Here is a 115,343-nt window from a genome sequence, read left to right on the forward strand (position 1 = left end):
CTCCATCGGCATCCATCTGACAGCCTGCTTCACCCACTGGTTCAGTCTCAACTGTCTGAAGGAGTTTTCTTCCCCCGGATTCTGCTTTGCCGATTCACAGGCCGCCTTTACCTTGTCGATACCCACCGTGATATCCAAAGAAGGATTCGCCTTCTTCCAGACCTTCGGATCCGTCCAGTCATCCGCTTCATCTGCGCCATAGATCACCGGATAAAAAGTCGGATCAATCTTCCGGCCTTCCAGAATGTCCTTCGCCTTCTGATGCGTCTCATAACAGATGCTGTTTGTATCCGTCCCAGCAGTTGTAATCAGGAAATACAAAGGCTGCATCCTGGCATCCCCAGAACCCTTCGTCATGACATCGAATAATTTCCTATTCGGCTGAGTATGCAGCTCATCAAAAACCACGCCGTGGATATTGAAGCCATGCTTGCTGTACGCTTCCGCAGACAGCACCTGATAAAAGCTGTTTGTCGGCTGGAAAATGATTCGTTTCTGCGAAGCCAGTATCTTCACCCTCTTATTCAGAGCAGGACACATCCTAACCATATCCGCCGCAACTTCAAAAACAATGGAAGCCTGCTGCCGGTCAGCAGCACAGCCATAAACCTCAGCTCTTTCCTCTCCATCTCCACAACAGAGCAAAAGCGCAACCGCCGCAGCAAGTTCCGACTTGCCCTGCTTCTTAGGGATCTCGATATATGCCGTGTTGAACTGACGGTATCCATTCGGCTTCATTGTCCCGAACACATCCCGGATAATCTGCTCCTGCCAGTCAATCAGTTCAAAAGGCTTCCCAGCCCAGGTTCCCTTCGTATGACACAGACATTCGATAAAGCTGACTGCGAAATCCGCCGCCTCTTTGTCATAGACGGAATCCTTCGCCTTGAACTTTGTCGGCTTATATCTCTTCAGCTTCCGCATCTTCATCCGCATCACTTCCCTTCAGCCACTGCCGGTACACCTGCTCGGAGATCTTCGCCATCATCACAGGCGGCACGCTCATTCCGCAGATATACTGGACGCTCTGATCCATGAAGTCATAATCCTGCGGAAAGGTCTGGCAGTTGATAATGTCCCTGTCCGTCATAAGCAGACCGTCACACATCCGGTATAAACTGCTCCCGGCAACGATCGTCTGGATCGGCTCATCATCCCTGTTAATCGGTGTCGAAAAGCCGTTGTTCTTGACCTTCCGAACCCTCTCATTGATATCCGCTATGCACCGGTCAGAAGGAATCCTGTACTTCAGGAGCTTTGCCTGCATACTGTTCTCATCCATCGCCTTGCCATAAGGCTCCCGGACATCCTTGAACGGGATCAGCTTGGAATGAAACTCCATAGAAAGTTTCGGATAAGCCAGATCCTTCCTATGCGCTATGAAAAAGACGCGCTCTCTTTTCTGAGGCACGCCCATCCTCGCCGCATTGAACAGAAAAATCTGCACCACATACCCGGCATCACCAAATCCCTTCACGATCTGGTTGACCCAGCCCTTCGCATTTCCAATAATGATTCCCTTCACATTCTCCGCAATCACAACCTTCGGCTGCAGCCTCTTCGCTATCGCAATGAAATAGAGGAACAGATCATCTAACCTCTGCTTCGCCTGTCCCTCCCGGAACACCTTTTCCGTATTCCAGCCTTCTTCCCTGACTCCCGCCGTAGAAAACACAGAGCAGGGCGGCGAACCGTCCAGCACATCCAGATGGAAAAGTTCCTCCGGTATCTTCTCATCCGGCAGCTTCAGGAAATCCCTGATATCCATAAGAAAACTGTGCTTCGGATGATTATTCTGCTTATAGACCTTCATCATGTCCGGATCGATCTCGCAGTTCCCCATGACATCAAACCCCGCCAGCTTATATCCCATTGAGGAACCGCCGCCGCAGGAGAAGCAGGAGAACACGGTATGTCCATGCTTCGGTCTCTTCTCCAGATCAGCAAGGCTCCACTTCCACGGAAACTCAGTTGAACCGGAAACCGCAGTTCGGGCATTCATATTTGAACTCTTCATCCCCAAATACCTCCGCATCAAATTCCGTGGTTCCGGTCAATTCCTTGTCAGAACCGCCGCCGGCGCCATCCACAGGCAGGTCTTCCGCCATACCAAAAAAGTCGAACCCTTCCAGATCAAGTCCTTCCAGTTCGACTTCCAACTTCATCAGGTCCCAAGTTGCCTTTTCGCCGGTTTTGTTATCCAGAAACCTGTATTTCTTTTTCTGTTCTTCTGTCAGGCCGTCACAGATCAGGCATTCCGCAGACTCTTCACCCAGAGCCATAAGAGCCTTATATCTGGTATGGCCCGCTATGATCACATGATCCTCATCCACAATGATCGGCGTGATATAGGAACACTGGCGGATGCTCTCCGCAACCGCATTCACCGCATCATCGTTTTTGCGTGGATTATTCTCATACGGAGTGATCTCCGATAGTTTCAGTCTTTCCAGCTTCATACCTCGAACACCTCCCCGCAGCATGGACAGGTCATCCTCTTAGGACCGGTCTCTTCGGATTCATCCGGCAGCGCAGTCTCAGGCTGTCCGAAATCATATCCCTGAAAATCCACATCACACAGCTCCGCACTCAGCTTCTTCTGATCCCAGGAAGCCATCTCTGCCGTCTTGTTGTCATACAGACGGTATTTCTTTTTCTGTTCCTCTGTCAGATCGGATGCGACAACAACCTCACACTCCTTATATCCCAGCTTCTTCAGTGATTTATACCTTGTATGCCCTGCCAGGATCACGCCATCCTCATCAATAATGATCGGTGCGATGTAAGAACACTGCTTAATGCTCTCCACAACATCGTCCACCGCCTCGTCATTGATCCTCGGATTGTTCTCATAAGGCTTCAGTTCTGACAGCTTTTTCTTCACATATTTCATTGAACCCCTCCTATTTCTTCCTTGCCGAAAGCAGGTGCTCCATCAAGTCATCATGCGGATTCGCACCACCGTACTCCACGGAGCAGTTTTCCTTCACGATCTGATAGATCTGATACCAGCACTGATTCACCTGTTTCAGGTAATTCTGGCTCATCGTCACATACGGAGAAGTGATCGCCGCACCCGTAGTCGGATGCTTTGCCAGAAATCCGTATTCCGATATGCAGGTCTCGCACTGTACCCATCTGGATACCGACATCGCATACTGTTCAATCAGCTGCGTGTTCACCAGCCGGTCACAGCCCCTTTCCTTCAGCCAGAGGAATGTGCTTTTGAACACATCCTCCGCGCACAGGTCAACGCCGCTCTTCTGAGCAGCTTTTAAAAAGTCTTTCACCGGCGGCACATCCTCGCCGTTTATCTCCGCAGGCTCCGGAGGGTCAATGACCGTTGCCGAAAGCCCGCTGTCGATCTTTTCCGTCAGGGCTTTGGATTTCCTGCCGGAACCAACCCTTGCGCCGCCGCGCATAGTCCCGTCTTTGGCCATTTTCCTTCACCTCAATTCCCTGCCGGGGTAATACCCCGTTTGATTTCTTGTTTTTGTGCGTGTGACCCCCGCGCCGTTCCCTGGAGAATATGCGCGTGGGGATTTTCACCGCCCCTCGGCTCACTCATGCGCGTGGTTCCCCCAGCGGTCTCCACGCTCAGCATGAATCCGTGAGTGACACGACTTGCACAGCGCGATCAGATTGCTCCTGTCGTGCGTGCCACCTTCACTCAGCGGAAGCTTATGATGGACTTCCTCAGTCTCCACGATAACCCCACACTGGAAGCACAGCTCACAAAAGGGATGCTCCATGACATACTTATCGCGGATCCTTTTCCACGCTCTTCCGTAACGCTTCTTTGTCCTGGGATCACGCCCATACTTCTCATAGTTGCTGTTCACCTTGCTCTGATGTTCCGGACAGTATCTTCCTTCCGTCAGATTCGGACAGCCCGGATAAGCACAAGGCTTCTTAGGTTTTCTCGGCATCTGTCCACCTACTTTCCCATAGAAAAAGCCGCCACAGATTTCTCCGCAACGGCTTCCTCATCCTTCATTTTTGCCATCTTAACAATAACACAAAGGCATACTGTAATTCTCTGAATTTTACTGTAAAGTTTCAGGAACCTCAACAAAATCAAGTGCTTTCCGGTGAAGCTTGAAAACATTATCAATGCCATATCCAAGTTCCCCGGCGATCTTCTCCCATCCCATATAGGACATATACCGCAGTTCCAGTATCAGCTGAAGCTCCGGATCCTCCACCTTTTTGATGGAATCCATAATCTCCTTCTTCAGATCTACCAGTTCCAGCATATCCGCGTGGATCTCCGTCTTGATATCAATGATCTTCACGATGACATCCTCCAGACTGTGGATATTCCTGTTCGGACTTCCCGGCATATCAGTATATGTCACCGTTGCCTTGGTTGCCAGATCATTCAGCTGCTGTATCTGCTCCAGTTTATTCTCGATCCGCTGATCCACCCGGTATGCCCTCATTAGATAATTCTTGGCCGCTGTCTGCTGTCTGTTCATAAGCTACCTCCGATAGAAATTTATTTGTTTCCCTCGGATTGACTCTGATTTACTCTGATTGCCTTATTTCCTCCTGCAGACGCCTTATCATATACTCACCATCCACGGATGTAAGGATCTGATACCACCCCGAACGGAAGAACCGCTCTATCTGCAGGGCTTCATCAACCGCGTCCCGGTTCTTGGGATTGCGCTTGATCCGCTTAAGTGCCGCACGATAATCCTCAGCTGCCTGGATAACAATTGCGTTAGCAAACCTCTCGTAAGGATCCTCCGGCATATTTTTCTTAGCTGCCATCAATCACCACCTCTGCTTTCACGGCATCAATCAGTGCCCTCTGTGTATGGTCTTTTGTTTCCAACGCCCTCATGATCTGCTCATCAATGGTTTTCGCCGCAATGATATGGATAACGGACACTGTATTCTTCTGACCTTGCCTCCATAACCTCGCCACAGTCTGCTGATACAGTTCCAGGCTCCATGTAAGCCCAAACCACACAAGCATATTGCCGCCGCTCTGAAGGTTTAAGCCATGACCGGCTGATGCAGGATGTATCAGGCCGACAGGAACGCTTCCTTTATTCCATCTGCGGATATTTATGTCCTTGTCCAACCTGCAGAAATCCATTTTCAATTCCGCAAGCCTTCCCTCTATCCGTTCCAGGTCATGCCTGAACCAGTAAGCCACAAGCACCGGTTTCCCATTCGCCGCCTCGATGATATCTTCAAGGGCGTCCAGTTTCCGGTCATGGATCTTCTCATAATCGCCATCATCGGAATAGACCGCTCCGTTTGCCATCTGTACAAGCTTTCCGGAAAGAGCCGCCGCATTTGCAGCCGTCACTTCCCCTTTAGGCAGTTTCAGAAGTAGGTCCTGTTTCATCCTCACATATTTCAGCAGTTCCTTTTTATCCAGATGCACCGTGTACCTCGAATTGACCAGTTCCGGCATTATCAGATGATCCGCTGACTTCATGGATATCGTGATATCCGAAATCCTGGCATAGATCGCATCCTCAGCACCCGGAAGGAGCTTATAACTGTAAACAATATGGCCGTTCGTCTTATCCGGCTTGAAATAAGCATTTCGGTACTGCCCGATAAACCTTCCAAGCCTTTGCCCAATGTCCAGGACCTTATATTCCGCAAACAGATCCATCAGTCCGTTGGAAGAAGGTGTTCCGGTCAGTCCCACGACTCTCTTCACCTTCGGTCTTACCTTCATCAGCGCCTTGAACCTCTTCGCCTGCCAGTTCTTGAAGGATGACAGCTCATCCACGACCACCATATCGTAGTCAAAAGGCAGGCCGCTCTTCTCGATCAGCCACTGGACGTTCTCCCTGTTGATCAGATAAATATCCGCGTCTTCTTTCAGCGCCTTTATCCTCTCAGCCTCAGTCCCAACCGCCACGCTGTATCTCAGTCCATGCAGGTGATCCCATTTTTCGATCTCATCCGGCCAGCTCATTTTCGCTACCCTGATCGGTGCTATCACAAGCACCTTATGGATCTCGAAGCTGTCAAACATCAGGTCATTTATCGCGGTCAGCGTAATGGAAGTCTTCCCAAGCCCGCATTCCAGAAGCACCGCCGCCACATCATGCTGCTTGATATATTCCGCCGCATAGACCTGATAATCATGTGGTTCGTATCTCATCAATGATCCCTCCAATCTGCTCCGGCTTATCCAGCACATAGACCTTGAACCCTAACGACCTCAGCAGCTCATGTCTTGACCTCTGCAATGGCCTCGCCTTCTTCCCTGGAGCCTTTACTTCCACAAATCCCAACCTCCCATCCGGCAAAAGCACGATCCGGTCAGGCATCCCATCGAATCCGGGTGCTACCCACTTCGGACAGATGCCGCCTGCTGCCTTTACTGCCCTCACAAGTTTCTGCTCGACTGTTTTTTCTCTCATATGTCCTCCGTCAGTGAACAACAAAACAAAAAATCCTTTACGCGCGTATATATGTGCGTTACGCGCACCTGATTTCTTTCAAAAACACCATTTATTTGTTCTATATAGAAATTCCTGTTTTCTTGTTTCATATCTGCTTCAAAACCAATGTGTTTCAATGCTTTCTCACTGAACAACCCGTTAGGAACGAAACAACTTCCTGTTCCGTTCCGGCAGGTTGTTCATCAAAATCACTCGTCCCTTTTATAGATCCGCTGCCGTCCGTAGATAGGCAGTATCCTTGCCTTTCCGGTCTTGCTCCAGCCGTCAATTCTCTCCATAATGGCTGACAGGGCGTAGCTGTCAGAAGGCTTCATATCTTCCTTAGGCTTTCCAAAGCACTCGCACCAGATCTCCATGTTGGATACCTCCATCCTGCGAACGGAGCCGACCGGACGCATCGGATCATCAGCATCACGCACATATTCCCTGCGCTTATAGACATCCATTGATTCCCAGTTATCAGGCAGGAGCATATCCAGGTATTCCTGCACCAGTCCTTCCCGGTCATCACGCTCCATCGCCGCCCGCTGCTCTTCCTTGGCATAATCCTCCAGTTCCGGCGGAAGATACAGCTTCTCCCCGGATTTGGCATACAGCAAGACTTCCGCCCATATCTGCTTCACCGTATCGTCATCCAGTTCCCACGGCTTCAGCCTGCCGTTCCCCGGCACCTTCACGTTCCAGTACCGTCTGTTCCCGGTAATGTCCCTCAGGTATCCGTTCTGGCTGTTGGTGGTGCCAAAGAAAACGCACTGCCTCGGATGCGGCGTAACCCTTCTGCCGAAGCTTGCCCTGTACTTGTCATCCTGTCTGGAAATGAATGCCTTCACCTTGTCCAGGTCAGCCTTCTTCATCCCGGCAAGCTCGCCGATCTCCATGATCCAGTATCCCTGCAGCTTCTCCGCCGCCGTCTTGTCGTTCATATCCGAAAGGTTCAGACTGTCCGAATACCACTCGCCGCCAAGCCTTGAAATCAGAGTGCTTTTCCCGATGCCCTGGTCTCCGTTCAAAACGATCATATTGTCAAACTTTGCTCCCGGATGATACACACGGACATAGGCGGCACACAGTTCCTTCCTTGTGACCGCCCGGACATACGGTGAATCCTCCGCTCCCAGATAATCAATGAGCAGCGTGTCAACCCTCTCGACCTTGTCCCATTCCGGCAGCGACTCGAAAAACTCCCTGATCGGATGATAGGACCGATCATCCACGACTTTTGCGACCGCTATGTCATAATTCCTCGCTGAGAATGTCCCATATGCCGCATCCACATAGCAGATCAGTTGTGCGTCATCAGCATCCCTCCAGAACTTCGCTGGATGCGACCAGGGGACTTTCCCCTTGATCTCCATCCCATCCGCAAGCTGGTTGAACACGATGCCCTTCAGGTTCTCATCGTTCTCCATAATGAGAGTGATATTGTGGAGATTGTTCTTGATCTCCATGCTCCTTTTTTCGTACTGCAGCTGCTTCTTCCAGGCATCCGGATCAGCCTCGTCAAATTCCTCTGCCGCCGCCTGCTGCTTTTCTTCAAAGATACGAAGCTTCACCTGCTCATCCGAAACCGCGAACTCAGCCATAGCGTTGAATGACTTCTTCGGATCATCATCCGAAAACTTATGCACCCTCACAACGTCAAAAGCATTCAGGAGCTGACCGCATGCCGGATCAGTCGCATGGAAGCTGTAGGAAAACTTCTCATCAATAATGGTCACACCGGCGGAACTGTCAGCCGGTATATAGTCATACCTTCCTTCCATCGCTGACGGCTCATATACATCCGGCAGGAACTTCTCTACCGCCTCCCTTATGGAGTAGGTACGGCAGAATGCCCCGACCACACCTGTCTTTATCAACGGATCCGCCTGCTGCTTTGCTGACTTCTCCACCGCCTCTGACTCCCTTGACGATACTGGCCATGTAGAAACATCGCGCCAGTCATCATAAAGCCCCAGATAATAATCCGGATCCAAAACAGAACCATCCATGACCTTATAAACAAATTCCCCATTTGACGATGTGGAAGGCCAGTACATCAGCCTGTGCGGCTGGTAGGTGGTATCGTCAAACAGATCCATCCCAATCTCCTGCGCCACCTTCCTCGCCAGCGCCGGATATTCATCCTCTGACACATCTCTCTTAAGCGGCATGATCAGCCTGAGCCTCGGTGCCTCCGGGGTATGCTTGTGTGTGGAATAAATGCACATCTCATGCGAATTGAACATGGAAAGCTCATCCATCACATCCGGCGTGCCGTGGTCCATATCCAGAGTCAGCATGGAACGGCAGAGAACCGTCCCGGTCTTCCTTCTGCCGCCCCTCAAATGGCCGCCGACAAAACCGCCCACATCCTTGATGCTGTCCTGCTGGGGCTTTGTCATCTTCCTGTATTCTTCAACCGTTTCCGTCGTGGTCTGCGTTGTGCTGACCCTTTTGCAGAAATCATCCCAGGAGATCTCGTTGTTCTTCCACTTTTTCTCCATACGGGAATTGCCATATGCTATCTTCATCAAACCATTCCCTCCTTCTCCTGCAGATCGTCCGTAAAATACCGGATCTTTTTCCTCATCCTTTTGGCTTTTTCGATCTCGGCAGCCATGCCCTCGGAGATTGCATCCCCGAATACCCAGACCTCTTCGCATTTGCCCATGAACACGATCCCCATCTTTAGTCCCAGCCATCTTTCCGTTACCTCATTCAGATACTGCGGGCATAACAGGTGCGGTGCGATCGGGATATATTTCTTCTCCACCGCGAATCTGGAAAACGCTCTTGCCCTGTACGTGTTCCTCTCGATATCCCCGGCATACGGCGAACAGATATAGACCAAAGGGCGGTAAGCGGCAGCCGCCCTGGCTGCGCGCTCTTCCGCCTCAACTCTGGTCAGCGCCTCATATACCACAGGATCTTTGTAACCTTCGCTGTTGTATTTACTGACCATAGCTTTATCCCTCCTGTTCGATCGTAGGAAGGATTCCTTTTCCCTTTAACAGGTCATAAATGAAAAGCCTTCCCTTCTGCGTCCAATAGGTATGCACCTTCGTGTGGATCGTTCCGTTATTATCCGGATAGGTGTGCGTCTTCGTGCTTGTCAGCCCCATCTCCGCATACTTCTGATAAAGGATCCAGATCCTGCCGCCCTGCTTGAACTGAATACCGTGGGTATGCAGATACTCGTTCATCTTCTGAGCGCTCCACCCATAATCCTTCGCGATCTCCGTAATGGAAACCAGATCCGGACTGTTCAGCACCACATCGTAATAGCTTGCCTTCGGCTTCATCTCCACAAGCTGTTGTTTCTGGACGGCATTCTCTTCTTCCAGCGCCATCCTCTGCAGACGCTCTGCCTTGAAGGCCTGAAGTGCCTCGATCAGCGCGTCCGTGTTATTCACAATGTCATCCATTGCAAACACACCATGTTTCCTAATCGCCGGAAGGACTTCGGAAGTCACCCACCTCTTGAAACGCTTTGCGGAAGGAAGCCTGCTGGAAAGGATCAGACTGTACAGACCGGATTCATTGATGATCACCATGTCCTGCGCCCCGCCAAGGGTGTCACATTTCGTTACCCCCTTGTCTTCCTCGTCCACATGGTCGCCGATAGCTTTACGGCTATTGCTGTAACCCAGAATATCCGTAACATCCTTACCGACAAAATACGGCTCGCCATTTACCATAAGGCTGCGGACAGAGCCAAATTCCGCATTGTTGAATACCTGTAACTCACTCATGAATTACCCTCCTTAATGTGAAATTTTTGAAGGGCCTATTCCCTTCAAGTCACAGGCAACAAAAGGGAGAGGATTTTTACCCTCTCCCGAAATTTTTATGATTTCTTGTAAAAAATCGTTTCATACCCATCGGCATCCAGAATCAACCCTTCCGCCCAGGACGGCGTCCTTCCCATCTGTTCACATATCGCTGATAATGAAACATCCTTCCGGCACTCGATGATCAGTTCATCATGCACATGGGCACATATAAAGCAATGCGACAATGTCCTCATGGCGCAGCAGAGGATATCCCTGGATATCGCCTGCACGATATTCTCCACGAACTTCGGGCCGTAACTCTCGATGCGTTCCCATTTCTTCGTGCCACCCACGCCTTCATAGGTAACGGCTTCCCCGCCAAACCGGTTCTCACCCATCCTCGGCTTCACATATGCAAGCCTTCTCCCGGACGGCAGGGTAATGAACAGCATCCCGCTCCGGCATTCAAAGCGGATCCCTTTTAAGACAGACGGCTCCCGCTGCTTCACAGCCTTTTTCACCACCCGGTCAACATCCCACCAGAACCTCACAATATTCGGATTCGCAGATCTCCATGAATCCACCAGCGGCTGCAGTTCTTCCTCAGTAAGCCCCATCTCAATAGCACCCATCGATTTCAAAGCGCCGACAGAGCCGCCGTAACCTAAAGCCAGTTCCGCAATCTTGCCCTTCTGCCTCAGTTCCGCATTCTGGCCATGTTTTTCCACCGGCACCCCGAACATCGCCGAAGCGGAAGCACAGTATATATCTCCATTGTTCACGAATACATCCGTCCTCCACTGCTCCCCGGCAAGCCACGACAGCACCCTTGCCTCGATCGCAGAAAAATCCGCCACACAGAACTTCTTCCCTTCCCCGGCAACAAACGCTGTCCGGATCAGTTCTGAAAGCACATTCGGCACGGAATCATAAAGCATGGACAGTGCTTCATAATCCCCGTTCCTCACAAGCCCTCTGGCCTGTTCCAGGTCATCCATATGGTTCTGCGGAAGGTTCTGCAGCTGGATGATGCGCCCCGCCCATCTGCCTGACCGGTTGGCTCCGTAAAACTGGAACATTCCCCTCGCCCTGCCGTCATTACAGACCGCCGTCTGCATTGCCTTGTATTTCTTCACGGATGACTTCGCCAGCTGCTGCCGGAGCCTTAACGCCTCGGCGACGTCCTCATCGATATCATCATCCGCGATCATCTTTGCCACATCCTTCTTTCCCAGAGAATCTGTTTCAACTCCCTGATCGGACAGCCACTGCTTCATCTGCGCCACACTGTTCGGATTTTCCAGTTCCGTAATATCCTTCATGGCGTCCGACAGCTTATCCTTCGATATCTCATCCAGGGCAATGGCGTTCTCCACCAGAGTCAGGTCAAGCAGAATGCCCCTGTCGTTGATCTCCTGATCCAGCCAGAACTCTTCCCAGACAAAATCCGGCACCGGAAAGTTATGCAGCTTCTTCTGTATGGACTGCTCAACTTCCACATCCCTCCGGTTATAAAACTTGAACAGTTCCCACTTCTCCCTGTCATGCTCCGGAAGGTTCCTTGTCCTGCCGCCGTTGTTCTTGGTCGGCTTGCAGGGAACGCAAAAGTACCGTATCAGATCCTTGCCTTCCTTCAGCTTCTGTTCTTCCAGACCCAGTACGGCTCCAACGCCGGCAAGAGATAACGGCAATCCCATATATGCGGACCATATCATGGAACACTTCCAGCCCCTCGGATCCAGATAATCCCCGACGGAATCACCTTCCACGCTGTAAGAATAAAAATGCTCCGGGTGTTTCCGCCTTAACCATTCCGACAGGCAGATGCGTTCAAAGTTGCTGTTGAACGCCCACTTGGTCACATACTCGTCTGATAACGATGCCAGGATCTCTTCCGGTATCTCTTCCCCTGCTACCAGATCAACCACAAGGACCTCACCGCCATCCACAGCATAGCCGAACAGCAATATGTCAAAATCCGGATGCTGCACATACTTGTACACGCCGCACTTATTCAGGTCATTCCCGGAATAGGTTTCTATATCAATACTGATCGTTTCCATCTATCCTCCAATCCGAAAACAGGCACCGGCTTTTGCCGCCGATGCCCGTCCTCTTTACTCTGCAGATTTTTCCTGCTCTTCACGTTCCCTCTTTTTCTTCTCACGCCGGTCATGGAGTTTATCTGCGATCCAGATCCCAAGCATGGAGATAATAGAGATCACATTGATTGTCGTGCAGGTAATGATCACCTGCGAATATACCATCTGGTTCATTCTGTTCACCTCGATTCCCAGATTGTCACTGGCGGCAGCATGTATCGCCGCCAGCTTTGGTTTGCTGTTATGACAGGAAATCGTCATCATCCTCAGTCGCAAAATCATCCTCTGCCCTGGACTTGCCGCCAAGAGGCTCGCCGTCACGGATCTTCTGAAGGTTATTCAGGCCGCAGGCGATACCCTTATTCCCGTTGCTGTTGAAAGCATAGAAATTGATACTCGCCCTGCCGTACACGCCGGAATACACCTCGGAACGGTCAATGATCGGATTTCTGTCTGCGTCCACAATGCCCGGAGCCGTGCCGCTGTTGGCGTTGACGAAGTAAGAATCCGCATACGCCTCATCATCCGGTCTCTCCGCATCGCCGTCACGGAGCGGAGTCTTCAGTACCGACAGAGCAGGGACAGACTTGCCGTTGCCCTTCAGCTTGCCCTGGCCTTCCTCATACGCCGCCTGAATGGCCGCCTGGATCCTCTCGATCGTCTTGGTATCGGACTTCGGAATGATCAGGGATACCGAATACTTCGGCGCTCCGCCGTTGATAGACTTCGGCTCCCATGCGTTGACGTAGCTCCATCTCGTGTTTACTCCGGTGATTACCTTTGTAGGATTAACAAACTTGCTCATAGTGATTTTCCTCCTTAATTTTCACTGAAATCTTCATATGCTGTATTGATCGCCGGTCTCTTATCCGACTCCGGCACAAGCGTCGGCTTGCCCTGCGGCTTCGTGATAAAAGAGCCAAGCACTTCTTCAAACTTCTTCCTGCCCATAAGGGCTGTCATTGCTGTGATACCCAGCAGTTTCTTCTCGTAAGGATCGTATCCGGCGCTCTCTGCTGCCGATGCGACTGCCGCCTCATCACTGTATTTCCGGTTCGACCGGCCTTCCACGACCTTGAATCCTTCGTAATGCGTGCCGGACAGAGCCTTCTGCAGAGCATACTCCTTCAAGTCAGCCGCCCAGGATGTCAGGCTGTCGATCCTTGGAAGGATAGCCGCAATCTCCGTATCTTCCAGAGTCGCCGGCATCTCGAAATCATATCTGGCAAGTTCCAGATTGTACTCTGCCCGCTTCCTGCAGGTCGCCTTTACCTTGCAGAACTGGCAGTGATCCCCTGCTTTGAACTCACCCCTGCCTTCGTATGCCAGTTCCGCTGTAGGCTTCAATACCTCATCCGCCCAGGTAAGCAGATCTTTCTTTGTCATGGTGCAGGTGCTGACATTCTCCCGCCTCGGCTGGAAGATCGTCATGCAGATTTCCCCGATGTCATACAGACCGTCAAACAGTTCCAGAGCGCCTAATGCGTAACACATCATCTGCGGATTCTTCTCCGCCGTTACCAGCACTCCCAGGCCATGCTTGTAATCGATGATCTGAAGGACATCGTCCGAAACGATCACGCAATCCCCGGTACCGAAACCATTCTCAACCCATCTGGAAAAATCCAACCTCTGTTCGATCAGCACCTGCGGATCCGGACAATGCTTCTTTGCTTCTTCGATCTGCTCCGTCACATACTCGCAATAGCTTTCCGCGCAGTCCTGCATTTCCTGATCGTAGTAGTCAAGGTTCTCCGTCGGATCCTGTACATCCCTTCCCAGCGACTTCTCCACCAGATAGGCGCACAGTTCGTGACAATCAGTACCCTGTTTGGCATAGGGACTCGCCCTGTCCTCATGACCCTCGCAGGCCTTCGCTGACGGCGGACACTCCAGCCACCGGTGCGCCGATGATGCGGATAAAAACGCGTGCTTTCCCATTACTCCAGCACCTCCGCTTCCGCAATTACAACGGCATATTCAGCCTTGTCCAGATCCGAAAGCTTGTCTGCGCCGTGTGCCGCGAGGATCTTCTTTACCTCCGCGGTATGTCCGGCTCTGGACTTGTCGGCCAGGAATGTCCGAACCTCTGTGAATGTGTATTCCTTCGCCGGTTCCTGCTTCTCTTCCTTGGCTTCAATCTGCTTTGGCGTTGCCTTTTTCCCCTTTGTCTCGACCACAGGCTTATCCGGCTCACCCTGGAACTCGGACACAATCTCCGCGATCACCCTTGCCACCGTGGATACCTTTTCCGAAATGCTGATTAGGCTCTCTGAGATACCGATCAGGTTCTCTCTGCAGATACCCACATTCTTTGCGATCTTCGCGATGTTTGCCTTTGTCATGCTTTGGCTCCTCCTTCCTTCACTTCGCGGATGTCTACTGATTCCACCGTCTGCCCCGGCGATAAGAGATACACCTGGGTGAAATCACCGAACAGGAACTTAAGCAGCCTTGCCGGAAGCTTCACGTCAGCGCCCCTCAGCACGTTCGCCTTGCGTCCGCCCCGATCAGAGACGTTGATGACAATCTTGTGTTTAATTGCCATGGTTCTTCACCTCTCTTTCTTCAGGAAGTCGTCTTCCTTACATGTCACAGGCAACAAAAGGGAGAGGATTTTTACCCTCTCCCGAAAAAATCTTTAGAAATTTTTTCTGATGCAGTCGATGGACTTGTCGTAATGGACTTTTGCAACCTTGATGCTGACGCCCATGATCTTCGCCGCCTCTGTGATCGTGCGCTCCTGTAGCCCGATCAGTTCATACGCCTGCCTCTGACGGCCTGTCATCTTAGTCGCCACAATCTTCCGAAGCTTCAGCACCTCATCCGGCACATCTATATCTTCAAATGGATCGTAGCAGGCACTGGAAAGCACGCTGCTCTTGTCCAGATCACCATCCTCGCATTCGCCGGCGATATAATCTAAAGAAAGATTCCAGTCCATCGGGTACCTCTCTCCCGGATGTGCTTCTTCCCATTCCTTCTTAGCTGCCTTCTGCTCCGGCGTCAGTTTAGGATGACCGTTGCGTACATTGCAGGTAACCCAGTTGTCGTCCATCCTGTGGAGATCCTGTATCATGACCTCTGTCACGCCATCCTCTCCCGGCTTGATCACGTTGTAGGTTCTCCTGTAACCGCCCTTTCCGTCCGGAACATCCATCTCATAACGGTAAATGCCTCTCTGATCCCGTCTTGTCTTCTTGACTCTCATAATTGTCTCCTTTGCTGGCCTGGAGGCAATGAGAGCAGGGTACCCGATACGGACTTTTGACCGAAGTACCCCGGAACCAGCGAAAATAAGTGCGCAGGAAAACAAGGGTACTTACACCCACGTTCCGTCAGCTGCCTTTATCGCAACTGCTTTCCGTGGTATGTCGTATCCTGCCTCACTGCGCACATGTGGCCGATATGAATTTGTTATTTAGAATTCTGGAATCTGAATTTGCGTCCGCGGATTTTTATCTCTTATTTACAGTAGCCAAATCTGTAATCTTGTGATATGATAATTGTGTATATCCGGCATCACATAGCCATATCAACGGAAGCATAGTCTCCAGATTTAATCCTGCTTCCATCTTAATAAATCGAATGGGCAAGGATGGTTATGTGGGGATATGCTTAGACAATGCAGGACAAAGAAGGACAAAAAAATGGATTTCAGAGAATTTATTCATAGATTGGCCTCTGTCATCAGTGCTGGAGGAAGCACAGCCGCATTTACCCGTTCGGTATTTGAAGCTATCCTTTCTGAAGAAGGTCAAATTATTCTGGATGAGTATCAATCCAGCAGCTACAAATCCTTTTATAATGGTCAGGCGAAAATATCGCGCCTTGCCAAGAAAATAAATGCTTACATAGAGCCCATGAATTTCTCGGATTATATCTATCAGTTTTCTGATGCCGCAGTTGAAAACCTCTGCACTCAATTTGCTGATGTTCTTCCGGAAATTACCCCTCACAATGCAGGAGAACGGCTCGCTGACCTATTTGTGTCAATAATTACCGAAGCCGCCAGGGCAACTAAAAGAAGCACCCCGAAGAGTGCTTCTAAAAAGAATGATGATATTCCGCCAATCATTATCAGCCCGGATGCTATTGCCCCGGATCTCGCCACAGTTAAGGACGGCGTATTATATATGCAGGGCATCCCCCAAGAAAACGGCGAAGATCTTAATCCATTCCAAAGATACTTAGACACGGCTTCTGCATATTTCTCGACGAAGAAAACCCTTCTTTATGCTGAAAAGCCGCATCCTTTTTATGACATATATGTATGCAACGATATCAAGTACCGAAAGTATAAGATTACTGGTTCAAGGGATCTAAAAGAGGAGAAAACTATACAGAATGCCTCAATAGAGATTTTAGAAAAAGAATCCAAATACATTATCATTGAGGGTATCGGTGGAATCGGAAAGTCCATGCTTCTGACACACCTTTTCCTTTCGTCTGCTCCAAATGCCGGCGAGTACGGACGCACACCGCTCCTGCTCTCATTGAAGGACTACAAAGAAGATACAAACAGTATTGTAGATTTCATATGGAAGTCCGTAAAAGATTTTGACCCCGCTTTAACTCATGCAAATGTGATAAACAGCCTCCAGAACAAGGAACTTGTTCTTTTAATGGATGGTCTTGATGAAATCCAGACCTCCGCCCGCGATTCTTTTGACACCGATTTAGAAGCATTTATCAAATCATATCCTGGCAATATGATTGTCATTACATCGCGTCCCGTTTATTCCTTCATTGCATATTCCAAGTTTTCAGTGTTTGATATCAAACCTTTAACCAAGCCACAGGCCATCGCTCTTATCAATAAACTGGAGTTCTGGGATATCACAGCAAAGAAGAATTTTATGGAAGCTCTGGATCGTCAGCTTTATTCTTCTCACTACCAATTTGCGAGTAATCCTTTGCTTCTGACCATAATGCTGATGACCTACTCATCATTCGGAGAAGTCCCTGCAAAGATGCATGTATTCTACTCCAAAGCATATGAAACCATGGCAAGGCTTCATGATGCAACAAAAGGATCATTCAAACGACCTCTTCACACCAAACTCACTCCTGAGGACTTTGCAAAACTCTTTGCTGAATTTTGTGCACGAACATATAAGGATGAAGAGCTGGAGTTTACCGAAATAACTTTCTCTTCATACATGAAGAAAGTACTTAAAGATACACTGGCAGAGAAAAGCGGCGTAACACCTCATGATTTTCTTTTGGATCTCACTGACAACCTCTGCATCATGTATCGTGAAGGCGAAAAGTATTATTTTATACATCGCTCTTTTCAAGAATATTTTGCGGCAGTCCACTTCGCCTCTGGATATGATGCCAAATTATATAAAGTCGGAAATTTCTTTGAGAAGACGAAGCATCGCTCATATACAGACAGAACTTTTGAAATGCTCTATGACATGATCCCGGAAAAGATCGAAAGATATATTTTCTTTCCATATCTCCAGGATATGCTAAAAAAATGTTCTGCCGCGGGCAACGATGAAGAGTATTGGGCGTTTCTTGAAGACCAATATCCAGCACTATATTATCAAGAAGGGGAAAACGGAGAATCCTATTTTAATGAAGCTCAGTCATTTTTATATAAGGCTATTATCAAAGCTAAATCTCTCGATTCCTTCCAAGATTTTGACGATCTATCTTGGCCAAAACAAATATATGATTTGCCTACCAGATATTCCGTAAAGGCATATGAGTATTTTCTGGATACAGATGTGTATTCAGAAATACAGAATCCTGATCAGATTACAGATGCACAGATGGAAGACACCACTTATATATTTGAAGATGAATTGCCTTATCAGTATGAATCGCTTTTCGGGAAACCTGATCAAACAGGAAGCACTATAGAAATCGAGATTTATCAGCTAAGGCATAACCCGTCAAAATATGCTGCGCTTCGCCGATTTATGGAGCAACCAGGCTTCCCACTGCTGGAGGAATTTCAAAGCATTAAAGAATACTATAATGAACTGCAGTCTATGGTTCAAAAGGAAAATGATTCGGACGATTTATTTGATGATTAGTACCAGGAGGAAAGCTTAATGAGAATCAGTTACAACAAACTATGGAAACTACTAATTGACAAGGGGATGAACAAACGCGACCTCAAAGCTGTATCTGGCGTAAGTTCAGCATCTATAGCCAAATTAGGGAAATGTGAAAACATAACCACTGATGTGCTTCTTAAAATATGTGAATCTCTGAATGTTCATCTTGATGACATCATGGAAACCATTGACGAATAGGAGGTCAGATAATGAATTTACTTTATTCAGATATCCTACCGCTGGGAACGGAGGATGACCAGAAAACAATTATAGATAGTTTCAAAGAACAGCTTTCTCAAGCTGACCGCTTAGAAATTGCTGTGGGATATGTTTCACGCGCATCTTTGGAAGAATTGGATGCATTGGTTTCAAATGCCGGAGTAAAGCAGGTTTGCCTGAATATCGGCATGTACTACATTGAAGGCATGCCGGAAGGTTCCTATCATACAGCTCTTAAGATTAACCGAAAATGGCAAGCCTCAGGGATAGGTGAAATTAAAATTGTACGTACATTCAAATACCATGGAAAAATCTACTGCTTTTACAAGGATGGAGTCCCTTTTGCTGCAATTATGGGTTCGGCTAACCTCGGCGTGATTAAACTCGAAGCCTCTAACAGACGGCAATATGAGATTTCTTCCCTTACAACCGATCCAACAGAGTGCAAAGAGATTTCCGCTTTTTTAGAAAAACTGAAAGCCCCGATCTGCTCAGCTAACATTGAGGACGTACCTGATATGCCGCTGATATTTGAAAAGAATACGGCACTTACCGGGATAGAACTTGTAACAGAAGTACCGCCTTCAAATGTCGAATTCTACAAAAGATGCTCAGCATACGCATCCTTTCTTCTCCCTCTTAAGGTCCCGGCATCTGATGAGAGGCATATGGATGATGGCAAGCATTTCACAAAATCTAATGTAAATGTCTGCTATGCAGCACCCCGAAGCAAAAGAAAGTCACGAGACTGGTATGAAACCCAGCTTACAGTTGCAAAAGAAATTACACGCATTGACGGATATCCAGAAAAGAACAAGCCTTTCTTCATAATCACTGATGACGGATATTGGTTCAAGGCACATACAACCAGTGACGGAAACAAACAGTTCAGTGCTGTTGGAGATGAATTGATTATGGGCCGGTGGCTCAAAGGTCGTCTTGCCGCCGCAGGTCTTGTGGTTCCTGTAAATGATACTCAGCGGGATACGGAGCGAAAAGGGATGATTACAAAAGAAATTCTTCAGGAATATGGGTGTGAGAACTTGTATCTGAAAAAAACAGGTCAGACCGCTTTAGATGAAGACGGCACCCCTTTGGACGTGTGGATGCTCTCGTTCAAGCCCGATGATATGGAAGGAGATGACGAATAATGCAATATCTGAAAACATACTTGAATAAAATCATTGAGCGTGGAAATGTAGGACTTGCAGATTCAATCTCTGCAACTGCAGAGGATGTAGGCAACAATTATTTAAAAAAATTCTCTTTCACAAGCCATGAAATAGGTCTTCTTTTTGGGAATGTCCAATCCGGGAAGACAGGACAGATGTTTGGAATCATGTGCAAAGCAACAGATTTAGGATTCCCGGTTTTTGTCCTGCTTACAACTGATAATGTTGTCCTCCAGCAGCAGACGCTTGATCGGGTTAAATCAGATCTTGATGGATACTGCATATGCGGCGAAAATGATGCACGCCTATTCGCAGACAATAGCCTTATGCTCCCTACGATTGTTGTTCTGAAGAAGAATGCCCGTATCCTGAAATTATGGGCTAACATTTTCAATTCAACAGGCTTCATGAGAGGTAATCCTCTTTTTATCGTAGACGATGAAGCAGATGCGGCATCTCTCAATACACTTGTGAATAAAAACCGCCAGTCTTCAATCAACAAATACTTAAGCTCTATTCGCGATGGTGCAGCAAGCAGTTTATACCTCCAGGTAACCGGTACACCGCAGGCCATTTTCTTACAGACTTTAGGCTCTGGATGGCATCCGCTGTTCACCCATTATTTCAAGCCTGGCAAGGGATATTTGGGCGGTGACTTTTTCTTTCCTAAAAACAGCAAGGCTGATTGTGTAACATATCTTGATACCCTTGATAACGCAGAGAGAAATATCGTAATCCGTCATCTTCTGGTTTCATCACAGATTCTCTTGTCCGGAGGAAATGTCTCTAACTGCCTGATACATCCAAGTGTGCGCCAGTCAGCTCACCAAAAGTTTGCAGACAGCATTTCATCAGAATTGAATTGGTGCAGGGATAATATTAGCGGGGATTTCAAGAGCATCCTGAAAAAACAATATGACCTGCTGAATCCTTCAAAATCTGAAAAACAGCCATTTAATCAGATATTTGACATGGCCTCAAAAATTCTTGCTAATAACGAAGCAAAGGTTATCATAATGAATGGCAAAACCGACATCGACAGCGATGAATATGCTTCTGGATGCAATTTTGTGGTCGGCGGAAACACTCTCGGACGAGGTGTTACATTTCCAAGCCTTCAAACAATCTATTACACACGTTCCAGTAAAAAACCTCAAGCTGATACTATGTGGCAACATAGCCGCATGTTCGGATATGACCGCGATCCCGGAATGATGATGGTTTATATTGACGAACACCTGTATAAACTTTTCGCTGATATCAATGCCACCAACAACGCAATTATTTCTCAGGTTGAGCAAGGTCTTGATGATGTAAAGATCTATTATCCGGAGGGACTAAATCCTACCAGAAAAAATGTCCTGGATACAGACCACGTTACAGCTATCTCCGGCGGAACCAACTACTACCCGTTCTATCCGGACAATAATACCATTGAACAGATATCAGAACTTCTGGAACCATTTACTGAAACAGAACCATACTATCAGGTAAGCCTGCGCTTGATGAAAGAAATCCTCTCTCATATTATTACAGACTCGGATTTCAGCCTTCCATCATTCCAGGCAATTCTTGACACTATGCTTGCAGAAGCACCCACAACACAGGGAATTCTTATTGTCCGCCGCAACAGAGATGTTGCCCAAGGAACAGGCGCATTACTGTCCCCAAATGATTGGCAACTCGGCGGATCCTTCCCTCGTAAAGTCGTTCTCACCATGTATCAGGTTACAGGCACAAAAGGATGGGGAGGCAAGCAGTTATGGGTTCCAAATATTAAGCTTCCGCAAGGTGCTGTTTACTATGATGTAATCGAGGACTGATATGGCAGATACGCATTCCAAAGAAGTGAGAAGCATGAATATGTCTCACATCCGAAGCACTAATTCTAAGCCAGAAGAAACTGTCAGGAAGATCCTGTTTTCTCATGGATTCAGGTACAGAAAAAATGTTAAGACCCTGCCTGGCAAGCCAGATATCGTCCTTCCGAAATACAAGACCGTTATCTTTGTAAATGGGTGCTTCTGGCATAAACACAACTGCCCAAGATTTGTTTGGCCTTCTTCCAATACTGACTATTGGATTCCCAAGATACAACGGAATGTTGAGCGGGACATCTCCAACCATGCAGAACTCGCCTCTCTTGGATGGAAAGTTATTGTTGTCTGGGAATGTGAATTGAAAAAGAAATGCCTCGATGACACCATGACCCGCGTAGAAAATGAAATACTATCTCAGTAAATAAGCTACCAAAATAGCCAGCTGATCGTCTTATGATCAACTGGCTATTATTTATTCGTTTATGCTTGCATCTATTGCATCGTAGTCAATTCCAGCAAAGCATTTCAGAATTGCTTCAAATATTATTTTGGCACCTTGACACGGAACTGCCATTCCAATCTGCTTACGCACACTTTCCTTACTGCCAAGGAACTCATAGTCATCTGGAAATGTTTGAAGTCTTGCACGTTCTCTATTTGTGAGAGCCCTCGGTTCTTCCCAATGATATATATGCGTGCCGCCTCCGCCGCTGCCTGTAACAGTATAGGAAGGCTTATCTGGATCCAGCCTCTTATAAATCTGACTGATTTTTGCTCCTTTGATATTGAGTTTCAGTTCATCCGGTAAATCTGCTGTAAAAGCATTTTGTCCAGGAAGAATATGTCTCAGTCTCTCAACAACTTGCCGTGACTGTCTTGTTGGCTCGTTATTAAAAGCATCAGCTGCGATGGGCGGATTCTCTATTGCATTCCTGCAGGTATTATCAATATCCGCATATGGGGCAGTAGATGGAACCCGAAACTCGACATCAATATCATTTCTGATTCCTACGATAATCAAACGATGTCTCGCCTGCGGTACACCATATTCTTCAAATTTATATAAGTGCGGTGTTATCTTATATCCTGCTCCTTCAAGTTCCGAAAGGATCTTTTTAAGCGCCTTACCTTCATTGGCACTTCTTAGACCACCAACATTCTCTGCCAGAAACCACTGTGGTCTGAATTGTCTAAGCGCCTTAACACCGTATGAATATAAAGGACCGAAAGTCCCATTCATCCCTTTCTGTTCACCTACTACACTATAATCGTTGCATGGGAAACCGAACGCCAACGCATCTATAGGTGCAAGCTGATCCATATCAAAAGTTCTTATATCAGCGTGGTAAACAGACTCCAAATTATCTGGACATATATTATGCCTATATGTCTCACAAGTATCTGCGTCATAATCATTTGCCCACTGGTGGACAATACCCCATTCGGGATCATTTATATCTGCGTGTGTGGCTCCCCAGCCTATACCGCCAGGACCGCAGAATAATTCTCCAAGATGAAAAATCATATCTATCACCCTCTCTTCTTTAAGATGTAGTCGATCTCTGACTGAACATGCTGCTTATCTTCGTCATCCAGTAAGGCGACATTTTTGAAACCAGAATGGTACTCTTCAATATCAGATTCATCAAACAAGCCCGCCATCAAGCACATAGGAATAACAGGTGCCTCATAAAGATCTGCCAGTTTTCTGATTTCCGATAACTTAAGATTGCACCAAGCTCCATTCTCAGCCTTTGAGAGTCTCGAATCGGTAATACCTGTTTTCTCATAGACCTTATATAAGCTAAGCCCGCAATCGTTTCGTAGCTGTTTTAGATGCTCCCCTAAATTCTGCATAGTACCACCTCTAAATCATTATACTAATACCGCTGCGAAATGTCAAGTGTTTTTTTCTGTTTCGCTGCATTTTCGCAGCATTCGAGGCCTCCCATTCATCTGCCACTTGTCATGTCCCCGGATGCTCCGTACCGCCTGCCACAGGGTGTTTGCCCTGCCGTGCTGGTGGTATGGATAAGAAGCCTTATGCTTGTGGAATATGATCACGGTTCCCTGCTCCGGATACTCCGGATTGTGCAGATACCAGTAATGCCCCGTATTCCGGCTCATGATCGTCACATCATAGGCGTCCGCGGTGATGATGGAAAAATACTTCGGATCCAGGCATTTCAGATCTTCATTACTGAACATGGACAGCCTCCTTCCCGACAAACCACGCATCCAGAGCCTGCATTACCAGATCCGTCCGTTCCTTTGCATTCAAGCTGGAGAAATACTTTTCCTCTGCTTCCGCAGGTATCTTTACGCTCACCGCCTTTGCCGGGGCAGAAGCTTTGGCCGGATGCAGGATCTCTTCCAGTTTCTCTTCCGTCAGTTCGCCTGCTGCCGCCCTGATTGCCTTCGCCGCCTTCTCATTCACTGCGGAACCCTTCTCCGCCACAATGGCCTGTTCATTCTCCGGCAGATAAGAAAGTTCCACTGCTGCCGTCAAAGTCAAATCTCCGGCATCTAGCCTGTCCTTGAATGGCCGGATCAGCTTATCCACCCTCATATATCTGGCGATGTTCCTACCGGTCATTCCATATTCTTCGCCGATGCCGTCCCTGCTTCTCGACTTGTGGACATCATGTCCACAAGTTCCAATCTGTTCGATCTCCTGCAGAATGTCGTTCCGCCTTCCCTGGCTAATCACCTTCTCATACCTGACTGACAGCACCGCCGCCTTCTCACTCGGAGCCAGATCTGCGAATGACCTCTGAATTACATTCGTCTCGATTACATAGACATAGGCTTCTTCATCCGACAGACCTTCCTTTACGATGGCCGGTATCTCCGAAAGCCCTGCGATCTTCGCCGCATTCTGCCTGTTGTGACCGGATAGCATTTCATAGCCGCCGCCTTTCTCCCGGACGATCACCGGATTCAGCACACCATGTTCCCGGATGCTCTCCACCATATCATCCAGACGCTCTCCCTTATACAGATGGAAAGGATGATCATGAAACGGCTCGATCTTATCCACCGGCAGGTTCTGGAGACCGTTCCCAGTCTCCGCCTGCGGCGCATCCGCCGTCATCATATCCACGGCGTCAAATATCTTCCTTTTAGGGCCGTTAGCCTTCATACGCGATCACCTCCCCCGCCAGTCTCTCATAAGCCTTGCAGGCGCTACACTCCGGCGCATACTCGATTAGAGGCTCACTGTAATAAACACTCTCGCCCACCTTAACGGTATTCGGGATCTTGCTCTTGAAGATCCTGATCTGTCCCTGGAATGTCTCCGTCACCTGCTCCGTAATCGTCTTGCACAGGATCGTCCTGGCATCGCACATCGTGAGCAGGATCCCCGCCACATCCAATTTCTCATTGATACGGCTCTTGATCTTCTTCACTGTCTTCAGGAAGTCCTGTAAGCCCATCATCGCCAGAAGCTGCGGATTCACCGTCACGATCACTTCATCCGCTGCCGCCATAGCGTTGATATTCAGCGCACCCAGGGATGGACTGGTATCAATGAGAATAAAATCATATTCATCTCTCAGCGGCTCCAGGATTGTTGCCAGCATCTTCTCCGTTCCCATTTCCAGTCTCAGCTTCGCTTCCACTGCAGAAAGCCCTATGGATGAAGGGATAAAGTCCACGCCATTCCTCTTCCAGATATATTCCTCACGCTCCGGAAGCTCTTCTTCCTCGATCACATTCATCATCAGATCACCGATCGACACTTCCACATCTTCCGCGCCGAAGCAGGTGGTCAGGTTGGACTGCGGATCAAGATCCACAGCCAACACCTTCATCCCCTTCTTCTGCAGAGAATAGGCCAGATTGAACGTGGTCACAGACTTTCCAACGCCGCCCTTCATCGCTCCGATCATAATAATCTTTCCCATATTGTCACGCCTCCGATCCGGCTTCCGCCACCATGCAGTAGTCCGCCTGTCTTTCCGCAACGAACCTCGCCCTCAGTGCCTTCTTTTCCTTCTGGAAACGCTTTTCAAGCTTTCTGGTCTCTTCTTCCATAAAAGCCTGCTCCGCCTTCTTCAGTTCCGCCATAGCTGTATCCGCCATGATGATCAGCTTTCCATCCTCGCACTTGACCAGAACCGGATCCCCGACATTGAACCCCAGTTCCTGAAACCATAACCCCTGAATCCGAAGCATCGGCGCCGTCTTTCTTCCATAACAGCACGCCTCACTCACCGTCAGTTCCCGATATTCCTTCTTTGCTCTTGCCATAGTTTTTCACTCCTTTACTCTGATTGACTCTGGCAGGCTCTCAACCGGTTCCTGAGAAGGCATAAAAAATAGAACCTTCATCAGCACACGCTTCTCAGTCACCGATTAAGTCCTACCTTAATTCCATGTTCAGTTGTACCCGCACAGGCATAGCTCCGCCCATGCGTTTTGCCTTTAAGGCTTCACCGCCCCTCGTGTCATATTAGTGCGAAGCGGTCATATTTTCAGTTGAAAACGGCGCCGTCCCACCTGTAAATACCTCACCCGAAGGCATTTTCTTGTAGGACTAAATCAGCCAAAAACCCTTGATTTATGCGGTCTTTGCTTGACTTGACACTATAATACCACCATCCCCCGTCGCGGAAACAAGTAATGCCCTATTTTCCCCATTTTCTTGTATTTTCTTGAGATTATTAACAAATTCAATCTGCATTTTATTGGGCTGTAAACGATAAGACTCTATCGATGTTATCTCAGCCTTTTTAGCAATTCTCTTTTGTTTTTTGATAAGCTCATATCTCGTCGCATAGTCTTCCCTAAACCTCCATGTCCGCACGCTTGACACCACCATAAATGAAACTGTGCAGACGATAGGTTATTGAATTTATCTTTGTCGCATCTTATACTGGTATTAACGGCAAAGATCGATTTCTTTTTGGGCCTGTAGCCCGTTCCCTAAACTGATTTCAGGTTTCCTCATTTGCACCACCATCTGTCCAGCCGCCTGTGGCAAAAGGACGTACAGTAAAATGATAACAGACAGGAAACCGTGCCGTAAATTTCCCATGGAGGTGTCATTATGGATAGAATTTACGACAATTGTTGTGGTATTGATGTGCACAAAAAACTTATCGTTGCCTGCCTTAGAAAAGGCAACAGGCAGGAAGTTCGTGAGTTTGGTGCAACAACCAGAGAGCTTCTCATGCTGGCCGACTGGCTCAAAGACAGCAACTGCGAAATGACCGCGATGGAGAGCACCGCCTCATACTGGAAGCCTCTGTATAACATCCTTGAATCTTCTGACCTGAAAGCTATGGTGGTAAATGCACGCCATATGAAAGCTGTTCCCGGAAGGAAAACAGATGTAAAGGATGCTGAATGGATTGCTGACCTTCTTCAGCATGGTCTTTTGCAGCCCAGTTATATTCCGAATAAAGACCAACGTGAATTGCGAGAGCTTGTCCGCTACCGCAAAAGCCTTGTCGGGGAGCGAACCCGTGAGCTAAACCGGCTCCAGAAGATGCTGGAAGGTGCAAATATCAAGCTTTCAGGTACTGTCTCCGATATCAATGGAAAGAGTGCGCGCAGTATTCTTGAATATCTGCTTACAGGTGAATCCATTGATGGTGCAAAATATGATGAGATGTATGAGAAAAAAATCATTGCCCATAATCTCAAAGCAACAAAGGAGCAGATCGTGGATGACCTCAATGGTGTCATGTCCCCGCTCCAGCGCAGGATGATGAAAGAACTTTTAAGCCATCTGGATGAATTGAATACCCATATCAAAAATCTTGATGATGAGATAGACAATTTCATGAAGCCAGAGGAAAAGGAAGCATCCGCCGCCATTCAGGATGTCACCGGGATTGGCAATACCAGCGCCCAGGCAATCATTTCCGTGATCGGCACAGACATGGAACGCTTTCCCACGGATGCCCATATTTCTTCATGGGCAGGCTTATGTCCTGGAGACAACGAAAGTGCAAAGAAGCGAAAATCCGGTAAAACAAGGAAAGGGAATGCCCTTCTCCGAACCACGTTAATTACCTGTGCGCATGCAGCTGTTAAAAATAAAACATCCTACTTTTATGCGCAGTTCATGCGGATCAGTTCCCATCGGGGGCCGAAGCGTGCCTACGTTGCTGTCGCCCATTCCATGCTGATAGCAATTTATCATATCCTCAAGGATGGTGTAGTTTTCAAAGATCTCGGTGCCGAATACTATAACCAGTTCAATAAGGAACGTAAAATCAATGCGTACCTGAAAAAGTTAAAAGCACTTGGCTGGGCGGCTCCTGTAGTTGCCGCATAGACCTGTCTGCTAAGTTCAAAATAAACGTTTTTAAACTTGGTAGGGGGTAGTTTGCGCTTTTTTGGCTACCCGAAAGTTATTGTTTCACAGTAAAATCCGGTGTATTTATAGTTCTCATCTTATAGTAACACAAAAATACCGGAGATGAATTATTTCTTTGCAGAAAAATTAATCTCTGGCAGAGTTTAACTTTACAAGGTGAAAGCTACCTTTTCAACTGACCTTTCATTTCATTTTTTCAAGCAATTGATTATGTCTTCACTAAAATACTCACAAACTTCTCTCCCGCTTTTGAAGCGCTTCGTTTTAAGCGCTTCGCTGAAAATCTTATTCCGATTTTTTTCAATCAAATGGTGTAAATGTTGGCGTTCTATGATACAATCGGAATAATCCATATTATTCCGATATCGGGATAACATCGATTTGTTATTTTTCCATAGAGGGCTTCAGTGCTTGGTTGCCTTTGAGTTGAAAATTGGCAAATTCAAACCGGAATATATTTCCAAAATGGATTTCTATCTGGAGGCATTAGATCGTCAAAAGAAAAAGGAGAATAAAATCCGAGTGTAGGAATGATTTTATGTGCTTCAAAAGATGATGAAGTAGTGGAATATGCGATGAGCAGAACATTGTCTCCGATGATGGTCGCAGAATATAAATTGCAGTTACCGGATAAAGCTGTATTGCAGAAAAAGCTACAGGAATTGGTGAATATGCCATTGATCAAAGAATAGAGTATAGTGACTTGATGTGAGTTCAAATTGAATACAATCTCTATGACAGTTAAATTATGCCTGCGAATACAGTGATGGAAAGTAGCGCAGACGCTATCAAAAACGCTGGAACTAATCTCCTGTGAGACGAGCTTGAGTGATGAAATGGGATTGAAAAAGCCAGTATTTATGCGGGTTTCAAACAAATTTGTTTAAGTATTGGCAACGATTTGGCAACATTTCTGATATCACTCATTAAATAAAAGAATACTTCAATAACAAAAAAACCTTGCTGATTTTCAAAAATGAAGCTGAAAGTTTATCGACGACAGCAAAAATCCACCCAAAGCGAGGGCGTAAAAAATCTTGTGTCTATAAAAAATGAATTTTTCTGATAAGAATTAGATATGTAATATTTTGCTGTCGAATTCATGCCTTTACTGTTGTCGAATTAGTTGTTCTATTTATAATATAACCATTTGGCAAGATTTTATACATCTTTTTTGATTTTTTGCATAGCAAACAAGGCATTGTGCTTATTGCTCTTTTGTGGGCTCTGCCCACACCCGACCTCTGGAATAAGATTGGGATTTTTTGGCAATAATACAAATGCCGACGGAATAAAGGAGAGGCGGGAATGGGGGCTTCAGGAGCGTTGCCATTCCTGCCTTTTCTATTTACAGATAATCGGTAAGCCTTTCTCCATATAAAACAATCAGCTGATTCAATACCTGATCCCAGTTCCGATATCTCTGTGTCCACTTCTTAACTACATTTTCACTGGCAAGATATAACATCTTTTCCAATGCCGTATCGCTCGGGAATACACTTTTAGTTTTCGTGACTTTCCGATACTGCCGATTCAATCCCTCTATAATATTCGTTGTGTACATGATCCGTCGGATATCATTTGAAAACTGGAAAAAGGAACTCAAATCTTCCCAGTTGTTTTCCCAGTTACTGATTGCATAGGGATATTTCTTTCCCCATTTTTCTTTAATGGCATCAAGCTCTGACAAAGCTGCTGCTTCAGTTGGGGCATTATATACTGCTTTGAAATCGGAGGAAAATTTTTTCAAATCATTATAGTTTACATATTTGAAGGAATTACGCAGCATATGGATGATACATCTCTGGATCTCTGCCTGAGGATAGACTGCCTGTATTGCTTCTTTAAATCCTGGCAACCCATCTACACAGAAAAAGAGAACATCTTTTACCCCACGATTTTTCAGATCATTCAGCATCCCCAGCCAGAACTTGCTGGTCTCATTGGCACCTACTGTAATGCTCAGGATATCTTTATAACCTTCCACAGTAACCCCAAGGACCACATAGGCAGCACGGCTTAAGATTCTTCCGTCTTCCCTGACCTTGTAATGGATGCAGTCCATAAAAACAAAAGGATAAACCGGATGTCAGCCAGCAAATTAAAGTTCCTGTCTCCTGCACAAATACAGCAAATTAAAATCTCAACATTTAATTATTATCTATGTCAGCGTGCAGTAAAAAACAGCACACTTTTATCTTGACCATCCTGCTCTATTCCAGTATAGTTTTTATGGAACAAAAAAGAGAAAGAACAGCCCCTCCTACAGTTCGTTCTTTCTCTCATACACCAGCATACCTGCCATATACGGGATCATGTCCCACTCATGAGGCTTTGGCATCACTGACATTTATTATGATAAGAAATAATTCCCTGTTTTGCAAGTTAATTCGTATAAAATCTTCATCAAAAAAGCTTTTTGACTCCTTCATGGACGGTTTCCGGCCTGAACTACAGACCTGCCCCTGTTGTGGGGCAAAGGGAGCTTGTTCCGTCCATGCCTATTATGAACGTTCCCTGGCTGATTTCGTTGGTGGAAAGCCTGTCTGGCACAGCCTCTGTATCCTGCGCCTTGTCTGTTCCTGCGGCCATACCCATGCCATCCTTCCGGATTTCATCATCCCTTATTCCTCCTACGGCCTTTTCTTTATCCTCCGTGTCCTGGCGGAATATTTCCTTCGGCTTGCTTCCGTAGAAAAAATCTGCGCACGCTTCTGTATTAACCAAAACCAGCTCTACCATTGGCTTTCCCTGTTCAAAAAGCAGAAGGAAGAGTGGCTGGGCCTTCTCTCTTCCAGGGAGTCCTCCGGCCTCTCTTTCCTGAAAGGCCTTTTTCGGATGCCCGCTTATTCCGGCTTTGCATCCGGTTTTGTCCGCCGCTTCTCTGTCTCCTTCCTCCAGTCCCACAGAAATCCGGCGGCTTACTGCCAACAGCAGTTCGGCCCCTGAACCGTTTCCCAGACACCACATAACACAGGGATGGTCTCCAGGCTGTTCTTCCTATATGCTGATAGAAAACAGTAAAGGAGGATTTTTTTATGCATTACAACACCAAAAACTTTTCAGACGCATCTGCTATGGCACAGTTCCGGCTCGCACTCATTGCACCGGTCATCCATGGCCTTTATCCGGATGCGTCCAGAAACGCCTATTACCAGCGGGTAACGGAAAAACCCCTCACCCTGCCTGACGGCTCTGTATTCCAGTACAGCCCCAAGACCCTCAGCAAGTGGGCCTCTCTTTACCAGAATGGCGGCATTGACGCGCTCATGCCCCGGGAACGTTCCGACAAAGGCTCCACACGCGCCTTGCCGGACACGGCCATTGAAGAGATCTACCGGCTGAAAGAGGCTTTCCCACGCTTAAACGCAACCCAGATCCACCGCCATCTTGTGGAGGAAGCTTTTATCCCCGCCTCTGTCAGCGTCTGCGCCGTCCAGCGCTTCGTGAAAAAGCATGACCTGAAGTCGGCGCGCAATCCATCTATGAGGGACAGGAAAGCTTTTGAGGAAGATGCCTTTGGGAAAATGTGGCAGGCGGATACCTGTTACCTCCCTTATATCACGGAAGGCGGGCAGCGCAGGAGGGTTTACTGCATTATGATCATTGATGACCACTCGCGTTTCCTGGTGGGCGGCGGCCTTTTTTATAACGATAACGCCTATAACTTCCAGAAAGTTTTAAAAAACGCAGTTGCCTCCCACGGCATTCCGGCGAAACTCTATGTCGACAATGGCTGCAGCTACTCAAATGAACAGCTCTCCCTGATCTGCGGCTCCATCGGCACGGTCCTCCTTCATACAAAAGTGCGGGACGGCGCCAGCAAGGCCAAGATCGAACGCCAGTTCAGGACATTCAAGGAGACCTGGCTTTATACGCTGGACATGGATTCCATCACGTCCCTGGCACAGTTCAATTCCCTCCTGCGGGACTATATCCGCACCTACAATACTTCCATGCATTCCGGCATCGGCTGTACCCCCATGGAACGTTACCAGAAGACGCGCTGTGCCATACAGATGCCAAAGTCCAGGGAATGGCTGGAGGAATGTTTCTTAAACCGCATCAACAGGAAGGTGAATAAGGATTCCACTGTCTCCATCGACAAGGTCTCCTATGACGTCCCCATGCAGTTCATCTCATCCAAAGTTGAGATCCGCTTCCTTCCCGACGATATGTCCTCTGCCTACATCCTTTATGAGGGGGAGCATTATCCCATCCGGCCGACAGATAAAAATGAAAACTGCAGGACAAAACGTAACAACACCCCTTCTATTGATTATTCAAAGATAGGAGGTGCCTGCTGATGTTCCGCACTTACTATGGGCTGGCCTTCAACCCTTTTGACAAACAGATGGCCTCTGAGAAGGACCGTTTCCTCTCGAAAGACATCTCGGAGATGCTCTCACGGCTGGACTACCTCAAGGATACCAGGGGCATCGGGCTGTTCACCGCACGCCCCGGCATGGGCAAGTCCTTCGCACTGCGCTGTTTTGCCAAAAGCCTGAACCCGAATCTTTACCACATGGAGTATCTCTGCCTCTCTACCGTCAGTGTCATGGAGTTCTACCGCCAGTTCTGTTCTACGCTTGGTATAGAACCCAAAGGCGGCAAACCCGGCATGTTCCGGGCGATCCAGGAGCAGGTCCTCTATCTCTACCGTGAAAAGAAGCAGCCCCTCCTCCTTGCCATCGATGAGGCACAGTATCTCTCTACCGGCATTCTGGAGGATATCAAGATGCTCATGAATTACGGCTATGATTCCCTCAACTGCTTTACTCTCATACTCTGTGGGGAGCCCCATCTGAACAATACGCTCAAAAAGCCCGTCCATGAGGCACTGCGGCAGCGTGTTACCGTCCACTATAACTTCTCCGGGCTCTCCGATTCGGAAGTCGGGCAGTATGTCCTCCACAAGATCGCCTGTGCTGGCGGAGCTTCCTCCATTATTGACCATGCAGCCCTGTGTGCTGTCCACAGCCACTCCCAGGGCAGTCCCAGGCTTGTTGATAACCTGATGACCAACGCGCTGACACTTGGGGCACAGATGGAAAAGAAGGTCATTGATACAGAGGTCATCCTGGCTTCCGTCAGCAGCCAGAACCTCGGCTAAGGAAGGAGGGGTACTGTTTATGGAATACACCTGTATTCTCAGGCACGGTTCACGGAAAGAATGCTGGACTGGAAAACTTACGCTGCTGCGGAAACTTCCCGGCCAGTACGAAGCAGAAATCAGCGGGAGAGGGACTTACTTCCACATCCTTGCCGGGCGGCATAAATATGGGAATTACCTGTGCATCCCCAACCATGATATCGGGTGCGAATTATCTGATTTCTCCGATATCTTCTGGAACGAAGAAAGGCTCCGCAGTCTGATGCGGAAGGTAGACGCAGTAACCGTGGCCACCGCCCTGGTGTATCTGCCTGCCCTGGCTGATAATATTTGAAAGATTACGAATTTTACATGGGCTGTGGATCCCACAATGGATTCCACAGCTCTTTGTATTTCAGAGCAGTCTCCCTGTTGCCAACAGCGTGCCGCGTTTTTGATAGAAGAATGCATTTGCAGGTTGCACTGCGCAGTCAACGGGATAAAAATCAGAAAAATAATTCGCCGTTTATGTCTCCTTCAATTTGCCGTCCAACAACCGGATTCAGAGGGCGAGACTGCCATTCTTTGACCTGTGGGAGGATCTTATCAGTAATCTTGCTGACCATTTCTGCTGATAATTCAATTCCATAAAGATCCTGAAGCTGGTCATGAATATCACGTGTACTCATACCACGGGCATATAAAGAAATCACTTTTTCTTCAATCCCGGAAATGTCCCGTTGATATTTAGGAATCAGTTTTGGCTCAAACTCTCCATTGCGGTCTCTCGGGACATCAATTTGAAATTCACCATACTGACTTTTCAGGTTTTTCGTAGAATAACCATTTCTTTTATTGCCGGTGCTCAAATCCCCTTTATGATTTTTTTCATAACCGAGGGTTGCATCCAACTCAGCCTCCATAAGCTCCTGAAGGATGTCTTTGAAACTGTCTTTGAGAAGTGCATATACATCTGCAACGCTGTTGATGTTATTTTCTGAGATAATCTGTCGAATTTGTTCCTTTGCTACTGCCATAAAAATACTCCTTTTCGATAAGAATTGTCATATCTGAATTCTTACCAAAAAGGAGCCATTTTTTACCAAAAAACACAAACTATTTTACACTACCCCCAAAGCATATCTCCTATCTGGGTGGATTTCCTTATTCATACTATTTCTTTACAGATAGTCGATTGTTCCTCTGAACTCTTCATATATTGGTCTGAGTCTCTTGACCCAGTCATACAGTGTGCTATCCGCTTTACCCATAATCTGTGAGGCCGCCTTCATATCATATTCTGATCCAAGAAGATTTATAAGCTCCACATACTTTGCATACTTAGGATAATGCTCTGTCACATAATCCCCTAAATCCTTCAAAAGTCTGATGTAAGTGTCCGCATCTGAGTAGTTTTTAGATTCAGGTTCAAAAGCATCGACATTACCATCTCCATCCTGCACATCAAGTGTTGAAAAATTGAGTTTCCCATTCACAGGACGGAACCAAGAATTATATCCGTAAGGACATTCCTCACACTTAACTGGCAGTGTTTTCATCTGACTAGGTGCGCCGGTATAATCAGAATTTTTTACTCTTAACGGACAACGCATACTCTTTCCGTTACTACCACAGATCTCACAGCGGTTCTCCATTCTATGTTGGCTTTCCTGTCTCCACTCTTCCTGCTTCCAATCCTCATAAAACTTAGCATTACCTTCTTTGGTTGTGTCAACTTCAAACTTAAACGCCGGTACCCATTCACCTTCTACACGCATTCTGCTGACCTCAACACCGACTTTTGCCTCATCTGCAGCTTCTCTAAACTGCTTGATGCCTTCCTCTGTAGTCTGTACATACAGATACTTCTTACCTTCTTCAACATTTACTCTGGTTTCCATTTCTTGTCCTTTCTGCTGTGTGCTTTCACGCCACAAGCGAGGACAAGAGCCGACCAGAGCTGCTGATACTGCCGTAACAAAAATGGCCGCACGACAATAAAGCGGGAATAGTCACTGTTTTCGCACTTCACCCATTCCAGGTGTTGTTTTGAAAATCAGTATTCTTATCCTCACCTTGTAGTCGCGCGCCCACAGGCTTTGAAATAAATTATTGTTTTTGACGGATCATAGGTTCCGCCGGACCTTTATATGAGAACTGCTGTCACAGATATCTCCAATAATCAAAAAGGAGCCTTGCATGTGCAGAATATTCGCACATTACATGACTCCAATCAGTCGTTACCAGCTACCAATCTAGCTGACCTTCGTTATTCTATTCTCATAAACGTTATACTTGCCATCTCTGTCTCTTTTGACAACAGCATCACACGTCTTTGTGGCAGTTTTTTTAACTTCGTTAAGCAGCTTAAGATCTTCCTCTGTAACTTTTTCCATTACACTCGGAACTTTTGCCATAGACATCCTCCTTTCGTAAAAATGGCCGGAGTTGTCCTACTACACCCATTTTCAGGAATAGCTTATAGGATCAACTCCGGCTTGAAACGTCACTTAAGCATTTACGCTCGGCTCATGATTGTTATTCAGTTTTTCCCATCCTCGCAATAAGCTTCGAATATGCTTTTAGCCTTTCTTCTTGATTCATAGCAGCAGTAATTTGATCTACCACTTCGATTGCATCTATAGTAACCGTCGGCGGCACCATTTTATCTTTGCTCTTAAGCTTAAACTCGACCTGAAGAACACCATTCGGTCTTATCAATTTGCAGGCTTTGTCACGAGGATTTTCACCTTGAACAAAAAGTTCGAAATTTTTTTCATTTCCCACTTGACGTTCCCCCTTCCGTATGTTATACCCTCGCCGGAAGCGGTTCGTTAGGGTTATTCTTTGCGTTTGTGTATACCGTCTTAACGTCGGCAAGTTCAGCCTTTGTCATTTTATCTCCCATCACCAAATAGGAGATTACCATACCTACACCTCTTACTGCTTCTTTACCGGTAATCATCTTTTTGTTAGTGCTACCAATTACAAGAAGATTAATCCAAAGCTCATTATCGAAAGACCATGAAATCTTATTTAACTTCTCCACGATATCTTCCCATGAAAGCTCTTTGTTCTTTGCCATCTTAGCCACATGTGCTAATGCCATCTGTGTTACAGGCTTAAGCAATAAATTGTTCTCTCTCATTACAGAGATAGGTTTGTCACGTCTCGTGAGCTGTATGTATTCTTGAAAAGCATCTAAATTATTAAGAAGAACTTTCCAATACTCAGCCACTTCATTATAAGCAGCCTCTACTTCTGCCTCTTCAGGCAACACATTTGTAGAAAATTTGTTGTCCTTCAGCAATGTGCCTGAAATAGTATATAAAGCACTTAATGTGGTAAGCTGCTTACTTCTTGTAGAAAGTGTATTGCTCTTCCAATTAACAAGATCAATCCCCATAATCGGAGCAAGCGGTTCTCCCTCTGTAAGAAGCTTTCTTGAAATGACTGCGAATACATCATCATCACTAGTGATGATATTGTCTCCTCGACTTGTCTGTTTAGCATACTTGTTTATCTTATTGAAGATCTTACGAATCTTCTGTGTATCAGTATGCTCAACAAAAATCACGCTAATCTCTTCGTTTGCCAATTCAGGATGAGGAACCAATCTATTCATTGCAGCCGTCATCTTTTCTCCTGCAGGTATCCCCATTACACCTTTAATAGCAATCTTGAGTGCCAACAATCTGTGCTGTCCATCGAGGGCAATCAGACGTTCCTTTCCGGGTAATGTAAGAAAACCCATATCCTTCATAGGAACTCTGTACGCTGCAGGTAATGTTTGAAGTGCTTCTGCCACAGATTCGTAAACGATGTCCTCATAACCTGAATATATATCTATAATCAAGCTCCCGAAGAATCGATTAGGATCATCCACAACATAAGGAACCATTTCCTCCACCACACGCTTGATATCGTATTCACGCTGCATTTTTTCATCGGCGTTCATATCAGGCCATTCCGGTAGTTCTTTAGCGATTCCCACACTGTCAATCAACTGTCCTGCAGACATTTTTGCCAAGTAGTAAGGAGTGTCTCCCATCTTGGCTTGAATGCATCCAATCGTTGCCATAAGCTACCTCCTGTCGCTTCTTATTCTATTGTAATGCTATATTATCACAAACATGTAGTTATGTCAAATAGAATACACTAATTTTTTTAAAAACTCCAATATCTAAAAAACAAGAACCTCCCGGTTCTTGTTTTCTTTAATCATCTTCACTTTTTACAGTTGGCGTGTAATCCATGTAATCCCGAAGCTTCCGACTTCGAGACGGATGCCGCAATTTTCTCAATGCTTTTGCTTCTATCTGTCTTACACGTTCTCTCGTGACATTAAATGCAATTCCTACCTCTTCAAGTGTTTTAGGCTCGCCACCCTTCAAACCATAACGCAATTCTAACACCCGTTGTTCCCTTTCGGTCAACGTTCCTAACACTTCAAGCAATTGCTCTCGCATCATAACTGCAGATATTTCATCTTCAATGTCATACTCACAGATTAATTCCCGCGGATACAAATCCCCATTCACTTTTGTTTTTTCATGTTTTTCAAAAACATCAAAGTTTTCTAAAAACATACCATACAGTACTTCAAATGATTCGAATGGTATTGTTGCATAAATAGCATCCTCTGTTTGTTCATTGGTGAATGAGAGCTTCTCCGATAATAGTTTATATACTTCCGGATTATTGATAGCATCTATATCACCTGCAAAACCCGCCGTCTTTAACAAAGGATATGCGGAAAAATATGGATCTTTCTTATGTACCGGATAATACATCAAAGTTCTCTGTGTCGGCTGTCGCCTAGAAATATTCTGCAATACCCACATGGCTGCATACGAGCCAAATGCACCATTAGTATCAGGATCGTATTTATCTACAGCTGTCACTAATCCTATGCAGGCTTCGCCAACAGCATCCTGTATATCCATATCATATGCCTCTGCTCTCTGAAGTGCAATTCTCAATACAATCCTAAGATGCATCTTTATCATACGGTCTCGTGCATGCTGATTACTTTCAGTTACCTGATATTTAAGTTGTGAAAATTCCTTCCATTGAGGTGGTTTAATATTTCTAACCTCAGTAACAAAAGCCCTCAATGATTCATCTAATTCAATAATTCTGTCATAGACGTATTCGTAATCGCTCTGCGCATAATCATTATAGTCATCATCTTCACTGTCTTGATCAATTCTGTTACTTGTTGTAGGAGCTTCATCATATACAAGTATGCCTCTTGTGGTAATTGCACTTGATAGCCAATCAAAATCCTGAATCGGAAGAGAATTAGCATCAGCGCAATCCATTATATCGTCAAATGTGACATATCCTTGTTTATCCGCTTTTTCAAGCAGATATGTAAGCGCCTCCTGTCTTAAATCTCTTCCCATCCGTGTTCCTCGTATTACTTCTTTATGCAAAGCTGCATAATGTCATCACTTGATACTTCTGAATTAAATCTATCTTGAAATTCCTCTACAAACTCATAAAGCTTATTAATGTAATCGCCCGGATCCGATGCTCCTTCAATGAGCTTCTCGTAGAGAACATCTACACCACCCCTTACATAACTATCGAATCTTTCTTCATCCTTAGGGTCATCTCCCATGTAACGAAAAGCCTTATCAATTCTCTTGTCCTCATCAGGCTCATATTGCTTATCAAGCAACATTATCAGACGGAAATTAAACATCAACTCTTCCTGAGAATAGATAACTCTATCACCCATTACACTCTGATTATATACCTGATTTGTCTCCGGATTCTTTGTATCATCCGGTTCAGCAGTTCTACCGTATAAAAAACCTATTAATGGTGCATTCGTATACACATCAATATTTCTACCAAATAACTGGGCTTTGCTCTCTGCATCAAATGCACTTGTTAACTGATCGACACGCAATGCATGTCTACCTTTAAAACGATATTGCTTATCAAACATAGCGCGCCTCCTATACTAATACTGTTTCAAACTCATTCTTCTTATCGAAGTGATGTCTGCTTCCGATTCTATCTCCCATGTAATCTTCCGCAAGTTCACCGTCGGTATCTTTGATAAAGATAATTACCTGCTCAGCAGTCTCAGGAAGCGCCTCGCATACTGTCTTAATTCTTCTCTTATCAAATGCAGATAATGGTGCATCCATTACTAACGGATACGGTTCGGAAGAAAGAAGCTGTACATCCTCATCAGTTGCAATTCTGTTGTCACGTGCCATTTTAATGATGCCTGTAATAAATGCAAATATTACAGATATACTCTGAGCCGTTGATGTTTCAACATCTCCATCATAATCTGTAGCGTATACCGAAATATGATATTTCTCATCAATGGTTAAATATAACCCACCTTCATAAATCTGCTTGAAAATATCATTAATAGTAGTCTGCAGACGGTAACGAATCTCAGCCTCACTTGTCATATATACTTCCTGCAGCTCTTTATAAATTCTTTCAGCATATGCCTTATAAATCTCTATTTTCTTGTTATTGTCATCTAACAGTGTAAGGTTACGGCGTTCTGTATCTGCACGCTCCATCTCACTCTCTTTTTTGCCTTTTTCAGCAATCTTGCGATCTCGTTCTGCATTATCCTTACGAATAGTCTGATCGCAAATCTGGATTTCATTATTGATTGCACGAACCTTTGCACGGACATCTCCACCACTAAGCTTACCCTCTACAATAGCAAGCTCATCCCTTAAATCAGTGAGGTCATCTTCCTGCTGGCTAATAACTGCCAAATGGTCGCTTACCTGTCCGTAGATATCCTGACGGTCATTTGCTCTTCGTTTAGACTCCTTCTTAAAATCACCAATAGTGGTGCTAATAGACTGAGGTGGTAGAAAATCTATCAACTCCTTAACCTTCGTATATGGTATGGTTCCCTCATCCAGATGTGTACCACAAAGACAAACCTTCTGCTTTAATAGGTATTCTATGGTCTTTGCATGCATATATGGAATGTCTTTTCCGGCAAAATCCTTTTCCGATAACAGTTCCAGTGCACGCTGAATTAGCGAGATTGAGAAGAACGAACTCAGACTTCCATTAAAGTCCTTGCTAATCAACTTATATACATTAGACTTTGATTTCTCAGCTGCTCTAATCTTACTAAGAAGTTTTTCCTTCTTCTCCTGCAACTCTTCACCTTCGGCATACTGCTTAATCTCCTCAGACTTTTCTGCCTTTCTCGCACGTGCAGCTTCTATTTCGTTATCCAATTCCTCTATACGTGCGTCGATAGCAGCAATTTCCGTCTTGCAACGCTCTATGGTGTCAGTATATTCCTTAATCTTCGTATTACTCTGTGCATTGTAACTTGATTCATAGCTACTAATAACGCTACTTTTTTTTATTGGATCAAAATGCTGGATTGCACTATACATTGCATTCAAACCAAGTAAACCTTTTACTGCTTTAGCAAAATCTGTTGCCTTCTTACCTGTAGAAATATCCTTACTCATCTTCTCGATACGTTCGCCGTCAAAGAAAAAGTATCTTGATAATTCCTTAGGCAAAATGCCTTTAACTTCACTTTCGCATTGAAACTTCTTTACGTAATTGGTATTTCCAGAAGCATCCTTAACTGCAATATCAAAAGTAGTATTATCAGCCTTGATTCTATTGGAAGTATCCTTACGATAAATCTGTTCTCTGATAAGTGTATAGTCAACTTCTCCATGATGCAGCTTCAAAGTAACCTGAACCTTACATTCCTGTCCCGGTCTCATCTCTGTAGCCACTATTTTATTGAGCATATTCTTATCTGAAAACTCTGTCTCTCCGTACAAACACCAGAAGAAGGCCTGTGCGAAAGTAGTCTTGCCAGTACCATTCTCACCGATGATTATGGTTACATTTTTCCCATTATTTCCGTCAGCAAAATCAATAGATTCATTACGAAACTGGCGGAAGTTCTCCAGTTTTATCGATTGAAGTAACACTGTGCTTCCTCCTCTATCTTTTTCTTAATCCAACTGACCATCTGCTGATCCGACATCGTTCTGGTCTTTAAGTTCATGTTCTCCTGGATGATGATTTTACGTTTTAATCGTTCAATCGCCTTATCATCAATCTTGATTTCTTCCATAATCAAAGCCCTATCCTTTCTGAATCATTCTCATCTTCTTCTGCGATATGATACGCTTCTTGTATATCCCAAATCAAATCATTTGCTTCCATCGAATTCATAGAAAGTCGACCAAATTCTTTGATCCTTGCGAGTTCATTTTTAACAAGAGACAAATCTCTTTGCGCCTGCTCTGTAGTTAGTCCAGAAACAGAATCCAATTCTCTCGGTAGCGTTACAAAGTCATATATTTCTGCAAATGGCTTATTGTCAGCTTTTCTAAGTACACGTCCTCTACGCTGAATATATTCCTTTGGATTAGTGGTACTTGCTAAAATAAATGCGGTTCTTATACCTGGAATATTCACACCCTCATCCAAACACTTAATAGCTACGATAGCCTGTAATCTGTCACCCTTTTGGAACTGTTCCTCAATAGTAGCTCTGGTCTCCATATTTTCTTCTGAAGTAAATTTCGCAACTTCCATATGAAACTCATTCCCCAGAATTCTGGTAACAGCTTCTATCTGACGAATATCATCTTCATCAGTGTTAGAATTATCTGCTTTTTCATCAACCACATTTGTCGCTCCACAGTATACTAAAATGTTGTTATCATCAGCATAAGGAGCTATATATTCTTTCAATGCATCAAGCTTCTGGCTTGCTCCGGCAACAATTCTCGCTCTTTCCATCGCAAGGATTTCACCACGTTTATTCAACTTATATTTTCCATCCTTGCCTTTTATTAGACACTTTGACATCTCATAAGACTTTTGTTCATACTTTTCAAGTTCTTCATCAGTCAAATAAACAGGAATAGGGAAATATTTATATTTTGTTAGCTTATCCTGTTCTATAGCACGCTCTAACGAATACTCAATGCATTTCTTTCCGAAGAAATCATAAAGTACAGCTGTTCCTTCGTCATCTCTATGTCTATCCAGCGTTGCAGAAAGAGCTAATCTGTATGCAAATCTGTCATCTAACAGTATTGCATAGCTTCTCGCTCCAAAGTTATGAGCCTCATCAACCACAAGTAATACTGATGACTGAATTTTACTTATTTCCTCTTGAACTGTAGAATTAGCAAAAGTGGCATTCGTACATACGAAACAGAAAAAACTCTTCTCTCTTCGAAGCTTCTGATCTCTTACAGCACGCGCTAATCTCTTTTTCCAGTCCCTCTGTGGAGAACTACTATATCCTATAATCGGTTTTATGTTAAATCTTACAATATCTTCAACCCACTGCTCTACCAGGTGCTGATATGGACAAACAATAATTACTGCCAAGACATCATCTAAATCTTCAGAAAGCTTCGATATCGCTCCAAGTCCGGTAAGCGTCTTTCCCGTACCCGTAGCCATATCAAATATTCCTCTGTAGTTTTCTCCTACCCAGGAAGCTATGGCATCCTTCTGATAATCTCTGAGTTCAATATCTTCCGGTACTCTAGCGCCAATTGGTCCTTGCTGTTCCCTTGCCATATCACTAATCTTTGTGGCATAAGTTAAAATTCTCCTTGCAAACTGATCCTTATCAATATTAAAGTTCGGAGATTTTCTTCTATATTTTTCTATCAGTGCATCTGTTATATTTGGAAATTCCATCACTTTTATATTAGGTTCCGAATCGTGCCAAATAGAATAGAATGCATTTTCCTTTAATCTTACGCGCTCAACTTCGCTTTGATCTCCCCAGCTTCTAAAAACATCCATTGTTTCATAGTTTATAGACATTGCTGTGGCTGACTCATTATTAGATCCAGAGAATGCTATTTTATCTCCCAAAGCATCCTCAACAATTCCCATCTTCTCATGATACATACCTATACCACCACGATCCTCTGTATAGGCAATTTGAATATCCATGATTCCATCCGCAATAAGTGAGGCCAAGAGATTCAATCTCTCCATCGAATAGTAATCCGTAGGCTCCTCGGCGATTTGAGCTAACAGTGCCTTTTCAATAATGTGATTTCTATCCTCGTATCCCTTCTTTATTGCTTCGATATCTTCATCTGATAAGTAAGGAGATGCAACAATCTGAATCTTACCGCCTTCCGAAGCCATTTCAGCAATTCCTTTTGATATCTCCACAAGTGAAGATGATGAAAAAAAGCCAACCGCTCTTTTGTAGGAAATCGATTCCCTTAAAAGTGGTATATAAAAATCTTGCACCACATTGTCTATCAAGGATCTATATTCACTTTTCACCTTATGATCCTTAAATCCCATTCAGTTGCATCCTCCTTCCTTTATAAATTCTCTTCTATATAATCTAAGGCCTCACGTAAATCCTCGAAATCTTTTTCGGTTGTAAAATAATTAACGCTAAACCTTATAGTTCCTGCAGGATATGTTCCTAAGAATTGATGCGCTAATGGTGCGCAATGCAATCCTGTACGCAGGGCTATCCCTTGTTGGTCAAATACACTACCCGCACTATCACTACTGATATCATTTATCAGACAGGAAACAATCCCCACATAATCACACTCAGGATTGTTACCTACAATTTTAATAAAATCATACTGCTCTAACAAATCTATTAGACGTTGACGATTAGCATCCTCAACCTCCTTCAACTTTTCAACTGTCAGTTCTTGAATCCAACCAATTGCTGCATTAAGACCTGCAATACCAGCTATATTCAAAGTCCCCATTTCATATTTTTCCGGGATACTTTCTGGCATATCCTGATTTACAGATTCATAACCCGTTCCGCCAAAGATTACCGCCGGTAAATCCACTGATGGATTCATTACAAATCCAGAGATTCCAGTTGGACCATATAAAGTCTTATGACCTGCAAATACTGCAAAATCAAAAGTACTTAATCCCAAATTGCACTCAACAATACCTGCAGTCTGTGCCATATCAACCAATGTAACAGCATTGTGTTTCTTTGCCATAGAGAAAATATCTTCTACTGGAGCCACAAGACCAATCGTATTGCTGGCATGACTTACAATCACAAGGTCAGGTTTAACAGCATCAAACTGATATCTTATTTTTTCAAGATCATATTGTAAATTCTTGTTTACCGACAGCTGGGTAACAGTGATTTTGCTATCCTTTTCAAAATGATGTAATGTCCTTGTTACTGCGTTGTGTTCAAAAGGACTTATATAGATATTCTTAGCACCAGCAACAACCATTCCCTGAATAATAATATTCAGAGCAACTGTTGCTGTCGGTGTAAATATTACTTGTTTAGCAGGACAATGTAGTAATTCCTGAATCTTCTTTCGAGTATCAGTGATCAACCCACCTGCAGTAACGGACATGGAATGATCCCCACGTCCTGCATTGCCACCACTTTTTCGGTAGAACTCATCCATGAAGGCATATACACATTCTGGCTTAGGATATGTAGTTGCCGCATTATCAAAATATGCCATTCATAGGCCTCCTAACATAAATCTTTTAAAATCTCCATGAGAATCTGTCTCTTCTCTTGGTCAGAGATTGCCCTTCCCATCGACTCAAGTGCTGCAGTTACCTGATTATGCAAAAGCTTACCCTTACCAGTTCCCTCAACACTATTAAATCTTTTTGTAACAGCAACACCATTATCATCCAAAAATGTAATCTGATAAGTGCTGGTATTTTGTGACTCTGAAGTATCTCTCTTTTCCGAATGGTGGGCTTCTGCTGTCTCCTTATATCTACGAATACTCTCTGTATAAAGGTCAGCAACCTTTTCATCCCAGTCTTCGATTCTTAGATCTGTAGCAAGCTTTGCAAGTCTGGTTATGGTAAGATCATCGTCATTAGTAATACTTCTAAATAGACCAAGGCACTTTTCAGTTCCATCAGTAAATAACTGTTCAAAAACTGTTTGATCTAATGACTCACACCAATCCTTAATCACAGAAGACAATGACATCTTATTTACACACTCTCTTGTTCTAGGGAGCGCAAAAAGTTCCTTTGTTTCTTTGATGAGACTCTTCTTGATATTTTTCAAATACTCATCATAAAACTTCTTAACTGCCCCCACGTTATCAGACAATGTTTCCTGAAACTCATTCATCGCAAAAAGCTTTGGCATTTTCTCAAAAAGAAGTTCGTTTCCACTAATATTTTGTTTGAGCAGTTTCAGAAGTTCCTGGTATGCCTTTGGAATCTTCTTTCCGTCAGCGCCCTTTTTGCTTTCCTTTGCATATTTAGGCAGCGCCATATACCAACGACGCATTGCAGACACTGCATAATCGTATGAGTTAATTCCTCTTTCCGCATCAACAATATATTCAGCAAAACTTTCTGCTAATTTATTTACAAAACCTTCCTTCTCAGGATCCCAATCCAGATATGCAAGAGTAAACATCTCTGGTTTAGAGTTGATTTGCAATAAGGTCTCTGCAGATAATGTCACCTGTCCAAACTGATCAGATATAATTACTTCTCTTTTATATTCATGCATTACTGCTGCGAGGTAAATCGGTATCAAACCTTTTCTTAAACCAATATGACATTCCGCAGATGTAAGTCTACGGTATAGTTCTTCAAAAGACATTGTTCCATTTTGTCTTGTCTCTACTATGAAGTCCTCTATTACCGCAAGCATCTCATCCATATGCTCTACAGCTGTTGGCTTAAGATTCAGCTTTGGAAGTCCATCATTCTCCTCCCATACTCCAGTACGAATGAGGGTGCCTCTCATAATAGAAACTTCCTGGCCGGATCCAGTAAGTCCAAGATTAGGTTCCAACTCATTACGAAGTAACGCAGCTACAATTTTGTTTCTGCTATTATTAGCTGTAGCTGTTATCTCATTTCTATTCATTGCCTCATTATTGATTACAGGCGTAAGTGAATATACTTCATCACAAATAGTAGACATCAATTCAGTCAGCGCCGCTTTTCTACTAATTGCCACTTCTCTGCCCTTATAAATATAACGAGATTTATACTCTTCCGGTCTGGTGTAGCCACGCATAAATGTGCCAATGACTTCCCTTAAATCCTCATAGATTACTTCATATTCATCAAAGAGCACCTTGTCATCATTAGCATTATCACGCAATACAGATACAGCATTAAACTCTTTGACAATGTCATTGATTTCCGCAAAATGTCTTGGAAGTATGAAAATAATACTTTCGCTTTCTGTACTTGTATTAAGAATAATTTCCTTTAATCTGGAAATAGATTCCTCACTATGCGGAATAATTCCATAGATAACACCATCTGCATCTATGGATGCACTCTTCAATGTCCAGTCTACATCTTCAGTCACTTCATCTTCATCGATAAATTCGAAAGTGAAGTATCTGATCATATCCCTCTCATTATTATATCGAGATGGATATACGTAATTATCAAAATTGGAGTTATTCAGAGTATCTTTTACAGTAGTTCTCTTACTCTGAACCTCAACCATATCATTTATTTTCTGACGTATATCTACTCCTGAAGTCTGCTTCAGTCTTAGATAATTATTACTTCTCTTAAGATAAATTACGTACTCTTTTTCAATCAGGTTATCAATCGCCTGGTTAATTTCCTCAGGTGTATAACTGATAGAATAGATGCTTACCAGTTCATCCTTTGATGGCTGCAGTTTTTCAAACTGTTCCAAAATGTATATCAAAGCCAGGGTCTTAATAATCTTGCTTTCAAGAAAATTCTCGCCAAGCTTCTCAAGTATCATTTCAGTAAGCACGTAATTCTCATGTATGCTACCGCCATATACCTCTTTCTTAAACAAAGGTTCAAAATAATCATAAATAAGATCTGGTGTAATCAGCTCAAAATGGTCATCTTCATAGTTTTCCAAGAAGGCGAGCAGTGTGGACACGCCTGGTGCAGAAATAAAAGTAAACAGCGTTCTTTCGTTCTGTGCAACACGCTCAGATAATCTAGGCAAAATAAAAGTTGAAACCGGATGTAACGGATAACAACCATACATCGTTTTCTCAACATATTCTTCATCAACATCACTGAAAATATGATGTTTACCATATCTCTGGAAAATGTCTTCAAAGCTTTTAGCATATTCCTTGCAAAACTTATTCCAAGAAGAGGACTTTTTTTGGATTGCCGAACCAATTATTTCGTAAGTCTGAGTAAAGTTGTTATTCAGATGGATATGTTTAAATCTCTCTGAAACTCCGCGCCATCCATCCACCTTCTGCTTAGGAAGTTTATCAATATAGTTAGCAATCTCTTTATGCGATATAAGCATAAGATGCATCTGTGCTTCTCCGCTTCTATTGCACTTCTCTGCAAAGTCCTGAAGCATTTTTGTATCACTTACAGAAGCCTCTTTAATATTTGCTTCAAGGAATTTGCTAAACTCATCATAAATAACATAAATTCCTGTATATCCCTTTGATTTAAGACCTTTAACAGCTTCCTCATAAAGGTCAACAACATCAAATCCTAAAAAAGGATTGAATACACTACCAGCTGTCAACGTAGGATATATCTTTTCAAACTTCTCATATGCCTCTGTACCGAAACTCTGCAATTCTTCAACAAATTGCTTTATAGGCATATCGAGTGCCTCTTTCAATTTCTTATAAGTGTCAGGAAATTCTTTTTCCCAACGGTTTATTACTTGTACAGCTGCTTTATAATTTGTCTCAGGCATAACATCCAACAAGCCATTAGTTGAAAGTGTTCTCTGTAATGCAAGTAAAAAAGCCTGCGGCAAACTCGTATTGCTGCCAGTTATAATTACCGGAAGAATCTTATTGTTTGATTCATAATAATTATCTACTATCTGACATAACCTAGGATTTTCATCAATCTTTGGATTTGCTTTTTCAAATAACACAGAGTTTCGCTTCATAAGCATGGCAAGAATAGTAAGAACAATATGAGACTTACCCTTGCCATATGCTCCTATAAGAACTCTTGCTCTCTCTGTTGACGTTGGATTGGTGCTAAGAAGAATATCTTCCATCAATGCCAACGCTGATCTAGTCGGTATAAAATTTTTTAATTTATCATCATTGTTCAGATCATATCCAATATTCACCGAATACTGAAATCCTGAAGCAACCGATATCATTTTGCTCATCGGCATCCACCTACATTTCTTCGTCTATAGTTTCATAATATTTCTTAACACACTCGTCAAAAGTCATCTGCTTATTCAAGTGAATAACATCAAGACCTGCAGTTCTTATTATTTTAAGGAGTCCTGCATTCTCTACTTCATGCAAAATATCCAACATAGTGATAGCATCTAAATTAAATACTTTTCCTATATTCTTAGGCTTTGTCAGTAATTCATTAAGACTTATCTCATCTCTTCCGTCTGCCTGATCCATAATCACTGCATAGATAACCCAAGGATTAAATGATTTGGCAGTCGGAATCGTCTTTTTATATGTTTTCTGTTTCTTATTTGCAATATCTACAAGTCCTAATTCTCCAAACGGACAATCTATATTGTTCTCAGGAGATACTTTACCAGGATTTGATTTATATCTAGGCAAATAAGTATTTATGATACATGCAAAGTCATCATTCAAAGATCTGATTGCAACAGTTGATGCACCGTCAGACATCAAAACATAATTCTGCAGTCCTTGAACAAACTCTTCCCTATTAAATTCTGACATAGAGAACTCATTGAAGAAATAATACCAAGCAGTAGCTTCTTCATCCTGCTTTGCAAGCTGATACTGCAATAAATAAAGCGTTCCTAGTTCTTCAATAAACTTATCATGCTTAAAGATTTCACTGCCAATATATGTAAGTTTTTGCACCCTCTTACCTTTCGTAGCTTCCTTTGTTAAGCCTACGGCCTGCAGCCAATATCTCAAGGCCTTAACCATATTAGATCCGATTCCAAGAACATCCATAGGGTTCTCATTTTTATCTACAAATAAATCATCCTTAGCAACAACACGTTCCATGCCCTTGCTAAGCCAACCTTTCCTTATGAAAAATGTATCGTGAGCACGAAACTTCATTGTCATTACGGCAACCTCCATAACTGTTACTTAGTACGCAAATATTTATCCATCGTGCATCCACCATCAAGGTACTTTGCTGTCATACACATCTTGCAATGCACACACTTATCTGGATCAATATAATAGTTATCACTTGAAATCGATATCGCTCCTGCTCGACAAATTGATTCACATTTCAAGCATTTTCTACAAGCATTATATTTTCGAATCTGATAACCTACCATTCTTTGTAAGTCATCATGATCTTTTACATTCATTGTTCTCACCTTAACAGCATATTCATAACCATCTTGGCTAAACGGCTGAATTGATAAGATCGGCACATTTGTCCTCGCATCAAGAACCAGCACCTCATGCAAGAGCTTCTTTCCAAGTTCTGGTGCAACCCTTCCAAAAGGTGTAAACATTCCAATCAATTCATCATCAAATGGGCGAACCAATCGATATATCTTCGCATGATCCTCTGTTGTACAGTTTGTGAATTTTATTTTTACATCACCCGCTGCAGCAAGACCATTACCGCCCTGTCGTGCCTTCCATTTGCCTGTGTCTACATAAACCTCCGCATCTTCCTTACCAACCTTCTTTGCAAAGTCTATAAGGAAATCTCTCCATTTTTTGGATTGCTCTGGCATATATATTCTCGATAAGAACTGTGCCCTCTGGTTATTGTTTGGACAACACCAACAACCTACTCGATCATATCCAAGTCTATAAGCTTCATTGAAATCCACATCCTCAGCTAGCATATAGAGCCAGATGTCTATGTCCTTCCAAAAGAAGATTGGAGATGCAACTGTCTGCTGTTGGATTTTTACAGACTCAGCATCATCCTCAACACGATTATACTTACTTCTGCTAACAGATTCGGACTTTCTAATTCCATAAAAAGTAAGAATCTGCTGATTTCTATACAAGCTGTTTATTACACGAGTAATCGGTCCAGTCTTAAACATAGAACAGCACCAGCGCATCATTCGTGCCGGAGGTCCTATATCCTCGCAAACATCCATAAATACCTGCTCATCATTCTTTGCAAACAAAAAGATAGCCTGTGGATGGTTCTCTCTAAACCGTTTAGCATACGCTACTGTGGATGGAAACTCTAGAGTTGTGTTTCCAAATATATGTACAAGGCTTGGATTGCTTAATGCCTTTGTTACAACATCCGCTGTAACAGTTGAATCCTTACCACCCGAAAATGAAATTACTAATCTTTCTTCAGCAACTTTCGAAGCCGTCTTCCTTACAAAATCGAAAGATTCGTCTTTCAAATAGTTCAATCGATTTCTATTTGCTTCGATAAATGTTTTTATATGCTCATTAAAATACTCATAGGTATTTCCTGATTCATACTCTTTAAGTTTTGCAGAAATAGCATCTGTATCAGCAGTCTGGAACAAACCACTTGGAATAGAAATGCTTTTCCCATCAATATAATATCTGCTGTTAACAGACCACACTGAGCTTTGTACAAATTCATTTGGTTTTTTATCCAATAAAATCTCTAGCAACAAACGCTCTTCAGGAAATACCGGTCTTAGATCTGTTGTTAGATATTTTGTTTTCTCTCCACAAACTGGACATATTCCTTTATCAGCTTGGTTCATTTGCTGAATAATTGGTGTCTTACAGTGCTTGCACCAATATATCTCAATAGGAAGATCTTCTACTGTTTCCTCGCCACAGACTGGGCACACTTTTTCATTTGTCTCTATATTGCAGTTACGGCACCACACTCTGTCGCTCACCTCCAAACTTTCTCATCTCTAATGTATCATTTTATATGTCCCCAAATACGGATTTAGTCATAGCTAATAATATCGTTCACTGTACAATTTAAATATTTACATATTTTCTCAAGGACTTTATTGGATACCGGTTGACCTTTACCCATCTTTGCTACAGTAGCCGAACTAAGACCTAATTCGTCAACCAGATCCTGCTTTTGAAGCCCTTTATCAAGTAATAATTTCCATAATCCCAAATACGAAACAGTCATAACGGTAAAGTCTCTCCTGATAACTCGTCACAATGAGCCCATAATAAGTAAGTATATCACTAAGAGGCTTTTTTCGCTACAAAAATCTTTAGTCTTTTAAAGGTTGATAGATTGCTTATGAAAAATGAAATTGTGGAAGCTGACTTGAAATTTTAAATTCCAGTGCAAAGTTAAATTCCACAGGGCTTTAAAATCTTTAGTATTTATAATCTTTTTTTGAGTAAAAAACCTTGATATCTGTTATAATTAACACAACTTCTCAAAAAATTCTTCATTTTTGGGCATGGCAAACGGGCCACTGAGAATCAGTGTGCGAGACTGAATTCCACCGGCCACATTTTAAAAATGTGAAAAGTTTACTTCCAGTCCGACAGCAGATTTTTTTGAATAGTTGCTTTAGTGTTTATGGCGGATCAGCTTAGGTGTCAAATTGACCTAGTCAGGGTCAATCGGTCTAAGCTGAAGCGTCTTTAAGGTTTCTTTGCCAAGTGTTTCCAATGCCATACTATACGGCGTCTTTACGCCAAGGATTTCCCGCGGTGTCGAATTGATATGGTTCACAATCAGGTTTATATCCCATTGTGTGAGAAATTCAAAACTAGTTCCTTTAGGAAGCACCATACGAAGCATGGTGTGAGCCTGTTCAAGGCTTCCTTTTTGACCGCTCTGCATGGGCTTGCAGTAATAAATGCTCGAACGTTGTATGCCATTTATACCAGTTTCTAACGCAGCCGGATTTCCGAATTCAGAGCCCCGGTCGGTCAGGATATATTCAAATGCGGAAGCGAATTCAAAGATCCCCCTGCGTTTTTCCAGACGGTCAAATACAAGGCGGACAGCACCCTCTGTACAACGGTTCATGAGAAAAGCAAGGAATAGCTTTTCTTTTGTGAAAAACATGGTTAACAGAGTTTTCTTTGACTCTCTTGAAGAATGGACGGTATCCATCTCAACATAGGAGGAGAGGTTTAGGTTACAGAAATCACTGTATAACCTGTTGATAAAAATAGTCCGGTTGGTGATCTGTGTTTTTTGACATTTTCTGGGCTTGAAACTAACTTTCCGTTTTAGGTCCATGTTCCGCGCAGTGAATAGTCCCTTATCCAGATAAGAATACATGGTGCGGACAGACATATCTAATTCGGGATGATCGATCAAAATGTGATAAGGTGACTGTCCCTGTTCGATTAATGGAGAAATAATCTTATCCTTTTGATGCAGTTCCCGTTTAGTCATGTTGATTCCAGCTCTGGAATCCCGGATAAGCAACCTATCATAAAGAAAAATGTTGACATAATTTTCTAACTACTCTATACTTATCCTTGTAAATTAAATCCCCCGGGGAGCTTATGACTAGGCTGAGAGGAAGTACAGAACTTCGACCCGCATACCTGATTTGGATAATGCCAACGTAGGAACACTCAAACACCGATGAAAATTCCGGGAGATGCTGCCTGCACCTCCCATTTTTTATTTTCACTTCCGAATCAGTCCATTGTCCCAGACCGCTCGGGCAATGTTTCATTAATTTACGCCACGATACAACTAAACACAGGAACAGTTGAGATTGAACTACATTTCGCCTGATATAAACCAGGAGTTCATGAAGGGGTGCACCACCACGGGTACATTTCTTTGTGTACTCCTTTTTTATTTCATATAAATGTGTGCCACATTTTCCCATAAAACAAAACGCACTACACGCGTGTGGAATATGCAAAGATGTATTCCATTTCATTGAAATGGATACGCCGTCTACCTCCTAAGTGCCCGAACACTCATCATTTCCCACTTCCGAGGCTACCGCGTTCCACTGCAGCTTTCACTTCTCTCTCCCCTGTTCCTCCCCACATCTCAGAAAGGAGACAAGCCCATGATCCATCTTACCGTAAACGGCTCCCCCATCCAACTGGAGGCGCCCACAACCGTAACGGACTACCTGACCGCCCATGGTTACGCTCTCACAAGGATTGCAGTAGAACTAAACGGAGCCATACTTTCCAAAGCAAATTACGCTACGACCTTCCTCACCGAAGCCGACACAATGGAAGTAGTGACCTTCGTAGGAGGCGGCTAACCCATGAACGTATTTACGAAATCCGAAATTTACGAAGCGCTGAGCGCCCGCCACTCTCCCGAGACCCAGGCCCTTCTTACCGACGCCCGCGTCGCCATTGCGGGACTTGGAGGGCTCGGCTCCAACGTGGCCTTCTTGCTGGCGCGCATCGGTGTCGGTCATCTTCATCTCATCGATTTCGATGCCGTGGACCTGACCAACTTAAACCGCCAGCAATACTTTATGGAACATGCCGGCCTCCCCAAGCCTGAAGCCCTGAAATCGGAACTTTTGCACATCAATCCTTACCTGGATATCCGCACCGACTTCGTCAAGGTGACTGAAGAAAACCTGCAGGAACTCTTTTCCGACGACGACATCATTTGTGAGGCCTTCGATGCCCCGGAAGCCAAATCCATGCTAGCAAATGGCATACTGGAGCATTTTCCGGACAAGAAGCTCATATCCGCTTCTGGAATGGCCGGATATGAAAGCAGTAACCTTATTCATACCCGCCGAGTTACCCGTAACTTCTACCTTTGCGGCGATGAAGTCACGGAAGCGACGTATGGCAATGGGCTCATGGCGCCAAGAGTGGCCATTTGCGCCGCCCATGAAGCAAACATGATTACACGCATAATCCTTGGTCAGGAAGATGTATAGAAAACGGCAATTTCCGCAATGATGAAACAGCAGAAAATAGCAACTATTTCCAAACCACTCACAAAGAAAGAAGGTACAAACTCATGACACCAACAACCGACAAATTCCTCTTAGGAAACCACGAATTCACCTCCCGTTTCATTCTCGGCTCCGGCAAGTTTTCCCTCGACCTGGTAAAAGCCTGCATCGAAAAGGCCGGGGCCCAGATTATCACCCTTGCCCTGCGCCGTGCAAATGAAGGAGGCCTTGCCAATATCCTGGACTATATTCCGGACACCGTAATCCTCCTCCCCAACACCTCCGGCGCAAGAAACGCCGAGGAGGCTGTCCGCATCGCCCGCCTTTCCCGCGAGGTATGCGGCAGTGATTTTGTGAAAATTGAAGTCATCCATGACTCCAAATATCTCCTCCCGGACAACTACGAGACCATCAAGGCAACCGAAGTGCTCGCTAAGGAAGGCTTCGTGGTCATGCCTTACATGTACCCGGATTTGAACGCCGCCCGTGACCTTGCAAATGCAGGTGCCGCCTGCATCATGCCCCTCGGCTCCCCAATCGGCTCCAACAAGGGAATCTGCACCAAGGACTTCATTCAGATTCTGATCGACGAAATCGACCTGCCCATCATCGTAGATGCCGGAATCGGTCGTCCATCCCAGGCATGCGAGGCGATGGAAATGGGTGCTGCCGCCGTCATGGCAAACACTGCCATCGCCACCGCGGGAGATATCCCGGCTATGGCGGAAGCATTTAAGAAAGCCATCGAAGCCGGAAGAAGCGCCTACTTATCCGGCCTTGGACGAACCCTGGAAAAAGGTGCCAGCGCCTCCTCTCCGCTGACGGGATACATACAAGATTAGGAGGAGCACCACATGGAAAAACAGCATTTGAACGAAAGTATCTTAAACGAAGAAATTCTGGAAGATTTGAAACAGAACCGAATCGACCACATGACCTACCTTCCCGGTATGGAAGTTCTAAAGTCCGACATCATGAACCGGGTCATTGAAGCCACAGCGCATTATGATTACGACAGCTATACAGCAGACGACGTGCGATGCGCCCTCGCCCACGATAACCGATCGCCGGAGGATTTCGCCGCTCTTCTCTCCCCCGCCGCCCTCCCATATCTGGAGGAAATCGCACAGGCAGCCCAGAGAGAAACGCGCAAACATTTCGGCAACAGCATCAATATGTTCACGCCGCTCTACATCGCCAACTACTGCGAAAACTACTGCATTTACTGCGGCTTCAACTGCCACAACAAGATCAACCGGGCAAAACTGACTCCTGCACAGATTGAGTTGGAAATGGAAGCCATCGCCAGGACCGGACTTCAGGAAATCTTGATTCTGACCGGGGAGAGCCGCGCAAAATCGGATGTGAAATATATTGGGGAAGCGTGTAAGATCGCAAGAAACTATTTTAAAGTCATTGGGCTGGAAGTCTACCCGATGAATGCAGACGAATACGCCTACCTTCATGAATGCGGTGCCGACTATGTCACCGTTTTCCAGGAGACTTACAATTCCGACAAGTACGAATCGCTTCATCTTGCCGGGCACAAACGGATTTTCCCGTACCGGGTAAATGCGCAGGAGCGGGCGATCATCGGCGGTATGCGCGGAGTCGGCTTCGGCGCCCTCTTAGGGTTGGACGATTTCCGCAAAGACGCATTTGCCACTGGGTATCATGCGTACCTTCTGCAGCGGAAATACCCCCACGCCGAGATTGCATTTTCCTGTCCCCGTCTCCGTCCGATCATCAACAATGACAGGATTAATCCGATGGATGTCCATGAACGGCAGCTTCTGCAGGTCGTATGTGCTTACCGCCTGTTCATGCCGTTTGCAAGTATTACTATTTCCACGAGAGAATGCGCCCGTGTGCGTGACAATATGGTAAAAATCGCCGCCACCAAGATTTCTGCGGGAGTCAGCACCGGAATCGGAGGACATGTAGATGAAATTGAAGAAAAAGGAGACGACCAGTTCGAGATTTCCGACGAAAGGACGGTAGACGAGGTCTTCCACGCCCTTTTGGAGCAGAACCTCCAGCCGGTCATGAATGATTATGTGTACGTATAAAAATAGAATCGAAGGTTCCGCACCTGCAACCGGCTCCACGGGGAAATTTCCCCATATAACAATTTCCGAATATCCTGATGACATTTTTCAAAATATCATCGCCGTCACAAACCGCCGCCTCGCTGCCCGGCCCCTGCCGGAGCAGGTGGAGAGAGTCTGCCGGTATCACCCCAAGGCCGTGATACTGCGCGAGAAGGATTTATCCGAGACTGAATATACCGCTTTGGCACAGGAAATTATGGAAATCTGTAAGAAATATGATGTACCTTGTATCCTCCATACGTATTTAAACACAGCAAAGGAACTCGGCTGTCCGGCCATTCATCTGCCATTGCCGTTATTGCGGAAATATGCGGACCGTTCCGGCCCCGCCATTTCCACACTGACTACAATTGGCGTTTCCGTTCACTCTGCCCGGGAAGCTCTGGAAGCCGAGCTCCTTGGCGCTGCCTACCTCACTGCCGGACACATTTACGCTACCGACTGCAAAAAAGGAATCCCGCCCAGCGGGACGGGATTCCTACGCAAAGTCTGCCAAAGTGTATCGATTCCGGTCTACGCGATCGGCGGGATCAAACCGGACCCTCGGCAGATATCGGAAATTATTTCCTGCGGCGCGTCCGGAGGGTGCATCATGTCAGGTATGATGACGCTGTAAACAGCATATAGAAAAAAGATGGCTAGCCCCAGCCATCTTTTTTCTATCACTTCCTAAAACACCAGCTCCTGCTGCTCCATCACTTCAATCTGTGACACCACCATCACCTCCGGATCGTTCCCCCGCAGATGGTCTGCCTTCAAATACTGCATTCCACTTCGCAGGCTCGCCGCGATCAGGTTCAGCACATAAATATTATCGAACCGGTTATAAATCGACTCTCCGCCAAGACCTGTCAGGCAAATAAGCTGGGTATTCGTCTTTTTCGCCATATCCATCAAGGGCTTTAACAGATGCGCCGCATTCGTCTGCGCAAACGGGTTGTCCATGAGCAGCACCTTTCCTTCATTCCGGTCCGCAAATATATCCGTATCATCTTTCCGCATATAATAAAGCAGACTTGACAAAATCACGAATGCTGACAAAAAGCCTTCTCCGCCGGAGTTTCGCGCGACCTCCGCCCAGGTGATCGGATACTCTCTCATTTCCTCCACTTTATATAAACGAATCTGCACATTTCCGATCCCAATCACTGTATCATACAGATTTCTCGTCGTAATTCTGGTTCCAAAATATTCCTGTGCATTTTCATTTCGCTCAAAGATACCGATTCCTTTCTGCGTCACCTCGTCGATCATATCCTGCAGGCGAATACGATAAAGATTCTCATTCTCCTCCCAATCGGGGAGCTGAATCTTCAACATTTTTACTGGTTTCTCCCGAATCGTAATGGTCGAATTATGATCGATCTTACCAAGATTCAGGTGTACCTCCCGGATATATTCCTCCATCAACTCTACAATCTTGTTCTTCTCCTTTTCCACCAGAGAAATATCCACCTCCAGCTTCTCCATCAAGCTGTCGTAGGACTGAATGGTCGTGCCAAGCTGGCGCAGCACCTGATCCGCATCGTCGGTTAATTCTATCATAGCTTCCAACGGCTTTTTATAGAACTCCTCCTGAAATGCTTCCATTCGCACGATTTGATTCAGAACCTGTACAAGCCTTTCCTTCGCCTGCCGAGTGTCCCGCACGTTCTGATTATAGTCCCGAATCAGAATCCCTTTAAAATTCCGAAGCTCCCGGCTGCTCATTCCTGTGAAATCTTCTTCCCATTCCATTTCACCTTGCGCCACAAATTCACTGTATTCCGCCAATGCAGTCAGATTTTCATCATAGCTTTGCAGGCGCGCCCGGAAAATGTCCGCCTCTTTTAGCGTCTCCTTTTCCCGGAACTTAAGCTGATTCTTTCTCGCGTCAAAATCCTGCCCCTGGATTTTAGCCTTTTCAATCGGTTTCTCCTGACCGCATTCACTTAACATCTGCTTCGTCCGGTCCTTGATCTGCTGACTGATGACCGCTATCTGCTTATCCTCTTCTCCCCAGAGCATTCTGCGGTTCTCTACCTTTTTCCGGCAGTCCTCAAGAAGAATCTCCTGATGCGCCTCTTCCTTCCTGCTATAGGAAATGTCCTTCCACTCCCCGGTCTGAAGGCCGTATTTTACCCGCAAATGCTCCAGCTCATCAAGCTCGTCCTCATACCGTTTCCGCGCACGCGTCTCCTGGGCCTCCAGTTCCTGAAGCTCTATCGACAGGTTCCCCGTGATTGCCAGAAAACGGCTCTCCATTTTCTCCGCCTCAGTTTCCACTTCCCCCTGAAAGTGCTCCACTTCCTCCGTCAGCTCATACTTTTCATACTTACCTAATTTCTCCTGAAAGCCCTGTCCGAAGCGCACGAGCAAATCCAGTTCCGTCTCCAGAGTCTTCAGATCCTCCCGGAGTTTTGCAAGTTGTTCTTTTACCAGCTTCTGCTGCCGGGTAAACCTCTGAACCTGTTTTTGACACCGCGCGAGCTCCACACGATTCTCACCATATATCCTGTACGCCTCCGCAAGCTGCTCAAAATCCCCGTTTCTTCTCTCTTTCTCCTCAATGCTTTTGTCCGCCTTTCGAATCTCTTCCTCCAGACGCTCCAATTCCGTTTTCAAGCCTGATGCCGCTTCCGACACTTCCTTAAGCGCCCGCTCTCCCTCTTCAATCTGCGCTCCTATATCCTTAAGTGCGCTTAAATTTCCCTCATAGAGTTCACGGCTTACCTCCTGATTTTTAATCACTCCCTGCCTGTCAAAATAATCCTCGTATTCTCTCTGGCGTAACGCAATAGCCTCCTTCTTCTGATGAATCTGTTTTTCCTTCTCCCTCACCAGAATGTGCAGCTTCTCCTCATTCAGCAGGTTCTCATTAAACAGCACATAAAAGCTGACTCCTGCAAGAGAAATTACATTTCCGCCGCTTTTCTCCTTCTTCCCTGCAAGCTCCTCCCGCACAATAATCGGGACCGGAAAGGAAGTATAAATATCCCCCGCATTCTTTCTCAGCTTTTCCAGCTCCTGTCCTGATAAAATCAGAGCATACGGAAGAAACGGGTGCTGCTTCACCAGTTCCCGGTTTTTCTCCTCGGCGTAACCATTTTTCTGAAGCCACTCCATTCCATAGACCACATGGATCCCCAGGCCTTTAAGCTCCTTCTCCAAATCCTCCGGAAGGTCCAGCGTCTTTCCCTGCGTGAGCTGCCGGAACTCTTTTTGAAGGACATCTTCCTCTTTTTCCAGATTTCTCCTCACTCCTGCAAGCTCGGCAAGCTTTCTCTCGGAAGTCTGCAAAATCTTTTCTGTATCAAAAATATTCTTTTCGTCCAAATCTAAATATTTCAGAATAACCCGGCGCTTCTTTAGCTCCTCCTCATATTTGCCCTGCACCGCTTCCTTCTGTTCCTGCTCCATTCTCTTCCGGACCAAAAGTGTACGTGTATCTTCCGCCTGCCGCTCCAGACGCCTTACTTCCTCCTGGGCGCGCTCTCTTGCCTGCTTCGCTCTGACGCGTCGGCGCGTATCTTCCTCCAACTCACGCGCATAGCTCTCCCGAAGGATCTCTATGGTCCCCGGCTCATACTCTCCCAGAATATTTCTTGTCAAAGACGCATCATAACGGGCATTGTACTGTTCTTCGGTATTTCCGTACGCCTCCACTTTACTTTTCAGAGCGCCTACCTGTGCGATTCCCTCTCTGATCTGCTCCTCCAAAACCGCGGATTTTTCCTCCGCTTCCTCCATACTCGTCCGATTCTCCTGAAGTTTCCCCTGATTTTCCTCTTTTTGCTTTACATTCTCCTGAAGCCGCCTTTCATAATGGCGCCGCAGAGCGTAACCCAGAAAGTTTCTCTCCGGCTCCAGCTCTTCGTCCTTTTTATGCGAGAGCGCCAGCTTCTGTCGGACCACCTCCAGCTCCCGCTTTTCCTCTTCCATTTGCCCCTGCCCCTTCGCACAGACAAGCAAGTGCAGCTTCTTCTCGATTTTCTCCGCTTCCCTCTGCAGATTATCCCGTTCCATCTCAATCATGTCCCGGTTGCTGGTATGGAAACGCATATCGTCCTCCAACGCATAGATCTCGCTGGAAAGCTTTTCATACTCCACCCTGGCAATGTCCCGGCGGATTTCCTCTATCCTCTCCAGCACATCGTCCTGCTGCCCCTTAGCTTCCTTACGCAGTTCTTCCAGCTTCACGATGAAATGCGCCACCAGGTTCTCCTGGTCTCTCTCCTTCCCGGCAGCTTCCCGATAAGCCTCTGCTCTCTCCTGAATCCGCATTGCTTCCTCTTTAAATGCCCGAATCGTATCGCGCCGCTTAATTTTAGAGCGGTTATCCTTATACTGCCCCACATACTTTTCCAAAATAGTCTGGAACTCCTTCATTCGGTTTCGTTCCTTATTCAGCTTACTCTCCACCGCATCTAAAAACCATTTTTCCACCAGCCCCTTCTCATCTTTACAGTCCGCAAAAAGGTCCGACAGTCCGGACTCCTTTAAGTTCACCTTCTTGATGATCGACTCCCACTCTTTGTAATTGATCTGATACTCCATCAACTTGTCAAAATACTGCCGGGACTGGGCAGAATTATTCATGTCATAATAGAAAAACTTAAGCGCCCGGTCCTTTTTATACATTTCAAACATCTGCCTGCACGCCGAGAAATTTTTCAGGATCATCTCCTTTTTCCCTTTCTCCACCACCGGCAGATGATGAATGTCCTGAAGGCAGGCTCCCCGGTATTCGCAGACAAAATTGACCATATCCAGGTTCTCCGCATTTCCTTCTCCCGCGTCCTGACCTCTTCTCACCATCATTCCCGTAAGCACATAGCCGGCCCCCTGGTCAAGCACCCACTCCACCAGAATAAACGATGGTTTATTCGTTGTAAAATAACTCTCGAACGGACGGTCCTTCACGTCACGGTATCTTTTATGCACGAACGGCGCCATCATCATCTGCACCAGCACCGTTTTCCCGCCTCCGTTTCTCAGCGAAAGCAGCGTGCTTTCCCCATTGAAGTGAAAACACTCGTCGCTGATCCGGATTGCATTATTGTTATAATTAAGGTTAATCAGCCTCACCGCATTTATTTTACTCATCTTCCTTCACCCCCAGTACCCGCAGGACTCTCCGGTAATTATTCTGATTCAGCAGATTCCAGTCCATAAAATTATCCAGCTTCTTTGTTGTCTTGATCATCTCGTCTGGCTCCACATATTCAATCAGTCCCTGCTTTTGCAGGAAAATCAATATATAATGAAGGAAGCCCTCCTTCGTAGTCCGGGCACGCGACCCCTTTTCATCTGAGCGGAGCGCCTCATAGGCCTCCAGCATATCAGAAAATGCGATTCCGTTCTGCTCTTCTTCCTGCGCATTCCCTGCCCCTTCTTTCAACCGCTGGGAAATACAGTTCTGCAGCTCTCCGACCCGGATATATTCCCGCGCCTTACTGCTGCTCCCCTGCCCGTCATAGAATTCCACAAGAAGCGTCAAAATCACGAACTGCGACAAATAGTAATCTTTATCGGTCGCATTCGATTTGCAAAGCGCCGCTTTGAGCTGTGCCTTGGAAAATCCCAGGAAATTATTTGCTTCCCTGGGTATCAGATAAATGACATTTCCATACCTCTCCACGATACTATCCGCAATCTCCCCCTGAGACTTTACCAGATTCTGTACCTCTTCCTGCTCCGTATACGCCTTATACAGAATCAGTTCCTCTTCCTCCCGAAGCTCATGATGCTCCAGCAGATAGTAAAAGATCTCCTGACTGATCCTGATTTCTTCCAATTCATACGCCATATCCGCCTACTCCTCCCTGATCACCCGAATCAGGACATTCGAACACCGAATGCTCTTTCTCCTGCCATTTTCGTCTAAAACATCGTCAAATGTGACCACACCTTCGTCCATGACCCGGTAGGTCTCGATTCGCCGGATCCCCGCGTTTTCCGGCCTCTCCTCCACCAGATGCAGAAGCATGTCATTGATCTGGAACTCCCCTGATCTATCCTGAATAAACTCACTGCGTTCCTTTTTCAGGACCGCAATATCAATCTCCCGATTCTTGATTAGCTCTACCATGATTTCCTTAAAGATTTCCACATTCGGAATCAGACGATTCCTCGTCTCCTCCTCAGGACATACCCGATGGCTGATTTCCTCAAGCGTAATCTCCCCTTTTTCGGACGCAAATTCCAGCAGGCAGCTCACACTTTCCTCGTATTTTCGAAGTTTCTCCCGCCTTGCTCTCTCCTGCTCCTTGATCCAGGCTTCTTCATCGAAATCCAGCATTTCCTCACTGTCCTCTTCGCTCTTCTTTCTGGCCGGCCTTTGCAGTTCGAACGCTTTGTTCAGATTATAAGCCTTCTCAATATCCTGATTAAACAGTGGACGGAGAAAATAATCCAGATTTTCAAGCGCCGAGGGATTTTCCAGTATTTTATCATACAGCTCCGTGCGCAGTGGAAAACGTTTGATCAGCGACATCTGCGTCAACTGCTCCAGTTCCTTCGTATAGAGCGCTTTTAGATCAAAATGACTGTTCAATATCTTCTGGTGTTCATCGATCGTCCGGTTCAGATACATTTCAATTTCCCGGAGATGGCTCAGCTTCTCCTCCTCTTTGGCACTGAGGCGTTTTACATTGATATTCGTCTCCTCCAGTTCCCTGGCTCTGCTTTTGACCATTTCCCGGTAATTCTGGAATTTCCGCTTCGTATCACTGATTGTTTCCAGATTTTCCTCCAAAATCTCCTCATAATCCTTCACAGAATAATTCAGCGCGTTTCTCCTGATCTTTCCCATCGCCTCCTGAATCTTCTGAAGCTGAATCCGCAGAAGGTTGAATACATTTTTAATCTCATCTACCGCCTTATCGTAGCTCTGTTTTTCCAGATGCATCTGAAAAATCATCTCATGGATCGTCAGCTTCATATTATTTTCGATCTCCAGAGTCGCCAGAAGGAGGTTATATCCGTCATCTGTCAGATAATAAGACGTGCGTTTTAGCTCCTGATCGATATAGACGATTTTATTTGCCACATAACTGATATGCATGATCTGGTACGCGTTCTGTTCAAAATTATATCCGTCAAAATACATGACTTTCCCTTCATTGGAAAGAATCACGTTGACAATAAAGTCCCCCAGCTTCCTGCACTCATCATAGGACATGTTTTTTTGAAAATGCTGCACGTTAATGGTATCAATATACGCACCGATATCGTCCATGGTACAGTTTTCTTCTTTTAAGGACTGTTCCATAAGGTAGAGCATCACGGCAAAAATCATATTAAGCTGCTCGTCCATTTTCAAAAAGCCATACTGCTTCCAGGTCATTTTCTGACTGCTGTTCTGGATCAGTATGGCATATAAGCCTACATTCTTCATTCTTCTGGGGAAATGCTTTAAAAATTCATATTGCATGATTTTACCTCTGATGATCTGTGATATTTTCCGGGTATGCCCACAAATGTTTTTTCCCGCGGAATACCGGCACAGCAACTACGGCGCAGTCTGTCCTCTCCTACTGTGGGGTATTCCACTTTCAAGCAAAGCTCAGGAAAAATCCGAGATATTAAGAATCTCCTGCGGCACATACTCATTGCATTCTAAAATCTTTTTCATCTGCTGCGTCTGCTCTTCGGAGAAAAACAGGAAAAATACATTTTTAATATTGCGATTCTGCTGCTCCTTTGTCTCAGGCAAATGTCCGGCCTTCTTCGCCTTTCTCAGAAGTGCCTCATACGCCGGCACAAATGGCTCAATCTTCCACTTTTCCGCGAACACTTCCGCAAGGCCTTCATAGATACCGATCCCTTCATAATCCATGTCGCCAAAATAATATATTCTGTTTCCATCTGCCTTCATATAGGGTTCTATGCAAAATTCAAAATCCTCGAATGACCGCCGAATCCGTTTCCCTCCGCCGTAAATCAGGGTTCCTATCCTCACTCCCAGAATCCTGTCATTTCCCTCCAGCAAATGCCGCCTCATACTATAGAACGTATCCTTATTCTCCAATATCAGCAGATTCTGCGGTACCTCTCTCGTGTGGGAATAATACGCCAGCGGTTCCACCGTCTTGTATATATTCAGAAATCCTTCCGTGAGTCCACAACGTTTTAGGATCTTCCTTCCCTGCTCTTTTGATAAAAACTTTTCCCTGCCCCAAATCTCAAAGCTTCTCTCATTCACGGATTCCGGGGATTCCAGGCATTCACTTCTGTCTTTTAAATACTCACTTAGCTTTAAGACCCAGTCCCTGTCCTGCTCATATGCCTCAAGGTGCGACAGATAATAATCTACGGAAATCTGCGGTGTGATCTGGTATTTCAGTTCGTCCTCCATGACACTGTAATCCTTGCTTTCCTCCAACAGCCAGTACTCCCGGTAAAGTGCCGGGTGCTTTCCATTGGTCCCTGACGCTTTCAGCGGTCGAATGTGGCCTTCCTTCAGAAGAAGCATCACATATTCATACTGCTCTATATATAACAAATCCTTCTTGAAATATAATAACTGATCCAGCGAAACTCGTTTCACTTCTGTCTTCTCCCTATTTTTATTGCTTTCATTGTACCTTTTTACAGTACTCCTCGCAACATCTATCATAACTTTTGCAGCGCTTTATCCAGTTCCCTCTCGCAGATTTCATTTTTCTTCACCTTTGGCTTTTCAAAAATCTGCCCCTTGCTCACGACCATATACAGCTCTCTAAGCGCATCAAATCCTTCCAGCGGATTCCTGTCCGCCACAATAAAATCGGCACTTTTTCCGGTTTCAATGCTTCCCGTCTCCTCACCGATTCCTGCGATTTCTGCATTTCTCCTGGTAGCCGTATAAAGTGCGAATGCCCGGCTTACTCCCACATATTTGTGAAAATACTCCAGTTCTCTCCACATATCATAGTGCGTTACGAACGGACAGGCGGTATCGGTCCCAAGCCCCACCGGAATTCCATTTTCCAGTGCCGCCTTCGCTCCCTCCACAATGCCTTCCAGCACAATTTTCCCGTTATACTGCGTCATGTCCGTACTGTGCATCAGCTCCCGGTCGAAGCTGGCAAGCGGAATCGCCGGGGAAATCGTACAGATATCGCATGCTTTCGTTTCTTTGAAAAGTGCGATGATCTCCTCGTCCGGCATTGCACCATGCTCAATCGTATCTACGCCATTTTCAAGCGCAACTCGCACCCCTTCCGGACTTTCCGTGTGGGCCGCCACCCGAAATCCGGCCTTATGAGCTTCCTCGCAGCATGCTCTGACAAATGACGGCGGCATTTTCAGTACGCCCGGTTCCCCTTTTACCTTGGCGTCCAGCACTCCGCCGGTAATCATGAGCTTGATCCAGTCCGGTTTTCCGCCTGTAATTTTACGCACAAGCGCGCGGCATTCCTCTTCGCTTTTCGCCGCATAGGCCACCGAACCTGCCATATGACCGCCCTCCACGGAAATCGCCATGTTGGACACCAGCATTCTCGGGCCTATGATTTTCCCCGCTTTTATGCGATCCCGGATTTTGGAATCCAACTCCCCAAGCCCACCTACTGTACGGATCGTCGTCACACCGGACAATAATTCCGTCTTTGCATAATTTTCACACAATTTCATACCGATTTTGCGGGTCAGGGCATTGCTCATCACCAGCTTTGCCGCCTTCGTGTTGTCCTGCTCTTTTTTCTTCGGCTCACCCCCGCCCGGCAGATGGACATGGAGGTTAATCAGTCCCGGAAGAAGATACCGCCCTCCCAGGTCGACCACCTTGCTTCCCGCCAAAATCGGCACATCATGTCCAATTTCCTTAATTTTCCCGTTCTCAACGACGACCGTCATGTCTTTCTGCGGTGTCATATGTTCAGTTCCATCGAGTAATGTCGCATGAATATATGTAGTTTTCATTTGTTTCCCCTTTCTACCCGTTTTTTGCACTTAAATTCATTTTCCCATACCTTTTACGCATAGCCCCTGTTGATATCATTGCAGACATGCCCGATTATTTTATAACGATATATATTTTAAGCACATCTCTTTTTGATATTATTATACGCAGAGGTATTTTTGAAGTAAAGCCACATTTGATTTTTATGCAACATTCACAAATTTTCACCCCTTCGCTCCCTTCCCCGTCAAAATTACTAAAGGCTCTCACCACAATATTTTCCGGCATTTTTCTCATATTTCCGCTTGATTTTTTCAAGAAATAACCTATCGCTTTTGTGAAACTTGTAGAATTGTATTTACCTAAATTTCTCTGTATGATGAGTACACATTTCCACAAACAACGTCGGAAATTCATAACATGACCGTACACTATGCGCATTTCTGTACAAAATATTGTTTACAAAACGTTAACTTTGCAATTCATTATGCTATAAATAGGGAATTCCAGGCTTTTGAAATAATTATGGATGTGATAAAATAAAATATATGGTACTTGAATTCATGTATCATATTCATCCAAAAAGCCTCTTTCCCTACAGATTATCATAATCTTTAAGAAAGGGCGATTTTATTGAAAAATACCAATGACGATTTTATCATGTTACCTACTGTTGATTTCTGCTTTAAAGAATTGATGTTGAATCCCAAAGTCCGCCAGGGCTTTATCGCCGCCTTGCTCGGGAAAAAGCCGGAGGAAATACAGGAAACTTCCCTCCTTCCCACCATTTTACACCGCAACTCTCCCTCGGATAAGCAGGGAGTTCTGGATGTGCTGGTGCAAATGAAAGATGGCACGCAGCTCGACCTCGAAATGCAGGTGGCGTATTTTACATACTGGAAGAATCGTATATTGTTTTACTTGGGCAAGATCTATACGGATCAGCTTCACGAAGGCGAACCCTACGACAATCTGAAAAAATGTATTCACGTCAGTATTCTTGATTTTATACATTTTTCAGACGATAAGGACTGTTATCGTAAGATTCATCTGCGGGATGACAAAACCGGTGAACTTTATACAGATTTACTGGAAATACAAATTCTAGAGTTAAAAAAATTGTCTCCAGATATACAGACCGGCCAGGATATTATTAGCTGGATGCAGTTCTTCAGTAGGAAAAACAGAAAGGAGTTTTCTGAAATGGCTAAAACAAATGAATATTTTGATGAAGCATACCAGGAACTGCTTCACTTAAGCGCGGACGAACAAAAACGCCTTGAGTATGAAGCCCGCCAAAAAGCTCTGCGGGACTATAACTCCCAAGTGAAAGGTTACCGGGAAATGGGACTAAAGGAAGGACTAGAACAAGGCATCAAGCAAGGAATCAAGCAGGGCATCGAACAGGGCATCGAACAGGGCATCGAATTAGGCCGTCAAATTTTCAAACTTCATATGCAGGGAAAGCAGCCCGAAGAAATAGCTAAGTCCTGCTCCCTGCCTCTGGAACAGGTATTAAAGGTTCTGTCCTAAAACCTCTGTATATTGAGATGAATGTCCACCAGACGTTCACTTATGCATGCAGGAAGCAGGAATAACCCAAAAGAAGATTTACCTTATCTTCTTTTGGGTTACTTAACAACCGCCAATAAAAAATTTACACATTTACTTGACGGGCTGCAAGCCTCAAATAGAATCGACCTTTGCCGTAACTCTATTATACACCTTCCGCCAGAAAATCGGTTTCATTTATGGTGGGGACGCTTCAGCGACATGGGGGTTTACTTGACAAACCCAACCAATATAAAAGTCCACCGAATCTGCGCTTAATATACTCTGCTGCTAAGACGTTTACCTGAAAGAAGTCCTTTCATAGGCCAGCCTCTTTGTCCCATCTGCGACATAAATGATTCCCCGATATGTGAATCCATTCTTTTCCAGCACATGACGCATCGGCCCGTTTTTTTCATGTGTATCGATTCTGAGATGCCCGTCGGCTTCCTCGAGCGCCCAATTAAGGCAAAATGATGCAACGCCATGACTTTCTCTGGCCGAAGCAATTCTATGAATTACTCCGTATGCCGAATCATTTTTCCAGGCTCCCTCATATATTTTTGCATAAGTCGGCTCCTCCATTATCTTAAAGAAGAAGGTTCCCAGCACCCGGTCCCCGTCGGTACATACATAGCTGTCCCCGTCCCGAATATCCTGCTCGATCCGTGCTCTTTCCGGTCTGGTCGTTCCCCACTGTGTCGGATTCCCGCTCTCCCGCATAAATACTCTCGCATCTTCATAGAGCTCCATGAGCCGCTCCAAATCTTCTGTTCTGGTCTTCCGAATCTGCATTTTATTCTCCCGGATATTCCTTCCAGCTTTCCGCTATTTTTCTTCAAGGAGCTTTTTTGTCAGCTTCTTTACTTTTTTCTTGCACTTCCCGCAGCCTTTTCCGGCTTTAGTCGCCTTTTTTACTTCTTTAAATGAAGAGGCTCCCTGTTCTATCGCGTCTGCTATGTCACCTTTTGTAACATGATAGCATGAGCAGATCACTTTCTTGCGGCTCATAATTATAATACCAGTGACGGTGCAGAATAAACTCTTGCTCCCAGTTCATTATCCAGCATATACAGGCTCTTCGGGTCGTCTCCGAACAATTCGAATTTCTTCACAAGATTGTCTGCATTCGTCTCCTCTTCTCCCTGCTCCTTAACGAACCAATCCAAAAACTGCATGGTACGGAAATCTTTTACGCTATACGCCGCATCATAAATATTATGTATCAGACTGGTCACGTACTGCTCATGTTTTAAGCCCTCTGCCAGTACCGCTTTGGCACTCTCCAGAGCAATCGCCGGTTTATCAATCGCTTCCAATACTACCTTTTCACCATTGTTCTGCAAATACTGCACGAACAACATCGCATGATCCCGCTCCTCCTGAGCCTGAATCTTGTACCAGTTACCAAATCCGTCAAGTCCTTCATCATAATAATAGTTAGAAAAATCCAGATACAAATACGCTGAATAGAATTCCTTATTCACCTGCTGATTTAATAATTCAACTACTTTTTTATCTAACATTTTCTTTACCTCCTTAGTTTGACTTTTCTTTTTATTATACGCTGAATGCTTCTTGATGTAAAGAACTCAGATAACGCTGATTTTCATTTTCCATCAGAAGATTCTCGTAAATATCATTGTATTTCCTATAACCTTCGTGCTATTCTGATAATAAGATGTTGGGAACAAAAAGCATTTTGACCCCTATGATATACGGATTGCTCCGCACTTCGCGGCACCGATATCATAAAAAATATTAAGGGAGGAATTCGCAATGAAAGAAAAACTATACACCGTACCACTGACGGACGCATTTCGCGCCGCTGACGAGTGCCCTTTCTGCTTTATAGAGCGCCAGCTGGAAGAACATACCCTGGACTTCGTACTAGGTCCCGGAGCCTCCTATATGGAGGACGATATCCGGGCGCAGACAGATTCCCTGGGATTTTGCCGGACTCACTATAAAAAAATGTATGAATACGGGAACCGCCTCGGCACCGGCCTGATTCTGAAAACACATTTTCACAAATTGAGTAAAGAGTTGGACGAGCAGATTCAGGCGTTCACCCCGTCCCACACCACACTCCTGAAACGTATCAAGAAAAATGTTCCCGGCGATGCTGCGTCCCGGACCTCCATCGGTGCCTGGGCTGCTGCCAAAAAAGAAAGCTGCTACATTTGTGATTTTTATCAAAAAACCTATCAGCGCTATCTGGATACATTTTTTGAATTGTATCGGAAAAATCCGGAATTTAAAGAACTTGTCCTTGGTAGCAAGGGATTTTGTATTCCACATTTCGGAGAACTGGTAGATGAGGCCGACCGCATACTTCCTGATAAAGAAAAACAGGAATTCTTTGATCACCTTTTCCCGCTGATGAAGCAAAATTATCAGCGCATGTACGAGGATCTGGACTGGTTCTGCGACAAATTTGACTATCGTTATCGGGATGCTGACTGGAAGACTTCCAAGGACGCCCTGCCCCGCGGAATGCAAAAGGCCGCAGGCGGCTATCCGGCTGATCCGCCGTATACATCGGATCGCTGATTTGCCAAAACAAGGTCCACCGCCCTTCACTCCAGGGTTGTTTCATGAAGAATAATTCAAATGATTAAGCATACTGTTTTTACGGGGGTTATGGAAATTATACATTTTTTTCATAACCCTCGACTTTTTTCTCTTGTAGAGGTATAATGTCTATATAGTATAGGTATGCTCTACCTATACAGAAAGGAGGATATTATGCCAGTAACAGAGAAAAAATATCCTGACTGGGTGCAGGAGAAACGGACCAGGGGAACCACCGTCAAAAAGAAAGGTGATACTTATTATCTCTATAAACGCACTTCCAGGCGTGTTCCCGGGAAAAAATACCCACAGCCGGTAGATACTTATATCGGCATCATAACTCCGGAAGGAGTCATAAAAAGTGAAAAGAAAAAAATATCCCTGGGAGGGATAGAAGTGAGGGAGTATGGATTCTCCAGGGCAGTATGGCAGCTGTGCCCGGAGGGATGGAAGAAACCTCTGGGGAATGACTGGGAGGATGTCCTTTCGGTTATTCTGAAAAAATGGTCACCAGAGACCTACCTTGCGAAAGAAAGAGAGATAAAAACGGAGCAGGAATTTCACTATCAGTTTAATGCCCAGGCAGCATCCCTGAGCAGACGGATTTATAAAGAGCACGGAGTAGAACTTCAAAAACTGCAGATATTGAAAAGTATTTATCTGCTGTATTTTGAAAAAGAAAGGGTGATATCAAAGATTAGTACAGAACAGGAGGAACTGTTAGAAAAAACAGGGGTGGAACTTTCCGTGTGCTGAGAATGGCTTTCGGACAAAAATGCTTCTGGAATATATGAGGATGGTGCCGGATCCACGATGCGGCCGGGAGACAAAGCATGACTCTGCGGAAGTGCTGGTATGTCTGGTGACCGGTTTTCTGGCAGGAAAGACAACTATACGCAGGAGCCTTAGATGGTGTAACAAACATCTGGAAGAGCTGCGGGAATATCTTCTATTAAAGAAGGGTATCGCATCCCCGGCAACAGCATGCCGGATCCTATGGGGGATTGACGTGGAACTGTTTGCGCTGGCATTCATGGAATGGATCGGGGAGATTGTAAGCACGAAAGGAATCCATATATCAATTGACGGAAAGGCACTGCGGGCAGCAATGGAGAAAGTGAAGGATTTCAGGACCCCGATGATCCTGAATGCGATAGATGCGGTAACGGGACTGGTGATCGCGCAGATGCCCATTCAGAATAAAGACTGTGAGATTAAGGCGATACCGGAGCTGTTGAAACTGCTTGATATCCAGGGAAGTACAGTCACAACAGATGCAATTGGGACACAGACGCAGATCATGGAGCAGATCCTTTCCCAGGGGGGACATTTTGTGCTGATGGTAAAAAAGAACCAGCCACAGTCCTATGATGAGATCGTGAAATATTTCGGAGAGATGGCAGAAGACCACAAAAAGATGAAAAAAGACAGTAACTACAGGGCAAGGTATCCGGAAATGCAGGAAAAATATGAGGAAGTGTGCCAGCAGGAAAGGAACCGTGACAGGCAGGAATACCGATGGTACAGCGTTTGTGGGGAATGCAGCCTCCTGACAAAGACACAGAAAGAATGGCCTTTTGTAAAAACAGTGGGATTAGCCCGTCAGATACGGATACCGGTTGAACGGGATCCTAAGGGAAATGATATCACACCAGATGTGAGGACATTTCTGGAAAAGGGTTCAAGAAGAAGGCCCAGACCAGTCCAGGATGAGGAAAGGCCAAAGGATATACAGAAAACAGGAATGATCTCGGATATGGAACTGACAGCGGAAGAAATGGGACGTATAAAAAGGGAGCACTGGTCGGTCGAAAACCGACTTCACCATGTGTTAGACGATACGTTCCGTGAAGACAGGTCCCCGGCGAAAAAATCAAAGATCAATCTGGCCCTGATCAGGAAGTTTGCCTATAACATCCTGCGGATAGCTATGCTGGCCGGGGACTGTTCGGAGATCATGACAGAAGCTATGGACGAGTTCAGTGATGATCCATTCTTAAGAAAGAAATATGTCTTCAACGGGATAGCCAGTTTCTATTGATATAAAATAAGTATAAGTTATTTTGAAAAAAGTGTAAATAAGATATAGGGATATTTTGCGCCTTTTTAGAGGGCAAACATCTTGGATGCGGGTAAGGAATTGCAAAGGATGCGTTTAGAAAGATTCTGATCTGAATAATAGAGGGGTTATAACAAATGAAGCTGTTTGGGAAGATTCATGAAACAACCCTGCCCTTCACTCAGGCATGCATGGATACCGAGATGAACGTCCACCGGACGTTCACTTAGGTATGCTTGGCAACGTAAAAACACATGTATTACCTGGAGATAAATAAGTCAGCACGGTACCATCGTTCCGTAATCAGATTTACTTACCTCCAGGTAATACATGTGTCGTTTACGATTTTTATATTTTATCAAAAACTGATTATTTTGTCAAAGTTTTTTAAGTTATAAAGCCAGCACAAACTCAAAAATAGTCCAAAAATAATTTTCTTTTTCTTTTCAAAAACACTTGCAAAATCCAGAAAGGTGTGCTATTATAATCTACGGTCACTGCTTAAAGCGACGATATCCGGCTCCTTGGTCAAGCGGTTAAGACATCGCCCTTTCACGGCGGTAACACGGGTTCGATTCCCGTAGGAGTCATTAGAGAGTAATCTCTCACATATAATAGAATATGGCGCAGTAGCCAAGTGGTAAGGCAATGGTCTGCAACACCAGTACGCGCCGGTTCAAATCCGGCCTGCGCCTCTAAGAAAAACCGTAATCCAACATTGAAATTACGGTTTTTTATTGTTCTGTATTCCTATGCGAAACGTCCTTCGGACTTCCCACATGGTTTATTGTTCTGTATTCCTATGCGAAACGTCCTTCGGACTTCCCACATGGTTATTTCCAGAAAACTTCGTCAAGCGCTAAATTTGCAAACCACTTCGGATTTCCATTAACAGGGTTTCATCAACGCGCCCTCTGCTGATTCCATCTCCCATACCACCTCAGTACTAAGATTCCCAGTACAACGAAAACACTTCCTCCAAAAATAAATATTTTTGTACGGTACGGATCATCGATAAATCGATTAGCCAGCCTTTGCAACACATTTTTACCTGAATCGGTCGCCCCCCTACGCACAATCGCCATCATAAGAATGAATCTGCTCCCCCCAAGGATAAGACCCGACCCTCCGGCGCAAATCCATCTGAAATCTACCCTTTTACATAAATTCCAAACCATATATCCTGCCAGTATAATCAGAAGCACGCCGAGTATTCCCTGTAAAACTAAAAACGGCTGTTCCTCAACATATTCCTGGGCTGTATAAATATGTTTCCATTCTAATTCGTATTCTTTCGTTATTCTATACTGACCAATACTTTCCAGTAGCCAGGCCAGACCCACGATCGGCATTAGTGCCGCCTCTATACTTCCCAAAAATTTCAAAACTGTCTCCGTTTTTATTCCGACCCGCTTCTCCCCTTCATGGACCTGTATTTGCGGTTCCGGAACCTTTCCTCGCACCAGTTCATCTAAAGAAAGATTAAATATTTCGCAGACTTGTACCAATTTTGCCAGTTCCGGAACCGAGCTGTTATTTTCCCATTTTGAAATAGACTGTCTCGATACATGGAGCATTTCCGCGAGTTCTTCCTGGGATACCTGATATTTTTTACGTAGCTCATAAATTCTGTTTCCTATGTTTTCCATAATCACTCCCCCTCTTTTCTTTACTAATTTCTCTTTATTATAATATCAATAACTATAAAAAGCTATCAAGTCCGCTTGAAACCTTCGCAACTTGCGGTTGCGGACGGCTTTTCATAACGCATTTATTACTTTTTCTATTAACAATCCTACACTGAAAATAAATCTCCCATCTGAGGTTAAACTATTGTTTTCCTCTCTATCAACATGCTATACTTTTCTCAATCCCCGGGCCGCAAATCATTTTGCCCCTGTCTGCCACTTTACGAAACCTTTATTTAGATGTATAGCACACAAAGGAGAATTTTACATGGAGCTACGTGAATATACTGTTTTTAACAAGGAAGAAATCCTGCCTCTCTATATCAGTGCCGGCTGGACGAATTATGCAAACAACCCTGACAGATTAGAGAAGGCGTACCAGAATTCCCTTCTGAAAATCGGCGCTTTTGACGACGGGCATCTGATCGGCATCATCAGAGTCGTAGGCGATGGAGAATCCATTATCTTTATTCAAGACATCCTGGTACTCCCCGAATATCAGCGAAACGGAGTCGGAACCCGGCTGCTGCGTGCAGTGATGGAACGCTATCCTTCTGTATACCAGATGGAGTTAATGACCGATAACACGGAAAAAACGGTTGCATTTTACAAATCTCTCGGATTTCGTAAAGCAGACGAACTCGGTTGCTGTGCTTTTATGAGAATGTAACCGGGATATTGAACCCTCTAACTTTTCACTCAAGTATGCCCAGCCTCCAAATAAACACCGATGAAGCTTCACATAAATATTCTCTGCAACGCAAAAGCAGCGCACTGATATAGCATGTTACCTCAACCGGACCTTGATCCCATCCAATCATTTTGAACATGCCATACCCGTGTGCTGCCTGATTATATCTCACTAAAATCTACTGAACGATTCTAGACTGCCCAACGATCTAACTGCTTCATGAATTTCTCATCATCAGAAACGACCTTTACCGGCTTTTTATAATCGATTGCCATAAGCCCAAGAACAGATTTACCATCTGCAATCTGGTTATCCATAGTATGTACCCCTACGTCCATCGTGGAAGTGCAGGCAAGGTGCATGAAATCTCTTAAATCATTTGATGTATGCAACATTATTTCACGGATCATTATTTTTCCTCCTATCATCTACAATATAGTATCCAATATCCAATGTAGTATAGCATCTTTAGAACTAAATTGCAATCCCTTACCAGATTCCAAAATAGGATTCTCCTGCTTACGTCTATTTATTTGTGATATCCCCAAAGTTCTATCGCTGTCTGCAGCTCCTCCTTCTCTTTCGCAGCTTTCTCAAACTCTTCACCGCTCATAGCAATGTCGATTGCCTGTCGCATTGCTCTGGCTCCTGCCGCTGCCCCGCCCGGATGCCCCTGGACTGCGCCGCCTGCGGCGAGAACGATATCCGTCCCGACTTCACCGATATATTTCTCTACCATACCTGGATGTACACCACCGCCAATCGAGGGCATGGATGGCTTGATTCCATACAACGGCAAAACCAACTGTGCCACCGTCTGGATATATTTCTGGGGAAGCAGCGGATAACCTCCATAGGGCGTATTTACCATGACAATATCCGCTCCACTAAGTCTCGCCAGTTTCCCGGCCGCAAGCGGCGTTGTCATTCCATTTAAGATTCCCTCGGACACCATGCCGACCCCGGCAGCATGCCCCAGAATCGGAAGAGTTGTATGTTCTGCCACCATTTTCAATACGCTGTAGCCCACAGTAGCAAAATTAATCATGACGCCATCTGCGCCGGCTTCTTCCACGCGCTTCACGTTATCCAGAATCTCTCCCGCCCCGCTTGTGATATTGACAAAATATCTTGTACGCTCTCCTGTGATCTCATATGCTGCCTCGGCCGCTTTTTTGAACTCCTTCACACGGTCCCAGGGACGGCTATATGCCGGATTCCCCAGAAGCTCATCATCCTTGATAAAATCCACGCCTCCGAGCGCTGTCTCATAGAAGATTTTCGCTCCCGCCTCCGGACTAAGCCCCGTACACGGCTTGATCATATTCAAGAACAACGGCCTTTTCTCTACACCCGAGAATTTCCTGATTCCCTGTACGCCATACCGGGGACCTGCAAAATTTCCAACAAATTCTTCCGGGAATTCTATATCCATAAGCTTCACCTGTGCGGAAGTGGAAGCATCATTTCCCAAAAGGGAGGTAAGCATAAGCGGAAGCTCTGTTCCGAAATTGACAGCCGGATACGCAATCTGTATCAGATATTCTCGTTGTTCCTCTCCCACCTGAGTCGTAAGCTCCAGCGCCGGAATGTCAAAAATGCTGACCACCTTTCCCATATATTTTTCGCGAAGTGCATCCGTAATTCCCGGAATCGGAATCCAGGTCCCGATTGTCTGGCCGACTGCCAGGGTGCCTGCCTTTTTCACCACATCTACTTCTTTTGGCAGTTTGATATAATAAGTTGCAATAATATAATTCTGCTTATGTATCATTTCCGGTAATGTATATAATATTGAATCCATAGTCTCTCCTTTTCCTGCTGCGTTCACTCGCAGCTCCGTCAACTGATTCTTTTCCAAACAGATATCTTGGCAACCGAGATTAACGTCCACTGGACGTTCATTTAGGTATGCTTGGCAACGTAAAAAGCCCGGGCACCGCTTAAGGCGTCCAGGCTCTTGAAATACCACTGATATCTGCTATATTTAAGTATTCTCATGAAAATAAGCATCAGAATAATATGGAATATTCTCTGACCTTTTCTTCAAATTGCATTCCAACAAATGACTAATCAAATCCGAATCCCGTTTTTCCAGTGCATTCAAATAGCTCTCATGCTCTTCGATCATGCTCTCTCTGGAATCTCCGCTGTCGAGCAGCTTCTGGCCATAAATCAATTTGAAAAACGAAAGATTATCCCAGAGGGACTCTATCATCGTGCAGACTCTGTCAAGCTGGCTTGCTTTATAAATAGAGAAATGATAGAGTCTGTTCTGCTGATACACATCTATCGCATCCAATTCTTTCTGACGTACAATGCATTTATACTCCTCCTGAATCTCACGGATATGTTTGATTTCTTCATCTGTGATCTTCTCGCATGCATATCTTGCTGCTACCGGCTCCAAAGCGGTCCGCGCAATATAAATCTGCCGTACATCTTCTTTAGTCAGTGTGACCAGTCTTGTCCCGGCGTAAGGAATCGATTCTGCCAGTCCTTTTTTCTCCAGGTTGCTGAGTGCCTCTCTGATCGGCATACGGCTGACACCGAGCTGACTTGCCAGTTCTTCCGTGTTCAGCTTATCTCCCATCGACAGCTTCCCGCTCATGATCCAATCCATTAATTTATCAAGAACCAAATCAGGCAGCTTGCTGTGTGCAAGCACATCCTGGTTCAAATCATTCATTGTAATACGCATATTTACTCTCATATAGTTCTACCTATGTAAGTGTCTACAATCCAAGCTTCTGTACGGCCGCCTTTAAAATAGCCACCTGCGCAGTTTCTTCTATTAATTCTGCAGTATGTTCTGCGTTTACAGCATCTTTTCCAACTGCCACGAGACCGTGGTCAACTAACAGAAATCCCGGGAGGTCCGGATTCTCTTTATAGATTTCCTCCACAAGTGAAAAATATTCCGGTTTCACCATTGCGGCAGGAACATTGAGTGTCGGCAGGTCCGCACAAATTTTTAATTTAGAGTGCCAGGTAGTTCTCGGCAGGGCTTTTCCCGTAGCTGCCCATGCGATTGAATACGGTGAATGTGTATGTACTACTGCATTCACATCAGAGCAGATACGATACAGCAAACCGTGCAATAAAGCTTCTCTTGTAGGTTTTCCTTCCCCTTCTACTAAATTTCCATCAAAATCTGTGATTACAAATCCTTCCGGTGTACAATCAGCAAAAGAACCGCCACTGGCCTTAACGATCATAAGGTCCTTGCCGGGTATTCTTGCACTAACATTCCCACCGCTTCCGGTTTGTATGCCTCTAGTATAAGCTCTTTTAGCGGCAATGACAAGTTCCTCTGCAATTTTTTTTACATCTTCTGTCATTTTAACCATATCCTTCCTATCAAAAATTGGTAATCTTTCCTGGTTATTCATACTGAATTTCATCGCCGATCACACCGCGCTCCTTTAGCTCATCGATCATATGATGTGCAGCCGCAGTCCCCCATTCCACCGTGTCCAGGTTTCCCGGAATCGTGATGATCTCAATATTTTTGTTTTTTACTGCTTTAATTTTTGAGATTATAATATCATCTACTTCTTTATAATAAAGTTCTTCTCCTTTACGGGTGTTATGCCGCATTCCCTCCGTCGGGATCAACAGCTTCACCGGATAGTCAATCTTCTCCAGCCTCTCTACAAAACGCGCAGTTGTAAGGTAAGCTTCATCCGGCAGGAGTTTAATATGTGCCATCGTCGCGTTGTGCATCATATACACACGTTCATCCATACGTGGCGGAAATTCACCTACTGCAAAATCAATAAAATCCAGACCGCCAATACTGACGACCAGAGGCACTTTTTTCTCCACGCCTTTTACAAGCCTGTATTTTGCGCCTTCCCCGTAAGAAAATCCACCTTTGAAATACTCTTGTGTAATCTCATGCGTCGTCAGATCCAAAATACCGTCAATCAGCCCATCTGCTGCCATTTGCTCCATAATAGCGCCGCCCACACCGGTAGCATGGAATCCGATCACCTCCATTCCTAACCGTTCCAGTTCATCAACGGCCGCACAGGCACCAGTATTCGTAATCCCCATCAAAGTAACGCCCACCACCGGTTTCTTTCCTTTTTCCAACACTTTTCCGGCTGTCTTCACCATTCCCACACAACATGCGCAGGCATTAGCGATGATCTGCCGGGTCACAAGATTCAGCCCTGTAAAGTCGCAAATCGACGGAATCACTACGATGTCTTTCTCCCCAACAACCGGTTCAAATGTCTTTTTCCCACATGCGACCGTCGTTGCCATTACCTTCGGGAAACCGATTGGAAGGCGCCGCATCGCGTTCGTCGCCATCACAGTATTCTGGAGACCTCCTGCTGACACGATACCGTCAATCTTTCCTTCACGGTAGATCTGTTCCACATAAGACGCGCAGGCTTCCATCATAAACCCGATCTTTTCCCCTTTTGTCTTCGGCTCCAACTCTTCCCAGCTGCTGCCCGCTGCTGCTACGACCTCTGCCCTCGAAACATCGTAATTATAAGAAGGGTTGGGGCCCGTGGCAACATCGATGACCAGGGCGGAAATACCCTCAGCTTCGATCAGTTCTTTCATATAGGCAACTTCTCTGTATTTTGTATCACAGCTTCCAATGACCGCTATTGTTTTCATATCTGACTCCTCTAATATAGTTATTGTGAAGACTGCCCGTCAGAGCCGTCTCCACAATAATTTTACTCCTGTGTCATCATATCAGGCAACAGTTTTCTACATTTTTAGCCAAAATACTTGGTCTCAGCTTTCTTTGCTGCTTTCTTTGCATCTTTTTCAATGATCGCTGTCTTGTATTCATCAAATACAAAGTCCGTATCCTTGGTACCGATTACCGGAAGTTTATTTTCATGAGTCTCCTCATATTTTTCAACTGCTGCAGAGAGAATGGTGTCATGAGCAAGCAGAAGATGTTTGTGCGGGTCTACGCCTGCTTCATTACAACGACGAACATGATCACGAATGGTCTTCCATGCTGCAACAAGGTCTACGAAACGTCCCGGCGGGCAGATATCGTAGTGAAGCTCATCCTGCATAGCCTGCGGAGCATCGATGTTGCCCATTACGAATACAGAGTCACCTACGCAGAAATACGGTCCGTCCTCTGTCTCAACAGCAACAGCGATATGTCCCGGACAGTGTCCGAATGCTTCGTATGCGGTTACGCCCGGAGCAATCTCCACTTCACCTGTGATGGTCTCGAAACGCTCTTTTACGCCCGGGATATCGTACGGTGCGATGAACTCGCCATTGTATGTAACATCGCCATCTTTTGCGATGATCGGACGGCAGTATGATTTGTAGTGAAGCGGAATCGGATTGTGTGCATAATCCCACTCAATCTCATGGCAGATGAAACGTGCCTTTGTAAATTTCTCAAGATAGAATACATGGTCCCAGTGAAGATGTGTAAATACAACGATATCCACATCTTCCGGTTTGTATCCGACCTGAGCCAGACGGGACTCGATATCATCGATTCCCGGTTTCTGCATAGACGGTCCGTGATGATATTTGTCTGCATGCTCGTTCCATGACATACCTGTGTCAACAAGGATCAGCTGCTCGCCGCCTTCGATCAGGAATGTGAAGTCCGGTAACTGATCGGATTCATTTGTTACGCCAAGTTTCTCAACATATTTTTTGCAGGAGAAATGATACCAATACTCCAGTGGTTTTGTGGGGATGTAACCAGAATTAAGTGGTCTGATTGTTAATGCCATAATACATGTCCTCTCTTTCTCTTAATTATAATTTTTCTCATATCTTAAAATTGTTACCAATTTTAATTCGCACCTAAGCTGCTTTTCTTTCCTGTCTTCTCTTGTTATATGTATCGAAAAGTACCATCGCGATGATTACGATACCCACGACCATGCCCTGTGCAAAGGAAGAGATCCCTTTTAAGTTCATAACGTTTACGATGATGGTCAGAATCAGAGAACCTACTACCGTACCCAGAACTCCGCCTTCGCCTCCCAGCATGGAGGTTCCGCCGATAACGACTGCTGCTACTGTCTGAAGACCGTAGCTGTCACCCATTGCCGCGTCAGCCGCATTTAACCGGGCTGTGATCAGCATACCTGCCATACCTGCACACATACTGCACATCATAAATGCAGATACCATAATCTTCTTTACCGGAATCGCCGCATATTTTGCCGCCGTCGGGTTTGAGCCGTATGCATATACCTGACGTCCATAAGTCGTTCTCTGAAGGAGCACATAAATAATAATAACTACGATCGCTGCAATGATGATCAGGTTCGGAATCGGTCCGGTATATCCTACGCCGATCTGTGTAAACCCTTTCGGAAGGTCGTAGATTACGGCGCCCTGCATAACGATTACAGCAAGACCGCTCATGACCCAGTTGGTTCCGTAAGTTGCGATGAAACTCGGAAGGATCCCTGCCAGAAGTCCGTTGATGCAGCCTACCACCATACCGATGAGAATTCCAATCAGGAATACAAGCGGAATGGAAAGCCCTTGTTTCAGGAGCTGCGCACAGATACAGCCAATAAAGCCTGCCGTAGCACCTACGGAAAGATCCATGCCTCCGGTAAGAAGGACGGCCGTAAGACCTGCACTCAATACCAGAAGTACACTGGCCTGTCTGAAAATCGTAATCATATTATCAACTGTTCTAAAGTTAGGAGCTATAATTGCTGAGACAACGATCAGGATGATCAGTCCCACCAGGCTGTAAAATACTTTCGAGCTTTTAATTTCTTCAAATATTTTCTTTGCATTCATGTTCCAGTCCCCCTATTCTTTTGCCTGAATACGGACAACCGCATCGATGATAATAGCTGCTAATACGATAGAACCGATAATTGCGTTCTGCATAATAGACTGTACGCCGATTACGTTCAGACCATTCTTGATGATCTGAATCAGGAACACGCCAAAGATCGTACCGGTTACACCGCCTTTTCCTTCACGGAGGGAGGAACCACCCAGAAGTGTTGCCGCAACTGCCTGGAATTCCCAGCCGGTCGCCACGGTCGGCTGACCGGATTCTACACGACAGAGGGTGATGACACCTGCAATACCTGCGATGAGACCGGCAAATGCATAGGTCTTAATCTGACATTTGACCGGGTTAATACCTGCAAGCACCAGTGCTTCCTTGTTTCCGCCAAGTCCATGGATATTGGTTCCGAATTTTGTCTTATTCAGGACAATCCAAACGATAACGAATACCAGAACTGCCACCCACACCATGAGCGGGATTCCGATGATCGTAGTCTCCGTTACAATACGATACGTAAAGCTGGAGAAATAGATGGAAGAACCTGCGGTCAAAAGCAGCGATATACTATTTACAATGTTCTGCATACCATAAGTAGCAATGAACGGAGGGATATTTCCCTTCGCCACGATCAGTCCGTTGATCGCACCGATCAGCATGGTTGCCAAAACTGCGATTACCATAGCAACTTCAAGAATAATTCCATGAGTAGCCAAATATACGGTAAAAACAGTTACGAAGCTGACCTGCGCACCAAGCGACAGATCCGTTCCCTGTGTCAGCACGATACAGGTCTGTCCGAATGCCACAATCATAAGCGGCGTGGACTGGATCAATACGTTCCTGAAATTTGAAAGTGAGAAGTAATGCGGGTCCAGAAAACTGAACACAGCAATAATCACAATCAGCATGTACGCTACCGGAGGTATATTCTTAATCCGTTCTTTCACACTAATTTTCTGCATTATCCGCACCTCCTGCTCCCAGCATCATGCGGGCACCGATGACTTCGGAGTTGAACGCTTCGGTTCCTCTCTTCACCTCATCCACAATCTCGCCCTCATGCATGATATAGATTCTGTCACTCATACCGATGACCTCCGGAAGCTCTGAAGAGATCATAATCAGTGCCTTTCCCTCAGACGCCAGTCTGTCCATCAGGCTGTAAATCTCCATCTTAGCTGCCACGTCAATACCACGGGTCGGCTCATCAAAAATCAGAATGTCCGGATCGAAACTCAGCCATTTCGCAAGAACTACCTTCTGCTGATTTCCACCTGACAAATATTTACATGCTTTATTCACGCTCGTCGTCGCGATACGAAGCTGCTTCTTATAATCCTCCGCCACTTCGCGAATCTTCTTATTAGATATGAAGAATTTCGGGAATATTTTCTTAAGGCTTACTGCCACCGTGTTAAGAGCGATGGATTCATCAAGAGCAAGCCCTTGTTTCTTACGGTCCTCACTTACCAGACCAATGCCGAGCTTCGTAGCCTGAATCGGAGATTTGGCATTCACCTTCTCGCCTTTAATATAAACATTGCCGGACTTCATAGGGCGGATGCCATAAAGCAATTCTGCTGTCTCTGTTCTTCCTGCGCCTACCAATCCTGCAAGACCTACGATCTCACCTTTGCGTACCATAAAGTTTACATTTTTCACACGACCGTTATAATCGCATAGGTTCTCTGCTCTTAACGCGATTGCTTCATGTTTATTTTCCGTACGCACATACACCTGGGAAACATCACGTCCGACCATCATGTTTACCAGTTCTTCATTCGTGCAGTCGTTAATACCTACGGTGTTGATCTTCACACCATCACGAAGAATCGTAATTCTGTCGCCGATCAGCGGGAACTCCTGCATTCTGTGGGAAACGTAAATGATTCCGATTCCCTCTTTTTTCAATCTGTGGATCTGGGCAAAAAGGGATTCCACCTCTCTGTCTGACAAAGTCGCTGTCGGCTCGTCAAATACCATGATCCTGGGTTTAAAAGAAAGCGCCTTTGCAATCTCTACCATCTGCTGCTCAGCAACACTTAAATTCTTTACATAACTTTTTACGTCAATATATTCACAATTCAGGGACTTCAGGAGTTCTCTCGCTTCTGATTCCATTCGTTTATGGTCTACAAGCCCCAGTTTTGTCTTATATTCCCGGTTCAAAAAGATATTCTGCGCTACGGTGATATAAGGAACCAGTGTAAATTCCTGATATACCGCTACGATTCCTTTTTCCAGTGCATCTTTGGTTCCACCAAATTTCACAACTTCCCCGTCAAATGTAATCTCGCCTTCTTCGGCTTTATATGCACCTAATATTACCTTGGCAAGGGTACTTTTTCCTGCACCGTTCTCGCCGACCAGGATATGTACCTCTCCTTCCTGCAAATCAAAGTCCACGTTATCAAGGGCTTTCATTCCCGGGAAAAGCTTCGTAATATGGCGCGCTGTTAATATTGTTTTTCCCATTGTTTCACCTCTTCGCTTCTGTTTGCTCATACTGTTCGAGGCTGCTGCATATACTGCGGCAGCCTCGGGTGAAATTTTCTGATAATCTGTATGTATGATCCCAGGCTATCCCTTACTGGATAATCTTCCACCAAGCTACGTTTTCTTTGTAATCAGCTACGGAATCTTTGGTGATCAACGGATCGTTTGCTGCTGTCGGGAACGGGATGAACTTACCTTCCGGCTCAGTTCCGTCGTTCAGGTATTTTACAGCATATGCACAAGCGATGTATCCTGAACCATACGGATCAGTATTGTAAGTGATGAACATATCGCCTGATTCTACTGCGTTTGTAGCATCAACAGAACCATCGAATCCAGCTACCAGTACATCATTCATACCTGCAGCCTTCAGAGCCTGAACTGCACCAAGTGCACTCTCATCGTTACATCCAATCACGCCCTGAACATCTGTATATTTCTGAATCAGGTTCTCTGTTACAGACATACCTTCTGTTCTCTTGAAGTTTGCAGTCTGAGATGCAACAATTTTGATGTCCGGATACTCAGCAAATGCTTCTTTGATACCTTCCAGACGCTCGATTGCGTTTGCAGCTCCCGGAGGGCCCTCAAGGATAATGATGTTACCTTTTCCGCCAAGTTCCTCTGCCATTGCTTTTGCAACTGTAGCACCAGTCTCTTTGTAGTCAACGCCTGTTCTAAGGAAGGTATCCTCAGATGCCGGTGTTCCAATCGTAAGAACGAGTTTTCCAGCTTCCTGTGCTTTTCTGACACCTGGCATGATACCGTTGGAGTCTGCACAGTGAACGATGATTACATCTACATCCTGCTGAATCATGTCTTCCATGATCTTAACCTGCTCTTCTACGCTGTCTGCGGTAGCCGGAGCCTGCGTAACTGCTGTGAATCCCATGTCTTCGCCAGCCTTCTTAACACCTTCAGCCTGTGCGACCATGTACGGGTTGGTTGTGTTCTTAGCGATGTAACCAATCTTGTAATCTTCCTTCGCCTTCACATCCGAAGTAACCTTCGCTCCGATTCCCTGCACCGGAAGCTTGTCTGCATCCACTACAGTTGCTGCTTCTCTTTCACCGGTAGATGTCTTCTCATCAGAAGTTCCCTCGGTCTTCTTGTCGTCTCCGGAAGTCTCCTGAGTCGGTGTACTACATCCTGCAAGGAGAGTACATACAAGCGTTGCTGCCAACAAAATTGATACTAACTTTCTCTTTCTCATTTTCGTCCTCCTTTTCTTTTTTATCCGACATTTGGGATTTTGGATATCGGATATTGGATACAATCTTGTTGTACATAATATATCATGTCGTTTTTTGTCTGTCAATAATAAATATATTAATTATTTTTTTAACAAGTATTTTTGTACAATATGAACAATTTGACAGTTTTGAATCTGTAAAATATTTTGGTTCTACTCTTATTTTCTGATTATGCAAATTATACAAACAGCTCCCATTATTCTACGTTTCTCGATTCTTGTAAAACCGGTTTTATCCTCGATTTTCCGGCTTTTTTCTAACACAGCAAAATCACCAAAAAAAATCTCCCACGGCATACATTACCGTGAGAGACTCTCTCATAAACAAATTGTCCAAAAGCAGCCGTTTCCGCTACTTATCTAAAACCTCTGCCAGTTCTTCCTTGGTCTGACCGCCCATCGTTCTTCCAACTACCTCGCCATTCTGATAAACCAGGAAAGTCGGAATGGACATCACGCGATATTTTCTCGCAAGCTCCATCTGCTCGTCCACATTCACCTTGCCAAATTTGACGTCGCTTCTCTCCTCTGCCAGTTCATCAACGACCGGCCCCATCATCTGACACGGTCCGCACCATGTAGCCCAAAAATCTACAAAAACTTTCCCTTCTGCCTTCAATACTTCCTGTTCAAAATTGTCCGCTGTTAATTCTATTACTGCCATAATGTTTCTCCTTTCATTATTTTACAAATTCATTCTATTCTGACGAAGATATATGTCTCCCTGCATATACTAATGCATGAGGTATGCTATTTCGCCATTCATATAATCAGTATATCCTATTTCAGAAATTCTATCAATGTCCAAAGTCATCGTTGACATATAAACTTCCCAACTTGTTCGGCCATTCTAGCAAAAGCTATTGCTACTAGCATAAAAATCTTTCCAGAACTGTCCGAAACTAATCTCACACTTTTCACACAATACGTCAATATCCATCTCTTCGGCAATCCTGTAAAAAGTCTCTCTGCTACTGATTTCATGATATTGTTCTAAAACTCTTCTCATATAATTTTTCGGATAATTACTATTTCTGTTATCTTTTTCGCCCCAGATTAATTCCGGCCTGATTGGAAGAGACGGTTTCACCGGCATATTTCCAAAACATCTAATATACGCACCTTCATCAGCCAACAGCCACGATTCAATCATTTTCAAAGCAACCATAGGAAGCCCCAGCCAAAAACACGGCTCATAATCAAGTCCTTGCTCTACTTCATCATATATTCTTTCAAATTCTTTCCTGCATACATTTTCATTTGTATTACTGCCAGACATCATTTTATCTGTATCACAATAAAAAATCCCCAATCTATATCCTTGCTGAAGAGCATATATTTTGAAGTAACGTGCCGGAATGGCTTTCCCTTTGAGTCCCCGAAGCTGTCTTACCCCTAATTTTACTCGTTCTTTTCCATCAATAAATCTTTTTTCCACACATTCTATCTCGATATCTACTCCGGCTTTTTCCGCGCATTTATAAATCAGACATATGATAGGGCCTGATTCCCATTCTTCTTTTCCGAACACCTTTTTCCCATAATCCGTAGGCCCTTCTCCATATACTGCTACTTTGGCCTTTGCCATTTACCTCTCTCCTCTTATCTTCAGTAAAACTTCAATGATCTCTTTGTTACTCATATTCATCAAAACTTCTCCCGGATATAAATAGTCTAATCTGTCTGCAAATTCAGGCACTTCAAACAAGGTGACGCCTTGAGAAAATCCGGTAACCGGATCCTTATACAGATAGACAATATCCTCTTTATCGACGTAGTCCACAAATGTCGCGCTGTGTGTCGTCACAATCAACTGATTCTTCTTTTCCGTACATACCTCTTTCAGAATCCGAATCATTTCTTCAGCATAATCCATGTTAATGCCATTTTCAATCTCATCCAGGAGCATAACTACCTGTCTCTTATTAATTTCACTGATTGCTACCAAAGCTAACATTCTCAGCATCCCGTCACTCATGTTCTGCGATGTAATGGTGACCGACTTATCCTTATATCTCTCAGTTGACACAATCCGCGTCCAGCCGGGCTGACCCTTTGTCTGAGCCTCCACTGCCGTTAACCTTTTTCCCCATATTCTCCCTACTTTATCCATAAAACTTTTCTTCTGATCTGCATTCATAGATTTTAGAAAGGAAGGTAACTTCTCACCTGCGTTCCCGATGGTCGTGACAGTCCCGCGGCTTGACAACCTCATTTTTTCCGGCGACAGTAATTCAAAAGAATCTGAATTTATTAAAAATTCTTTTACAGCAACTAATATGCGATATTTCTTTTTGTTTTCTTCTGATATACTCACAAATTTCATGAAAGAAGACTGCACCCCTGATATCCCGGATATTCGCTCCTTGTTCCCGTCATCGCAAAGGAAATAGCACTCTCCTGCTGTATCAAAATGTAGCAAAGTCATTTTTTTCTCTTCCGACATCAGAAAAATATCTTCATTCACAAGTTCCATAATATTCTTCGTAGTATAAACATTTACAGTAAGATTCCATCTGACAGCCATATCCTTTCCGTCAACTGGCAAAAGCAGATCGCATTCAAAAGTCATTTTCGACCTGTTACCATATAATTTTGAGCGAATATCTCCTACCGTCCATCCTCTTCTTTCAAGAACTACGTTAAAATCTTCTCTTACGCTTCCTGCAAGAAAATCTATCACCTGTAAAACCGTGCTTTTTCCTGCTGTATTGTTTCCGACAATCACCGTGAACGGACTCATACATATTTCAAAATCATTCAAAGATTTAAAATTGTCCACATATAATCTTTTAATCATCTATATCTTACCTTTCTGCCAGTGCTTATCCTCTTTTACTTGAAATTCTTCCTTGATAATAGTATATCCATCCCTATCCACAAAAGCAAGTTTCTTAGTCAAAAACGTCCGCCGGACCTCATTTCAGGCATGCATGGCAACTGAAAACGTCTATCATCGTTTTCGCCTATGCATAACAGCAAAAAAACAGAGCCATGATGATTTTAGCTTTTCATGACTCTGTATTACATTGTATCCTATAAGTTTACGATATTAGAGCACAAACCCTTTGTCTCCATAACGCCTCCGGCACTCTCTACTATTCTACCTTCGGAAGCCCTGCAAATCCAACTTCCAGATCCGCATCGGTCGGGATATAATCGCTCATTTCACCGTTATTGAATTTTTCGTAAGCAACCATATCAAAATATCCTGTTCCGGTAAGGCCGAATACGATCGTCTTTGCTTCGCCGGTCTCTTTACATTTCAAAGCCTCGTCGATGGCAACGCGGATCGCGTGGCTGCTCTCCGGTGCCGGGAGGATTCCTTCTACTCTCGCAAATTGCTCCGCAGCCTCAAATACAGCGGTCTGCTCCACTGATCTTGCCTCCATCAATTTATCATCATAAAGCTGGGACAATACGGAACTCATGCCATGATAACGAAGACCGCCTGCGTGGTTCGGTGACGGGATAAATCCGCTTCCTAATGTGTACATCTTAGCCAGCGGACAAACCATTCCGGTATCGCAGAAATCGTATGCGTATCTACCGCGTGTCAGGCTCGGACAGCTTGCCGGTTCTACGGCAATGATCTGATAATCGGCCTCCCCGCGAAGTTTCTGACCCATGAACGGAGAAATCAAACCTCCCAGGTTGGAGCCGCCGCCTGCGCAGCCAATGATCATATCCGGTTTGATACCATATTTATCCAGGGCCGCTTTCGTCTCCAGACCGATAATGGACTGATGAAGCAGTACCTGCGATAACACGGAGCCGAGCACATAGCGGTAACCTTCTTTGGATGTCGCCGCCTCTACCGCCTCGGAAATCGCGCAGCCAAGGCTTCCTGTGGTGCCCGGATGCTGCTCCAGGATCCTGCGTCCTACGTTCGTCTTATCTGACGGGGAAGGAGTTACATTTGCCCCATAAGTCCGCATAACCTCGCGGCGGAACGGTTTCTGCTCGTAAGAGCATTTTACCATATATACTTCACAGTCAAGTCCCAGATATGCACACGCCATGGAAAGTGCAGTTCCCCACTGGCCTGCTCCGGTCTCTGTCGTCACGCCTTTAAGTCCCTGCTGTTTTGCGTAATACGCCTGTGCAATCGCGGAGTTCAGTTTATGGCTTCCGGAGGTATTATTTCCCTCGAATTTGTAATAGATCTTCGCCGGCGTATCCAGAGCTTTCTCCAGACAATATGCACGTACCAGCGGAGACGGACGATACATCTTGTAAAAGTCCTGGATTTCCTGCGGAATATCGAAATATGCTGTAGTATCGTCTAATTCCTGTTTTACCAATTCATCACAGAATACGCCGCGCAGCTCTTCAAATGTCATCGGCTGTAAGGTCCCCGGATTCAAAAGCGGAGCCGGTTTATTCTTCATATCGGCGCGGACATTGTACCACTGTTTCGGCATCTCATTTTCTTCCAGATAGATTTTGTAAGGGATTTTTGTTTCACTCATTGCTTCTTACCTTCCTTTTCTTTTTATTTCTTTCAAACCGATGAGCCGGGCGTTGGGCTTTTCTGATAAAATAGAATCCTGCTCGCGGAAATAAAAAATCCTGCCCTATATCAACTATAGGACAGGAGTTATATCTTATTCCTGCGGTGCCACCTAAATTCATTCATGGAATGCGCTCAGCCATGTACCAACATACATGCTCCACTGTAACGGTTGGAATCCGTCTCCCCTACGGCAAAATGCTTGCTTTCGGTTCGCCCTCCCAAGTCCATTCGATCTACCTTGTAATGCTCCGATCCCACCACCCGGAACTCTCTGGGAATACGCCGATAAATGTACTACTCTTGTTCGTCGGTTTTTCATTTCGTTTATCATACTCCTTAAACGTAGGATCTGTCAAGTTTTTTTTGATTTTCCATGTCAAATTCCGGGGCACATCCGGTTCAATCTCCCTGCTCAACCGATCGTCGCACCGCCAACGCTATATCCGGCCTATTTGTGATCACCGCCGTTACCCCTGCACGGATCAGCCATTTCAAATCATCCTCTTTATTTACCGTCCACACCCGTACTGCCAGGTGGCTTTGCTGATACTGCTCCAGCAAATTCTCCATCCTTGCCAGATACAAAGGCGGATGCAAACCGTCCACCCCATGGGCCTTCGCATAATTTTCCGCTTCCAGAATAACGTCACTATATAAAAATGCCGTTTCCGCTTCCGGAGCAATCTCACGCACCTTACGGATACTGTAATGATTGAAGGAGGAATAGATAACTCTGTCCTCCAATCCGGCCGCCTTCACAAGCGCAATTGTTTTTTCTTCTATCCTGGGATAACGATAAATCCCTGTTTTCAGTTCAATATTCAGCTTCATCTCCCAGGGTTTTACAAGGCTCAGTACCTCCCGGAGGGTGGGAATCCCCACCCTGCCGTATTGGTCCATATGATTGTCAAAAGAAAATCTGCGCAGTTCCTCCAGCGTATATTCCCGCACGGCGCCCCGTCCGTCACTCACTCTGTCGATCGACTCATCGTGGATCACAACCACTTCCCCGTCTTTCGTAAGCTGCACGTCCAGTTCAATTCCGTCCGCCCCCTGTTTGTGAGCCAGTATAAAGGCTGCCCTCGTATTTTCCGGAGCATAACTGCTCGCCCCGCGATGTGCAAATATCTCTGTTCTTCCCATAATCCACTCCACCACTTAGTTAATTATTTACTAAATTATATTCTTCTATCGATTTGTTGATCGAGTCTGCCATATTTTTCACGGCTGCATCTATATCTTCGTTGCCATTCAATAATTTCTCGATTTCCGTCTCCACAGTAGCTCTCGCCTCTGGGAATACGCTGAGCAGTGCGCCCGCATACTCCGGAGCGGAATCGTGCAACTGGTCAATCGCTGTCTCGAACTGCGGATATTGTGCGATATTATCCAGGAAAACCTGCTCCTCGTGAGCTGCTACCGTTACCGGGAAATAACCCGTCTGGGCATTCCAGTACGCCTGGGATTTGGCAGAAATCAGGTATTTTACGAATTCCCAGGTGGCGCGAAGCTTCTTCGGGTCCTCATTATTCAAAGCCCACAGAGACGCGCCACCGATGGAAACGCCGCCCACATCCTCTGAGCTGATTTTCGGAAAATATGCCGTGCCTACCTCAAACTTACCGTTCACATCCTGAAGGATCTGCTTTAAGGATGCCGTAGAACCCAGCGTGATCGCCGATTTCCCGGAAGAGAAATCTGCAAGTCCCGCGTCGCCGCCGCGCCCTACGTTTGGCGCATACCCCAGATCGGACAGATTCTTCCACGCCTCCAGAATATTCTTTGCCGCGCCGTTTTTATCGAATTCCACTGCCGTTGCAGCCTCGCTTCGTCCATTTCCGTTATTCGCATACTCCAACCCCTGCTTGCCTATAAACTGTTCAAAGAACCAGCCATAGATTCCCAGGGAGATGACTTCCTTCGCGCCGCCTTCCTCAAGCAGCTTGTCCCCCACCTCTGCGATAGCCTCCAGACTGTCCGGGATCTCCGTAATCTGCGCCGCCTCGAACATATCTTTATTGTAGTACATGATCGGGGTGGACGAGTTGAACGGCATAGAATACAGTTTTTCATCAATCGTATAGTATGCGGAGAGGTTCGGCTCGATGGAAGACATGTCATAGCCGTCTGCGTCGACCATATACTGCATGGGCACGATCCAGCCGGACTCAATCATAAATCTGGTCCCAATCTCATACACCTGCACCAGATCAGCCCCCATGTTGCCGATCTGCGCACTCTTTAATTTGTTGAGCGAATCGTCATATTCTCCCTGATACTGCGCATTTACCGTAATTCCCAGCTCATTTTCTTCATTGAATTCCTTAACCAGCGCATCAATGGCCTGACCATTTACTCCGCCCATTGAATGCCAGAAGGTGATCTCTGTTCCATCCACCTCCGACGGATCCGCGATACTGATCTCCTGTCCTTTTGCATCATTTCCACCGGAATTCTGTGCATCCTCCAGCGTTTTTCCCTTTCCACATCCGGCAAACAGCCCCGTTACCATAGCGGCTGCCACAAGCACTGCAACAATTTTCTTCTTCATCATTATAACTCTCCTTTTGCTTTATTTTGTATTTTATTTATCCTTTTACTGCCCCGGAGAACATGCCCCGGATCAATTGCTTCTGACCCACGATAAAGATGGAAATAGATGGGATGATAATCATCACCACTCCCGCGATCATAAGCGTGATTGACTGCGAGTCCACACTGTTCAGCATACTGATTCCAATCTGCACCGTCCGCATGGTGTCAGAACCTGTCACCAAAAGCGGCCACATATACATGTTCCATGCATTGATAAACGTATACACCGCCATCGCTCCGATTGCCGATTTGGTAAGCGGCGTCAGAATCTGTACGATAAATCTGAGATTTGAACATCCATCCAGCTTTGCTGATTCGTAGAGTGAAATCGGAAACGTCATATAAAACTGCCTGAACAGGAAGATTCCCATAGCCGAGGTCAGGTACGGAATGATCAGTACCGGATAGGTATCCAAAAGCCCCAGTTCTCCTACTGTCAAATAGTTGGAAATGATCGTTGCCTCTCCCGGCACCATCATCGTAGCCATGACCAGCATAAACAGAATTCCCTTCCCCTTGAATTCCAGAAAAGAAAACGCAAACGCCGACAGGGAACAGGATATAATCTGTCCGATGGTAATGCAGCCCGCCATGATAAAAGAATTCAGGATAAACCGCAGCAGTGGCACATTCCGAATGGCGTCCGCAAAATTCTGTAACGTCGGATGCTTCGGAAGCAAATTCATCTCCGTGGTGAACAGCTCGTTGGACGGCATGAATGCTATACTGACCGCATAAAGCAACGGGAGCAGCACCACAAACGCCACCACAAGGTTAGCTGCCACCCGAAGCACTGTTCGTGTTCTGCGCTTCAGAAGTGCCTTCTCATTCATCGCTTTTTTCAATTCACACAATTCTTCCCGGGTAAGGCTCCCCTTCCCACTCATTGTCATATCGCCTGCTCCACTCATCTAATACTTCACTCCCTTCTTCTCAATACGGAACATCACCAGCGTGACCAGCATAATGATAAAAAACAGGATCACAGACTGGGCCGCGGCGCTTCCAAACCGATAATTAAAGAATGCATCGCGATAAATAGAATATACGATCACGTTCGTCGTATCATTCGGACCGCCTTCCGTCAGAATCTTGATCTGCCCGAAAGACTGGAACGCCTGAATGATATTGACTACCAGCGTGTAAAACATGATTGGCGACAGCCCCGGAAGTGTCAGGCTGAAAAATTTCTGCACGGCATTCGCGCCATCCACCGACGCACGTTCATAAATGGTTTCATCAATATTTCCCAGCCCCGCCGAGAAATACAGAAAATTAATTCCGCTGTTCAGCCATGCCGTCAGGACCGCCACGCAATACAGGGCCGTATTGGGGTCATTAAGCCAGTTGATCTCCAGTCCCAAAAGCTTATTCACAATTCCTACTGCCGGGTGAAGCATGATCTGAAAGATCATGGCCGCCGAGCTTGAGGCGATCGCCATGGGAAGGGCGTAAGCCGTGCTGAATACCCGGATACCCGGAAAAGCTTTATTGCACAAAACGGCCGTCACCAGTCCCAGAAGCATCCCTCCAATTACAACGATCACAACGAAGATCAACGTTACCTTCAGGCTGTTCCTGAAGCTTTCCGAGCTCAGAAGCTCTGCATAATTTCCCAATCCCACGAACAGCTTCGCCTGCCCCATCTTATCCGTCTTATACAGGCTCAGATAGATTGTCTTAAAAAACGGATAGAACAGGAATACGGCAAACACCAGCATACTGGGAACCAGATAAAAATAAGGGGTGATCCCATTCCCTTTTTTTGTATTCATTTCTTCTCTCCTCCTCAAAGCAATACATTTTCTTCCGTATCCTTGTCAAACACATGAATGCGCGAGGGGTCAAAATAAAGCTGTACTCTCTCTCCCACCACGCTGCGGTTCTCCGGTTTCAATCTGGCCGCAAAGTTCCTTCCCTGCTCCTCAAAATACAGGATGACCTCCGCACCGAGCATCTCCCTTGCAACAACCGACTTTATGATTCCCACACTTTCCATGTCAAAACCACCTTCACGGGCGTCCTCATACTCATAGATATCCTCTGGGCGGATTCCCATGATAACTTCTTTCCCGGCATACCGATTGTATAAATACTCCGCTTTCGGTCCTCCAAGATGTACTTTCATCCCCGAATTCCTGTTCCCGATCGCCAGCCACACGGAACACTCTTCTCCTAAAACATAACAGTTAAAGAAATTCATAGACGGCGCTCCCACAAAACCGGCAACAAATTTATTGGTCGGATACCGATACAGGTGCGCAGGCGTATCTACCTGCTGTATAACACCCTCCTTCATTACCACGATCTTCGTTCCCAATGTCATCGCTTCCGTCTGATCGTGCGTCACATAGATGATTGTAGTTCCCATTTCCTTATGTATTCTGGCGAGCTCCACCCGCATCTGCGCCCGCAGCTTGGCGTCCAGGTTCGACAACGGTTCATCCATCAAAAATGCTTTCGGTCTGCGTATGATCGCGCTGCCGATGGCCACACGCTGCTTTTGCCCGCCTGACAAGGCCGATGGCCTTCTTTTCAACAAATGCTCAATCTCCAGAAGCTTCGCCACCTCATGCACTCTCTTATCAATCTCTTTTTTCGGGATATTCCTGATTTTAAGCGCAAACGCCAGATTCCCATATACCGTCATATTCGGATATAAGGCATAATTTTGAAATACCATAGACATTCCCCGCTCCTGCGGTTCCAGATAATTGCAAAGCTGGCCGTCAATCCATAACTCCCCGTCACTGATATCCTCCAGACCGGCTATCATCCTAAGAGTCGTGGATTTTCCGCATCCCGACGGCCCCACAAAGATAACAAATTCCTTATCTGCGATATCCAGGCTGAAGTCCTTGACAATATCGTGTTCATTGTCGTATGTCTTATAGATATTCTTTAACGCAATCTCAGCCACTTCTTTTTCTCTCCTTTCACCTGACTTCCTTGTAAATTATACAATTTCCAGTCTCTTCCTGTCCGCAAGAGTAAATTAAATCTACTTTAAATTTGGGTTAATAAGAAATTGAACACAATCCCTCTCATATACACGCTATTTACGGAGAATGTGTAAGTGTATTTGATATTCAATCTGCTGAAATGTTAGAGGATAATCTGCCAGACAAGGCTTTAATGAATGCCCACCGAATGTTCGCTCAAGCATACATGGCAACATAATAAAAATCCTGTAGACTATATATCTACAGGATTTCCTAACTCCCCGAGTTGGGTTCGAACCAACGACCCTTCGGTTAACAGCCGAATGCTCTACCGCTGAGCTATCGAGGATTACTTATTTTATTATAACCACTTGTTTTCTATTTTACAAGTGGTTTTTTCCTTTTTTATTTCATGTACCTTCAAAACAGCATACAAAGAATCTTCTTCCATCCATTAACCTATCCTACCTCTTGGTTATGCCCTCGACCGATTAGTAACAGTCAGCTACGTACATTGCTGCACTTCCACCTCTGTCCTATCTACCTTGTCGTCTTCAAGGGGTCTTACAACTTGCGTTGGGATATCTCATCTTGAGGGGGGCTTCACGCTTAGATGCCTTCAGCGTTTATCCCTTCCTGACTTGGCTACTCTGCCATGCCTTTGGCAAGACAACAGATACACCAGCGGTCAGTCCAGCCCGGTCCTCTCGTACTAAGGCCAGCTCCTCTCAAATATCCTACGCCCACGCCGGATAGGGACCGAACTGTCTCACGACGTTCTGAACCCAGCTCGCGTACCGCTTTAATGGGCGAACAGCCCAACCCTTGGGACCTACTTCAGCCCCAGGATGCGATGAGCCGACATCGAGGTGCCAAACCACTCCGTCGATGTGAACTCTTGGGAGTGATAAGCCTGTTATCCCCAGGGTAGCTTTTATCCGTTGAGCGATGGCAATCCCACTTTATACCACCGGATCACTAAGTCCTACTTTCGTACCTGCTCCACCCGTCGGTGTCGCAGTCAAGCTCCCTTCTGCCTTTGCACTCTTCGAATGGTTTCCAACCATTCTGAGGGAACCTTTGAGCGCCTCCGATACCCTTTCGGAGGCGACCGCCCCAGTCAAACTCCCCACCTGACATTGTCCCCCAGCCGGTTCACGGCTGCTGGTTAGAAATCCAATACTGCAAGGGTGGTATCCCAACAGCGGCTCCATGGCAACTGGCGTCACCACTTCTCAGCCTCCCACCTATCCTGTACATACAATATCGAATCCCAGTATCAAGCTGGAGTAAAGCTCCATGGGGTCTTTCCGTCCTGGCGCAGGTAACCAGCATCTTCACTGGTACTTCAATTTCACCGGGTGCATTGTTGAGACAGTGCCCAAATCATTACGCCTTTCGTGCGGGTCGGAACTTACCCGACAAGGAATTTCGCTACCTTAGGACCGTTATAGTTACGGCCGCCGTTTACTGGGGCTTAAGTTCAAAGCTTCGCCTTGCGGCTAACCTCTCCCCTTAACCTTCCAGCACCGGGCAGGCGTCAGCCCATATACTTCACCTTACGGTTTTGCATAGACCTGTGTTTTTGCTAAACAGTTGCTTGGGCCAATTCTCTGCGGCCTGTCGCCAGGCACTCCTTCTCCCGAAGTTACGGAGTCATTTTGCCGAGTTCCTTAACAATGCTTCTCCCGTCGGCCTTAGGATTCTCTCCTCACCTACCTGTGTCGGTTTACGGTACGGGTGCAGTATGAACGATAGCGGCTTTTCTTGGCAGCTGGCTCACACACTTCCCTACTTATAGTTCGGTACGCTTAACGTCTTCGGATTGCATGGCGGATTTGCCAACCACGCTCCTACCTCGCTTGCCCCGGGATTCCATTCCCGGTAGTGCTCTCCCTCTGCGTCCCCACAGTTCTGTCATACTGCAGTACAGGAATCTCAACCTGTTGTCCATCGGCTACGTCTCTCGACCTCGCCTTAGGTCCCGACTTACCCAGAGCAGATCAGCTTTACTCTGGAAACCTTGGGTATTCGGCCGGAAGGATTCCCACCTTCCTCTCGCTACTCATTCCGGCATTCTCTCTTCTTAGAAATCCACAGCTCCTTCCGGTACTGCTTCGTCTCTCTAAGAATGCTCCTCTACCAATCTACTTTGTAGATTCCTGAGCTTCGGTAGTGTGTTTCAGCCCCGGACATTTTCGGCGCAGGACCTCTCGACCAGTGAGCTATTACGCACTCTTTTAATGTATGGCTGCTTCTAAGCCAACATCCTGGTTGTCTTTGAAATCCCACATCCTTTTCCACTTAACACACATTTTGGGACCTTAGCTGCAGGTCTGGGCTCTTTCCCTTTTGACTGCCCAACTTATCTCGTGCAGTCTGACTCCCATGAATCATCTTACTGGCATTCGGAGTTTGATATCCTTTGGTAAGCTTTGACGCCCCCGCGGGAATTCAGTGCTCTACCTCCAAAAGACTCTCATGAGGCTAGCCCTAAAGCTATTTCGAGGAGAACCAGCTATCTCCGGGTTCGATTGGAATTTCTCCCCTATCCACACCTCATCCCCACCCTTTTCAACGGATGTGGGTTCGGACCTCCATTGCCTTTTACGGCAACTTCATCCTGGACATGGATAGATCACCCGGTTTCGGGTCTACTCCGACTGACTTCACGCCCTCTTAAGACTTGGTTTCCCTTCGGCTCCACACCTTGAGTGCTTAACCTCGCCAGCCAGCGTAACTCGCCGGACCGTTCTACAAAAAGTACGCGGTTCATCATATATAGATGTTCCACAGCTTGTAAACACAGGGTTTCAGGTTCTCTTTCACTCCCCTCCCGGGGTCCTTTTCACCTTTCCTTCACAGTACTATGCGCTATCGGTCACTAAGGAGTATTTAGCCTTACGGGGTGGTCCCCGCGTATTCCTACAAGGTTTCACGTGTCTCGTAGTACTCTGGATACCGCCATGCTGGTTCATCTTTCGCTTACGGGGCTTTCACCCTCTTTGGCTGGCTTTCCCAAAACCATTCTGCTAAACTTACCAGATCATTTATGCGGTCCGAACCCCGTGGTGCACGCACCACGGTTTGGGCTCTTTCCATTTCGCTCGCCGCTACTTTGGAAATCGATGTTTCTTTCTCTTCCTCCGGCTACTTAGATGTTTCAGTTCACCGGGTTCCCCTCCATACGTTATGGATTGGCGTATGGATACTGGAGGTCTGCTCCAGTGGGTTTCCCCATTCAGAGATCTCCGGATCGTCGGATATTTGCTCCTCCCCGAAGCTTTTCGCAGCTTATCACGTCTTTCATCGGCTCTTAGTGCCAAGGCATCCACCCTGCGCTCTTTCTAGCATAACCAAACGCTTCCTCTCACGGGAATGAGAGTCGGCTACACATACTAGCGTGTATGTGTTGGTATTCAGGTTTGTTTTTTTACTTCGTTGTCTCGAAGTGTCAGTTAATTGTTATCCTTAAGAACAACAATCACCTCGGATGTCTTTCTCTTTTATTTGAGAATTGATTTATCTTTGTATGCAGTTTTCAAGGTACATTCTGACTGAAATCTTTATCAGTCATTAAAGAACAAAACTCATCGTTTTACCCTTTAATCACTGGTAAAAACCAGTTATCATAACAGCACTGCCCTGCTGATCGGGTTGGCCGCAGGAGCCCCTCGGTCCTGTGCCTGTATCTATCCTGAAAGACTGACACGGTAGCGAACCGCTCTTCAGCCGCCTGACCGCTCCGGAGCGATTCTCCAAAGCATTTCTTATCAAGCTCAGTCTGCTTTATCAGTTTCGGAAGTTCGCCTCACTTTGTTCGACGAACGGCCTAAAAAACTAAGTTCAGCTGCCTTCCGGCATCTTCACTAACTTTTTTATGGTCTCTGGCGGCCACCTGCTCTCCCACACCGTCTCCAGTGCAGTACCATCGGCCGCTTAGGTCTTAACCATCGTGTTCGGGATGGGAACGGGTGTGACCCCTAAGCGCATCGCCACCAGATATATTCCGTCAATCAACACCGTGAGTGCCGGCTCTCATCTAGCTCAATTCCGCTCCGCTCCATTTCGCTAGATTCAATCCTTCTTATGCATCTTAGCTGCCATGTGCGCTCCTGAAAGCAAGCTTTCGTCGCACCCCTGCCAGCTAATCTGCGCACTCACTCCTTGATGACTAAATAACAGACAACAACTCTCCCTACTTCTTCTTCCTTAGAAAGGAGGTGATCCAGCCGCACCTTCCGATACGGCTACCTTGTTACGACTTCACCCCAGTTATCGGTCCCACCTTCGGCAGCTCCCTCCTTTCGGTTGGGTCACTGACTTCGGGCGTTACCAACTCCCATGGTGTGACGGGCGGTGTGTACAAGACCCGGGAACGTATTCACCGCGACATGCTGATTCGCGATTACTAGCGATTCCAGCTTCATGTAGTCGAGTTGCAGACTACAATCCGAACTGAGACGTTATTTTTGAGATTTGCTTGGCCTCGCGGCTTCGCTTCCCTTTGTTTACGCCATTGTAGCACGTGTGTAGCCCTGGTCATAAGGGGCATGATGATTTGACGTCATCCCCACCTTCCTCCAGGTTATCCCTGGCAGTCTCTCTAGAGTGCCCGGCCTTACCGCTGGCTACTAAAGATAAGGGTTGCGCTCGTTGCGGGACTTAACCCAACATCTCACGACACGAGCTGACGACAACCATGCACCACCTGTCTCCAGTGTCCCGAAGGAAAGCAGACATTACTCTGCCGGCACCGGGATGTCAAGACCAGGTAAGGTTCTTCGCGTTGCTTCGAATTAAACCACATGCTCCACCGCTTGTGCGGGTCCCCGTCAATTCCTTTGAGTTTCATTCTTGCGAACGTACTCCCCAGGTGGACTACTTATTGCGTTGGCTGCGGCACCGAATAGCTCTGCTACCCGACACCTAGTAGTCATCGTTTACGGCGTGGACTACCAGGGTATCTAATCCTGTTTGCTCCCCACGCTTTCGAGCCTCAACGTCAGTCATCGTCCAGCAAGCCGCCTTCGCCACTGGTGTTCCTCCCAATATCTACGCATTTCACCGCTACACTGGGAATTCCACTTGCCTCTCCGACACTCTAGCTGTATAGTTTCCAAAGCAGTCCGGGAGTTGAGCCCCCGCCTTTCACTTCAGACTTACACAGCCGTCTACGCTCCCTTTACACCCAGTAAATCCGGATAACGCTTGCACCATACGTATTACCGCGGCTGCTGGCACGTATTTAGCCGGTGCTTCTTAGTCAGGTACCGTCATTTTCTTCCCTGCTGATAGAGCTTTACATACCGAAATACTTCTTCGCTCACGCGGCGTCGCTGCATCAGGGTTTCCCCCATTGTGCAATATTCCCCACTGCTGCCTCCCGTAGGAGTTTGGGCCGTGTCTCAGTCCCAATGTGGCCGTTCACCCTCTCAGGCCGGCTACTGATCGTCGCCTTGGTGGGCCGTTACCCCGCCAACAAGCTAATCAGACGCGGGTCCATCTCATACCACCGGAGTTTTTCCCACTGAGCCATGCGGCTCCGTGGTCTTATGCGGTATTAGCAGTCATTTCTAACTGTTATCCCCCTGTATGAGGCAGGTTACCCACGCGTTACTCACCCGTCCGCCACTCAGTCACATAAGCTTTCATCCGAAGAATCCGTCTTAAGTGCTTCGTTCGACTTGCATGTGTTAGGCACGCCGCCAGCGTTCATCCTGAGCCAGGATCAAACTCTCGTTAAAAGTGTTTGTATCCAGTCCAGAATCGCTTGGCAATTCTGTTCCTGTTTACTGTTCTTAGGTTTCGAATCTTGTCGATTCAACGTTCTTGAAAATCTCTTTAAAGAATTTTCAGGGTTGTTGTCTATTATTTAATTATCAAAGTTCTTTGTGTTGCCTGCCGTCGTTTGCGACAGCTTTTATAGCTTATCACATTCATTCGTGTTTGTCAACACTTTTTTAATTTTTTGTTTGTCACTTTTGATCAACGTTTGCATCTCTCTTTGCGACAGCTTATTTAGATTACCACATCTTTCGACGTGTGTCAACCACTTTTTTACTTTTCTGAAAGATTTTTGATCCACTTTCTTGAGCCACAGCTCTTGTCTCATGAACTCCCATACTCAGCAACACCAATCATATCATCTCAATTTAGAATTGTCAATATTATTTTTATTGTTTATTTACTTTGCACAATTCAGACAATTTTACTTTTTCTCGTTTCCCCGAAATAAAAAGGAGCCAAGAAGCATTTTCATCTGCTCTCTTTGCCCCCCCCAGATCTTCTTGCTTATCCTTCTTACTCTTTCACCAACGTCCCATACTGTTCTTCTAACTGCCCGGCAAGGAGTGCCAGCTGCTGGCTTAATCGCGCATCATCCAACTCCCGAAGACGGTTTACCATTTCCTGAACGCCGTTTGTCATCTTCCTCTCTACCACCGTAGAAAAATACGCGCCGTCCAGCTGCTGGAAACTAAAAAGCACCTTCTCGTACACCGCTTCATCTGTCAAATTATAATTGCCCAAATACTCTTTCCATGCACTCTCCTGCACCGGCACGCCGTCTATTCCCAGCATCCCCTTCACGCGCGTATAATCCGCACCCAGCTTCTCCACCATCTTATCATTCAAAAACAACATCAAAAATTCATATGCCAGCTCCTTTTCCTTGCATCCCATTCCTACCGCGCCATAAGCATCCACCGTCGCAAGCCTCTGCCCGGACGCGCTTGGAATCGCTTCCATATAGTCTGCACCTGCTGTAAAATAAGAATTGCACTGTGCGATATTTCCGACAAAATATTTGCCCGTGTCAACAACATCGCTTTCTATACGCTTCCGATAGATCTCCAACTGCTCTTCCACTATCCCACACCAGGCATTCTTGTCAAACAATACTTCTTTCTTTTCATAATCAACGGCCGGCTGGCACAAGCCGGGACTCGTAAGCATAAGGGTTCCTGCCGCAATCACCTGCCTAAGCTCCTCGTCTTCTGCCGCCTTTGCATCAGCAAACCACTGCGTAAGTGTACCGGCAGTGAGCAACGTTCCTTCAGCCGTCTTTGCAAAGACATCATAATTACAGGAAAGTGGGATGACATACTGTCTCCCCTGAAACTGCCCGGCTTTTAGAAATTCCTTCTTGTAGCTTCCTTCTTCCCAGTAAACATCTTGTTCCATATATTTATCCAGTCCTGCAAACACACCGCTCTCCATCGTCTTAGGTAAACTGGCAAACAAGGACTCGGTTTCTTCTCGATTCGGCAAATCTCCCTGCAGCAGGAACACATCCGGTCCTTTCCCTGACATAGTTTCGGTTCGCAGCTTCTGCACTTTTGCTTCCCGCTCCTTAGCCTCTATCGGTAATACCTGCACTTCCACCTCCACGCCCTCATATTTCTTTCGGAAATAATCTGCCGCCTCACTGACCTGCTCTTTGTAAACAGCTTCCGTTACTACCTGCAGGGTAACTGCCTCGTTTTTCCTGCCACAGGCACACAAACCAGTTATGATACATCCTAGCAGAACAATTGTCATTCCTCTCCTTCTCATTTCTGCTTCCTCCTTCTTTGCTTTCTTACAGCAAACCTCCTCCCCTCGGCCATCGCAAGCCAGAAGGCAAGAACTGCAGCACTGCCTATTCCTATGATTCGTATATACTCTGTCCGCATCGACTCATATGCCACCCGGTTCTCCCACCCATTCCCCATACAGGTAAAAAAATGACAAATCCGCTCCACATAGAAAGTCAGGTCAAATATCTGCTCCTCAGGAAGAAATTCCCTGGGGATGCGCAGGATCCCTGTTATGCCATATATCGTTGTCAGCAGGACTGTCAGAAATATCATCCCCTTAACCGCTTCTCCATACTTTCCATCTTGAAATGCCTGCAGCTTTTTCAAAATAGCACCAAAACAAAATAATAGCACCGGAAACAGCGCAGCTCCGACAAACAACAGACCAATCTGTTTCACAAATCTACGGTGCAATGTCATGATATCCTTTTTCTCTTCGGTTACCGTCACCTGATCGCCCGCCTTCACCGGATAAGAAGAATAATAAATCACATCCAGCGGATTCAAATCCTCATCCCTTACTTCCGAAGCGTTCACTTCTATCTCATCCTGCGTCTCTTCCAACAGGTTGACCGGTTTTTCAAGAACCTGCCACTTTTCGCCGCCAAAAATCCCTTTTACTGTACGGACAGCACACACATACGTTATTCCTTCCCTCTCGATGATCGCAGATGCGGGAAACACACGGGTTTCCTCGTTCCCATTTTTACCCTGAATCCCTCTGGTTGTCTTCACATCAATTTGCATCATGTTCTCAATCCGGGCAGACAGCACGGTACATGTAGATAATAAAAGAAAAAGGATGCAGCCGATTTTCCATATCATTTCTTTTCTCATAGTCTCAACTCCAAAATGCTTCTCCGATTCCCTCTACCAATTCCTGATTATAATAGAAGAATAACAATGTTACCGGTATTAAACAGAGAATTCCGCAGACCGACTGTACTGCAATGCTCTGATCTACTACACTCGCCAAAAAGACCGACAACGGATACTGCTCCGGTCCTTTCAGAAAAGTAATGGGCTGTTCTACCATATTCCAACTCTCCACAAAGCTCAGAACAAACAAAGTAATCACCGCCGGTTTTGCGGCAGGAACCATGATTTGAAAGACGCCGGTCAACTTTCCCGCACCATCCAGGCTTGCCGCCTCCAGCCACTGTGCCGGTAAAGCACGGAAGATAAACGTCATCCAGACCGTTCCGAAAGGCGCGAAAATCCCGGGGATGATCAGCGCCCACCAGGTATTTAAAAAATGCAGCTTATCCAGAAGAATATAATTTGGCACCAACGTAACCTGAATCGGAAGCATCATGAACAATGCCAGCAATACAAGCCATACCCGCTTTCCTACAAACCGATACTGTGCAAATGCTACTCCCGCCATACAGCTCACCACAGTCTGTCCTGCCGCCACCGCGACAGACAGGCCGATACTTCTCCAAAACTTCATGAGATATCCCGGCGTTTCCAAAAATACCCGATAAAATCCCATCAAAGAGACGCCTTTGCCCGCTTCCGACAAAAAAGCACAGACTATCATATAGAAAACAGGAAGCAACATCACAAACGCCAGCAAATAAAAGAAACCATATCTCCTGTCTTTCTTCTTATCCATGCCGCTCCCTCCTTGTCACAAACCAGTAGATTCCACCTGCAAGCCCGGCAGATAGTAACACCACCGTCATCATCACCACAGCGGCAGAAGAAATCTTCTGATAATTCAGATTCTGAAAGTTATTATTCATAAAATGCTGCAGTAGATAAATGCTTTCATCCGGATAATTTCCTCCGATCAAAAACGCTTCCTTGTAGCATTTAAAAGAATTCATCACCGCAAGCAAAAGCTGAAACAAAATCACAGGGCGAATCAAAGGCAGAGTAATATCCCAAAAACACGCCCATTTCCCCGCCCCAAAAAGGTTCGCATTCTCATAGTAGTTTTTCGGAATCATCTTAAGCCGCGCGTAAAAGATCAGCACATGATATCCCATATATTTCCACCAGTATAGAATGCAGAGAACGAAAAAAGCCGCAGAAGAGTGAAACCAGTCCTTCCCTTCCCGCCCCAAAAACGAACGCATTACATTTATCACTCCCGTCTCTCCCCAAAGCATCTGCATCCCCATGATTACAGAGGCAATGGGCAGAACCATCGGATAAAAATATGCAAGGCGCAGGAAATGAACTCCTCTGGTAATTCTCTGCAGCATCACGGCAAGTCCCAGCGACCCCGCCAAAATCACAGGCACACTGACTAAAAGGAAACGAAACGTGTTCTTCATTGCCAGCAGAAACATCTCGTTCCCCAATAATTCCTCAAAATTCGCCATTCCCACAAACTCACGCTGCCCGATTCCAAAAGAGACCGAATACCACAGTGTAATCAGGAATGGGAGAAAATAGAATATAACAAATCCGGCAAGAGCCGGAAGTGCCAGAAGTAATCCTCCGTTTTTCTTTCTCATAAGCTGTCCTCTTATTCCAGGAACTCCGAGGTTGTATATGCAAATGTCTCATCCAACAGATATTTGTACTTTCTTTTTCCATACTGTGATTTTCCAATTTCCGAAAATTTCGCATTATTATCCAAATTATTATTTTTTGTTTCTAACACAATTTCCCCCAGCACATCCATGTATATCAAATCTTCCGATTCTTTTCTTAACGAATAATTAATATTTTCACTATATAGATCAGCATCCCCTGTAAGACTTATCGAGCTATAAACCGACTCGCCAAATGCGACATTCTCATTTTTTTCCATATCAACTACGACTTCTGCCAACAAACTTCCCACTATTTCTATCCCATTTCCAATACGCTTCTTATTAGGTATCTTTACATAATGCAAATGATAGCTTTCATCTGACAAATAGCTGTTTTCTTTATTTATCTGTTCTAATAACTCTGCTGCCTGGACCTGCGAAAGATTATATACCTGGGCATAGGCCTGCGTAAATTCGTCTTTTGTTATCTGCACCACGCCCTGGTTCATCTCACTTTCCTGGTGCTGCAATGCTGAATTACTATTCCATATACCAACAAGAACGATAAATAGAATACTACTGACTAATATAGCGAATAATCTTTTTTTCTTCATATCTTCATTCCTCCTTGTACAATTCATAGATAAGATTAATGCTTTTTCAGATATCTACAATGATTGTTTCCATTAACGCAGACTTGGAACCTACCAATCAGTGCAACTGTTCTTGCAAGCCAATGCGCGAATCTTTACGGCTTTCGATATATCTATTTTACAACAAACATATCAGGCGACTTCTAATACTTAAAAGCCGTCTGATATATAATAATTAAACTAATTTATAAACTTATTTGCTAACATTCGTTTCTTATAAAACTATGGTGTAAAAGTAAAAGTTGTATCTACCAAATACTTATATCTTGTAGTTCCTGACACTCCTGTTCCTACAGTAACAAACCCCCCTCCAGATATTTCAGTAGTAGTAACCATATCAAAATAAATTTCTCCCAACACATCCATATAGATGATACTCTGCGACGGGTGTCTCATATTAATGGACCCACTATAGTTATATAATGTGGCTTCTCCTCCCGTAGTCAAATGCTTTGTAGCTATAGTGCCAAAACCCACTCTTCTTCCACTCGTTGTTTCCGTTATAACCTCAACCTTGATACGTGCAACTAAGGTGGCACCATAACCTATATTTTTTGTCCGGGTTAATGTCTCATATCGTATTGTATATAGTGGTGCTCTTGCATTCAGCATCGGGTTTTTCGCATGTTCATCAGCGACATACTCTTGTGCTTCTTCATATGATATACCCTTTTCCTCAGCTACAGCTTTCAAAAACTCTTCTTCCGTAATCTCTTCTCTAACCAAAATTTCATCATTTTCAATAATACACTCAAGATTATCCTCACCTGCTACTGCACTCATTGTTGTGTAAAATACCAAAAGACTGCACATTATTATCAATCCCTTAATTCGCCTTTTCATAGTCATACCTCCTTGTACAATTTCAGTTTCTTTAGAATGTCGACACTCTTTATAACTTGTTTATAGTCTATTACCATTTTCTTCCAGCTTCAACCCTTTGACCTCGAGCGGTAGTAAATCTGGTCCTAAACGGTATCTCTAATTTCATTTTCGATGCATTCCGATAAGGCATACGCCACCCCACTCCATCCATTCATCAGCCCATAGCACACCCTTTCCTGATGCAACATCTCCAGACAATTTCCGTTGACTGCATCCGTCAACACTTCTTCAAACCTGTTCCAAAGTTCCCATATTTCTTCGCTCTTTCCCCATTTCGCTGCCTGCTTTAACATAAGCATATTTCCGCAAGTACCATGACATAAGCACCAACTGTCTCTGATGGGGTATTCAAAAAGTGTCTGCAAAGCCCTTTCTGCGTCTTGGTAAATGGTATTCTCCAGCTCTGTACCCTGAACATATTCCATACATTCCAACCGGGATAACAGAATCCCAGCTGCGCCATGACACCAGGCAACCGCCCCCGGTTTGTCCTGCTCTATACCTGTTCCACCTTCCACCCGTACATCTCTCCAATTTCTGATTCTTTCGTCATATAATCGGTCCTCATATTGCAAAATCTTCTTGGCGGTGTTCAGATATTGTTGTTCTCCCGTATCGTTCCACATCTGTAGGAAGGGCAGTAGTATTCCGCTGTTTCCGTGCGCCATTCCTGCCATGGGCGGCAGGTTTTCTTCCACAATCCACCCCATTCCTTCCTCTACATCCACCGCGGCTTTTTCCAGTAATCTTAAAGCCTCTTGCGCCTGTTTCTTATAATGCTTCTCTCCCGTCTCCTCATACAAAAACAGAAAAACTCTTGCCGCCCCTGCATTTCCATATAACAAATCATAAGTGGTATCCTGTTCTAATATCCGTTCCACAATCCGACTATGTTTTTCCGCATATACCAGATATTTTTCCTGTTTTTCTATCCGATAAAGCAGAAGATATGCATATACAATCGAACTTTCTCCTTCATACATTCCGGTAGATGTTGATTGTAGTTTCCTTTTTTCACAAAGACAGTCATCCGTGTATGCAAAGAGCTTTTTGTCCAACAAGGCTATTATTTCACCTGCTTTTTTTCTGGTATCCACTTTCCTGATTTGATGAAAAAATACCGCCATGCCCGCTATCCCGCTGTAAAAATAGAGATTCACCGGCCGCACTTCCCAATTCTGTCTGCTAAATGCCGCCAGTTCGATACCATACCAACTTACGTCTGTTCTTTCTTTGTTAAAAATCGCCGCCTGGTAAATCCTATCCACCAGTTTTTCAAGGGCCGCCCTTTTTTCTGCTACTTCCACTTTTCTCCTGTTCGCACATTTTTTCGAAAGCCAGGCATTTCGATGACGCACGCGGTTATGAAGCTGTCTCTTTTTATCCGGCATCAGTTCCATAGACAAACGGATAAAGTCACACTGTCGTTCCATATCTTCCGGATTCAAAAATTCCACTTTATCAAAAACCCATTCTATCACCGGCGTCTCAAAGTAGTCCTTGATTCTCTTTCCTCGAAAATCTTGTAAATCTTTCGATTTCAAATTATAGCGAAAATAAGGGATGTCACCATTTACCATATCTTGAATCTCACTCATTATCACCTGTCTGTTCTTCTCTTCCTGTCTCCTTCCGAGCCACATACTGTGTAGAAAAAGTTCTCTCTTTGCTCCATCTCGCAGAAGCTCGGGGTGATAAGAGGCAGAAAGAAGCATGGCATAACGCTGCGTATCCGCTGCCAAATATCTGCTGGCAGAAATACTCAATCGTGTGATTTTTTGCTTAAACTCTTCCTTGTCCCTGAGCACCGCATCATATGCTTTCACGAATCCCCGAATTAATGCGTCCCCATACTCTGCCGGATTGCAAAACACTCCGTTCAGAGTGGCCAAATTATCATTTTTCTCTGTTTTGGGATAAAGATAACAAATCTTCATCTCAGAAGTTTTGGGGTGTTCCACAACCGGAATCCGGAAGGGATAGACCTGCCCCTCCATTCCTCCAAGAGCACTTGCATTCACACCTTTCCCATCCTGCTTCCACACATAAAAGGGCAATAGTCCTGTGTAGAGAACGGAATGAGACAATTGGTAAACGATTTCTTCTTCTCCCGTACTTCTCCGATACGTTCCCGGAAGCTGAATCAGAGTTTCCAAATCTATCAAAACCGGATATGCACCGGCGGCAATCAAATTTTCGCTATGCAAGTCTTTTGTACCCAGCACATAGGCAAGGAACAACTGTACTCCCAGCCGTTCATAATACGCTGCCAGTTCCCCTTCGCTTTTGCACGCTGCTTTTTTTATCACACTGCACCAACTGTGGGTGGATGTGCTGTGGATATCATATTGTCTCTGGTCAATTCCTGTTTTTTTTGCAAACCATTCAAGCAGCTCCTGATGGCACAATTCATTCTCCATGGGGCGGGGCTTGTACATCAATTCCTCTCCATTTTCCAAGAGAACTTTTGCTACCTGTCGTCCCCCCTGGTGGGTATCTCCCGAAGTCAGCCGGATACTTGCTATACGCGGAACTTCCCTTTCCGTTTCATAATAATGGACAATTTCCGCAAAGAATTCTGTTTTCCTCCTTACTTCCATTTCCATACATCTGCAAAGTACCGGGTACTCCTTTAGAATCCCCCTGCAATAAGACGTATCAGAAAGCAGCTCCTCACAAAAGAAATCATACTCTGCTTCTTTACTTGCCCCTTTTAGATTTCCCTCCTCCTTCTCCCGATGCAATCGCTCTATCATCGTGCGCATACAGATTGTCTCCAACGCTCTGCCCAGCGCTTCCTGATAATCTTCCATACATTCCGGCGTCCAACAAGGAGATGTTTTTATATTCTCCTTTAGTGCCCCGGCACCGGATTTTAAAAAAGGGAACAGAAAGTTGTAAAACAAATAGTCCCCCTTCTCCTTTGTCCGCTCCCAATGCAACAGATTCCTGTCTGCCTCTCCCCATTCCTGTCTGCTCACCCGAAAGGGTATATCATGAAGATAGCCATAAACAGAAGGTTCTTCCCCGATTTTATGCATCACATCTTCTCCTAAAAGTTCCGTCCAATAACGTAGCTTGTCACGATTTTTCTTTCCTTCTCCCTGGTATATCCGTTCAAAAAGATAACTCTTCTTCTCTTCCTTCATCTTTCCTCCTTAAAAAGCGAACCTTTCCACAGAAAGATTCGCCTTCCTCTTTAACAGCAATAAATTGTTAAAAAAACTCCACATTTCGCAGTATGGGTAGCACTCATCTCGCTACCTCCCTCCTCGGGTATCAATTTTCTAAATTCTTTCAGTTCCTCTCTCAAATCACCTGTGTTTTTGTTTGCTTCTTTCCTACTTAATCTCATTTTGTCTTTCCTCCTCATTAAAAAATGTAATATCCGTAATAAAGCTGTCAATTTTTACCTGCATCTCTATCTCTCCCTCATACTTTTCCACGATTCGCTTGACGCTCTTTACACCCAAACCATGTAACTTCTTGTCCTCTTTTCCGGTCAGGAATTCACTGCCCTCCATCCGAGGAAGGCGGTCTATGCTGTTCTCAATCCGAATGAATATCATTCCCTGCTTTCTTTCCAACGTGACACAAACCCATCTTTTTCCTTTCTCCATCCTGAGGCAAGCTTCCAGTGCATTATCCAACAGATTCCCGAACAGAGCACTGATTTCTGCTTCTTTCAAAAGCATCTGAAAATCACTGTCTACATACAGATTCATCTCTATCCCGGCCTGCTCCGCCTCCCAGAACTTCTGATTTAGAATCAAATTCAGTATTTCTGACCGAGTCCATGGGATTTTTTGCAGCCGCACTAAAGGCTCCTGGATATCATCCAGATAGGTCCGCAAGTCCTCCAGTCTCCCCTCCCTTGCATAATCACGAAGAATTTGAAAATGATGCTTCATATCATGCTGCAACTGCTGATTTTCCTCCAGAAGCCCCCTCAGATTTCTATAATTCTCTTCCCGCAACTTATCCCGGCTCCGGATAAATATCATTTCCTGCTTTACATAAGTAATCTTTGCCCACATCCATACAAATATACCTGCGACTACCACCATAAGAAACAGGGACAGCGCAATCCCCTTCGTATGCAGGGTTGTGCCTACATCATCGAAGCCTGCCATCGCAATCTGATATCTGCGGAGTAACACAACCAGTCCCACGCAAAAAAGAACCGTCCCCTTCTTATATGTAGCAAAAATTTCTTTCAACTGCCCGGCTCTCATTTGCATTTCCAAAAACATCCCCATCATAACACACCTGGTAAACAAAAAGATGCCCACCTTATACCCATTCATTCCAAAGAACACATTCTCAAAAAAATTTACTTTTACTTCCATAACGACAAATACTGCCAGAAAATCTACCAGGGCAATCAAAGTGAACCAGATGATCAGCAGACTCAGTGCCATCAATTTCTTCTTAGGAAACAACAAAAGCAACGGAATGCCTGTCAGAATCACTTGTAAAACAAAAAGGTTCGATGAAAATAATGCTATCTCTCTATTTATCCCCGCCAAAATCCCCATCACCACAGCGAGTACGTTCATCAGTACTTTTCCTGCCCGTGTGATTTCCTCGTCATTCACCCAGCATACAGTCAAAAAACGGTATCCCAGATACATCTCACCGATACTCAGCGCCACAACTATGATTCTCATTCCTACTTCTGTCATAACTTACTCCTGTTTTGATGAATCTCCTTTTTTATCTTAGGCAATAGCCGTCTGCTGACCGGAAGTACCGTTCCGTCAACCATCACAATGTTATTATCCACGATTCTCTGCATATGGCTGGCGTTGATAATGTAGCCACGCTCAATCTTCATAAAGGGAAATCCTTCCGCTTCCTGCCACACTGCATCCAGGCTTTCCCGCTTCCGGTATTTTCCGCTCCTTGTAGTAAATTCTACATATTTCCCGTCCTTTTTGATGTACATGACATCCGCACGAGGCACCCGCGTCATCTCTCCTACTCTCTCAAGATACCAGTACTTTTCCCTTCTGTCTACCATCCGATTCCCCAGCTTGTTCAGATAAAAAGGCAGCCGCACCTCCATCTGCTCCTTCATCACATACTGGTACGCTTCCACCTCGTATCCCTCCAGCGCATAACAATCATAAGCAGTCAGATAGATGAGCGGAATCTGTGCATCTCTCGCCCGCAGCCACTTTCCCAACTCTATCCCGTTCATACTGGGAAGGCCGATATCTGCAACAAGGATATGATACTCTTCCCCTGCCTCCAACGCGGCAATAAGCGGCTCTGCTCGGGAAAATGTAAGAACCTCCATTTCTTCTTTACATTCCCAGCCAGCCTTTATAATCTCCACTTCTCTTTTCAACAATTCTTCATTATCTTCTACCAGTGCAATTCGTATCATTCTTTATCCCATCCTTTTTTCGATAAAACATCCCCATTTTTGACTGATTCTACCATATTCTCTTCTATTTTTCATCCTTCTGTCCGCAAACAGTAGTAAATCTGTCCCTAAACGGTCATTTTTCACTGTAAACTTACGAATCAAAATAAGTTCCACCGGACACACGGCGACAGAAAAAGGACTGCTCCTGCAGCCCCTTCTTGCACTATATTTTTCATTTCCCAACGCAAAGAGATTCCTACATTATCGGAAAACGGTCATCATTTTCATGATCAGATTATGTTCATAGAGAAACCTAAGAAAATCGCTTTCCTCCACCAATTTCATCAACATCTTTCCTACCGGTGTGATATATAAAAGTGTGATGATCACAAAACAAAAGTCAATAATGATCAGCGAAATCGAACCGCCCACCAGAATTCCCGCCAGACGATTGAGTATTCCCAGCACAGGAAGCTCCGCCACAAAATCGAGCGCGAACACAACAGCCCGAACAATAATCGTGACAATCACAAATGTCACCAGGAACGAGATAATATCAATAAGCAGCTTTGCCATATATTTCCCGATATAATCCAGGAAAGTTGATGCGCCAAGACTCTGATACACTTCACTGTTATTATTGGAAAGGAGCAAATCCTTGAACACCTTCGGCAGATCCGCCATCTCAATCGCCTCAATCTGAAGCTGCCGCGGAATCTCCGCATCCAAAAGGGATTCTTTTACCTCCTCCTTGTTATGACCGGCCAGGACCCCTGCCGAAATGCCATGCTTTGCCAGGTCCTTACCGGAAACCTTGCCATTTACGATATCTTCCACTGTTATTCCTGCTGCCGCCAGCTCTTCCTCTGACACTCCGGCCCCTGCCAGCATGGAACGCACCTGTTCCTCCGTGAATCCGATCCGCTTCGGTTTATCAGGATCCAACGCCTTGGAAATCACTTTCAGGCATTGCTCCTCGATCATCTCATCTACGGGCGTAAATGAGATGATTGCTTTGCTGATATAGGGCGTGGCCACAAACACCACGACCACCGTCAGGACCGTCGCCACAAGAGATACCGCGATCCGGATCGCACCTCTCGCGAATCCGATCACCGCACCGATCGCCAGAATTCCAATTACACTCATCAATAACCAGTTCATACTCTCTCCTATTTTACAAACCGGATCTCGTCCATCCCGCTTGCACTCATCACTAAGTATTTATTTATTCCTGACAGTGGGATCATTTCCAGAATATCTGTTTCCAGCTCTCCTTCAAACTTCCGGACGCCCCAACTGGAGAATACCAAACATTGTTTTCCATCAAACATGATTACATTTTCACGGGAAATCTTGATATGGTTATAATCTCCGGTAAAATTCTTTGACAGCTTCTGTTCTCCCGACATGCTGTAAAGCCGCAGCTCATATCCCTCTTCTCCCTCGCCATGCAGTACAAATCCCAGGTAACGTTCATCGTGGAATACGCTCCGGATCTCCTTGCCAAGTTCCACCGTTTTCGTAAGCTTAGGTTTATCCTCGCCGCTGTAGATCATAAACGACGTATCGCCTACCAGAACAGATTTCCTGGAATTCAGGAAAAATGTCTCTGGAATCACTGTATTTTTATAAATATCTTCGGTCACCTGATATTGATCCTTATCCGCACCGGCCTCCTCGAAATTAAAATATACCACCCTGGACGCCTGCACGCCATCTGCCACGCAAAGATAGGAAATCTGCAGTTTGGTCCCGTCCGGCGAGATAGCCATACCGACCGGATAGCCCGTGGTGCTTATGGACGCTTTATGTTCCACCAGAACACTTCCCATAGCGTCGTAGCATACGATCTGGGGCGTACTCTCATTTCTGAGGAGCGCACATACGATTCCATTCTCGGCAACCACGATCTTCTCAATCGGGAAATTCGTATGAATCTCCCCCTTTAATCCTTTTTTGTCAAATACCAGGATATCGTTGCCTCCCTGATCGCCGACAGCCACCGCATCGCCGCTGATATTTATGATTGGATTCTTGATCTGATAGGGCTGGTTCCATTTTTCCTGCCCCTTCGTATCCAAAAATGCGATTCCGTCCCGGCTGTATTTTAACGCGCCGTCTGAATACTGTACAAAGCTGCTGTTATCTACCGCTTCCTCGCCATAGCTGCGGACCACCCGCACCTTATCATATGTCTGAAGCGCGACCAGCAGATACGTGCTGACAACCGCCGCCAGCAAAGTGAGCACCGCCAACACCTTCTTGCGCCGCGTCTGCTTTTTATATGTTTTGATTTTCTCTTCAAGGTCCTCCTGAGGGTCCCGCACTTCTATAATAACTCCCATAGCTTCCCCTTTGTCATATTGTATACCCAAAAGGGCATCCCGTATGGCCATTCGGCCGTTTCACAAGGTCTACATATAATCTTCTGTTAGTATAGCACGTCACCCCCCTTTTATGGAAGTAATAATTTCTGACCTATAAAAATCAGATTGCCGTCCGTAAGACCATTCATTCTGCAAATGGCGTCCACATGACTGGTATCGCCGTACATCTGCTTGCTGATCTTTGCCAGAGTATCTCCCTTTTTTACGATATAAATATCTTCACTCATCTCCTGCATCGTACTGACATTTTTCTGGTCCGTCTCCGCCTTCTTTTTATCGTCCTCTGACTGGCTATTCTCCGAAGACTGCTCCGCCTCGGTTGCCCGCTCATCTGACTCCGCTTCTTTCCCTGCCTCAGGCTCCGTCGTCTCGGCTTGTCCCTCCGGCGCTTTTACGTCCGTCTCTGCATTTCCCGGATCCCCCTGATTCGTCCCGGCTATGGCCGTGCCGCTGGCCGCCACCGCCTCTTCGGGCTCGTTCTTTGAAAAGGAATTCCTGATATCGTCCAGAGAAGATTGTACGGAGCGCATTTTATCATAATTGTTGACCGTAGTCACACCGATGATGAGTACGACCAGTACCAAAAGTACGCTGGCGGCGTACATCGCCCGGGAGGAATGCTTCTGCTCTTTTATTTCGTATCGCTCTCTTACCAGACTACGAAACTCTTTTGCAGCGTGATCCTCCACAGCTTCACTGGGAGAAACGCAATTCTGTTTGCGCGAGGATACCATGTAATTCTGCATGGGTTTATTTTTCTCATAATATATGTAATGTCCGCTCATCTGCATGAGCTCTTTATATTTGTAGGCGAAAAATGCTTCTTCCTGCTCTCTGGCGTCGCCCAGGATCAATACGGTGTTAGGCGAAGCAAAATTTTCCTCATGTATTCTTATCAAATTCTGGTTCAGAACAAGCGGGCGCCCGGGTATGGCAAGAAACCAGCCGATAAAACCGGCGTCTCCAAAATATTCTCTTCGTTCTTCGCTTGCCTTCGCCCAGGTTTCTTCGCTGATCAGGACGTCTTGTCCATCTGTTTCAAGCTCGTCCATGCGAATAGCGCCGGATATGTATACGCATTCCTG

103 protein-coding genes, 3 tRNA genes, 3 rRNA genes, 3 pseudogenes and 1 riboswitch (2 of these 113 cut by a window edge) are annotated in these 115,343 nt (G+C 45.3%); of the genes and pseudogenes, 24 read left to right on the plus strand and 88 right to left on the minus strand.

All coding sequences use genetic code 11. From position 1 onward, the window contains the following. From ABXS75_19035 to ABXS75_19130, 20 genes are all read right to left on the minus strand, one after another. On the minus strand, positions 1–924 hold the 5' portion of the coding sequence (locus tag ABXS75_19035; protein ID XCP87199.1) for a terminase TerL endonuclease subunit. It extends 678 nt beyond the left edge of the window; 924 of the gene's 1,602 nt are visible here — the first part of the coding sequence; the start codon lies at positions 922–924; the stop codon falls past the left edge of the window. Next, the gene (gene dcm, locus ABXS75_19040; GenBank protein ID XCP85092.1) at positions 902–2,017 is read right to left on the minus strand and encodes a DNA (cytosine-5-)-methyltransferase; all 1,116 of its coding nucleotides are present in this window, start codon (positions 2,015–2,017) and stop codon (positions 902–904) included. Before dcm ends, ABXS75_19035 begins: the two co-directional genes overlap by 23 nt. Next, positions 1,968–2,459 (minus strand): ParB N-terminal domain-containing protein, encoded by a 492-nt coding sequence (locus ABXS75_19045; GenBank protein ID XCP85093.1) that lies wholly within the window; start codon positions 2,457–2,459, stop codon positions 1,968–1,970. Before ABXS75_19045 ends, dcm begins: the two co-directional genes overlap by 50 nt. Continuing rightward, complete coding sequence (locus ABXS75_19050; protein ID XCP85094.1) at positions 2,456–2,893, minus strand: ParB N-terminal domain-containing protein; 438 nt, start codon at positions 2,891–2,893, stop codon at positions 2,456–2,458. Before ABXS75_19050 ends, ABXS75_19045 begins: the two co-directional genes overlap by 4 nt. Positions 2,894–2,903: 10 nt before the next feature. Continuing rightward, complete coding sequence (locus tag ABXS75_19055) at positions 2,904–3,440, minus strand: P27 family phage terminase small subunit (GenBank protein XCP85095.1); 537 nt, start codon at positions 3,438–3,440, stop codon at positions 2,904–2,906. Positions 3,441–3,560: 120 nt separating this feature from the next. Continuing rightward, complete coding sequence (locus ABXS75_19060; GenBank protein ID XCP85096.1) at positions 3,561–3,929, minus strand: HNH endonuclease signature motif containing protein; 369 nt, start codon at positions 3,927–3,929, stop codon at positions 3,561–3,563. Positions 3,930–4,046: 117 nt separating this feature from the next. Further along, entirely contained in the window at positions 4,047–4,478 is a 432-nt protein-coding gene (locus tag ABXS75_19065; protein XCP85097.1) for a DUF1492 domain-containing protein, read from the minus strand. A 49-nt stretch (positions 4,479–4,527) separates the two neighbouring features. Next, a complete protein-coding gene (locus ABXS75_19070; GenBank protein XCP85098.1) occupies positions 4,528–4,776 on the minus strand; it encodes a hypothetical protein in 249 nt (82 codons plus the stop codon). Further along, positions 4,766–6,136: a DEAD/DEAH box helicase gene (locus tag ABXS75_19075; protein ID XCP85099.1), complete on the minus strand. Its 1,371-nt coding sequence runs from the start codon at positions 6,134–6,136 to the stop codon at positions 4,766–4,768. Before ABXS75_19075 ends, ABXS75_19070 begins: the two co-directional genes overlap by 11 nt. Then, on the minus strand, positions 6,117–6,398 hold the full coding sequence (locus ABXS75_19080; GenBank protein XCP85100.1) for a VRR-NUC domain-containing protein: 282 nt from the start codon (positions 6,396–6,398) through the stop codon (positions 6,117–6,119). The genes ABXS75_19075 and ABXS75_19080 overlap by 20 nt, the downstream gene beginning before the upstream one ends. Before the next feature lie 230 nt (positions 6,399–6,628). Continuing rightward, positions 6,629–8,953: a virulence-associated E family protein gene (locus ABXS75_19085; GenBank protein ID XCP87200.1), complete on the minus strand. Its 2,325-nt coding sequence runs from the start codon at positions 8,951–8,953 to the stop codon at positions 6,629–6,631. Next, on the minus strand, positions 8,953–9,384 hold the full coding sequence (locus ABXS75_19090) for a DUF4406 domain-containing protein (GenBank protein XCP85101.1): 432 nt from the start codon (positions 9,382–9,384) through the stop codon (positions 8,953–8,955). Before ABXS75_19090 ends, ABXS75_19085 begins: the two co-directional genes overlap by 1 nt. A gap of 4 nt (positions 9,385–9,388) precedes the next feature. After that, positions 9,389–10,174 carry a phage antirepressor gene (locus tag ABXS75_19095; protein ID XCP85102.1) on the minus strand — a complete coding sequence of 262 codons (786 nt, stop codon included), beginning with the start codon at positions 10,172–10,174 and terminating at the stop codon, positions 9,389–9,391. A gap of 95 nt (positions 10,175–10,269) precedes the next feature. After that, the gene (locus ABXS75_19100; GenBank protein XCP85103.1) at positions 10,270–12,258 is read right to left on the minus strand and encodes a DNA polymerase; all 1,989 of its coding nucleotides are present in this window, start codon (positions 12,256–12,258) and stop codon (positions 10,270–10,272) included. Between the two features lie 54 nt (positions 12,259–12,312). After that, entirely contained in the window at positions 12,313–12,573 is a 261-nt protein-coding gene (locus ABXS75_19105) for a hypothetical protein (protein XCP85104.1), read from the minus strand. After that, positions 12,539–13,102, minus strand: a complete 564-nt coding sequence (locus ABXS75_19110; protein ID XCP85105.1) for a DUF2815 family protein — start codon at positions 13,100–13,102, stop codon at positions 12,539–12,541. The genes ABXS75_19105 and ABXS75_19110 overlap by 35 nt, the downstream gene beginning before the upstream one ends. A 14-nt stretch (positions 13,103–13,116) precedes the next feature. After that, positions 13,117–14,238 (minus strand): DUF2800 domain-containing protein, encoded by a 1,122-nt coding sequence (locus ABXS75_19115; protein ID XCP85106.1) that lies wholly within the window; start codon positions 14,236–14,238, stop codon positions 13,117–13,119. Beyond that, positions 14,238–14,642 carry an rRNA biogenesis protein rrp5 gene (locus tag ABXS75_19120; protein XCP85107.1) on the minus strand — a complete coding sequence of 135 codons (405 nt, stop codon included), beginning with the start codon at positions 14,640–14,642 and terminating at the stop codon, positions 14,238–14,240. Before ABXS75_19120 ends, ABXS75_19115 begins: the two co-directional genes overlap by 1 nt. After that, positions 14,639–14,845, minus strand: a complete 207-nt coding sequence (locus ABXS75_19125) for a hypothetical protein (protein ID XCP85108.1) — start codon at positions 14,843–14,845, stop codon at positions 14,639–14,641. Before ABXS75_19125 ends, ABXS75_19120 begins: the two co-directional genes overlap by 4 nt. A 93-nt stretch (positions 14,846–14,938) precedes the next feature. Continuing rightward, positions 14,939–15,508: a hypothetical protein gene (locus tag ABXS75_19130; protein XCP85109.1), complete on the minus strand. Its 570-nt coding sequence runs from the start codon at positions 15,506–15,508 to the stop codon at positions 14,939–14,941. A gap of 439 nt (positions 15,509–15,947) precedes the next feature. Between ABXS75_19130 and ABXS75_19135 the strand changes: the two genes are divergently transcribed. The 5 genes from ABXS75_19135 to vsr are packed head-to-tail and all read left to right on the plus strand — an operon-like array spanning position 15,948 to position 22,003. After that, positions 15,948–18,347 carry an NACHT domain-containing protein gene (locus tag ABXS75_19135; GenBank protein XCP85110.1) on the plus strand — a complete coding sequence of 800 codons (2,400 nt, stop codon included), beginning with the start codon at positions 15,948–15,950 and terminating at the stop codon, positions 18,345–18,347. 18 nt (positions 18,348–18,365) lie between these two features. Then, entirely contained in the window at positions 18,366–18,569 is a 204-nt protein-coding gene (locus tag ABXS75_19140) for a helix-turn-helix transcriptional regulator (protein ID XCP85111.1), read from the plus strand. A gap of 11 nt (positions 18,570–18,580) precedes the next feature. Further along, positions 18,581–19,741 (plus strand): restriction endonuclease PLD domain-containing protein, encoded by a 1,161-nt coding sequence (locus tag ABXS75_19145; protein XCP85112.1) that lies wholly within the window; start codon positions 18,581–18,583, stop codon positions 19,739–19,741. Then, the gene (locus tag ABXS75_19150) at positions 19,741–21,585 is read left to right on the plus strand and encodes a Z1 domain-containing protein (protein ID XCP85113.1); all 1,845 of its coding nucleotides are present in this window, start codon (positions 19,741–19,743) and stop codon (positions 21,583–21,585) included. Before ABXS75_19145 ends, ABXS75_19150 begins: the two co-directional genes overlap by 1 nt. A gap of 1 nt (position 21,586) precedes the next feature. Further along, positions 21,587–22,003: a DNA mismatch endonuclease Vsr gene (gene vsr, locus ABXS75_19155; protein XCP85114.1), complete on the plus strand. Its 417-nt coding sequence runs from the start codon at positions 21,587–21,589 to the stop codon at positions 22,001–22,003. A 51-nt stretch (positions 22,004–22,054) separates the two neighbouring features. Here vsr and ABXS75_19160 read toward each other — a convergent pair whose 3' ends face one another. The 6 genes from ABXS75_19160 to ABXS75_19185 are packed head-to-tail and all read right to left on the minus strand — an operon-like array spanning position 22,055 to position 25,836. Continuing rightward, the gene (locus ABXS75_19160; GenBank protein XCP85115.1) at positions 22,055–23,107 is read right to left on the minus strand and encodes a DNA cytosine methyltransferase; all 1,053 of its coding nucleotides are present in this window, start codon (positions 23,105–23,107) and stop codon (positions 22,055–22,057) included. Between the two features lie 5 nt (positions 23,108–23,112). Further along, positions 23,113–23,439, minus strand: coding sequence for a helix-turn-helix transcriptional regulator (locus tag ABXS75_19165; GenBank protein ID XCP85116.1), 327 nt, complete (start codon positions 23,437–23,439; stop codon positions 23,113–23,115). Positions 23,440–23,481: 42 nt separating this feature from the next. Continuing rightward, positions 23,482–23,790, minus strand: coding sequence for a hypothetical protein (locus tag ABXS75_19170; protein ID XCP85117.1), 309 nt, complete (start codon positions 23,788–23,790; stop codon positions 23,482–23,484). Beyond that, positions 23,780–24,724, minus strand: a complete 945-nt coding sequence (locus ABXS75_19175; GenBank protein XCP85118.1) for a ParB N-terminal domain-containing protein — start codon at positions 24,722–24,724, stop codon at positions 23,780–23,782. Before ABXS75_19175 ends, ABXS75_19170 begins: the two co-directional genes overlap by 11 nt. Continuing rightward, entirely contained in the window at positions 24,714–25,490 is a 777-nt protein-coding gene (locus ABXS75_19180) for a ParA family protein (GenBank protein XCP85119.1), read from the minus strand. The genes ABXS75_19175 and ABXS75_19180 overlap by 11 nt, the downstream gene beginning before the upstream one ends. Positions 25,491–25,494: 4 nt before the next feature. Next, positions 25,495–25,836, minus strand: a complete 342-nt coding sequence (locus ABXS75_19185; protein XCP85120.1) for a SymE family type I addiction module toxin — start codon at positions 25,834–25,836, stop codon at positions 25,495–25,497. 799 nt (positions 25,837–26,635) lie between these two features. On the opposite strand from ABXS75_19185, the gene ABXS75_19190 reads away from it, so the two are divergent. Together ABXS75_19190 and ABXS75_19195 are read left to right on the plus strand one after the other, a co-directional pair. After that, a complete protein-coding gene (locus ABXS75_19190; GenBank protein XCP85121.1) occupies positions 26,636–27,871 on the plus strand; it encodes an IS110 family transposase in 1,236 nt (411 codons plus the stop codon). 417 nt (positions 27,872–28,288) lie between these two features. Further along, positions 28,289–28,605, plus strand: a pseudogene (locus ABXS75_19195) (PDDEXK nuclease domain-containing protein). 656 nt (positions 28,606–29,261) lie between these two features. Here the strand turns inward: ABXS75_19195 and ABXS75_19200 are convergent. Next, positions 29,262–29,996 (minus strand): annotated as a pseudogene (locus ABXS75_19200) (IS256 family transposase). A 347-nt stretch (positions 29,997–30,343) separates the two neighbouring features. Here ABXS75_19200 and ABXS75_19205 point away from each other — a divergent pair. The 4 genes from ABXS75_19205 (at position 30,344) to ABXS75_19220 (ending at position 33,360) form a co-directional block, all read left to right on the plus strand. Then, complete coding sequence (locus tag ABXS75_19205; GenBank protein ID XCP85122.1) at positions 30,344–30,862, plus strand: DUF6431 domain-containing protein; 519 nt, start codon at positions 30,344–30,346, stop codon at positions 30,860–30,862. An 89-nt stretch (positions 30,863–30,951) separates the two neighbouring features. Further along, positions 30,952–32,220 carry a DDE-type integrase/transposase/recombinase gene (locus ABXS75_19210; GenBank protein ID XCP85123.1) on the plus strand — a complete coding sequence of 423 codons (1,269 nt, stop codon included), beginning with the start codon at positions 30,952–30,954 and terminating at the stop codon, positions 32,218–32,220. Beyond that, entirely contained in the window at positions 32,220–33,026 is an 807-nt protein-coding gene (locus ABXS75_19215; protein ID XCP85124.1) for an AAA family ATPase, read from the plus strand. The genes ABXS75_19210 and ABXS75_19215 overlap by 1 nt, the downstream gene beginning before the upstream one ends. 19 nt (positions 33,027–33,045) lie before the next feature. Further along, a complete protein-coding gene (locus ABXS75_19220) occupies positions 33,046–33,360 on the plus strand; it encodes a DUF6618 family protein (GenBank protein XCP85125.1) in 315 nt (104 codons plus the stop codon). Between the two features lie 208 nt (positions 33,361–33,568). Here the strand turns inward: ABXS75_19220 and ABXS75_19225 are convergent. From ABXS75_19225 to ABXS75_19300, 16 genes and pseudogenes are all read right to left on the minus strand, one after another. After that, positions 33,569–34,042: pseudogene (locus ABXS75_19225) on the minus strand (transposase). Positions 34,043–34,186: 144 nt separating this feature from the next. Next, a complete protein-coding gene (locus tag ABXS75_19230; protein XCP85126.1) occupies positions 34,187–34,906 on the minus strand; it encodes a hypothetical protein in 720 nt (239 codons plus the stop codon). 354 nt (positions 34,907–35,260) lie between these two features. After that, positions 35,261–35,422, minus strand: coding sequence for a hypothetical protein (locus ABXS75_19235; GenBank protein XCP85127.1), 162 nt, complete (start codon positions 35,420–35,422; stop codon positions 35,261–35,263). A gap of 121 nt (positions 35,423–35,543) precedes the next feature. Continuing rightward, a complete protein-coding gene (locus ABXS75_19240; GenBank protein XCP85128.1) occupies positions 35,544–35,792 on the minus strand; it encodes a hypothetical protein in 249 nt (82 codons plus the stop codon). A 22-nt stretch (positions 35,793–35,814) separates the two neighbouring features. Beyond that, positions 35,815–37,086 (minus strand): DNA sulfur modification protein DndB, encoded by a 1,272-nt coding sequence (locus ABXS75_19245; GenBank protein XCP85129.1) that lies wholly within the window; start codon positions 37,084–37,086, stop codon positions 35,815–35,817. 136 nt (positions 37,087–37,222) lie between these two features. After that, positions 37,223–38,413, minus strand: coding sequence for a sigma-70 family RNA polymerase sigma factor (locus ABXS75_19250; GenBank protein XCP85130.1), 1,191 nt, complete (start codon positions 38,411–38,413; stop codon positions 37,223–37,225). A gap of 14 nt (positions 38,414–38,427) precedes the next feature. Continuing rightward, positions 38,428–38,964, minus strand: a complete 537-nt coding sequence (locus ABXS75_19255; GenBank protein ID XCP85131.1) for a hypothetical protein — start codon at positions 38,962–38,964, stop codon at positions 38,428–38,430. Between the two features lie 10 nt (positions 38,965–38,974). Then, positions 38,975–40,969 (minus strand): AAA family ATPase, encoded by a 1,995-nt coding sequence (locus ABXS75_19260; protein ID XCP85132.1) that lies wholly within the window; start codon positions 40,967–40,969, stop codon positions 38,975–38,977. Continuing rightward, positions 40,951–41,115, minus strand: a complete 165-nt coding sequence (locus ABXS75_19265; GenBank protein ID XCP85133.1) for a hypothetical protein — start codon at positions 41,113–41,115, stop codon at positions 40,951–40,953. The genes ABXS75_19260 and ABXS75_19265 overlap by 19 nt, the downstream gene beginning before the upstream one ends. A 2-nt stretch (positions 41,116–41,117) precedes the next feature. Next, on the minus strand, positions 41,118–43,334 hold the full coding sequence (locus tag ABXS75_19270; protein ID XCP85134.1) for a DEAD/DEAH box helicase family protein: 2,217 nt from the start codon (positions 43,332–43,334) through the stop codon (positions 41,118–41,120). Between the two features lie 20 nt (positions 43,335–43,354). After that, positions 43,355–44,500, minus strand: coding sequence for an aminotransferase class V-fold PLP-dependent enzyme (locus tag ABXS75_19275; GenBank protein XCP85135.1), 1,146 nt, complete (start codon positions 44,498–44,500; stop codon positions 43,355–43,357). A gap of 11 nt (positions 44,501–44,511) precedes the next feature. Then, positions 44,512–48,129 (minus strand): restriction endonuclease subunit S, encoded by a 3,618-nt coding sequence (locus ABXS75_19280; GenBank protein ID XCP85136.1) that lies wholly within the window; start codon positions 48,127–48,129, stop codon positions 44,512–44,514. 10 nt (positions 48,130–48,139) lie between these two features. Continuing rightward, entirely contained in the window at positions 48,140–49,036 is an 897-nt protein-coding gene (locus ABXS75_19285) for a DUF4007 family protein (GenBank protein XCP85137.1), read from the minus strand. A 20-nt stretch (positions 49,037–49,056) separates the two neighbouring features. After that, a complete protein-coding gene (locus tag ABXS75_19290) occupies positions 49,057–50,784 on the minus strand; it encodes a phosphoadenosine phosphosulfate reductase family protein (protein XCP85138.1) in 1,728 nt (575 codons plus the stop codon). Between the two features lie 53 nt (positions 50,785–50,837). After that, positions 50,838–51,035, minus strand: coding sequence for a helix-turn-helix domain-containing protein (locus ABXS75_19295; protein ID XCP85139.1), 198 nt, complete (start codon positions 51,033–51,035; stop codon positions 50,838–50,840). A 435-nt stretch (positions 51,036–51,470) separates the two neighbouring features. Then, a complete protein-coding gene (locus ABXS75_19300) occupies positions 51,471–52,271 on the minus strand; it encodes an IS30 family transposase (protein ID XCP85140.1) in 801 nt (266 codons plus the stop codon). Positions 52,272–52,364: 93 nt separating this feature from the next. Further along, a riboswitch (TPP riboswitch) is annotated at positions 52,365–52,470 on the plus strand. 438 nt (positions 52,471–52,908) lie between these two features. Here ABXS75_19300 and thiS point away from each other — a divergent pair. The 5 genes from thiS (at position 52,909) to ABXS75_19325 (ending at position 56,499) form a co-directional block, all read left to right on the plus strand. Continuing rightward, a complete protein-coding gene (thiS, locus tag ABXS75_19305) occupies positions 52,909–53,112 on the plus strand; it encodes a sulfur carrier protein ThiS (GenBank protein XCP85141.1) in 204 nt (67 codons plus the stop codon). A 3-nt stretch (positions 53,113–53,115) separates the two neighbouring features. Next, positions 53,116–53,754, plus strand: coding sequence for a sulfur carrier protein ThiS adenylyltransferase ThiF (gene thiF, locus ABXS75_19310; protein XCP85142.1), 639 nt, complete (start codon positions 53,116–53,118; stop codon positions 53,752–53,754). Positions 53,755–53,837: 83 nt separating this feature from the next. Continuing rightward, the gene (locus ABXS75_19315; protein ID XCP85143.1) at positions 53,838–54,614 is read left to right on the plus strand and encodes a thiazole synthase; all 777 of its coding nucleotides are present in this window, start codon (positions 53,838–53,840) and stop codon (positions 54,612–54,614) included. Between the two features lie 12 nt (positions 54,615–54,626). Beyond that, a complete protein-coding gene (thiH, locus tag ABXS75_19320) occupies positions 54,627–55,841 on the plus strand; it encodes a 2-iminoacetate synthase ThiH (GenBank protein ID XCP85144.1) in 1,215 nt (404 codons plus the stop codon). Next, the gene (locus tag ABXS75_19325) at positions 55,822–56,499 is read left to right on the plus strand and encodes a thiamine phosphate synthase (protein XCP85145.1); all 678 of its coding nucleotides are present in this window, start codon (positions 55,822–55,824) and stop codon (positions 56,497–56,499) included. Before thiH ends, ABXS75_19325 begins: the two co-directional genes overlap by 20 nt. A gap of 53 nt (positions 56,500–56,552) precedes the next feature. Here the strand turns inward: ABXS75_19325 and ABXS75_19330 are convergent, their stop codons facing one another. The 5 genes from ABXS75_19330 to ABXS75_19350 form a co-directional block, all read right to left on the minus strand. Next, a complete protein-coding gene (locus ABXS75_19330; protein ID XCP85146.1) occupies positions 56,553–60,968 on the minus strand; it encodes a hypothetical protein in 4,416 nt (1,471 codons plus the stop codon). After that, a complete protein-coding gene (locus ABXS75_19335; protein ID XCP85147.1) occupies positions 60,961–61,671 on the minus strand; it encodes a DUF6063 family protein in 711 nt (236 codons plus the stop codon). Before ABXS75_19335 ends, ABXS75_19330 begins: the two co-directional genes overlap by 8 nt. Positions 61,672–61,677: 6 nt before the next feature. After that, complete coding sequence (locus tag ABXS75_19340) at positions 61,678–63,297, minus strand: hypothetical protein (protein XCP85148.1); 1,620 nt, start codon at positions 63,295–63,297, stop codon at positions 61,678–61,680. Positions 63,298–63,429: 132 nt separating this feature from the next. Next, positions 63,430–64,413: a Wadjet anti-phage system protein JetD domain-containing protein gene (locus ABXS75_19345; protein ID XCP85149.1), complete on the minus strand. Its 984-nt coding sequence runs from the start codon at positions 64,411–64,413 to the stop codon at positions 63,430–63,432. Between the two features lie 65 nt (positions 64,414–64,478). Continuing rightward, the gene (locus ABXS75_19350) at positions 64,479–65,768 is read right to left on the minus strand and encodes an amidohydrolase family protein (protein ID XCP85150.1); all 1,290 of its coding nucleotides are present in this window, start codon (positions 65,766–65,768) and stop codon (positions 64,479–64,481) included. Positions 65,769–66,408: 640 nt separating this feature from the next. Between ABXS75_19350 and ABXS75_19355 the strand changes: the two genes are divergently transcribed. Continuing rightward, positions 66,409–67,281 carry an Rpn family recombination-promoting nuclease/putative transposase gene (locus ABXS75_19355; protein XCP85151.1) on the plus strand — a complete coding sequence of 291 codons (873 nt, stop codon included), beginning with the start codon at positions 66,409–66,411 and terminating at the stop codon, positions 67,279–67,281. A 318-nt stretch (positions 67,282–67,599) separates the two neighbouring features. Here ABXS75_19355 and ABXS75_19360 read toward each other — a convergent pair whose 3' ends face one another. The 3 genes from ABXS75_19360 to ABXS75_19370 are packed head-to-tail and all read right to left on the minus strand — an operon-like array spanning position 67,600 to position 68,825. Beyond that, the gene (locus ABXS75_19360; GenBank protein XCP85152.1) at positions 67,600–68,094 is read right to left on the minus strand and encodes a GNAT family N-acetyltransferase; all 495 of its coding nucleotides are present in this window, start codon (positions 68,092–68,094) and stop codon (positions 67,600–67,602) included. A gap of 33 nt (positions 68,095–68,127) precedes the next feature. After that, a complete protein-coding gene (locus tag ABXS75_19365; GenBank protein XCP85153.1) occupies positions 68,128–68,310 on the minus strand; it encodes a (2Fe-2S)-binding protein in 183 nt (60 codons plus the stop codon). Positions 68,311–68,312: 2 nt separating this feature from the next. After that, positions 68,313–68,825 (minus strand): ferritin, encoded by a 513-nt coding sequence (locus ABXS75_19370; protein XCP85154.1) that lies wholly within the window; start codon positions 68,823–68,825, stop codon positions 68,313–68,315. Between the two features lie 253 nt (positions 68,826–69,078). Here ABXS75_19370 and ABXS75_19375 point away from each other — a divergent pair, with 253 nt between their 5' ends. From ABXS75_19375 to ABXS75_19395, 5 genes are all read left to right on the plus strand, one after another. Next, a complete protein-coding gene (locus ABXS75_19375; protein XCP85155.1) occupies positions 69,079–69,852 on the plus strand; it encodes a DUF6062 family protein in 774 nt (257 codons plus the stop codon). A gap of 195 nt (positions 69,853–70,047) precedes the next feature. Then, positions 70,048–70,629, plus strand: coding sequence for a hypothetical protein (locus tag ABXS75_19380; protein ID XCP85156.1), 582 nt, complete (start codon positions 70,048–70,050; stop codon positions 70,627–70,629). Positions 70,630–70,669: 40 nt separating this feature from the next. Continuing rightward, on the plus strand, positions 70,670–71,914 hold the full coding sequence (locus tag ABXS75_19385) for an ISAs1 family transposase (GenBank protein ID XCP85157.1): 1,245 nt from the start codon (positions 70,670–70,672) through the stop codon (positions 71,912–71,914). Between the two features lie 536 nt (positions 71,915–72,450). Further along, positions 72,451–72,522 (plus strand) — tRNA-Glu (locus tag ABXS75_19390). A 33-nt stretch (positions 72,523–72,555) separates the two neighbouring features. After that, positions 72,556–72,627: transfer RNA gene (locus ABXS75_19395), tRNA-Cys, on the plus strand. A 207-nt stretch (positions 72,628–72,834) separates the two neighbouring features. Here the strand turns inward: ABXS75_19395 and ABXS75_19400 are convergent. Continuing rightward, positions 72,835–73,581 (minus strand): helix-turn-helix transcriptional regulator, encoded by a 747-nt coding sequence (locus ABXS75_19400; protein XCP85158.1) that lies wholly within the window; start codon positions 73,579–73,581, stop codon positions 72,835–72,837. A 307-nt stretch (positions 73,582–73,888) separates the two neighbouring features. Between ABXS75_19400 and ABXS75_19405 the strand changes: the two genes are divergently transcribed. Then, complete coding sequence (locus ABXS75_19405) at positions 73,889–74,290, plus strand: GNAT family N-acetyltransferase (protein XCP85159.1); 402 nt, start codon at positions 73,889–73,891, stop codon at positions 74,288–74,290. Between the two features lie 212 nt (positions 74,291–74,502). Here ABXS75_19405 and ABXS75_19410 read toward each other — a convergent pair whose 3' ends face one another. From ABXS75_19410 to ugpC, 19 genes are all read right to left on the minus strand, one after another. Then, positions 74,503–74,721 (minus strand): HPr family phosphocarrier protein, encoded by a 219-nt coding sequence (locus tag ABXS75_19410; protein XCP85160.1) that lies wholly within the window; start codon positions 74,719–74,721, stop codon positions 74,503–74,505. Positions 74,722–74,840: 119 nt separating this feature from the next. Next, positions 74,841–76,115 carry a RuBisCO large subunit C-terminal-like domain-containing protein gene (locus tag ABXS75_19415; GenBank protein ID XCP85161.1) on the minus strand — a complete coding sequence of 425 codons (1,275 nt, stop codon included), beginning with the start codon at positions 76,113–76,115 and terminating at the stop codon, positions 74,841–74,843. A 183-nt stretch (positions 76,116–76,298) separates the two neighbouring features. After that, positions 76,299–77,024: a GntR family transcriptional regulator gene (locus tag ABXS75_19420; protein XCP85162.1), complete on the minus strand. Its 726-nt coding sequence runs from the start codon at positions 77,022–77,024 to the stop codon at positions 76,299–76,301. Positions 77,025–77,046: 22 nt separating this feature from the next. Then, positions 77,047–77,652, minus strand: coding sequence for a class II aldolase/adducin family protein (locus tag ABXS75_19425; protein XCP85163.1), 606 nt, complete (start codon positions 77,650–77,652; stop codon positions 77,047–77,049). A 43-nt stretch (positions 77,653–77,695) separates the two neighbouring features. Next, positions 77,696–78,949, minus strand: a complete 1,254-nt coding sequence (locus ABXS75_19430; GenBank protein ID XCP85164.1) for a Tm-1-like ATP-binding domain-containing protein — start codon at positions 78,947–78,949, stop codon at positions 77,696–77,698. Positions 78,950–79,053: 104 nt separating this feature from the next. Continuing rightward, entirely contained in the window at positions 79,054–80,052 is a 999-nt protein-coding gene (locus ABXS75_19435) for an N-acyl homoserine lactonase family protein (protein XCP85165.1), read from the minus strand. 73 nt (positions 80,053–80,125) lie between these two features. After that, a complete protein-coding gene (locus tag ABXS75_19440) occupies positions 80,126–81,085 on the minus strand; it encodes an ABC transporter permease (protein ID XCP85166.1) in 960 nt (319 codons plus the stop codon). Between the two features lie 12 nt (positions 81,086–81,097). Then, positions 81,098–82,048 (minus strand): ABC transporter permease, encoded by a 951-nt coding sequence (locus tag ABXS75_19445; protein XCP85167.1) that lies wholly within the window; start codon positions 82,046–82,048, stop codon positions 81,098–81,100. Next, positions 82,035–83,561, minus strand: coding sequence for a sugar ABC transporter ATP-binding protein (locus ABXS75_19450; GenBank protein XCP85168.1), 1,527 nt, complete (start codon positions 83,559–83,561; stop codon positions 82,035–82,037). The genes ABXS75_19445 and ABXS75_19450 overlap by 14 nt, the downstream gene beginning before the upstream one ends. A 112-nt stretch (positions 83,562–83,673) precedes the next feature. After that, positions 83,674–84,795 carry a sugar ABC transporter substrate-binding protein gene (locus tag ABXS75_19455; protein XCP85169.1) on the minus strand — a complete coding sequence of 374 codons (1,122 nt, stop codon included), beginning with the start codon at positions 84,793–84,795 and terminating at the stop codon, positions 83,674–83,676. Between the two features lie 391 nt (positions 84,796–85,186). Further along, entirely contained in the window at positions 85,187–85,498 is a 312-nt protein-coding gene (trxA, locus tag ABXS75_19460) for a thioredoxin (protein ID XCP85170.1), read from the minus strand. 186 nt (positions 85,499–85,684) lie between these two features. After that, a complete protein-coding gene (locus tag ABXS75_19465; GenBank protein XCP85171.1) occupies positions 85,685–86,422 on the minus strand; it encodes a hypothetical protein in 738 nt (245 codons plus the stop codon). Continuing rightward, the gene (locus tag ABXS75_19470; GenBank protein XCP85172.1) at positions 86,423–87,634 is read right to left on the minus strand and encodes an AAA family ATPase; all 1,212 of its coding nucleotides are present in this window, start codon (positions 87,632–87,634) and stop codon (positions 86,423–86,425) included. A gap of 298 nt (positions 87,635–87,932) precedes the next feature. Further along, the gene (locus tag ABXS75_19475) at positions 87,933–89,306 is read right to left on the minus strand and encodes a TrpB-like pyridoxal phosphate-dependent enzyme (protein ID XCP85173.1); all 1,374 of its coding nucleotides are present in this window, start codon (positions 89,304–89,306) and stop codon (positions 87,933–87,935) included. Positions 89,307–89,749: 443 nt separating this feature from the next. Then, positions 89,750–90,493, minus strand: coding sequence for a glycerophosphodiester phosphodiesterase (locus tag ABXS75_19480; protein XCP85174.1), 744 nt, complete (start codon positions 90,491–90,493; stop codon positions 89,750–89,752). Positions 90,494–90,512: 19 nt separating this feature from the next. Then, entirely contained in the window at positions 90,513–91,901 is a 1,389-nt protein-coding gene (locus ABXS75_19485; GenBank protein ID XCP87201.1) for an ABC transporter substrate-binding protein, read from the minus strand. A 37-nt stretch (positions 91,902–91,938) separates the two neighbouring features. After that, positions 91,939–92,856 carry a carbohydrate ABC transporter permease gene (locus ABXS75_19490; protein ID XCP85175.1) on the minus strand — a complete coding sequence of 306 codons (918 nt, stop codon included), beginning with the start codon at positions 92,854–92,856 and terminating at the stop codon, positions 91,939–91,941. Continuing rightward, on the minus strand, positions 92,857–93,720 hold the full coding sequence (locus ABXS75_19495) for a sugar ABC transporter permease (GenBank protein ID XCP85176.1): 864 nt from the start codon (positions 93,718–93,720) through the stop codon (positions 92,857–92,859). Between the two features lie 14 nt (positions 93,721–93,734). Then, the gene (gene ugpC / locus ABXS75_19500) at positions 93,735–94,865 is read right to left on the minus strand and encodes a sn-glycerol-3-phosphate ABC transporter ATP-binding protein UgpC (GenBank protein ID XCP85177.1); all 1,131 of its coding nucleotides are present in this window, start codon (positions 94,863–94,865) and stop codon (positions 93,735–93,737) included. Positions 94,866–94,972: 107 nt separating this feature from the next. Here ugpC and ABXS75_19505 point away from each other — a divergent pair, with 107 nt between their 5' ends. Beyond that, on the plus strand, positions 94,973–95,125 hold the full coding sequence (locus tag ABXS75_19505; GenBank protein ID XCP87202.1) for a DUF4160 domain-containing protein: 153 nt from the start codon (positions 94,973–94,975) through the stop codon (positions 95,123–95,125). Positions 95,126–95,164: 39 nt separating this feature from the next. On the opposite strand, the gene ABXS75_19510 is transcribed toward ABXS75_19505, so the two are convergent. From ABXS75_19510 to ABXS75_19590, 17 genes are all read right to left on the minus strand, one after another. After that, positions 95,165–95,236 (minus strand) — tRNA-Asn (locus ABXS75_19510). Positions 95,237–95,358: 122 nt separating this feature from the next. Further along, positions 95,359–98,245, minus strand: a 23S ribosomal RNA gene (locus ABXS75_19515). A gap of 527 nt (positions 98,246–98,772) precedes the next feature. Further along, positions 98,773–98,890: ribosomal RNA gene (gene rrf / locus ABXS75_19520) — 5S ribosomal RNA — on the minus strand. 213 nt (positions 98,891–99,103) lie between these two features. Continuing rightward, a 16S ribosomal RNA gene (locus ABXS75_19525) occupies positions 99,104–100,634 on the minus strand. Together the 16S, 23S and 5S rRNA genes with 1 tRNA gene alongside form the textbook arrangement of a ribosomal RNA operon. A gap of 556 nt (positions 100,635–101,190) precedes the next feature. Beyond that, positions 101,191–102,444, minus strand: a complete 1,254-nt coding sequence (locus ABXS75_19530) for a hypothetical protein (protein ID XCP85178.1) — start codon at positions 102,442–102,444, stop codon at positions 101,191–101,193. Continuing rightward, entirely contained in the window at positions 102,441–103,304 is an 864-nt protein-coding gene (locus ABXS75_19535) for a hypothetical protein (protein ID XCP85179.1), read from the minus strand. The genes ABXS75_19530 and ABXS75_19535 overlap by 4 nt, the downstream gene beginning before the upstream one ends. A 4-nt stretch (positions 103,305–103,308) precedes the next feature. Then, positions 103,309–104,085, minus strand: a complete 777-nt coding sequence (locus tag ABXS75_19540; protein ID XCP85180.1) for a carbohydrate ABC transporter permease — start codon at positions 104,083–104,085, stop codon at positions 103,309–103,311. Beyond that, entirely contained in the window at positions 104,078–104,935 is an 858-nt protein-coding gene (locus ABXS75_19545) for a sugar ABC transporter permease (protein XCP85181.1), read from the minus strand. Before ABXS75_19545 ends, ABXS75_19540 begins: the two co-directional genes overlap by 8 nt. 11 nt (positions 104,936–104,946) lie before the next feature. Further along, on the minus strand, positions 104,947–105,570 hold the full coding sequence (locus tag ABXS75_19550) for a hypothetical protein (protein XCP85182.1): 624 nt from the start codon (positions 105,568–105,570) through the stop codon (positions 104,947–104,949). 261 nt (positions 105,571–105,831) lie between these two features. Beyond that, complete coding sequence (locus ABXS75_19555; protein XCP85183.1) at positions 105,832–106,452, minus strand: hypothetical protein; 621 nt, start codon at positions 106,450–106,452, stop codon at positions 105,832–105,834. A gap of 125 nt (positions 106,453–106,577) precedes the next feature. Further along, a complete protein-coding gene (locus tag ABXS75_19560; protein ID XCP85184.1) occupies positions 106,578–109,643 on the minus strand; it encodes a type 2 lanthipeptide synthetase LanM family protein in 3,066 nt (1,021 codons plus the stop codon). Positions 109,644–109,693: 50 nt separating this feature from the next. Further along, positions 109,694–109,849, minus strand: coding sequence for a hypothetical protein (locus ABXS75_19565; protein ID XCP85185.1), 156 nt, complete (start codon positions 109,847–109,849; stop codon positions 109,694–109,696). Then, complete coding sequence (locus tag ABXS75_19570) at positions 109,836–111,179, minus strand: ATP-binding protein (protein XCP85186.1); 1,344 nt, start codon at positions 111,177–111,179, stop codon at positions 109,836–109,838. Before ABXS75_19570 ends, ABXS75_19565 begins: the two co-directional genes overlap by 14 nt. Further along, positions 111,176–111,886 carry a LytTR family DNA-binding domain-containing protein gene (locus ABXS75_19575; GenBank protein XCP85187.1) on the minus strand — a complete coding sequence of 237 codons (711 nt, stop codon included), beginning with the start codon at positions 111,884–111,886 and terminating at the stop codon, positions 111,176–111,178. The genes ABXS75_19570 and ABXS75_19575 overlap by 4 nt, the downstream gene beginning before the upstream one ends. Before the next feature lie 243 nt (positions 111,887–112,129). After that, positions 112,130–113,032: a CvpA family protein gene (locus ABXS75_19580; protein ID XCP85188.1), complete on the minus strand. Its 903-nt coding sequence runs from the start codon at positions 113,030–113,032 to the stop codon at positions 112,130–112,132. Positions 113,033–113,040: 8 nt separating this feature from the next. Beyond that, positions 113,041–114,216, minus strand: a complete 1,176-nt coding sequence (locus ABXS75_19585; GenBank protein XCP85189.1) for a DUF5711 family protein — start codon at positions 114,214–114,216, stop codon at positions 113,041–113,043. 110 nt (positions 114,217–114,326) lie between these two features. Then, positions 114,327–115,343 carry the 3' portion of a LysM peptidoglycan-binding domain-containing protein gene (locus tag ABXS75_19590; GenBank protein ID XCP85190.1) on the minus strand. 168 nt of this gene lie beyond the right edge of the window, so 1,017 of the gene's 1,185 nt are visible here — the last part of the coding sequence; the start codon falls outside the window, past its right edge; its stop codon occupies positions 114,327–114,329.

Origin of the sequence: Roseburia hominis (genome assembly GCA_040702975.1) — a bacterium.
Classification (GTDB): Bacteria; Bacillota; Clostridia; order Lachnospirales; family Lachnospiraceae; genus Allocoprococcus; species Allocoprococcus hominis_A.

Excerpts from the sequence above, each read along its gene's own strand:
- dcm (XCP85092.1), bottom strand. The coding sequence starts at position 2,017 with ATGAAGAGTTCAAATATGAATGCCCGAACTGCGGTTTCCGGTTCAACT.
- ABXS75_19045 (XCP85093.1), bottom strand. The coding sequence starts at position 2,459 with ATGAAGCTGGAAAGACTGAAACTATCGGAGATCACTCCGTATGAGAAT.
- ABXS75_19050 (XCP85094.1), bottom strand. The coding sequence starts at position 2,893 with ATGAAATATGTGAAGAAAAAGCTGTCAGAACTGAAGCCTTATGAGAAC.
- ABXS75_19055 (XCP85095.1), bottom strand. The coding sequence starts at position 3,440 with ATGGCCAAAGACGGGACTATGCGCGGCGGCGCAAGGGTTGGTTCCGGC.
- ABXS75_19060 (XCP85096.1), bottom strand. The coding sequence starts at position 3,929 with ATGCCGAGAAAACCTAAGAAGCCTTGTGCTTATCCGGGCTGTCCGAAT.
- ABXS75_19065 (XCP85097.1), bottom strand. The coding sequence starts at position 4,478 with ATGAACAGACAGCAGACAGCGGCCAAGAATTATCTAATGAGGGCATAC.
- ABXS75_19070 (XCP85098.1), bottom strand. The coding sequence starts at position 4,776 with ATGGCAGCTAAGAAAAATATGCCGGAGGATCCTTACGAGAGGTTTGCT.
- ABXS75_19075 (XCP85099.1), bottom strand. The coding sequence starts at position 6,136 with ATGAGATACGAACCACATGATTATCAGGTCTATGCGGCGGAATATATC.
- ABXS75_19080 (XCP85100.1), bottom strand. The coding sequence starts at position 6,398 with ATGAGAGAAAAAACAGTCGAGCAGAAACTTGTGAGGGCAGTAAAGGCA.
- ABXS75_19085 (XCP87200.1), bottom strand. The coding sequence starts at position 8,953 with ATGAAGATAGCATATGGCAATTCCCGTATGGAGAAAAAGTGGAAGAAC.
- ABXS75_19090 (XCP85101.1), bottom strand. The coding sequence starts at position 9,384 with ATGGTCAGTAAATACAACAGCGAAGGTTACAAAGATCCTGTGGTATAT.
- ABXS75_19095 (XCP85102.1), bottom strand. The coding sequence starts at position 10,174 with ATGAGTGAGTTACAGGTATTCAACAATGCGGAATTTGGCTCTGTCCGC.
- ABXS75_19100 (XCP85103.1), bottom strand. The coding sequence starts at position 12,258 with ATGGAAACGATCAGTATTGATATAGAAACCTATTCCGGGAATGACCTG.
- ABXS75_19110 (XCP85105.1), bottom strand. The coding sequence starts at position 13,102 with ATGAGCAAGTTTGTTAATCCTACAAAGGTAATCACCGGAGTAAACACG.
- ABXS75_19115 (XCP85106.1), bottom strand. The coding sequence starts at position 14,238 with ATGGGAAAGCACGCGTTTTTATCCGCATCATCGGCGCACCGGTGGCTG.
- ABXS75_19120 (XCP85107.1), bottom strand. The coding sequence starts at position 14,642 with ATGACAAAGGCAAACATCGCGAAGATCGCAAAGAATGTGGGTATCTGC.
- ABXS75_19125 (XCP85108.1), bottom strand. The coding sequence starts at position 14,845 with ATGGCAATTAAACACAAGATTGTCATCAACGTCTCTGATCGGGGCGGA.
- ABXS75_19130 (XCP85109.1), bottom strand. The coding sequence starts at position 15,508 with ATGAGAGTCAAGAAGACAAGACGGGATCAGAGAGGCATTTACCGTTAT.
- ABXS75_19135 (XCP85110.1), top strand. The coding sequence starts at position 15,948 with ATGGATTTCAGAGAATTTATTCATAGATTGGCCTCTGTCATCAGTGCT.
- ABXS75_19140 (XCP85111.1), top strand. The coding sequence starts at position 18,366 with ATGAGAATCAGTTACAACAAACTATGGAAACTACTAATTGACAAGGGG.
- ABXS75_19145 (XCP85112.1), top strand. The coding sequence starts at position 18,581 with ATGAATTTACTTTATTCAGATATCCTACCGCTGGGAACGGAGGATGAC.
- ABXS75_19150 (XCP85113.1), top strand. The coding sequence starts at position 19,741 with ATGCAATATCTGAAAACATACTTGAATAAAATCATTGAGCGTGGAAAT.
- vsr (XCP85114.1), top strand. The coding sequence starts at position 21,587 with ATGGCAGATACGCATTCCAAAGAAGTGAGAAGCATGAATATGTCTCAC.
- ABXS75_19160 (XCP85115.1), bottom strand. The coding sequence starts at position 23,107 with ATGATTTTTCATCTTGGAGAATTATTCTGCGGTCCTGGCGGTATAGGC.
- ABXS75_19165 (XCP85116.1), bottom strand. The coding sequence starts at position 23,439 with ATGCAGAATTTAGGGGAGCATCTAAAACAGCTACGAAACGATTGCGGG.
- ABXS75_19170 (XCP85117.1), bottom strand. The coding sequence starts at position 23,790 with ATGTTCAGTAATGAAGATCTGAAATGCCTGGATCCGAAGTATTTTTCC.
- ABXS75_19175 (XCP85118.1), bottom strand. The coding sequence starts at position 24,724 with ATGAAGGCTAACGGCCCTAAAAGGAAGATATTTGACGCCGTGGATATG.
- ABXS75_19180 (XCP85119.1), bottom strand. The coding sequence starts at position 25,490 with ATGGGAAAGATTATTATGATCGGAGCGATGAAGGGCGGCGTTGGAAAG.
- ABXS75_19185 (XCP85120.1), bottom strand. The coding sequence starts at position 25,836 with ATGGCAAGAGCAAAGAAGGAATATCGGGAACTGACGGTGAGTGAGGCG.
- ABXS75_19190 (XCP85121.1), top strand. The coding sequence starts at position 26,636 with ATGGATAGAATTTACGACAATTGTTGTGGTATTGATGTGCACAAAAAA.
- ABXS75_19205 (XCP85122.1), top strand. The coding sequence starts at position 30,344 with ATGGACGGTTTCCGGCCTGAACTACAGACCTGCCCCTGTTGTGGGGCA.
- ABXS75_19210 (XCP85123.1), top strand. The coding sequence starts at position 30,952 with ATGCATTACAACACCAAAAACTTTTCAGACGCATCTGCTATGGCACAG.
- ABXS75_19215 (XCP85124.1), top strand. The coding sequence starts at position 32,220 with ATGTTCCGCACTTACTATGGGCTGGCCTTCAACCCTTTTGACAAACAG.
- ABXS75_19220 (XCP85125.1), top strand. The coding sequence starts at position 33,046 with ATGGAATACACCTGTATTCTCAGGCACGGTTCACGGAAAGAATGCTGG.
- ABXS75_19230 (XCP85126.1), bottom strand. The coding sequence starts at position 34,906 with ATGGAAACCAGAGTAAATGTTGAAGAAGGTAAGAAGTATCTGTATGTA.
- ABXS75_19235 (XCP85127.1), bottom strand. The coding sequence starts at position 35,422 with ATGGCAAAAGTTCCGAGTGTAATGGAAAAAGTTACAGAGGAAGATCTT.
- ABXS75_19245 (XCP85129.1), bottom strand. The coding sequence starts at position 37,086 with ATGGCAACGATTGGATGCATTCAAGCCAAGATGGGAGACACTCCTTAC.
- ABXS75_19250 (XCP85130.1), bottom strand. The coding sequence starts at position 38,413 with ATGGGAAGAGATTTAAGACAGGAGGCGCTTACATATCTGCTTGAAAAA.
- ABXS75_19255 (XCP85131.1), bottom strand. The coding sequence starts at position 38,964 with ATGTTTGATAAGCAATATCGTTTTAAAGGTAGACATGCATTGCGTGTC.
- ABXS75_19265 (XCP85133.1), bottom strand. The coding sequence starts at position 41,115 with ATGGAAGAAATCAAGATTGATGATAAGGCGATTGAACGATTAAAACGT.
- ABXS75_19270 (XCP85134.1), bottom strand. The coding sequence starts at position 43,334 with ATGGGATTTAAGGATCATAAGGTGAAAAGTGAATATAGATCCTTGATA.
- ABXS75_19275 (XCP85135.1), bottom strand. The coding sequence starts at position 44,500 with ATGGCATATTTTGATAATGCGGCAACTACATATCCTAAGCCAGAATGT.
- ABXS75_19280 (XCP85136.1), bottom strand. The coding sequence starts at position 48,129 with ATGAGCAAAATGATATCGGTTGCTTCAGGATTTCAGTATTCGGTGAAT.
- ABXS75_19285 (XCP85137.1), bottom strand. The coding sequence starts at position 49,036 with ATGACAATGAAGTTTCGTGCTCACGATACATTTTTCATAAGGAAAGGT.
- ABXS75_19295 (XCP85139.1), bottom strand. The coding sequence starts at position 51,035 with ATGACTGTTTCGTATTTGGGATTATGGAAATTATTACTTGATAAAGGG.
- ABXS75_19300 (XCP85140.1), bottom strand. The coding sequence starts at position 52,271 with ATGACTAAACGGGAACTGCATCAAAAGGATAAGATTATTTCTCCATTA.
- thiS (XCP85141.1), top strand. The coding sequence starts at position 52,909 with ATGATCCATCTTACCGTAAACGGCTCCCCCATCCAACTGGAGGCGCCC.
- thiF (XCP85142.1), top strand. The coding sequence starts at position 53,116 with ATGAACGTATTTACGAAATCCGAAATTTACGAAGCGCTGAGCGCCCGC.
- ABXS75_19315 (XCP85143.1), top strand. The coding sequence starts at position 53,838 with ATGACACCAACAACCGACAAATTCCTCTTAGGAAACCACGAATTCACC.
- thiH (XCP85144.1), top strand. The coding sequence starts at position 54,627 with ATGGAAAAACAGCATTTGAACGAAAGTATCTTAAACGAAGAAATTCTG.
- ABXS75_19325 (XCP85145.1), top strand. The coding sequence starts at position 55,822 with ATGATTATGTGTACGTATAAAAATAGAATCGAAGGTTCCGCACCTGCA.
- ABXS75_19330 (XCP85146.1), bottom strand. The coding sequence starts at position 60,968 with ATGAGTAAAATAAATGCGGTGAGGCTGATTAACCTTAATTATAACAAT.
- ABXS75_19335 (XCP85147.1), bottom strand. The coding sequence starts at position 61,671 with ATGGCGTATGAATTGGAAGAAATCAGGATCAGTCAGGAGATCTTTTAC.
- ABXS75_19340 (XCP85148.1), bottom strand. The coding sequence starts at position 63,297 with ATGCAATATGAATTTTTAAAGCATTTCCCCAGAAGAATGAAGAATGTA.
- ABXS75_19350 (XCP85150.1), bottom strand. The coding sequence starts at position 65,768 with ATGAAAACTACATATATTCATGCGACATTACTCGATGGAACTGAACAT.
- ABXS75_19355 (XCP85151.1), top strand. The coding sequence starts at position 66,409 with ATGTTACCTACTGTTGATTTCTGCTTTAAAGAATTGATGTTGAATCCC.
- ABXS75_19360 (XCP85152.1), bottom strand. The coding sequence starts at position 68,094 with ATGCAGATTCGGAAGACCAGAACAGAAGATTTGGAGCGGCTCATGGAG.
- ABXS75_19365 (XCP85153.1), bottom strand. The coding sequence starts at position 68,310 with ATGAGCCGCAAGAAAGTGATCTGCTCATGCTATCATGTTACAAAAGGT.
- ABXS75_19370 (XCP85154.1), bottom strand. The coding sequence starts at position 68,825 with ATGTTAGATAAAAAAGTAGTTGAATTATTAAATCAGCAGGTGAATAAG.
- ABXS75_19375 (XCP85155.1), top strand. The coding sequence starts at position 69,079 with ATGAAAGAAAAACTATACACCGTACCACTGACGGACGCATTTCGCGCC.
- ABXS75_19380 (XCP85156.1), top strand. The coding sequence starts at position 70,048 with ATGCCAGTAACAGAGAAAAAATATCCTGACTGGGTGCAGGAGAAACGG.
- ABXS75_19385 (XCP85157.1), top strand. The coding sequence starts at position 70,670 with ATGGTGCCGGATCCACGATGCGGCCGGGAGACAAAGCATGACTCTGCG.
- ABXS75_19400 (XCP85158.1), bottom strand. The coding sequence starts at position 73,581 with ATGGAAAACATAGGAAACAGAATTTATGAGCTACGTAAAAAATATCAG.
- ABXS75_19405 (XCP85159.1), top strand. The coding sequence starts at position 73,889 with ATGGAGCTACGTGAATATACTGTTTTTAACAAGGAAGAAATCCTGCCT.
- ABXS75_19410 (XCP85160.1), bottom strand. The coding sequence starts at position 74,721 with ATGATCCGTGAAATAATGTTGCATACATCAAATGATTTAAGAGATTTC.
- ABXS75_19415 (XCP85161.1), bottom strand. The coding sequence starts at position 76,115 with ATGGATTCAATATTATATACATTACCGGAAATGATACATAAGCAGAAT.
- ABXS75_19420 (XCP85162.1), bottom strand. The coding sequence starts at position 77,024 with ATGAGAGTAAATATGCGTATTACAATGAATGATTTGAACCAGGATGTG.
- ABXS75_19425 (XCP85163.1), bottom strand. The coding sequence starts at position 77,652 with ATGACAGAAGATGTAAAAAAAATTGCAGAGGAACTTGTCATTGCCGCT.
- ABXS75_19430 (XCP85164.1), bottom strand. The coding sequence starts at position 78,949 with ATGAAAACAATAGCGGTCATTGGAAGCTGTGATACAAAATACAGAGAA.
- ABXS75_19435 (XCP85165.1), bottom strand. The coding sequence starts at position 80,052 with ATGGCATTAACAATCAGACCACTTAATTCTGGTTACATCCCCACAAAA.
- ABXS75_19440 (XCP85166.1), bottom strand. The coding sequence starts at position 81,085 with ATGAATGCAAAGAAAATATTTGAAGAAATTAAAAGCTCGAAAGTATTT.
- ABXS75_19445 (XCP85167.1), bottom strand. The coding sequence starts at position 82,048 with ATGCAGAAAATTAGTGTGAAAGAACGGATTAAGAATATACCTCCGGTA.
- ABXS75_19450 (XCP85168.1), bottom strand. The coding sequence starts at position 83,561 with ATGGGAAAAACAATATTAACAGCGCGCCATATTACGAAGCTTTTCCCG.
- ABXS75_19455 (XCP85169.1), bottom strand. The coding sequence starts at position 84,795 with ATGAGAAAGAGAAAGTTAGTATCAATTTTGTTGGCAGCAACGCTTGTA.
- trxA (XCP85170.1), bottom strand. The coding sequence starts at position 85,498 with ATGGCAGTAATAGAATTAACAGCGGACAATTTTGAACAGGAAGTATTG.
- ABXS75_19465 (XCP85171.1), bottom strand. The coding sequence starts at position 86,422 with ATGGCAAAGGCCAAAGTAGCAGTATATGGAGAAGGGCCTACGGATTAT.
- ABXS75_19470 (XCP85172.1), bottom strand. The coding sequence starts at position 87,634 with ATGATTAAAAGATTATATGTGGACAATTTTAAATCTTTGAATGATTTT.
- ABXS75_19475 (XCP85173.1), bottom strand. The coding sequence starts at position 89,306 with ATGAGTGAAACAAAAATCCCTTACAAAATCTATCTGGAAGAAAATGAG.
- ABXS75_19480 (XCP85174.1), bottom strand. The coding sequence starts at position 90,493 with ATGGGAAGAACAGAGATATTTGCACATCGCGGGGCGAGCAGTTATGCT.
- ABXS75_19485 (XCP87201.1), bottom strand. The coding sequence starts at position 91,901 with ATGAAGAAGAAAATTGTTGCAGTGCTTGTGGCAGCCGCTATGGTAACG.
- ABXS75_19490 (XCP85175.1), bottom strand. The coding sequence starts at position 92,856 with ATGAGTGGAGCAGGCGATATGACAATGAGTGGGAAGGGGAGCCTTACC.
- ABXS75_19495 (XCP85176.1), bottom strand. The coding sequence starts at position 93,720 with ATGAATACAAAAAAAGGGAATGGGATCACCCCTTATTTTTATCTGGTT.
- ABXS75_19530 (XCP85178.1), bottom strand. The coding sequence starts at position 102,444 with ATGAGAAGGAGAGGAATGACAATTGTTCTGCTAGGATGTATCATAACT.
- ABXS75_19535 (XCP85179.1), bottom strand. The coding sequence starts at position 103,304 with ATGAGAAAAGAAATGATATGGAAAATCGGCTGCATCCTTTTTCTTTTA.
- ABXS75_19540 (XCP85180.1), bottom strand. The coding sequence starts at position 104,085 with ATGGATAAGAAGAAAGACAGGAGATATGGTTTCTTTTATTTGCTGGCG.
- ABXS75_19545 (XCP85181.1), bottom strand. The coding sequence starts at position 104,935 with ATGAGAAAGAAAAACGGAGGATTACTTCTGGCACTTCCGGCTCTTGCC.
- ABXS75_19550 (XCP85182.1), bottom strand. The coding sequence starts at position 105,570 with ATGAAGAAAAAAAGATTATTCGCTATATTAGTCAGTAGTATTCTATTT.
- ABXS75_19555 (XCP85183.1), bottom strand. The coding sequence starts at position 106,452 with ATGAAAAGGCGAATTAAGGGATTGATAATAATGTGCAGTCTTTTGGTA.
- ABXS75_19560 (XCP85184.1), bottom strand. The coding sequence starts at position 109,643 with ATGAAGGAAGAGAAGAAGAGTTATCTTTTTGAACGGATATACCAGGGA.
- ABXS75_19565 (XCP85185.1), bottom strand. The coding sequence starts at position 109,849 with ATGAGATTAAGTAGGAAAGAAGCAAACAAAAACACAGGTGATTTGAGA.
- ABXS75_19570 (XCP85186.1), bottom strand. The coding sequence starts at position 111,179 with ATGACAGAAGTAGGAATGAGAATCATAGTTGTGGCGCTGAGTATCGGT.
- ABXS75_19575 (XCP85187.1), bottom strand. The coding sequence starts at position 111,886 with ATGATACGAATTGCACTGGTAGAAGATAATGAAGAATTGTTGAAAAGA.
- ABXS75_19580 (XCP85188.1), bottom strand. The coding sequence starts at position 113,032 with ATGAACTGGTTATTGATGAGTGTAATTGGAATTCTGGCGATCGGTGCG.
- ABXS75_19585 (XCP85189.1), bottom strand. The coding sequence starts at position 114,216 with ATGGGAGTTATTATAGAAGTGCGGGACCCTCAGGAGGACCTTGAAGAG.